Genomic DNA, 115,343 nt, shown 5'->3' with positions numbered 1-115,343 from the left:
CTTAGTTTATACCCTCTGGAGTTTGTTGCATGACGCACGCCGTAATTAAAGATGTATTAGCAGGTCGCTATGCCGTGGGTGACACTGTCACCGTTAAAGGCTGGATCCGCACCCGCCGCGATTCAAAAGCCGGCATTTCCTTTTTAGCTATTCATGATGGCAGCTGCTTCGATGCAGTGCAGGCTGTCGCGCCTGCCGAGCTTAATAATTACGAGTCTGAAGTAAAACGTTTAACCACCTCTTGCTCAGTAGCGGTCAGCGGCGTTATCGCCCGCTCTGAAGGTCAGGGCCAGGCGTTTGAGTTACAGGCGACACAAGTTGATGTTTTAGGCTGGGTAGAAAACCCGGACACCTACCCTATGGCGCCAAAGCGTCACAGCATGGAATACCTGCGCGAACACGCTCACCTGCGCCCACGCACCAACATTATGGGTGCGGTTACCCGGGTACGGCATTGTTTAGCCCAGGCCGTGCACCGCTTTTTCCACGAGCAGGGCTATTACTGGATCAGCACGCCAATCATCACCGGCTCAGACGCTGAAGGTGCCGGTGAGATGTTCCGCGTCAGCACGCTGGACATGGAAAACCTGCCGCGCACTGATAAAGGCAAAATCGATTACAGCCAGGATTTCTTCGGTAAAGAAACCTTTTTAACGGTATCTGGCCAGTTAAACGGCGAAACCTACGCTTGTGCCATGTCGAAAATTTACACCTTTGGCCCGACGTTCCGTGCTGAAAACTCTAACACCAGCCGCCATTTAGCTGAGTTTTGGATGATAGAGCCAGAAGTGGCCTTTGCCGAGCTAAAAGACATCGCCCAGTTAGCTGAAGACATGCTGAAATACGTCTGTAAAGCAGTATTAACTGAGCGTGCTGACGACATGGCCTTCTTTGCCGAGCGTATCGACCCTACCGCCGTAACACGTTTACAGCAGTTGGTTGATTCAAGCTTTGTGCGGATGGATTACACCGACGCTATTGAGATCTTAATAAGCTGCGGTAAGAAATTTGAATACCCGGTTGAATGGGGTGTCGATTTACAGTCTGAGCACGAGCGTTACCTGGCTGAAGAACATGTCGGCGCACCTATCATCATGCAAAACTACCCGAAAGACATTAAAGCCTTTTATATGCGCTTAAATGACGATGGCAAAACGGTAGCAGCAATGGACGTGTTAGCGCCGGGCATTGGTGAAATTATCGGCGGCAGCCAGCGTGAAGAGCGCTTAGAAGCCTTCGACAAACGCCTGGATGAAATGGGCTTAAACAAAGAAGACTACGGCTGGTACCGTGATCTGCGCCGCTACGGCACAGTGCCCCACGCCGGTTTTGGTTTAGGCTTCGAACGTCTGGTATCGTACGTTACCGGTATTGGTAATATCCGCGATGTTATCGCCTTCCCGCGCACACCGGGTAATGCTGAGTTCTAACAGCTTTAAAAGTAGAAAAGGCGCTTTAACCAGCGCCTTTTTTATTGCCTGTAGCGGCAAGCCATTTACTCATTTTCTCCCTGGCTTCAGCTTGGCTGTAAGTTCTTCCCTCAAGTACAGCCCGCTCTCCCCTTGAGAGCCCTTCAAGCAGCTCAAGCCGACGTTGTAGCAGTAATCGTATGTGATTGCTGTTGTTATGTTTAACCATATAAGACAGATACCACCTTTTCTTGCGGGTTAAATTCTATGGCACAGCTAAGCAAGTGAAAATGCAGTGCGCTACTATGTATAACATGCTTACCCTGCGGCAGGTTTTCCACTTTGTATTCCGACAAATTAGCCGTATTTAATTGACGGATTACACTTGAGTAAGCCGTGCCTTTACTAAAATTGCCGCAAAGATAATACACTTCCTTGCGGGCTTCGTTGGTGTAGAAACCGAAAACCAGTAAGCCCAAGATGCCAATTGCTGCAGCAATAAGTTTTAGTTTAAGCATAGTCTTGCCGTTCATTAGAAAACGAATCACTGGGTCAGTTAAAAAAAAACTAAACATAGCATTTTTTCAGCCTTTTAATTTTTATCTGACCCTGTTTATTACTGCTTATAAACAAAAACAAGTGCCATGTTATATTTAGTCTTCAGTTAAAAGCGCAATTATTTTTTCTATCACAAGGTCTTTTTTCTCGCCTCTTGCGAATTTATCATAAGGGTCAACCTCAATATCCACAGGCACACCGAGCACTTCAGCATTTAGTCCCTCACTATTTTTATAGTATTCATTACTAAGTTCGTAGGCCCAACCATTAGGTAACATACGAGGGAAAGTATCTGATGTGGCCCCAGCAGTGGCTTCTCCAACCAAAGTAACCTTAGGAAGCGATGACATAGCAAGTGCAAAACTCTCGCCTGCACTGAAAGTACCATTTGATGTCAGTAAATAGATATCATTTTGATAGTATGGTCTGCTGTTAGGTTCTGCATAAACAGCAATTAGTTCATGAAGACTACCAGCATAAAAAGTACTAATATCCCAAACTAAGGTATTATTAGATATAAACCTTTTTATTAACTCCAAGGCTTGAATATCATATCCGCCTTCATTATCGCGAATATCAATTATCAATTTTTGCGTACCATCCAATGCAACAAATATTTCATCTAGCAAATTATTAAATGCTTCGTTCGCATAACTGATATCTTCGCGCTCTAGGCTGTCCATTTCAATAAAGTTAACAAAGTGAGGGAGTGACATATATCCAACTTGAATACCTTCAACATCAATGATCCCCCAGTTTGGGCCAAATGAGTCCAGTGTATTACGTGTAATAAATGCTGGCTGGGTTTCTTCATTTAGGTACTGCGTAATGTTTTCTCTAACAAGTACAGTTTGCTCAATAACATAATTCTCAGCAGGTTCGCCTTTCAGTTCTAAATCATGCGCTTCCTGTTCTAGTCGTTTTGCAAGTGTTAACTTAGCTTCAAAGCTGATTGGCTCTTTGTCTAAGTTATAATACAAGCGAGTATGACCATCACTCAAAATTTGTAATATTTCACTAATTATATTAATTAGGAGCTCTTCATCGGCTTCAATTAACTTAGGAGCGTACTCTTCATAGATATTATCCCAATCAATGTTACGCTCCTTAAAAAAGGCGTAGTGATTTTTCATATCTAGCCAAAATAACTGAAAAGTAACTTCTGCATCAAACTCATAGCTGTTGTCGGCAATTGTATCTAGTATGCCGTCTGTACAAACATCTTCAATGCTCTGTATAGATCTATATGAAGCAGGACCACTATCATACGGTCTTTCATAAATAAGTTGGTCTTTATACTTTTTGCTAAAAGAATCAAAAAGTGGCAAGGGGTCTAACGTGATTATTGGATAACAAAAAGCTCCTGTTACCTGCCAAGTAACAACAGAATCGCCGCTGATCTGTTTTATTTCGCCATAAAGATCAGAATACCAAAGCTCATTTCGCTGCTCTTTGATAATGTCATCTTGATCACTATCAGAGTTACATCCTAGTAAACTGATACAAAATATGGTGGTGACTAATTTAGCAATACTTTTAATCATTACAACTTCCTATAAAGTGAATTAAGAAGTTATTTTAATCTTAATTGCATTGTCGGTTTGTCACTCTAATGTCATGTTTTCGTAATTCCTATTTGACAAAGCAACTAGACAAATCAATTGTGAAACAAGCGCCACCAAACTGGCTTTTGCTTATCTTTACACCCGCGTCATGGCTGGACAGGATTTCTTTTACAATTGCAAGCCCCAGCCCCACACCATGGCGCTTACCAGTCCTGCTTTCATCAACAGTATAAAAGGGTTGAAAAACTAACTCACGTTTGCACTCGGCAATTCCTACTCCATCATCTTCGACTGTCAACAACAAACGTCCACCTTGCCTGAGTAGTGACACATGAATCTGCTCTGCGGCGTATTTATCCGCGTTAACAACTAAATTATGTATAATTCTTTTGATCCCAGCGTTATCTACTCGCGCAAATATAGATTGTTTTATATCTAAAATTATAGGGTGGTTACAGTACTTTTCTATAGACTTAACATAGTCTTGAAGTGAATTACTCAAATTAATTTCACCAAAATTCAAAGGCGAGGAAAACTGATCTACTTTACTATATTCCAATATTTCATGGACCAAAGTATCCAGTTCGTCACATTCCTCAAATAACTCGCAAATAAGCTTTTCATTATTTGAATGCGAATCTAACAGTTCAAGCTTCAGTTGCAATCGAAAAATAGGGGTTTTTAGCTCGTGAGAAATTGCTCTTATCATATGCCTTTGCTGAGTAAACAAGCGCTCCAACTTCTCTGCCATATGGTTGAAAGTTTCATTTACACGTCCAATAGCGAAAAGTCCAGTGTCAGCACGCTCCGATAATTGGCCCTTTGCAATTAGTTTGCTTGCAAGCTCTAATCTAAAAAGTCTGTATTGCAGCCAGAGTGTATGCAGTAAAAAAAGAAATAATATTAAACCCAAAGGCAGCCCATATTGAATGAAAAAAAGAATGACCTCTACATTACCTTTAACTCCAAATGCAGAAAGTTGAATTAATTCATTCCCCTGTATTTTTGCTGTAACTACCTGCAAATTCTCATCATGAACATTTTCAACAAGTATAGTTTGTGCCTGTTCTGAAGCCGGGGTGTTAATAGTTTTAGCAGTTAGATTACTTTGCTCAGAGATTCGCTTTAGCAAAGCAAGCCATTGTTCATTGTTAAGTGCTGGGCGAGCTGCATCTAAAGCATAAATGTAAGCTCTATAGTCTAATTCAACATCTTGCTTCAATTCATTAGAAAAATAATCCGTAGCAAGTGAAGTTAAAAGGGGGTTAATTGTAAAAAATATTAAAATGAAAATTAAGCTCTTTACCGCAAAGCGTATTAACAACATTCGGTCTCCTTGCTATTAACAATAATATATCCCTTCCCCCTAACTGTGATTAGGTGTCGATAAGGTATATTATCGCCAATTACTTTGCGTATTTTCATTATTCTATTGTCAATTGTGCGATCTAATCCATCAAACTCTCTGCCATATAATTGTCGAGAAATCTCGTCGCGACTTAGGATTGAATCTACATGAGAGGCTAAAAAGTAGAAGAGATCAAATTCACTCTCAGACATATCGAGTTTGATATCGGATTGGCTTACGACTCTGGTAAGCAAATTAAATTTAAACGGCCCAATGTTGAGCATATGATCCAATTGGTTTTTACTCTCAACGCCTTGAGCTAATCTGAGCAATTTGCGAAATCTAGCCAATATAATTCGAGGATTAACCGGCTTTTGAATAAAATCATCAGCCCCCATTTCCAGCAAGGTGATCTCATCTACGTCGTCACTACTAGCCGTTAAAATAATCACTTTACCTAAATACTTATTTTGTAAAGCACGACACACCTCAAAGCCATCCACTTCAGGAAGCATCAAATCTAATAGGACAAAATCAGGTTGATGTATTAGCACATGCTCTAAACCACTAGAGCCGTTATACAACGTGTTAACCAAAAAGCCATGCTTTTCAAAAAAACTCTTCAGCAATGCAGAAAGCTCTATATTGTCTTCAATAATGGTCAATGACTTAGAAATAAATGTATTCATTTGCTTGACACTTTCAATGGTATTTATCTTTTGTTTTAGACACAATTTTACGCTTTCTTTAATATTGCCTCGGGATTCATCAACAGAAATATTTTGATTTATACTCCCTTTGCAACCACGATCTTAATTTTTTGTTCCGCTTTGCCAGCCCCACGCTTTCTAGACTTGTGACTCAAGTTACGACACACTTTTTTGACAGATTGAAGTGTGCTTCATCAATCTCTACAGTGCCCTCGAAGTGTTGGCTTGTCAGGTTCTCTGTTAATTTAAGAATTTTATGTCGCCACCTGAGGTTACAGCAGATTGCCGCAAGTAACGACTGCTGGTTTTCCGTATCCAAAGAGCATTGCAGCTCTTTGGATTTGCTGCTAAGGCTTTACAGATGTGAAAAATACTCAGCCGGATCGGGGGTATGGCGTTTGGCTGGCTCGCCGTTTGGCGTGCCGAGGTATAAAAAGCCGACGATTTCGTCGTCTTCACCCAGCTCCAGCGCTTGTTTAACAAAATCTAACTGGGCGTAGGCGCCGGTGCGCCAGATACCGCCGAAGCCCTGAGCAAAGGCGGCTTGTTGCATGGCCATTACCGCACAGGCTGCTGATTGCTGTTGCTCCATTAACGGCACCTTGGCGTGCTCTACCGCTTTGGCGATACAGATAATAACCATAGGCGCGCGCAGTGGCAGTTGGCGGGCCCGCTCCAGCAAGTCATTGCCAATGGCCGGATCGTCTTCAACTGCCGCTTCGGCAAAAATATCGCCCAACCGGCACAGTGCCTGGCGGCCTTCTGCGATAACAAAACGCCAGGGCCGTAAATTACCGTGATCCGGCACCTGCAGCGCGGCACGTTTAATATTGTCCAGTACCTCGCCTGATGGCGCTGGTTCAGTTAAGCGGGCCGAGGAAAAACGGCTGGTTAATAAAGTCAGTGCATCCATATAAGCCTCAATCTAGTTTGCGCGGTCAGCCTATCAAATTAACAGTAACCTTTACATCAGATTATCGCAAGACCAGGTGCGTCTGCTTGGCTTTACGCCGTTTTATGCTGCTTTACTGCTCACTGCTGCCAACAGCCTGCTGATACAAGGCTAAATATTGACTGGCCGAGCTTTGCCAGCTGAAATTTTGCGCCATACCATTTTGTTGTACCCGCTTGTAGCTGTCGCGTTTACTGTACAGTAACTCGGCCTGTTGTAAGGTGTCGTACATGGCGCGGGTATCAGGTTCAGTAAAGCCAATACCGGTAGCACCACGTGCCGGCCAGGGCTGCACAGTATCTTTTAAACCACCGGTAAGCCGTACTATTGGCACAGCGCCATAACGCAGACTATACAGCTGGTTTAAACCGCAGGGTTCAAATAACGACGGCATTAAGAAAAAGTCAGCAGCGGCTTCCAGCTGATGAGCCATGGCATCACTAAAACCATGCACAAAACGAAATTGCTGCGGATGTTGCTGTTGCAATTGCTCCAGCGCCTGACAATAGCGCGCCTCACCAGTGCCCATGATGACCACCTGGGCACTGGTGGTGTCGAGCCAGTGGCTTAATGCCGGTAGTAAATAATCGTAGCCTTTTTGCCCGGTAAGCCGGCTTACGCCGACAAATAACGGTACTTTGCTGGCTGCCAGAGCCAACTCGCTGCGTACTACCGTTTTGCAGCGGGCTTTACCGGCTAAATTGTCGGCATCAAAAGGTGCCGGCAAATAACGATCGATCGCTGGGTGCCAGACGCCATAATCGCAACCGTTTAAAATGCCGCTAAAATCTGCTGCCCGCTGCTGATACAGGGCCGACAAACCTGCGGCCATCGGCTCAGTTAGCAACTCGTCACGATAGCCCTGACTGACAGTGTTTATTTTGTCGGCATATTGTAAAGCTGTAGCAAGGAAATTAAGTTCAGTACTTAAGGTGGGCTCAATATCTAGTTCCTGGCGCCAATGTGCAGCACAGCGCTCCTGATAAGCACCATTATGAATACTAAACACAAACGGCACCTTTGCCAGCGCGCTATGCTGGTAATGCTGCTTCAGATAATAAGCCGCGGCAGCGCTTTGCCAGTCATGGCCGTGAATAATGTCGAACTGCTGGCCACTATATAAGGCCCACTGCAGCGCCGCCTTCGCGAAAAATGCAAACCGCAGAGGGTTGTCACTGTAGCCATGTTCGCCATCATCATAGGGCCTGTCGCGCTGGAAAAATTCATGGTGTTCAACCAGGGCGAAGTTAATACCATCAAGTGCAAACTGATGCACCGCGCAGCCAACACCACGGCTGGCCAGATCAAAATACAAACTCTGGTAGTTAGCGCTGCGATAATGATACAGCGCTGCATAACATGGCAGTACTACCGTAACCTGATGCCCGCTACCAGCCAATGCCTGCGCTAAACCACGGCAGGCATCTGCCAGCCCGCCGGTTTTGATCAGCCCTTCATATTCACTGCATATAAACAGGATCTGCACGCTTAGCCCTTAATGTTATTCGTCAAAACCAATTTTTGCGCCTTTGGGGATTACGACTACGCCGCTGGCCGAAACATGAAAGCGGGCTTTATCCTGCACCGGATCTTCACCGATGATGGTGCCCGGCGCAATTTTGACATCTTTATCGATAATAGCACGGCGAATACGGCAACCACGGCCGATATCGTTATTGCCCATCAGTACACACTTTTCGATATAGCTGTGGCTGTGCACATGCACATTAAAGCCCAGAATTGACTGGTAGACGATAGAGCCACTGACGATACAACCCGATGCCACCATAGAGCTGATCGCCTGGCCGGTACGGTTGGCTTCATCATGGACAAATTTCGCCGGCGGTACCGGTGGTGTATAACCACGCAACGGCCAGTACCGGTTATATAAGTCAAAAGGCGGCTCGACAGAGATTAAGTCCATATTGGCTTCGTAATAAGAATCGATAGTGCCGACATCACGCCAGTAACCGGCGCTTCGCTCATTTTCACCACGTATATGGTTAGCTGAAAAATCATATACATAAACATCACCGCCTGGATACAGGCCAGGAATAATGTTATGGCCAAAATCATGTTTAGAATCGCTCTGTTTGGCGTCTTCTTCCAGTACATTAACCAGGGTTTTTGCTTCAAAGATATAGTTGCCCATCGAGGCCAAGACATAATCTGGCCGGCCGGGAATGGTTTTTGGATTGGTTTTAGGTTTTTCTTCAAAGCCAATCATTTTGCCGTTGGCATCGACTTCTATTACGCCAAACTCATGTGCCTGTGCCACCGGCACCGGTATTGCCGCCACCGTTAAACGGGCATTGCGCTGACGGTGGTAGTCCAGCATCTGGCGTACATCCATTTTATAAATATGGTCGCCACCAAACACACAAACATGCTCCGGGTCCAGGCCATGGATTAAATGCAGGTTTTGATAAATGGCATCGGCGGTGCCCAAATACCAGTGTTTACCGGTTTGCATCTGGGCCGGAATAGGATCAATAAAACGATTAGTTAAGCCGGTAACCCGCCAGGCCCGGCTTAAATGCTTCATTAACGAGTGCGATTTAAACTGGGTGATAACAAATATTTGTAACAGATCGGAATTAACAAAATTATTCAAAACAAAGTCGATAATGCGGTAATTGCCACCAAACGGTACTGCAGGCTTGGCGCGGATGCCGGTAAGAGGTGCCAGACGTGTGCCCTCTCCTCCGGCCAGGATCATGGTTAATACCCCGGACATAGTTACTCCCTGTTGGCTTGCTGTGTGTTTTTATACTGCAGTTGCAAAGCTGATACCAGAATAGCAGTCTGGATGCATAAATTGCCAGTGGCGTGATTGAACAATACTTTGCGCGTCATCAAATTAGACAGAAATAATGACAGCCATATGACAAAAGGCACCATGATGGTGCCTTTGCGAAGTTACTGCACCCATATAGTGCAGCGCGAATTAAAAAGCGCTCAGATCTGAGCCGCTAGTTCAGCGCCCTGGCGAATAGCCCTTTTCGCATCCAATTCGGCAGCCACATCTGCCCCGCCAATTAAATGCGCTTTTATACCTGCAGCAGCTAAGGTGGCCAACAGCTCGCGCTGCGGTTCCTGGCCGGCGCAAATAATTACATTGTCCACATTCAAGCAGCGCTCTTCGCCGGCAATGTCGACCCATAAGCCGTCATCGTCTACTCTGAGGTAATTTACGCCTGCTATCATCTCAACGCCTTTTTTCTTCAGCGAGCTGCGATGGATCCAACCTGTGGTTTTACCCAGCCCGGCACCGACTTTAGTGGTTTTACGCTGTAACAGATACACTTTGCGCTCGGATGGCGGCGCAGCCTCATCCGGCAATAAAGCGCCACGCGCCTGATAAGCTTTATCAATACCCCAGTCTTTTAACCAGGCATCAGGTTGCAAGGTTAACGAGTGCGGCTCAGTTAAATATTCTGCCACATCAAAACCAATGCCACCGGCACCTATAATAGCCACGTGTTTGCCAACAGCTTTGTGGTCGCGCAGTACATCCAGGTAGCTTAATACCTTGGCATGATCACTGCCTTTAAGGCCAATATCACGCGGAATTATTCCCGTTGCCAGCACCACCTCATCAAAGCCGCCTGCCTGCAGCGTTGCTGCACTCTGGGCAGAATTTAAGTGCAGCTTAACGGCATGCAGTTCCAGCATGCGGCCAAAGTAACGTAAGGTTTCATAAAACTCTTCTTTGCCCGGAATTTGCTTGGCGTAATTAAACTGGCCACCAATTTGGTGCGATTTATCAAATAAATGCACCTCATGGCCGCGTTGTGCTGCATAAACACTAAACGCCAACCCGGCCGGACCGGCCCCGACGACAGCAATTTTTTTACGCGTTGCAGCAGCAGTGAAATTTAGCTCAGTTTCATAACAGGCGCGCGGGTTAACCAGGCAACTGGCGCGTTTGTTCTGAAACACATGATCTAAGCAGGCCTGGTTGCAGGCAATGCAGGTATTTATCAGATCAGCCTGATTTGCAGCAGCTTTGTTAACAAAGTCTGCATCTGCCAGAAACGGCCTGGCCATACACACCATATCGGCCTGGCCATTAGCCAGAATATCTTCCGCTACCTGTGGGTCGTTAATGCGGTTAGTGGCAATGACCGGAATGTTAACTTCGGCTTTTACCCGCTGCGTGATCCAGCTAAAAGCGGCACGCGGCACCATAGTACCGATAGTTGGCACTCTGGCTTCGTGCCAGCCAATGCCGGTATTAATTAAGCTTGCCCCGGCCTGTTGTATAGCTTTGGCCAGTGCTACCACTTCATCATAACTGTTACCGTCTTCGACTAAATCCAGCATCGATAAGCGATAAATGATAATAAAATCGTCACCACAGGCCTGTCGCACCGCTTTAACGGTCTCAACGGCAAAGCGGCAACGATTGTCAAAACTGCCACCCCATTCGTCCGTGCGCTGGTTGGTGCGGGCACAAATAAACTGATTAATCAGATAACCTTCAGAGCCCATCACTTCTACACCATCGTAACCGGCTTTTTTGGCCAGCTTAGCCGAATGGGCGAAATCTTTAATCGTACCGCGCACTTGCCGGGCCGACATGGCAGATGGTTTAAATGGCGTAATAGGTGATTTAAGTTTGCTTGGCGCAACACTAAACGGATGGTAGCCATAACGGCCAGCGTGCAGCAATTGTAAGCAAATTTTGGCACCATGCTGATGGACAGCCTCAGTAACCAATTTATGTTTACCAGTTTGCCACCAAAAGCTTAGCTGACTGCCAAAAGGCACCAGGTTGCCACGAAAATTTGGGCTGATGCCGCCGGTAATAATTAAGCCGACACCACCTTTAGCTCGCTCAGCATAAAACGCCGCCAGCTTGCTAAAGCCTTGCTTCTCTTCTTCTAAGCCCGTGTGCATCGAGCCCATAATGACGCGGTTTCTAAGGGTTGTGAAACCTAAATCCAGTGGTTGTAATAATTTTTGGTATGCCACTTCAGCCTCTCTGGTCGTACCTGTTAGCTCTGACGAACTTTATCTGCTTTGCTGGTTTATAGCAAGCTAAGGCGCAATAGCTTACTGAGTGTTACACATTTACTTACAAATTCCACTTAGCCTTTGCGGCCAAATTGTTTAGCATACCAATATGCAATACATCTGATATTTATACAGGGAATCTTATATGGTTGATAAAAATCCTGGCCTGATCCGCCGGTTGTTTCGCCTGATAGCCGGGCTGTACCGCGGTTTTCGCGCAGTAGTGCTTAATGTGTTATTTATTGCGCTGGTTGTCGTGATCGGCATGTCTATTTTCAGTGGCGACGACAAAGTTGAAGTACCGCCCACTGCTGCGCTGGTGCTAAACCTGAAAGGCGACCTGGTGGAAGAAAAGCGCTGGACTGATCCGGTTGCCACCGCCCTGAATGAAAGCCTGGGTGGCGAAGAAGAAGCGCCGGAAGTGTTAGTCAGTGATGTGGTTAAAGTGCTGCAAGCGGCCACTAAAGATAACCGCATTCAGGCTCTGGTATTAGATTTAGCGGCCTTAGGTCGTGGCTCGCTGGATAAAATGCAGCGCATAGGTAACGAAATCGACAGCTTCAAAGCTGCCGGCAAAAAGGTGTTTGCCTATAGCGGCTATTACAACCAAAACCAATACTATCTGGCCAGTTACGCTGATGAAATCAGTTTAACTCCTATGGGTGCGGTATTACTCGAAGGCTATGGTGCCTACCCGATGTACTACAAAAACGCCTTGGAAAAACTGAAAATAAATACCCATGTGTTTCGCGTTGGCACATACAAATCTGCCGTCGAGCCGTTCCTGCGTAATGACATGTCAGATGCGGCCAAAGAAGCCAATATCGAGTGGTTAAACGCGTTATGGGCAGACTACAAGCAACAAGTGGCGCAGCGTCGCGGTTTCGCCATCGACAATTTCGATGAAACCTATCAGGCGTTGTTAGAAAAGCTGCAGGTCGCCGAAGGTGATTTAAGCCAGTACGCGGTAAATGCCGGCCTGGTTGATGCGATTAAAACCCCTGAAGCCTTCCGTAAAGACCTGATCGCTATCGTCGGTGAAAACGATGATCACAACTACAATCATGTCACCTTTGCTGACTATGCCGATGTGACAATACCAGCACAGCAATTTGATAACCCGATGACCGATAAAGTGGCGTTAATCGTCGCCCGTGGTGTTATTGTTGATGGCAGCGCCAAAGCCGGTGCCATAGGCGGCGACTCTACCGCTGCACTGCTGCGCAAAGCCCGTCACGATGATAAAGTTAAAGCTGTGGTAATGCGTGTCGACAGCCCTGGCGGCAGTGCCTATGCATCAGAAGTTATCGCTCAGGAAATCCGTTTACTGCGCGAAGCCGGTAAACCGGTAATTGCTTCTATGGGTTCGGTAGCCGCTTCCGGTGGTTACTGGATCTCGGCTCCGACTAACGAAATCTGGGCTGAGCCTACCACTATCACCGGCTCTATCGGTATTTTTGGCCTGCTGCACACTGCTGAGAACGTTATGCCAACTCTGGGCCTGAACGTTGACGGCGTTGGCACCTCTGAGCTTGCTGGTCTGTCAGGTGGTCTGCCACTGTTTAAAGGTTTACAGCCGGCAGCCAAAGATTTGTTCCAATTGCTTATTGAGCGTGGCTACCGTGAATTTTTAAGCATGGTTGGCGAAAACCGCAATATGAGCACAGCCGATGTGGATAAAGTTGCTCAGGGCCGGGTTTGGACCGGTGCCAAAGCACTGGAACTGGGTTTAGTTGATAAACTGGGCTCACTGGACGACGCAGTTAAAGCCGCTGCTGATAAAGCCGGTTTAAATAACTATGACGTTAAGTTAATTGGCCAGGAGCTAAGCCCAAGTGAGCAAATGATCAAAGAACTGCTTGGCGAAGCCAAAGCGCAAGGCTGGTTACCGCAAGGTAGCGCCAACGCCGAGCAACGTCTGTTGCGTAAACTGACCAGTCAGTTAAAACAGGATTTTGTCTTACTTAACCAGTTTAACGATCCAAACGGTATCTATTCTTATTGTGTCAGCTGCAGCATCAACTGACAGCAGCAGTAAAACCGACTACAATGCCCGGCTATAACCGGGCATTTTTTTTATTCTTCGCGTAATAACACAGTAAATTTAACACTATGAGCAGAAAACGGATTTATGTCGCCTATACCGGCGGCACTATAGGCATGCAACACTCGGCTAACGGCTATGTACCGGTACCCGGCTTTCTATCCGACACCGTAAAACAAATGCCGGAATTTTACCGGCCCGAAATGCCGGAATTTGATATTCATGAGTATCACCCGGTAATCGACTCGTCTGATATGTCACCACAACACTGGCAGGATATTGCCGCCGATATTGCGCAGCAATACCATAACTATGACGGTTTTGTCGTGTTGCATGGCACTGATACCATGGCCTACACCGCCGCTGCCCTGTCTTTTATGCTGGAGAACCTACAAAAACCGGTCATTATTACCGGCTCGCAAATTCCGCTGGCACAGTTGCGCTCGGACGGTCAGGTAAACTTAATGAATGCGCTGTACCTGGCAGCAAACTACCCTATTGCCGAAGTGGCGCTGTTTTTTAATAATCAGCTGTTTCGCGGCAACCGTGCCACCAAAGCTGACGCCAATGGCTTTAATGCCTTTGCATCACCCAACTTCGCGCCGCTGATAGAGGCCGGCATACATATCAACCTGATTGCCGGTAAACTAAGCCAACCACAGCAAGCTGCGCCGCTGCAGGTAGCCAGCATTACGCCGCAACCGATAAGCGTTGTCACCTTGTACCCCGGCATTAACACCGAGGTGATCCGTAATATGACCACAGCACCGGTGCGGGCATTGATTATTAAGTCGTTTGGTGTTGGAAATGCGCCACAGCGGCCTGAACTCTTGAAGATCCTGCGCGAAGCCAGTGCGCGCGGCCTTATTATTGTTAATTGCACCCAATGCTTTAAGGGCACGGTAAATATGCAGGGCTACGCTACCGGTAACGCTCTGGCGCAGGCCGGCGTAATAAGTGGTTATGATATGACACTCGAAGCCGCTTTAACCAAGCTGCATTACTTACTGAGTAAAGATTTAACCGCTGAGCAAATTCGCCAGCAGATGCAACAAAATTTACGTGGCGAACTGACAGCAGACTAAGCCGGCACTGCATCAAAACAACCGGCTAAGCGAAGTGTTAAAGTTAGCCGGTTAAGTTGAAAGCTGGCAGCAGTAATTAGTTAATAAACACTGCTTTAACCCGTGCCAGCAATGGCAATTCAGCTTCAGCTACTACACCAAACTGTAACCAGCGTTTTAGCAGGCTGTGCTTGTCCAGCGTACTTCCCTGGTTATGTTTATCAGATAACAATAATAATTGTACCTGTTGACGAGCCGCTCGCTCGGCATCCGGTGATGGTTGATCAGACAATAACTCCAGCGCTATGGTAAGTTGCTGGCGGTTAAACTGTTGTTCCTGCTGTGCATTAAAGCAGTCACGAAAGCCGGCCGGTAATTTCTCGGCACTAAGCTCTGGCTCGGCCAGTAAATCAAACATCCGGCTAAATTCACGCTGTTGCTGGCTTTGCTGCCAGCGCTGCTGTTTCTGGCTCAGTTTATCCAGTAGCTGGCGCACCGCCTGCACTGTTGCCACGCTATGAGGTTCAAGCGCGCTTAACTGTTGGCGTACCGCTTCAAAAGCGCTCTGCTCTGCGGCGACTTCCAATTCAACAGACAAAGCTGATACTACAGACTCAAATTGTTGTAACTCTGCCTGTTCGGCCAATTTCTGTTGCTCGAACTGCTCAGCACGGGCGTTGAAAAAGCCATCGCACAACGCACGGAAGCTTAACCACAGCGCCTGATCCTGTTTGCGACCGGCACTGGATAAGGCTTTCCATTGTTGCTGACATTCTTTTAGCGCCTTAGCAGTAAGATTAGGCTCGGCCAGCTGCAGCGCCGCCTGCGCTTTGTCGATCAATTGCTGTTTGGCTGCCGCCGCTTGTTGCTGGCTGTGTTTTAGCTGTGCTTGCAGCGGTAACAGCGCCTGATTAAAACGCTCGTTCAGTGCACCGTAATGCTGTTTATCCACTGCACCGGCCTGCTGCCAGGCTTGCTTTAATTGCTGTACAGTAGACTCCAGCACTTTGGCTTCAGCTGGATCCTTGCCGGCGTCCAGCGCCTGCAGAATAATCAGCTCGCGCTGCTTAACATGTTCAGCGCGCAGCGCATCATGTGCGGCAAAATAAACCCGGCAGGGAGCAAACGCCTGCTCGCAGGCCAGATCGAAGGCCGTATTCAGTTCTGCTTCCAATGCCGGATCAGCTTTACCCAGGCTGTTCCATTGCGCCCTGGCCTGCTTTACCTCATCAGCGCGCTGGCGCATCTGGCTTTCGCTAAGCTCGGCGCTAAGCTGTTGCATATGCGTCAGTAATTCCTGCTTACGCGGTGTAGCTATATATTCCTGCCAGTCGGCCAGTTCAGCCATTTTATCGCGGGCAAAGTCGTAGTCTTTACTCAGTTGTGCCTGTAGCGGTGCAGTCAGTTGTTGATAGTCCTGTTCAATCCCCTTAAACAAGCCAAACAACACTTTATACTTACCGGCGGCGTATAAACGGCGGTACTGCGCCAGCTTACTGCGACACTGGCGCTGGATTTTTTCTGCCTGCTGACCGAAGGCCTGCTCTGAGCGCTGCCATTGTTGTTGCAGATCTGTTTTTGCCTGCAATAAGCTGGCCGGCACGGCTATCATCAAACTTTTGCTTAACTGACGCCAATGCTGTTGCCATTGCTGACGCTGCTCTGCGCTAAGCGCTAACGCTTCGGCGCTGTCTGGCAGCGGCAGCGCCGCCCAGTCTGCAACTATGCGGGTTAGTCCGGTTAATTGCTCGGCCAGTTCAGGCAGACGCATCAATTGCTGCTGTAACTGCTTGCTGCGATTTAACAAGGCTGTTTTGGCGTTAATATCAGCGTCAGTTATCTCTGCCATCAGAGCGGTCAATTGCTGCTCCAGCTGCTGGGCGGCGCTGATATCGGTAGACACTAACGCTTGCTGTAATTGTTGATCCAGCGCGTCAAGCTGCTGTTGCAACACCTGCTGCAAAGCGGAGCGCTCGGCTGCTTTATGCTGCTCGGCCTGTTGCTGTTTTAATTGTTCCAGCTTTGGCGCCAGCCATTGTTCAATCTGGCTGCTGATTTTGGCATATTTAGTGCGAAACTCATCTGCCTCGGCCCCCAGACAATCCAGCTCAGCATCAAGTTGTTGCCACTGCGTTTGATACTGCTGCAGTTGCTCAGGTAACTCTGCCACACTGCTACGTTCGCGGGCGGCATTCAGTTTTGCTAACAATAATGTCAGTTGCTTACGCAGCAGCAGCGGTTTTTGCTTTTGCTCGCTAATTTTTGCCAGTTTTTCCTGCACATCAGCCTGTAAGCTGTCATCGAGTTTCTGGCTTAACTTTTCCAGCGTTTTTTCATCGTCAATCTGGCCGAGCAACTGGCGTTTTTGCGCCAATTGTAATACCGGATCGTACAAGGCCTTAATATTCAGCTCAGCTTTGTTTAAGCGCTGCAGCAAATTAAACTTAATGCTGGCGTCGGTTTCTGTTTGCGCCAGCTGCTCCAATATACTGCTGCGATTACACTGGCTGATAAATTGTTGTTTAAGTTTGGCATCTACCTGATTTTGCAACAGCTGGTTGATCAGCGTTTGCTCGGCCAATTGCTGTAAACGCTCGGCGCTGTCATGTTTGCTGGCTTGCCACCACAAGGAAAAATCGTTCAGTTTATACAGGGCTGCTTTGCGCACCGCTTCGGCACCATCGTTAAAGGCCAGTTCATGCAACACGGCTTTGTGGCTGGCATCTTCAGGGTTTAGTGTCGCTATGGCTTGCTGGCGTACAGCTGCATCAGCATGCTGCCACTTGGGTTTGAAAAAGCGGTTAAAGATCATCGTGCGAGAACCTTGCAATAGACGGCTGAGTTTCGAATTGTTTTTTTAGTTCGGCTTTAGATTTTTGCACCAGCTGGCCATTGGCACCCACGGTGAAAATTTCTTCAGATTGAAGCACCTGCGCCTGATACGCCATCACCAGTTGCAAGCTGTGCGCCTTTTGCGCATCGCTTAGCACGTTGCCATCAGCCCAACGCCCGGTTGCCACGGCGTCAGCAAGTTTTTCATAGGTATCAGGCGTCATCGCCTGCACCAGAGCGTTAAAGTCCATGCTACTTCTTTCTCTTTGCTAACATAATGCGTATACGCGTAATGATGTACCAACAAAAGCCGATACCGATACAAGCACCGGCCAGCATTTGCTGAATGCCACCGGGTTCCGGGTCCCACCAGTACATCAGGCCAAAACCGGATAAAAACATCAACAGGGCCAGCATAGAATGGTTAACCAGGCTTTGGCTTTTATCTAAGGCTTTGCTGCGGGCCAGCGACGCCATTTTTTCCGGCGTCAGGTTGGTTAAGTCGCTGCTACATTTGCTGCATTGCGCCGCTTTATCTGAAATTTTATGCCCGCAAAACGGACAGGATACAATTGCCATACTGCCTGTACCTTGTGTTGATTAACCCTGTATTTAACGACGTGCCGATGCCTACTGCATCGCCTGATATATTTTACTCATGATGCTGCCATACATACCAGTTTCAAAACGGTCGCCGGCAAAATAATAGCTATTTTCACCCTCTGCCAGCACCGGGCTGTGCTTTTTATTGGTCAGCAAAACCACCACCAGCTGATAATAAGGATCAATCAGGGTGGCAGTGCCCGTCCAGCCGGTATGACCAAAAGCATAGCGGCTGGCGTAGGGGCCAAAATGCCAGTCCAGCTCTGTACCAACAGCGGTACGCCAACCCAGCCCCATAGTGGCATTTATGGCTGACGGGCTGACAAATTGTGCCAGCGTGCTTTCATTAAAAACGGTTGTTAAGCCATAACCGCCGGTTAATGCCATAAAGGCCAATTGCGCCGTGTCGCGGGCGCTGGAAAATAAGCCAGCATGGCCGGCGACACCGTCAAAGGCATAGCGGGCTTTTTCGTCATGCACATAACCACGCACCACGCTGCGCTTATCGGCTGGAAATTCAACCCGCCCGCCCCGGCTGTTACCATCAAGCTCAGTTGCGGCAATACGCGCTAATGGCACGCCATGTTGTAGTGGATTAAAGCCGGTGTCCTGCAGGCCCATCGGCTGATACAACGACTGGCGCAAATAAGCGTCCTGTGTCATACCGCTAATTCGTTCTATCAACAAGCCCAGCAGCATATAATCAATATCGCTGTATACGGCCTCTACATTGCGGACACGGCTAAACGGTACGGCAGTGCTAATTAGCTGCATACTGCGGGACCGATCCAGCGAGTAGAACATGGCGCCGTGTTTATTGTCCGGCTGGTGAAAGTGTACCTCGGGATCATAACCCGCAGTGTGCTGCAATAAATCGCTGACCAGGCGTTGCTCACGGCCATCGCCCTGGTACTCATTAATGTAATGTTGTACCGGTTTATTCAGTTCGAGCTTACCACTGCTTACCAATTGCATCAGGGCGTAGTTGGTGGCGTACATCTTAGTGTTAGACGCCAGATCAAACACGGTGTCCGGCTGCATCGGTTCAGGCGTGGCCAGCTCAGTGCCATCCTGCCGGTAGCGATTGGCATAACCATAAGCGCTGTGTTTAATCACTTTGCCATCTTTAGCAATAAGCAGCACGGCCCCCGGAAAGCCCTGCGCCACTTCGCGTTCAATCAGTGCATCGAGTTCATCCAGTACAGTTGGCGAAAACCCGGCCGCTTCCGGCGTTGCATCAATTAATTGTGGATATGGCACCACCAGGCGCACCGTGGCACCTACTGGCTGAATGTCTACCAGCTCGAGCTGATTTATACCATTACGGCTGTAACGACTGATATCCAGCGCCCTTAGGCGGCTATCTGCTGTCGCCGACAGGATTTTAAGTTGATGACCATTTAGCTTTAATGTCAGGCTCTGGCTGTTAGCCATATCCAGCAGCAAACTACCCTGCCCCTGAAACCCATTAAAACGGCGCCGGTTATTGACCAATGCTCTTTTGCTATGTTGCTCAGGCCAAATCAGATCAAGTTGGCCAACAGCGCTGCCACGGCGAAATGCCTGCTGTTGCTGCGGCGTTAACGGGCTGACAGCCACCGGAGACACCGCCAGCCAGGGCGGTAAAGTTGTGCAACTGCCAAGTATCAAACAGACACTGACCAGCAGCAGCTTGCCGATACAAGCTGCTGCTGTCGTGTTAAACCGGTAGTTGCAGTGCACGGCTTAGCGTAGCTTATCTGCCACAGCCAGCACGGCCGGTAAAACGTCCTGCCCCAGCTTCATAGAGCGGATATCAGACCAGCCATAGGCTTCATCCGGCAAGTTTGCGTTGTCTTTAAATGGCATTTCGACTGTGTATGCCAGGCAGTTAAATTGCTCGCCAACCCAGGCAGTAGCAATGGTCATATTGGCCTGGCCAGGTGCATCCAGTTCATAGCCGTATTCTGTCTGAAACTCTGGTGTAACGGTAAGCCAGCTTTGTTTAAACAGATTTTCCAGCTGCTTAATGCGCTCATTGTATGACGGCACACCTTCGCTACCGGCGACAAAGTTATACGGCAGGTTTTCATCACCGTGAATGTCGAGAAACATGTCACAGCCGATTTCCTGCATTTTCTGCCGGACTAAAAACACTTCCGGGCTTTTTTCCATGCTGGGGTTTAACCATTCACGGTTTAAGTTCATACCGGCAGCATTGGTACGCAAATGGCCACGCACTGAGCCGTCCGGGTTCATATTTGGCACAACATAAAATACCGCTTTTTCCAGCAGCGCACGGGCAACACCATCATCTTCATCTAGCAGCCGATCTAAAAAGCCTTCAATAAACCACTCGGCCATTGACTCGCCCGGATGCTGGCGGGCAATAACCCAAATTTTCTTTTTGCTGTCGTCGGGCTCACCCACTACCAGCATACTCATATCACGGCCATCCAGCGTAGCACCCAGTTCTACCAGCTGACAGTTGTAATCTGACTGCGCCTGATGCAGTAAATCCATATGACGCTCATAGCTGTATGGCGCAAAGTAAGCAAAATACACTGATTCGGCTTCCGGGTAATGCGTGATAGTCAGCTCTTTGCCGTTGTAATCGGTTTCTACCCGAAACCAGGTTTGCCGATCGTACGAGGCTACCGCTTGATAATCTTTCCAGCCATCCGGGTAAGCCGAGTCACCGGCATTGGTGAGCGTCAGCTTATGCACCTGATTGTGTGGCGTGCTTAAGCGAAAATGAAACCACTGGTAAAAATCGGACTGGTTGTCTTTGCGAATGGCCAGTTTGATGTTGTCCGGCGAGCTGGCTTCAAGTACTTCAATATTGCCGCTGTCGAAGTTGCTGGTAATTCTCATGAGTGTGATCCGTATTAACTGATGTTGGTAAGTGCAGGCAGCAAAAAATAGCGTGGTGCCACCCTCGAATAAGCTGATTCTAACAGGTTAACACAAAAGAAAAAGCCGCTATCAAGCGGCTTTTCGATAAAACAACAGCTTAACGCGCTACGGGCAGCGTTGGGTATTTAATACCGGCCATATCGTTCATTACGCGGATAACCTGGGTGCTGTAACCAAACTCGTTGTCATACCAGACGTACAACACGCAGCGATCACCATCTACGATAGTGGCTTGGGAATCAACAACACCGGCGTAGCGTGAACCCACCAGATCGGACGATACGATTTCGGTAGAGGCGGTAAAATCGATTTGATCCTGCAGCTCTGAGAACAACGAGGTGCGCTGCAGAAAATCGTTCATTTCATCGCGGTTGGTTTCGCGGTTTAAGTTCAGTGACAAAATCGCCATTGACACATTTGGCGTCGGCACCCGGATAGCATTGCCGGTTAATTTGCCTTTTAACTGTGGCAGTGCTTTGGCCACAGCACTGGCTGCACCGGTAGAGGTTAACACCATGTTCAGCGGCGCGGCACGGCCACGGCGCTCTGCACTGTGGAAGTTATCAATCAGGTTTTGATCGTTGGTGTATGAATGCACGGTTTCTACGTGGCCATTACGAATACCAAACTCATCTTCCAACGCTTTTAATACCGGCGTAATGGCGTTAGTGGTGCAACTGGCTGCCGAGACAATGTTGTGCTCTGGCAATATCATATGCTGGTTTACACCATAAACGATGTTCGGCACTTCGCCTTTGGCAGGTGCAGTTAATAGTACTTTGGCAGCACCTTTGCTTTTAAAATGAATGCTTAGCTCTTTGTCATCTTTCCAGATACCGGTGTTATCCACCACTAAGGCGTCCTGAATACCATATTGGGTGTAGTCCACCAGCTCTGGTGAATTAGCGTAAATTACTTTGATAAAAGTACCGTTAGCTTTAATACCCTGGTTTTCTTCATCTACAGTAATGCTGCCGTTAAAAGGGCCATGAATAGAGTCACGGCGCAGCAAACTGGCCCGTTTTTCTAAATCACCTTTTTTACCGCCACGCACCACTACAGCGCGCAGACGTAATTTGCTGCTTGGGCCAGAGCGTTCTAACATTAAGCGGGCCAATAACCGCCCAATACGGCCAAAACCGTACAGTACTACGTCTACCGGTTTAACCTGATCTTCGTGATCAAGCAATTCGGCCAATTCACGCGCCAAATACTGCTCCAGTTCAGTGCCGTTAGCAGCATTTTTATAAATATAACCATAAGCCAGCTTACCAATATCAACCCGCCCCGGCGCCAGGTTCATCTTGCTGATGGCATCCAGTACCGGAAAGCTCTCGCGCAGGCGCAGTTTCTGGCCTTCAAAACGTTCTACGCTTTTATGGGCTTTAATAATGTCGATAGTGGTAGCATTTACCAGCGGGCGGCCATACACCACCACTTCAATGCCTTTGTTACGATACAAGCGACCGATAATAGGCTGCATGTTTTCGGCATATTCCTGGCGTTCCTGCCAGCTTTTCTGATACTGCTCTGCGTGCGATAGGGTCATGAGTAGAGGCCTTTTACTTCAGTAAGATGAATTAATCGGGTATTGCCAACGCGCGGTCTGCGCCGCTTTATGCTCTGACGGCGCGTATTGTAATAGAAGTTGAAAGGTAACGACAACAGTTACAGAATTTTTATTCCACATCGCCATTGAAGCTTAGCGCCACGGAATTAAGGCAATACCGCTGTCCGGTCGGCGCCGGGCCGTCGGTAAACACATGACCTAAATGCGCATCGCAGTTAGCACAAACAATTTCAGTCCGTATCATGCCGTGGCTATTGTCTTGCTGATAGCTGACTTTGCCCTCAAGAGCCTGATAGAAACTGGGCCAACCGCAACCGGCATCAAACTTGGTAGCGGATGAAAACAAACTGCTGCCACAACAAATACAGTGATAAGTTCCGGCTTTGTCGTTATGCAAAAGTTCACCGCTAAATGGGTATTCAGTGCCCTTTAACCGGGTAACCCGGTATTGCTCATCGGTTAATCGCTCTCGCCACTGCTGTGCGGATAATTTCATGTTGTAACTCCGATTTTAACCCTGTGTCTGTCAGCATTAAAGCTGGGTTTAATTGACAATGAAGTTGCGCTTTGCCAAGACGGCTAATTGATTTTGCAATAGTTTTCACATTGCTGTCATGATTTTCTGTTTCACTGCGCTGGTCAAACCAGGAGAATAATAATGACCAGACTGACCCGTCGCGATTTTCTAAAAGCCTCTGCCGCCGGTTTTGGCTCGGTAGTGATATCGACCAGCTTAATCGGCTGCTCCAGCGATACCCGTGAACCGGTAGCCTTACCCTATCGTGTGCAATTTTTACATGGTGTCGCCAGTGGCGACCCCAGCTCAGACGCCATTATATTGTGGACCCGTGTCAGCGCCGACGCAACAACAGTGCCGCTGCAGTGGCAACTGGCGGAAGACAGACAATTTAACCGTATTATCCGCAGTGGTGATACCAGTACGTCAGCAAGCAGTGACTACACAGTAAAAATTGATGTGCGAGATCTGAATGCCGGCACAGAATATTTTTACCGCTTTAAAGCCGGCACTGTCACCTCAGCGGTGGGCCGGGCTAAAACCTTGCCGGCCGCCGGCGTAGATGCGGTTAAACTAGCGGTGTTTTCCTGCTCGAACTACCCGACAGGTTATTTTCATGTTTACGCCAAAGCGGCAGAAATTAGCGATCTGGATGCAGTAATCCACTTAGGCGATTATATCTACGAATATGGCGAAAGTGGCTACGCCAGCGAAAACGCCGCCGCGCTCGGCCGGGTGGTGTTGCCAGCGACAGAAATACTTAGCCTGAGCGATTATCGCAGCCGCTATGCCCAGTACCGCACTGATGCCGCTTTACAGCAGTTACATGCTACGGCACCTTTTATTGCGGTGTGGGACGATCATGAAATAACCAATGACACCTGGCGTGACGGCGCCGAAAATCATCAGCCCGATGAAGGAGATTTTAATGCCCGCAGACAAGCGGCATTAAAAGCCTATTTTGAGTGGATGCCGATCCGCCCGGTAGCGACCAATGACGAACTGACCATTTACCGCCAGTTTGAGTTTGGCGATTTGCTCAACCTGTTAATGCTGGACACCCGTGTTATAGGCCGGGATGAGCAATTAAGCTATGCCAGTTACACTGATCCGGTCAGCGGCCAGCTTGACAGTGCGCGTTTTAGTGCTGATTTGATGCAGGCCAACCGTACCTTGTTAGGTAGCGCTCAGTTGCAATGGGTAATGGACAAAATAGCGCAATCTGATGCACGCTGGCAGCTGCTGGGCCAGCAAGTGTTGATGGGTAGAATGCTATTGCCAGCGGCCATAGCTACGCAACAGCTGAGTATCAGTGACTTTGCCACCCTGGCCGCACTGGCGCAATTGGCCGCCCGGGCACAGGCCGGCGATCCCAGCCTGACTGCCGAGCAATTAGCTTACTTGCAGGCTAATCAGGCCAGGCTAACCCCAGAGGTGCTGGCTTTGCTGCAGCTGCCAGCTATTCCGTACAATCTGGATGCCTGGGATGGCTATCCGGTTGAGCGCGAGCAGATCCTGGCGCAGGTAAAAGCCCGGAACAAAAAAATGATCGTGTTGGCAGGTGATACACACAACGCCTGGGCCAATCATCTGGATTTAGCCGACGGAACACCGGTTGGGGTTGAATTGGCAACGTCGTCGGTTACTTCACCGGGTTTAGAGCAGTATATTGGTTTGCCTGATCGGCAAACGGCGGCGGCAACAGAAGCCGGCCTGGTACAGTTGGTTGCACCGTTACAGTATACCAATGTCTATGATCGGGGTTTTATGCTGCTGAATATTAGCCGCGAGGCAGTGCGTTGCGACTGGCTGTATGTTGACAACATTTTAGCACCCACTGCCGCTATGTTGCCTGAGCGCCAGCAAACTGCTGTTGTGAGCTGGCATGCGGACAATGCGCCACGCTTAGCGCTACAAAACTAAACTGGCACAGCCGCTAGTAAAGGGCTGCTAACTATTAATCGGCAAACAGTTTTTCAATATTGCGGTAATAATTGGTGGCCCTGGCAGCATGCGGGTTTTGCAGATTGGCCACCAGTTGCCGCAACTGTGACTCGTTATCGGCCAGCACAAAACTATAACCGCTGCTTCGGGATGTACGCACCGACATCGACAGCTGTATAGTGCCGTCGCCACTGCGGATATAATTCAGGCTGTCACGCACCGGAAAACGCTCCAGGCTGTAATAAAAAAACTGCAATGCGTATTCAATTTTCTGAAAAGTGGTTGGGTAACTGTTACGGGCATCGTTAAAGCTGCTAACGGCATAACCAATAACATCGCTACGGGGAAAGGCAGTTACCGGCCTGATATTGTCAAAACTGAAGTTTAGTTTGCAATGGCCACTGGCCTTTTGCTCAATTAAGCGCCAGCATAATTCATTTTGGTCAACGGCAAAGCTAACCGGACGATCAGCAGCAGTAACCGCCAAACTGAACAAGCTAAACGCGCACAACAGAAGTCCTTTTACACCACGCATTGGTACATCCTCCATGACTGCAGTATCACTACCCAAACAACATCAATACTCAATGTGTACCCTTCTGTTATAGCGTTATAATTAAACCTATGCAATTGATCCGGATAAGGAAATAATGACTATCACGCAGTTTTATGACTAAACTGTCATAATGTCATACCAGTTAAACCTAGCAGTTTTGTTTTATTAACACAACCTGAATTTGCTGACAAAATAACTACATTTTGATGCAGGTAATTATCCTGTTAACTCCGGCCCGGTTCAAAGCTGTTATAGCGCGGCAGATCGGCATCTAAATCTTCCCAGTTGGCTTTGGAACTATAAAAATTATGTGATAACGGCCGCTCGCTGATATCAGTGTTGAGAATACCCAGCCGTATGCGGATACGCGTCGGATCTTCTGCATTACTGCTGTATACCGGTGAGCCACAATTGCGACAAAAGTGCCGCAGCCTACCCGGTTTAAAAGCAAACTGGCTTAACTGCTCTGCACCTTTTAGCACGGCAAAATCCGCAGTTTGCACAAAACCGTTGGTAGCAAAAGCGGTACCACTGGATTTACGGCACAATGAGCAGTGGCAATGAATAATACTGCTTATAGGTCCGCTAATTTCAACTGTCACTTCACCACATAAACACGCGCCCTGGTACATACTATTCCTTTTTAGTTGCGACTACCGAAGCCAGTAAACTGTCCCGGTAGTGCGGAAAGAACCGGTTATCATTGTTAGTCATAAAAATAATCAATAATTGGCTGTCAGCATAATAACGCAAGTCAGCACTAAAAATGCCGTTACTGCCACCATGACGCACCACTTTACCCTGTTCCCCAGCCGGTTCTATTATCCAGCCATAGCCATAAAAAATGCCAGCGCGGGAAGTAGCAACATGTGGTGTAAACAACAAGGCTGTTGACGCTTTATTAAGCACGGTTTCGGTTTGTAGTGCCTGATGCCAGCGGACGAGATCTGCAAGAGTCGATAAAAAGCCGCCATTAGCATGCAAATTCCACCAGGGGCCATCTTTATCCCAGGACTTTTCCAGCGGAGTGCCCCAGCGCTTACTGCTGCCATCTGCTTTGCCGCCCCAAAAGCTATCGCGCTCTAACTCATAACCTGTTGCTATCGGCAGGGTTTGCCAGTCCGGCATGAGGTAACCGGTATTAACCAAGCCGGCAGGTTGCAATAAATGCTGCTGAACGTACTGCTCATAGCTCTGGCCGGATACCCGCTCAATAACCAAGCCTAGTAGCGCGTAACCGGCATTGGAATAGGAAAACGCAGTGCCTGGCGGTGTGTCAAGTTTGGAGCTAAACAAACGCTTTATAAAGGTATTACGACTAACTTTGCTGTAATCGCCGCCGGATAAGTTATTTACCAGCCCTGAGCTGTGAGTTAGCAGCTGATGCAGCGTAATGGGCTTTTTGTCAGCCCCGGCTTCGGGGAAAAACTGCCCCAACGTATCGGTCAATTGCAGCTTACCCTGCTGCTGCAACTTTAATATTGCAGTGGCAGTAAACTGTTTGGTAATAGAGCCGATATCAAACGCCGTGTCGGTAGTAAAGGCTCTGCCGGCCTCATGATCAGCCGTACCGTAAGCTTGCAACAACAGTGGTTTACCCGCCTGTATAACTGCCACCTGACCGTCAAAGCCGTCGGCAACGGCTTGCAGGCTCCAGCGCTGCAGCGCTGTTGGTTCAGCACTGGCCACAGGCGCCAACAACAAAGTCATGCTGTAAACCAGCGCGCAAACTAAAAGGTGTTTATGCAGCATTTATCTATCCTTAGTGAGGCCAAAATCAATTTTACACCCTATTAGCGCCGGCATAGCTTCGCTGTTTCGCCATCCAGCCGTTGCTCAACACAAGTCCTTACGGCTTATCCAGCAGTGATAAAAGCCGCTTAAGCTCAATCAGCACCAATTGCGGCTCGTCGAACTGCACATAATGCCCGCTGTTATCGGTTAACACTGCCCGCCCCTGCGGGAATTCAGCTGCCCAGCTTTGCCAGTGCTCGCCCCATAGCTTTCGACCTTGGTCAGTAAAAAACAAGTTTGGTGGGTTTTTCGTCGTTTTGACTGAAGCAATAACTGTGACTGGCATATCCTTAATTTGTGGGTAATCAGGTAGTGGCCTTTTGCTCCAAAAGTCTAAATAGCTATTCGACATGCCATTTGCCATGTCATCAAGTTTAATCTGAGCAATTTCTTTGTTGCCCTGCACAAGGTCAATTGCACGCAGGACATCAACATCATGCTCAGACGATGGGTCCAGCATTAATAGCGCTTTAATTTTATCCGGATAAGCCGCCGCGAAATCACGCGCGACACTGCCACCATAAGAATGGGCAACGTAAATAACAGGTGCGGTTACATTAAGTTTTTCCAGTAATTCGCTGGCGTAGTCAGCATAATCACACGAGGTAAAATGGCGTTTAATTTGGGTTGAATTACCGTTGCCAACTCGGGAATAGCGCACCACCTTCGCCTGCTGTGCCATCAGGTTAAACACCGGATCCCAGTCAGTCATGGCTGAGCCACCGCCGGCCTCCAGTAAAATGGTTTGCTTACCGTTTCCGGCTATTTCGTATTCCAGCTCAAATTCATTCACTTTAATAAATTGGCTTGGTTCAGCCGATAAGCAGAAACAGGTTGCCGCACAGGCGAAGAGAAAAAACTTCAAAATAGCTCCTTATATTGCATAAACATCAGGCCGGTATATTTGCATAAAGGTGTCGGGTTTATTCAGCGCAGCAAAACCAAATTTGGCGTATAAACCATGCGCATCAGACGTTGCCAGCGTAAAGCGACGCACATCAGCTACACTGGGGTGTTGCAGTACGGCTGTCATTAACTTTGCAGCTATACCCTGGCCGCGATACTCAGGCCAGACAATGACATCGACTAAATTAGCAAAGGTTGCCTGATCGGTAATAATGCGGCAAAAGCCTACCTGCTGGTTGTCAGCATAAGCAGCAATACATACCGAATGAGCGATGCTGCGCTTTACAGTCTCCAGCGAAATGCCTTTGGCCCAGGTGCTTTCTGTAGTAAGAAAATGATGAATTTTGCCAATATCCAAGCGCGATTTATCTTCGCTGATAGCTATTTCTGTCATATGTTGTCCTTGCTATCACGGTGACCTTGCTGCTTCAGCAGGTAATATCCCAATACAATTAACGGCACATTAGTGGTTATCGGGTTAAAAGCTTCAAGTAGAATGAAAGGCGTCATTATGGCAGCGAAAATTAACAAGCCGACTAAACCAATAATATTTAACAGTTGAACCAGCTTTAGCCGGTAGCAACAAATAAATACCAGGCCAAAAATCACTTCAGCCACGCCAGCGGTTTTCACCAGATAATAAGTAATATCATCAGAGAACCCCAGACTGCCGGTCATTGCCTGCTCTAAAGGCGCAATTTGCAATAATTTAGGAAAGATCCCGTGGTAAATCCATGTGAAACCAATAACATAACGCGCAAGTTGTACCATGTTCAAAATTCGACATTCCTTATCTAATTTAACCATTCATATCATGGAAGTAGGCAATCATAATGCTAGGGCCGCGTTAATTTGAGTATTTCTGTCGCATCTGCAGCAACGACTATCAACGTCTGTTTATCTTTAAGCTGCAACGTTACCGGTATATAGCCGCCTTGCTCTGCAGCATACATTTTTCCATACCAGATTGGTGGTGCTGCGCTGAGATCTTTGATAATCGTTAAGCCTTCAGCAGCAGGAACATCGTTATGTTTTTGCACTGTAATAACGCTGCTTTGCAAATCCACATTTAACCAGGCAGGTTTATCTGCATGCTTCCAAATACCTGCAATATCAGCGGCTTGAGCACCAAATACAAAAAATAACGCCAGAAGCTTAAAACTAAGTGCCAATTTTGATCCTTTTTTTGGTACTACACTGTCTGATCTAAATGGTGTGAATCGGCATTCATGCTAGTAGATTTAATTAGCAAAGTGAACAACTTATTTACAATAGCAGGTTTAAAAAAACCACCCGTAGGTGGTTTTTTCTGACTCGCCTTTTCAGGCTTATTTTAGTGTCACGCTAAGCTTGCTAATAACGTTTAGCGCTTTTTGCGTTGCGGCTGCAACAGTGTCACTTAACGCCAGGGCTACGCCCATCCGGCGCTCGCCTTGTACTTCGGGTTTGCCAAAGATCCGCAGCTCTGTGTCCGGCTCTGCTAAGGCCTCTGCCAGTCCGTGATACTGAATATCTGCACTGTGGCCAGGCACCAGCAGCACGGCAGAGGCTGCCGGGCCGTATTGTTTAATTTGCGGGATTGGTAAGCCCAAAATGGCACGGGCATGCAGCGCAAACTCGCTAAGTTGCTGCGATATCAGCGTTACCATACCGGTATCATGTGGCCTTGGCGACACTTCAGAGAAATACACCGCATCGCCTTTGATAAATAGCTCAACGCCAAACAGGCCGCGCCCGCCAAGTGCCTCTACAACGGCTTTGGCATAAGTTTTTGCTGTTTCAAAGGCTCTTTCGCTCATTGCCTGCGGTTGCCAGCTTTCACGGTAATCGCCTTTTTCCTGCCGGTGGCCTATAGGCGCACAATATTGAATCCCGGACATCGAATTCACCGTCAGCAAGGTAATTTCGTAGTCAAAATCGATAAAACCTTCAACAATTACCCTGCCCTTACCGGCACGACCGCCTTCCTGAGCATACAGCCAGGCCGCATCGAGATCAGCATCTGCACGCAGCACACTTTGGCCTTTACCGCTGGACGACATTATCGGTTTTACCACGCAGGGGTAACCAATAGCCTTTACCGCCTCGATAAAGCTGGCTTTATCGCTGGCAAACTGAAATGGCGACGTGGCTAATTTAAGCTCGTCGGCGGCCAGACGGCGAATGCCTTCGCGGTTCATTGTCAGGTTAACCGCTTTGGCACTGGGCACAACGTTAAAGCCGCAATCTTCCAGTTCAATTAATACTGACGTGGCGATGGCTTCCAGTTCGGGCACTATCAGCGCCGGTTTTTCGCTGATCACCAGTTGGCGCAAGGCGGCATTATCCAACATCGACATCACCACGGCTTTGTCAGCCACCTGCATCGCCGGTGCATTAGGGTAACGATCGACCGCTACCACTTCACAGCCATAACGCTTTAATTCAATACACAGCTCTTTGCCCAATTCACCGGCGCCGAGTAACAAGACTTTAGTGCTGCTGGCGCCAGATGGGGTGCCTATTGCTTTGATTGTCATTTTATTTTCACCATTGGCCGCTCAGGCTGGCTCCATTCAACGTGAAACATCTTGCCTTTGGCTTTGTCGGTGCGCTCAAAGGTATGGGCACCGAAATAATCACGCTGGCCCTGCAGTAAGTTCGCTGGCAATACTGCCGTGCGGTACGAGTCGTAATAGCTTAGCGCCGAGCTTAATGCTGCCACCGGAATACCGGCCAGGGTGGCATTAGCCACCGCTTTACGCCAGTTTTGCTGATAAACCGAAATTTGTTTGGCGAAAAACGGATCCAGTAACAGGTTTTCCAGCTCGTCGTTGCGCTCGTAGGCTTCAGTAATAGACTGCAAAAACACCGCGCGGATAATACAGCCGGCACGCCAGATTTTGGCAATTTCAGCAAAATTGAGTTGCCAGCCATGCTCATCGGCAGCAGTTTTCATTAAATGAAAGCCCTGCGCATAAACACAGATCTTGGCGCAGTACAACGCATCATGCAGCGCCTGAATAATATCGGCTTTTTGATCTGCCGAGATCAGGTTTTGCGCAGGTCCTGCTAATACCGTAGCGGCTTTTACCCGCTCAGATTTTAATGCCGATAACGAGCGGGCATACACTGCTTCAGCAATAGTTGGCGCCGGGCTACCCAGCTGTAAACTGCTGACCGCTGTCCACAAACCGGTGCCTTTTTGCCCGGCCTTATCCATAATGACATCGACCAGCGGCAAACCGGTTTCGGAATCTTTTGTCGCCAGTACTTCAGCACTGATGCCAATTAAATAGCTGTGCAGCTTGCCTTCGTTCCAGCCTTTAAACACGGCAGCAATTTCAGCTGCTGGCATGCCTAAAATGTCACGCATTACCTGATACGCTTCGCAAATCAGTTGCATGTCAGCGTATTCAATACCGTTGTGTACCATTTTGACATAATGGCCCGAGCCACTTGGGCCAATGTACGTTGCACAAGGCTCACCTTCGGTAACCGGGTTACCTGGCTCAAAACGTTCGATTGGTTTGCCGGTGGCCGGATCAACCTTGGCAGCAATGGCCTGCCACAGCGGCTTTATGCGGGTCCAGGCGTAAGGGTCGCCACTTGGCATTAACGACGGGCCAAAGCGGGCACCGACTTCACCGCCAGAGACAGCAGTAGAGAAGAAAATAAACTTGCCTTCAAAATCTTTTTCCCGCGCCACGGTATCGGTCCACAAGCTGTTACCGGTGTCTACGACGATATCATCTGCCTGAATACCGGCATCAATCAGTTTATGGCACACATCATCTACCGGCTTACCGGCAGGCACCGACAGTACAATAAGGTGCGGCGCAGACAAGCGCGATAACAGTTCAGTGTAAGAGCTACAAGCAATAACCCGGGCCGGCTTGTCGCCACGTTCGGCAGTATCCTGCTCCAGTACCGACTCCAGTTTTTGATGATCCAGGTCAAAGGCGGCGACCCGGTAACCATTATCGGCCAGGTTTAAAATGAGATTTTTACCCATCACCCCGGCACCGACAAAACCGATATCGCAAAGTGCTGCTGTGTCTGTCATCGGACATTCCTTCAAATTGTAGTTCTGCGGCTGTACGCCAAAAGCGAGCTTATACAAACGGCGCGCATTATACTGAAAAGCCTTGGCTACGCCTACAGCCAGACCGAGATACTCTGTGCATTCTGCTGATATTGGCTAAGTTTTTCATTACCAGCCTGCAACATGCCTTTGTCGATACTGGTATCCATCACCAACTTACGTGCACTGCCCGGCAAGGTAAGTGCCACAGGCTTATTTTGGGCATTAAATACACATAACAAACTGACATTATTGTGTTTATTGGTAATTTGACAGATACAGCTATGGCGTTCAGGCTGGTGCCAGTCATGCGGTTGCTTTTCGCTACCATCGGGCAAAAACCACTGCACCTGATGCTTATCTCCATGTAACTGATAGCTGTCATCTAACAGGGATAACTGTTGTAAACACGGATATTGCGAGCGCAGTGCCATCATCTGCCGGACAAAATTAAGAAAATCTTCTTCGTCGGCATCCAGATGCCAATCCAGCCAGCTGATATCGTTGTCCTGACAATAAGCATTGTTGTTACCGCGCTGGCTATGGCTTAGCTCGTCACCGCCCAGCCAGTGGATCATGCCCTGGCTCAGCAGTAACGTCGTCACCAGATTACGTTTATGCAAATAACGATTGGCCAGCACGCCGGCATCCTTGCTGACGCCTTCCACGCCGTGGTTACAACTTAAATTATGGCCATGGCCATCGCGGTTTTCTTCACCATTTAACCAATTGTGCTTGTCGTTGTAACTGACCAGATCATGCAGGGTAAAGCCATCATGGTAGGTTAAATAATTTACGCTGCAGCACGCCGGTTTATGATGTTTTTGAAAAATATCGCGCGAGCCTAGCAGCCGGGTAGTAAATTCCGGCAATACTGCCTTGTCACCGCGCCAGAAGGCGCGAAAGGTATCACGGCATTTATCATTTAGCTCTGACCAGTGCGCCGGAAATTGCCCCAGCTGATAGCCCATGGGGCCCACATCCCAGGGTTCGGCAATCAGTTTTACCTGGGATAACACCGGGTCCTGGGCAATGATTTGAAAAAACGCCGCATAGGGGTTAAAGCGTTTGTGCTCGCGAGCCAGCGTCGGGGCTAAATCAAAGCGAAAGCCATCTACCTGCATTTCGGTTGCCCAGTAACGCAGTGCGTCCATTACCAGCTTTTGCACCATAGGGTGCGCTACGTTTAGCGTGTTACCACAACCGGTATAGTTGCAACTCTGGCTGAAATCGGTGATATCGGCGTGGCTTTCAAACAAATAATAGTGTTTATTGGCCAGGCCACGAAAGCTCAGTAAGGGGCCGTCATCACCGCCCTCTGCAGTATGGTTAAACACCACATCGAGAATAACTTCGATACCGGCCTGATGATAACTGCGTACCAGCGTTTTAAATTCGCTTACTGCATCTTCCAGCTGATAACGCGGATCGGGAGCAAAAAAACACAACGGGTTATAGCCCCAATAGTTAGTCAGCTGCAGTTTATTTAACCGCGGCTCACTCATAAAGGCGGCGACCGGCAGCAGTTGTAACGTTGTCACGCCTAATTGCTGCAAATGTTTGATAATAGCTGGCTGACACAAGCCAAGATAAGTACCGCGTAACTGCTCGGGTACTTCCGGGTGTAGCATTGTCATGCCCTTAACATGGGCTTCATAGATGACGGTTTTTTCGCGCGGAACCTGCGGCTTTGCTGCACCCTGCCAATCAAACGGTAAATCAGACAATACCGCCTTGGCCAGCATATAACTGCTTTTGCCGGCGTATAAGCGTTCATTAAAGCGGATTTTGCGGTTTAATTTACGCGCATAAGGGTCAAGTAAAATACGCTCAGCATCAAACAGCAGCCCCTGTTCAGCCTGCACCGGCCCGACAGCCTTTAAAGCATACAAGGTGCCGTCTGTTATGCCGTGCACAGCCAGATGCCAGATAGCACCTGTGCGGCCGCTAAAGGGAATTTCGGCCAGTAACTCTTCAGTATCTGGCGCAAATAAGCATAACAGCAACGCTGTAGCATCTGGCGCAAATACTGCAAAATTCCAGCCTGAATTTGCAGGCGTTGCCGCAGCAAGGCGACTGGCGCCAAGCGGACTGCTGTGTCCGGTGTCCAATTGTAGTAATGCAATCTGATGACTCATAAGAACTGCCGTTTACTTCTGTATTGTTAAGCCGTTATATCAGCGTTTTTTCCGCAAATACAGGGTAGCCAGTGGTGGCAGCTGCAGTTTTATATGCTGAGCCTGCCCCTGATACGGCGTGGCAATACTATTAAGTGCCATGCCAACGTCAAAGTTGCTACCCCAGTAGTATTCACTGTCGGTATTCAGAATAACCTGATACTCCCCCTCCTGCTCCACCCCCAGCATAAAATCCTGTCGCGGCAGTGGCGTAAAATTGGCTAAAACATAAATCACATCACCACTTGCATCGCGCCGCAAAAAGCTTAATGTGCTGTTGGCTGCATCCTGATGATCCAGCCAGGCAAATCCCCGATGGTCATAATCGAGCTGGTACAGCGGGGCGCAACGTTTATAGGTGTGGTTTAAATCGCGAAACAGCTGCTGCATACCGCGGTGTTTATCATAATCCAGCAGGTGCCAGTCCAGGCTACGGCTATGGCTCCATTCGCTGCTTTGAGCAAATTCGTTCGCCATAAAATTGAGTTTTTTGCCCGGATGCGCAAACATAAAGGCAAGATAGGCGCGCATATTGGCCGCCTGCTGCCATTCATCCCCGGGCATTTTATGCAAAATACTGCCTTTGCCATGCACCACTTCGTCATGTGACAGCGGCAAAATAAAGTTTTCGTTGTAGGCGTACACCATTGAGAACGTCAGATCATTGTGATGATAACGCCGGTAAGCCGGATCTTTACTGATATAGCGCAGGCTGTCGTTCATCCAGCCCATGTTCCATTTAAAGCCAAAACCCAGGCCTCCGCTATCTACCGGACGCGATACCATCGGAAATGAAGTCGACTCTTCGGCAATAGTCATCGCCTTGGGGTATTTACTGTACACTTCGCTGTTAAACCAGCGGAATAAACTTATCGCTTCATAGTTATGGTTGCCGCCGTCGACATTGGGGATCCACTCGCCCTCTTTGCGCGAATAATCCCAGTACAGCATCGATGCCACTGCATCTACCCGCAGGCCGTCAATATGGAAATGTTCCAGCCAATAAAGCGCGCTGGCCACCAAAAACTGCCGCACATAGTCTTTACCGTAGTCATAAATACAGGAGTTCCAGTCCGGGTGCCAACCCCGGCGTGGGTCTTCGTACTCATACAACTGACTACCATCAAAACGGGCTAAACCATGGCCATCTTCCGGAAAATGCGCCGGTACCCAATCTAGAATAACGCCGATGCCAGCCTGATGGCACTGGTCAACAAAATACTTAAAGTCATCCGGTGTGCCAAAACGTGATGTCGGCGCAAACAGCCCCAGTGGCTGATAACCCCAGGAGCCGTCGAATGGGTGCTCCATTACCGGCATCAGCTCTATATGGCTGTAGCCCATGTCCAGCACATAAGGAATAAGCTCTGAAGCCAGCTCGCGGTAACTCAGCGGCTGGTTATCCGCTTTGCGCCGCCAGCTTCCGGCCTGAACTTCGTAAATACTGATGGCGGAAGTAAGCGGATCTGTTGCAGCACGCTGTTGCCAGTTACTATCCTGCCATTGGTATTTGCTGTGGTCATACACCAAAGAGGCGTGCGACGGAAACTGTTCGGCGTAAAACGCCATCGGATCGGCTTTATGCGGTAATAAATTGCCTACTTTATCTTTTATTTCATATTTATAGCGCACACCGGCAGCCACCTGCGGCACGACCAACACCCAATGGCCACACAAGGTGCGCTGCATCGGGTGTAAACGACCGTCCCAATCATTCATATCACCCACCAGGCTGACACTGCTGGCATTGGGTGCATACACAGCAAAACGGCTGGCACTAACTGTTTTGCCGGCAACATCCAGGGTGATTAGCTGAGCGCCAAGCTGGCGATACAGGTTTTCCGGCTGGCTATTTACATAATGCACCGCATAAAAAGCCTGCTCGGTAAATTGATAAGGGTCGAGTAAGTCGTACTGATAACTGCCCTGACTAACTTTTAAAATATAAGGCTCAGCGCTGCGTTTACGTGGCAGGCGCAGCTCAAACAGCCCACTGATATCAGCATCTGCGCTCAATTCGCCCAGCACTTTTGCGGTTTTTACCGATAGCGCCGTTACCGCCGTCGCTGTTGGTAAATACACCCTTAATAACCAACCAGTAGTGCTGTCAGGTTTAATAGGCTGCCAGCCCAGTATTGTAAAAGGTTCAGCACAATTTGCCCCAGGTAATTGCGTTACGCTCATTGCCATTCCTTGATATTCAAAGTTTTTCTACCTTAACAGAGCCGGGCCAAAATGCTATGGCGCTATACGCCATAGATTAACTGTTCGCCCGCCGGGTGCTAATATCGACAAACAGCTGCCGGATCTGCGCATTGTGCTGCCATTGTTCAATATTCTGCGTCAGCTTCCGCCGCCAATTCGGATACTCACTGCTGGTGCCGGGGATATTAACCGGCTGGCTCATCTCCAGTGCGTCTTCCAGTTGCAAACACAGTAATTGACTGCTGGTGGCTGCTAAATGACGCTGCATGGCAAAGTTTAATGTCTGATCCATAGCCAGATGCTCACTACTGCGGCTGTAATCTGTCGGCAATACCTGATGGCCATGCAAGGAGTCCAGAATTCGTTGCTTATTAGCGTGACGCTGGCCATACAGCTGTTGTAACTGGATCTCGTTTTTATATAACCCCAGCTCTTTACCCAAGCGTAAATCATCACAATGCCAGAACCCAATCAGTGTTGGCAGATCATGCGTGGTTAACGTGGCCATGGCTTGTGCCGGGTAATGCGCCGGAGACAGGTAGCCCCCGTCGGCGGCAGTTTCAAAGAAAAACACCCGGTACGAATACACACCATAGTCTGCCAACAGTTCACGAATACCCTCCGGCACGGTACCGAGATCTTCACCGATAACCACGGCAGCATTGCGCTGACTTTCCAGCGCCAGTATGCCTAGTAAATCCATAATCGGGTAATACAGGTAGGCACCGCCGCTGGCATCGGCCGCCGTTTTCGGCACCCACCATAAGCGCAGCAGCGCCATAACATGGTCAATGCGTAATGCGCCGGCATCGCGCATATTGGCACGCAATAAATCAATAAACGGCTGATAGCCCTGCTTATATAGCTGATAAGGTAACATAGGCGGCAGGCCCCAGTTTTGTCCGGCCGGGCCCAATGGATCCGGTGGTGCCCCTATGCTGGCATTGCGGCAATACAAGTCAGCATTGCCCCAGATTTCTGTCGAGGCTTCACTCACACCCACAGCCAAATCACGATACAAGCCAAGTAACATGCCGGCATCTTTGGCGACCTGCTGCGCCCCAGCCAGTTGCTGCTGGGCAATATATTGCAGATAACAGTAAAAACCGATATCGGCCTGATGTTGTTCAGCAAACTGCTGTACCGCAGCAGATTGCGGATCGCGATACTGCTCTGGCCATACCGGCCAGCCCCAGTTGGCGTTGTCCTGCTGATACAGCTGAACATGTAACGCATCGTATAATGCCAGTTGCTGCAGGCTGGCGCCGCCTTGCTGTATAAACTGCATAAATTCGGTATCTGTTTGCCCACCCTGCTCAACAAACCACTGATACAGGCTGCGCATGGCTGGCAATTTAAGTTGCATCACGCCAGTGTAATCAACGTAATCTTTACTACGCTGCTCTGCCAGCTGGCGGGCAAATTCAGGTGCCTGTACCTGGGCTGCCGTGCGCTGGCACTGGTTAAAGCCTGGCATAGCACTAACGTCGATGTAGCTGATGTTCAGCCAGCGCCGCGATGAAGGGCTATAAGGGCTGGCATTTTCCGGCAAGGCCGGATACAAAGCATGGATCGGGTTTAAACCGACAAAATCAGCCCCGACAGATGCCAGATAGCGCACCGTGTTTGCCAGATCGGTAAAGTCGCCAATTCCCCAGTTGCGCTCTGAGCGCAAACCATAGAGTTGCAGCGCTATACCCCATTGTTTCTTCTGCGTAAAAGCGGCTGGCTGATAACAGTGTGCTGGCGTAACAATAAGTTGCTGGCAATAAGTCATATCCTGATGCTGCAAGACCAGCTGGTGATAGCCGGCAGCCAGGCTAAAAGGCAGCGTATGCTGATACTGGTGGTATTCTGTTTCATCTAGCTGCACTACCTGCACCAGTTCGCCCTCTACCGGTACCAGGTTAAAGTGCTCAGTGCGGCCATCTTCGGTGTGCACTGCACATTGCATCGGCTCTGTGGCTTGCAGCAAATCTACCTGCAACAACAGTTGCAGCGGCGTATCGGCCGCTTGCACCGACACCGGTTGCAGCAGCTGTAGCCAAAAGTCCAGCTGGCGCTCAAGCAATTGCTCACGCGCCAGCGCATCATCGTCAATAGCAAAGCCTTGTGCCTGTAATAACTGCAGCTGGTCTGCTTCTGTTACCGTTACCGGGTGGCCCCAGGCATCATTAAAGCTTGTTTCAACTCCACAAAATGCAATCAGTTCAGCGCGCAGTGCAGCGTCCATTGGTTTCCCTTAATTAAATCCGGCTGGCAACTATTTTAGGTGGCCGTTGCCAGAAAGTCATTGGCCATTTGTGTCATAAAATTACATAAATACCGATTTAGTCGCGTTTTAAACTTGAAATATGCGCAAATTAATGTAATTTTACTACACATCAGCTTTATTTTGTGTCAGAACAGCTATTAAACGAGGTTTTTATGACGATTCGTGTCGCTATTAATGGTTTTGGCCGCATTGGCCGCAACGTGCTGCGTGCCTTATACGAAAGCAGCAAAAATTACGATATTAAAGTAGTGGCCATCAACGACTTGGGTGATGCCGCCATTAACGCGCATTTGCTGAAGTATGACACAGCACACGGTATTTTTGCTGCTAACGTTGAGCACAGCGACAAAGCTATTTACGTTAATCAGGATGAAATTATCACCCTGAGTGAGCGCAATCCGGCTAATCTGCCGTGGCAGCAGCTAAAAGTTGACGTGGTACTGGAATGTACCGGCCTGTTTACCGATCGCAAATCTGCCGGTGCGCATTTAGAGGCCGGTGCAAAAAAAGTCATTATCTCGGCCCCGGCTAAAGATGTCGATGCCACTATAGTGTACGGCGTTAACCAGCATATATTAACGCCGCAAATGAACATTATCTCTAACGCCTCTTGTACCACTAACTGCTTAGCCCCAATTGCCAAGCCGTTAAATGATGTACTGGGTATTGAATCGGGTTTAATGACCACTATCCATGCTTATACTAACGATCAGCGCTTAAGCGATGTCTATCACACTGACGTACGCCGTGCCCGCGCTGCTGCTATGTCGATGATCCCGACTAAAACCGGTGCGGCTGCGGCGGTAGGTTTAGTGGTACCAGAACTGGTAGGCAAGTTTGACGGTTTAGCGGTGCGGGTACCTACGCTTAACGTTTCACTGGTCGACTTAACCTTTATTGCCGGTCGCAATACGTCAATTGATGAAGTCAATGACATTATTCGCCAAGCCGCAGCAACTGGTGCTATGGCAGAAGTATTGGCAGTAAATGATTTACCCCTGGTGTCGGTAGATTTTAACCATAATCCGAAATCATCGATATTTGATGCCACTGAAACCCGTGTTAATGGCCGGCTGGTAAAAGTAATGAGCTGGTATGACAATGAATGGGGCTTCAGTAACCGCATGTTGGATAACACCGTTGAATTTATGAAGCACGCTTAATCCGTTGCAACCTGAAACAGCCAGCATTATGCTGGCTGTTTTGTTTTAACGACAATGCTGCAGAGCAGGACATTCTTTCTTCATCGCCTTCAACAGCACATCCCTGTGCTGTCACAGCCTGCGCGGCGTCTAGGCCGCTGTTACGAAAGAACACCTGCTCCACAGCTCTTACGTTTAGTGTTATCGTCCGGAGAATAAACATGGTAGAGACAGCCATTAGCCAGCAAACCGGTTTTGGCCATTTAACCGACCTGCCCTGCATTAAACTGCAGTATGGTAGCGCCAGTGCCGTTATTTCGTTGTATGGTGCACAGGTATTGTCTTATCAACCGGCGGCAGAAAACGAAATCCTCTGGCTATCACCCAAGGCGCAATGGCATAACCAGCAAGCTATCCGTGGTGGCGTGCCGGTATGCTGGCCCTGGTTTGGTGCGCCCGCTGCGGTATTTAACCCGCAACATAGCGTCTTAGCTAACCATGGTGTGGTAAGAAACCGGCTATGGCAGCTTGGGCGTCAACACTGTTCTGCTGCAGGTGTCAGTCTGACGTTGACAATCACCGTCGACGATCTGCCGCACTATCAGGGCAGTGCCACCTTACAGCTTTGCCTGACATTAAATGACAGCCTGACAATAGCGCTGAACTGCAATAGCGTTATGCCGCAACAGGCGGCGCTACACAGTTATTTCGCTGTCGATGATATAGATTCGGTGTTAATACGGCCGCTACCAGAGCATTATTTTGATAAGGTCACAGATCAGGAACATCGTGATCGCCGCTGCAGCACAGCTATCAGCGACGAAACAGATCGTATATATCAGCACAGCGCTAATCAGTTACGGCTCGATTGTGGCCAACAGCAACTGGCGCTCAGTCAGTCCGGCCATGATGCAACAGTAGTATGGAACCCCTGGCTGCAGAAAAGTATGGCCATCTCAGATCTGCCCGACCACAGCTACCGCCAGTTTGTCTGTGTCGAAAGCGCCCGCCTTGGCCTGGACAGCCAGACGTTAACCCTTAGCCAGCAGATAACGCGGCTTTAATTACCGCCTTTTAAAAATTGCTTTAAGTCCTGCTGCGGATAGCCCAGCTGTCCCAGCAGTTCGGGTACTTCATCCATTGGCATAAACACGTTTTCAAAGTGCTCAACTATGCCATATAAATCAGCACCTTGCTCTTTTAAACGCTGAGCGGTGGCTAAATGAATATTGCGCACGAATTCACTGGTCATTACGGTTGCTCCAATAAAAATTGCCGCCCGATAGTGGCTATTTTTTAACCGCAAATCAAGTGAAAATTATTCATGTCAGCGCCAACTCGACTGAAACGTCTGTTTTAAAGTGACATTTTGTCCTTGCTGGTCCTGCAGCTGCAACACCAGCTGCCATTGCATATCAGGTTCGCTGCAGGCACCTAGTAAAAATTCGGCCTGCCAGCTGTTCGCAGCTAACTGGCTGAACCGAATGGGTACTCGTCCCATATACATGTTAACGCCGGTAAGCTCACCACTAACCGCGGTAAGGCCCTCAGCCTCTAACGTTAGCGTTAACGGCGTTTCTACCGGTGCATGGCCCGGCGCTAATGTCAGGTTGATGCCATCGCTGTGCAGCAATTGCCTGGGGCTGGTTGGCGCTGTCGTTGCCGGAGTACAACTAATAGCGCATAGCGCGAGTAAAATAAGCAGATAAAATAGCCGCATAACAGGACCGTGACAGGAAAATACCGGCTTATTGTATGCTGTTTTAATGAAAAGCTTCAAACTACGGCTACACTTGGTTAATTATTAATCAGGGACTTTGTTCTAAATCATAAAACGGGCTGTTTCGCCTATCTTTTTAGGGGCAAAACCCTTAATATGCGGCCCCAAATTGGTATGGTAATAGCCACAGTTTTTGTGATGTTGCCAAGCCTATAACAAGAACGGCTGTGACACAGCCGGTGTCAGTAACCAGCACAAACTGCAGCGGAACTCAACATGAGCCAGACCAATTCGTTAAATGTTGACTACAACTATAGCGTTGTCCGCCTCTTTGCCTTAACCACCGTTTTATGGGGGATTATAGGTATGGCGGTAGGCGTGTTAATCGCGGCCCAGCTTTATTGGCCGTCACTGAACTTTGATATCCCCTGGCTGACTTACAGCCGGTTGCGGCCGTTGCATACCAACGCCGTCATTTTTGCTTTTGGTACCAGTGCGCTGTTTGCCACCAGTTATTACATCGTACAACGTACCTGTCAGGTGCGTTTATTTGCCGAAAAGCTGGCGATGTTTACCTTCTGGGGTTGGCAAGCGGTTATTGTTGCCGCTGTCGTAACGTTGCCGCTGGGTTTAACCAGCAGCAAAGAATACGCCGAGCTGGAATGGCCAATCGATATTTTGATTACGCTGGTGTGGGTATCGTACGCCATAGTGTTTTTTGGCACTCTGGTAAAGCGTAAAACCAGCCATATCTATGTAGCTAACTGGTTTCTTGGTGGTTTTATCCTTACCGTTGCGGCGCTGCACATTGTAAACAGCATGGCGATACCGGTCAGCGCGTTTAAATCCTACTCGGTATACGCTGGTGCGGTCGATGCGATGATCCAATGGTGGTATGGCCACAATGCGGTAGGCTTCCTGTTAACCGCCGGTTTCCTTGGTATGATGTACTACTTTGTACCTAAGCAAGCGGGTCGTCCGGTTTATTCATACCGCTTATCTATAGTGCACTTCTGGGCACTTATTGCATTGTATATCTGGGCGGGTCCACACCACTTGCACTATACCGCGCTGCCAGACTGGACTCAGTCTTTAGGCATGGTTATGTCGGTTGTGCTGTTTGTACCAAGCTGGGGTGGCATGATCAACGGTATCATGACGCTGTCCGGTGCCTGGCATAAGCTGAAAACCGACCCTATTCTGCGTTTCTTAATTGTATCGCTGTCGTTCTATGGTATGTCGACCTTCGAAGGCCCGATGATGGCAATAAAATCAGTAAATGCGCTGTCGCATTACACTGACTGGACTATCGGTCATGTTCACTCAGGTGCGCTTGGTTGGGTTGCGATGATCTCGATTGGCGCGATTTATCACCTGATCCCGGTGTTATATAACCAGGGCCGCATGTACAGCATTTCGCTGATCAATACCCACTTCTGGCTGCACACTATCGGCGTAGTATTGTACATCGTCGCTATGTGGATCTCGGGTATTACCCAGGGCATGATGTGGCGTGCAGTTAACACTGACGGCACCTTAACCTACAGCTTTGTGCAAAGCCTGGAAGCGTCAATGCCGTTTTATCTAATGCGCTTTATTGGTGGTGTATTCGTGGTAGCCGGTATGCTGTTAATGGCGTACAACGTCTACAAAACGGTGCGTGCCAAAGATGAATCACTGCAAGCTGTTCCGGCAGCGGCGTAAGAGGTAGATCATGTCGAATAAAAATCATCACGACAAAATTGAGCGCAGCGTAGGTCTGTTAGCCATTTTAACCATAGTGGCCATCAGTTTTGGTACTTTGGTACTGATCACGCCACTGTTTTTCCTGGACGAAACCACTCAGCCGGTTGATGGTATGGTGCCCTACACTGCCCTGCAGTTGGAAGGTCGCGACATCTATGTCCGCGAAGGCTGTGTTGGCTGTCATAGCCAGATGATCCGCCCATTCCGCGCTGAAGTAGAACGCTATGGTCACTATTCGGTAGCCGGTGAAAGCGTATGGGACCACCCTTTCCTGTGGGGGTCAAAACGTACTGGTCCGGATCTGGCCCGCGTTGGCCAGCGCTACAGCGACGACTGGCATTATGCGCATTTGATGAACCCACGTTCAGTGGTGCCACAGTCAAATATGCCGGGTTATCCGTGGTTGGATAAAAACACCCTGGACGGCAAGCACACAGCCCGCAAAATGGAAGTATTGCGCAGCTACGGCGTACCATACAGCGATGACGATATCGCCGGTGCAGCAGAAGCGGTAAACGGCAAAACTGAAGTGCAGGCTCTGATTGCGTACCTGCAATCATTGGGCACTCACCTGAAGTAATGCTGATGGAATACTCAACTATACATAGCATCTTTACCGTGATTTTGTTCGTCGCTTTTATTGCCTACGTTATCTGGGCTTTTGGTAAAAAGCGCAAAGCGGATTTTGATCAGGCGGCAAACCTGGTATTTGACGACGAACAAAAAGCACCACACAAAAATAAACAGGAGTCCGATCATGAGTAGCTTTTGGAGTGCTTGGATCATAGTGTTAACCCTGCCGGTGCTTATCGGCTGCGCAGTACTGTTAAAATGGAACCTGACCAACCATGTTGGCGTTCCTGAAGATCAAAACACCGGCCACGAAGTAGACGGCATTGAAGAAATCAACAATCCGCTGCCACGCTGGTGGACTTACATGTTCGTCCTCACCCTGGTTTGGTCGGTTTTTTACCTGGCCGCTTATCCGGGTTTGGGGAACTGGCAAGGTTTTTTAGGTTGGACAAGCTCAAATCAGGGTATTAAATCACTGGAAGAGTCTCGTTTAGCGATAGAAGAAGGCCGGGCGCAGGGTAAATTAGTTGAACTGGACCGTGAATTGGCCCACGCTGATGAAGTTTATGGTCCGGTGTTTCAGCAGTTTGCTAAACGTGATGTGCTGGACTTAGCGTATGATGATGATGCGTTTAAAATTGGTCAGCGGTTATTCCTGCAAAACTGCGCGCTGTGCCATGGCTCAGACGCTCGCGGTCAGAACGGTTTTCCTAACCTGACCGATAATGACTGGCTGTATGGCGGTACACCAGACAAAATTAAAGAAACACTGTTGTTCGGCCGCAAAGCTGCGATGCCGGCCTGGATTGATGCGCTTGGCGAGCAAGGTGTAAAGGAAATGACCGCCTATGTACTGAGTTTATCCGGTCGTAGTGTTAATGACCGCGACGCCGAAGCCGGTAAAGCCAAGTTTGCCCTTTGTGCGGCCTGTCACGGCGCAGATGGTAAAGGCAGCCTGGCACATAACCTGCCATTTGGTGCGCCAAACCTGACCGACAATACCTGGCTTTATGGCGGTGGTTCTGCTTCGGCAGTTGAAGAAACGCTGCGCAACGGCCGCTACGGCCAGATGCCTGCCTTTAAACACACCTTAGGTGAAGATAAAGTGCACATCCTGACTGCTTATGTCTATCGACTGGCACACCCGGAACAACCAGCAGCGCAGTAGTCAACTGAGATACTGAACTGTGATATATTAAGCCCCGCTCCGGGGCTTAATATTATCCGGCCTGTTTAAACTGTTTGAGGTTGTTATGCAGCAAGACACTAAACCCTGGTACAAGCAGCTGTGGCCCTGGGTATTAATTGCCATTCCTATTGTTACCGCAATTAAAGCAGTACACACCGTCGTAATCATGCAACAACATTCACCTGATCTGGTGGTCGATGACTACTACAAAGCCGGCAAGGCAATTAATATGCAGCTGGCGAAGTATCGTGAGGCGGCACTACGCAATCTTAATGCCCAGGTATTACTGGCCGGTAACCGGGCAGTAGTGCGGTTTAACGAGAATTCCGTACTGGAAGGCAGTCTGCATCTGGACTTTTATCATCCAACCCTGGCTGAGCGCGATTTTGCCGTCGACGCTGAGCGCAGTGGCGAATTACTGTATGTTGCCACCATGCCGGTAACGCCGGAAGGCAAGTGGCAATTAGTAGTATCTGATGCGTCTAAACAATGGAAATTGCGCGCAGAGCTGCAACTGCCCAGCACGGCTGAGATTAAACTCGGTTACTGACGGAATACTAAATTGAGCGCAGCGCGTTGCTTTCATTGTGATGAAACCGTACCAGATAGCATTCACCTCAGCCTGATGTTTGACGGCCAAAGCCGCGCGTTTTGCTGCGCCGGTTGCCATGCTGTTGCCGACACCATCATTCAAAGTGGCCTGGCCGACTATTATCGTTTTCGCACTAAGCCAGCCAGCCGCACTGAACCGCTGCCCGATGCGGTAGCAAGCTCGTTACAAAGTTTTGATGCACCCGATGTACTGGCCGATATTGCCCGCCAGCACGGCGATATTACCGAAATAGAGCTCTCTGTCAGCGGTATCAGCTGCGCTGCTTGCGCCTGGTTGATTGAAAAGCATCTGAAGCAGCTGAGCGCAGTAAGCAAAGTCAGTGTTAACTCTGCCACCCAACGCTGCCATCTGAGTTGGCGCAGTGATATTACACCGCTGAGCAGCATATTAGCTGAGCTGAACAACATTGGTTATCAGGCCAGCCCTTTTGTCGCCGATCAGGAGCAGCAGCAGTTTAAAGCGGAGTTAAACCGCTTTTTAAAACGCTTAGCGGTGTCTGGCATTATGACAATGCAGGTAATGATGCTGGCGGTGGCGTTGTATTTTGGCGACTATACCGGCATTGAAGCGTCGCATCAGGGCTACCTGCGCTGGATCAGTTTGTTGTTAACGCTGCCGGTGGTGCTGTACGCTGCCCTGCCCTTTGTTCATAGTGCCTGGCGAGGTGTCAAAGCCCGCCAGCTCAATATGGACGTGCCGGTAAGCCTGGCCGTTTATTACACCTTTTTTGCTTCAGCTTACGCCACTGTGTTTAATACCGGTGAAGTGTATTTTGAATCTGTCTGTATGTTCACCTTTTTACTGCAACTGGGTAAATTTTTTGAATACCGCGCCCGCTCGCAGGCCCGTGATGCCACCAGTAATCTGTTAAAAATTATGCCTGTAAGCGCAACCCTGCTGCGCGATGAAGAGCAGATCATCGTGTCAGCCCGGCGGTTAAACAGTGGCGACCGTATCCTGGTAAAGGCTGGCGAAACCTTTGCCGCAGACGGCACGGTATTGCAAGGTAGCAGCTCTGCCGATGAATCGATGCTTACCGGTGAATACCGTCCGGTTGGTAAAGCTGTTGGTGACACAGTGCTGGCCGGCAGTATTAACCATGATGGCGTACTGACTGTGCAGGTGCAGGCGGCACTGGCTACCTCCAGGCTGGGGCAAATTATCGCCCTGCAACAGCAAACGCTGAGTCAAAAACCGGCTGTGCTGCAAAAAACCGATAAATTAGCCCGTTATTTTGTTGAGCGTCTGCTGTTAATAGCGGCCGCAACCTTTATATTGTGGTACTTCTGGCTTGATGCTGACAGGGCATTCTGGGTAACACTGTCGGTACTGGTTGCCACCTGCCCCTGTGCGCTGAGTTTGGCTGCGCCGACCGCTATTACCTGTGTATTGGCCAATCTTAACCGGCAAGGCATATTGATAAAACGCTCAGCAGTGCTGGATGTATTACCCGAACTTAGCCATATCGTTTTCGATAAAACCGGCACCCTCACCGAGGGGCGCTTTTCATTGGCTGCTGTGCAGTGTTATCACGACGACTACAGCCAGGCCGACTGCCTTAACCTGATTGCCAATCTGGAAGCTTACTCTGAGCACCCGATCGCCAGGGCCTTTGCCCCTTACTTACAACAGCGGCTGCAGCTGGAGCAGCCGCAAATTTGTGTCGGTGCCGGCATCAGCGCCGTGTATCAAACTACACAGCTTAAAGTGGGCAGTGCGCAGTTTTGCCAGCTTAGTAACCCCACCGATGCCATGGTATACCTTACGGCAGATAATAAGTTACTTGCTGCTGTCACCCTGACCGATGCACTGCGCCCGGAAGTACCTGCACTGCTCGAACAGCTGCGCCGGGCTGATTATAAACTGGTGATGCTAACCGGCGACAGTTCAGAGCAGGCCGATATATTGCAGCAACAACTACAGTTTGATCAGCTGGTAAAAGGCTGTAGCCCGGAGCAAAAAGTACAGCATATAAACCAGCTGGTACAACAGGGCCATAAAGTGCTGATGCTGGGTGATGGTATCAACGACAGCCCGGGGTTTAATGCCGCCCATGTTTCGGTAACGCTACAAACCGGCAGCGACTTATCAAAAAATCAGGCCGATGTGGTATTGTTGCAACCCAGTATCGCCTTGCTGGCACAGCTGTTAGCGGGCAGCAGCGCCGCCCAGCGCATTATTAAACAAAACCTGGCCTGGTCTGTTGGCTACAACCTGTTGATAATCCCGCTGGCCATTGCTGGCTTAGTGTCGCCTTATATAGCAGTGCTGGGTATGTCATTCAGCTCCTTGCTGGTGGTGTCTAATTCGTTAAGGTTGCTTAGAAAATGAGTGTGATTTACGTACTAATCCCGATAGCAATCCTGTTTGTGATGATAGGTCTGGCAGTGTTTTTCTGGGCAGTTCGCAGCAAACAATTTGAAGATTTGGATAAAGAAGGCTTCAGCATCTTATTTGATGATACTAAGCAAACAACACCACAGCAAAAATCAGCCGATGATAAGGCACAGCAGTGAACGCTGAGCTGGCTGCGGCACTGTTGATCGGTTTACTGGGTAGCAGCCATTGTCTGGTAATGTGTGGTGGTATTGCCGGTGCTTTACAACTTAGCATGTCGGGATCAGGCCAGCATAAAGTAGTGCTGCAACTGCTTCTCAGTGCCGGCCGGTTAAGCAGCTATGCCTTGTTTGGCGCTGCTGTTGGCTATTTTGGTGCCAGCGCTATGCAGCTTGCCGGCGCATCGTTACTGTGGTTACGCTTGCTGGCTGGCGTATTACTGTTAATGATGGCGCTATATATCAGCCGGCTGTGGTTTGGTTTGCTGGTGTTAGAAAAACTGGGCCAGCATATCTGGCGTAGGGTGCAACCTGTAGCGCAAGGCTTGTTGCCACTTAACAGCGCAGCTAAGGCCTATGCTTATGGCCTGTGCTGGGGAGCTTTGCCCTGTGGCCTGGTATACAGTACTTTAGGCTGGAGTCTGGCCAGCGGCAGCGCCGGTATGGGAGCACTGCTAATGCTGAGCTTTGGTATAGGTACCTTACCGGCCATACTGCTAACCGGCTCTGCGGCAACACTGTTGCTAAAACTAAAAAGCCATACCGTATTCCGTTACAGTGCGGCTTTGCTATTAGCTATTTATGCCATTTATACGATTTGGCTTGCTATGCGCCGGTTGGTTTTTTAAGCTAGCGGCTGTCGGTATTTCAGAGAAAAGTGAAGGACATTGATATGCAACGCTCAGCAATAAACTGTCAGGATTGCGGCTTTAGTCAACTTTGCCTGCCCTTTTCTTTAAACGACAGCGAAATGACCCGGCTGGACGATATTATTCAGCGTAAGCGGCCGTTGCATAAAGGCGATATGCTGTTTGAAGCAGGTAATGCGCAAAAATCGCTGTTTGCTATCCGCACCGGTTCTTTTAAAACGTTTACCTTAACCGAGCAAGGTGAGCAGCAAATTACCGGCTTTCATTTGCCGGGCGATATCGTCGGTTTCGACGGCTTAAACAGCCAGCAACATCCAAGCTATGCTGAAGCGCTGGAAACAGCCATGGTGTGTGAAATTCCACTGCCAAATCTTGAATCACTGCTTGATCAGCTGCCGCGCTTGCGCCAACAAATGATGCGGCTGATGAGCCAGGATATTCAGGCCGATCAACAAATGATGCTGTTATTAAACCGCAAAACCGCCGAGCAAAAGCTGGCAACCTTTTTATCGCAGTTGGCCCAGCGTTACGCCAGCCGGGGTTTTTCTGCCAGCGAATTTCGTCTTACCATGACCCGCAGTGATATTGGTAATTATCTGGGCCTAACGGTAGAAACTATTAGTCGCCTGTTAAGCAAGATGGATAAAGAGCAGCTTATTGGCGTTGACGGCAAACTTATCACGCTGCGTGATGCACCGGCACTGAGTAAACTGGCCGCGCTAACCGCGCACTGCTAAATTCCGCTAGTTTAGGCTCCATTTGACCTGCATCAGGTTCCCGCACAGCAAATCAGGCTAGTTTAGCTACACTTAACTAAATTTGATTGCAGTGGAGCCTGTTATGTCTGAATTTAATCACATTCTGGTGGTCATCGACCCCAGCGCTGAACAGCAAAAAGCGTTAAACCGTGCTGTACAACTGGCACGCTTACAACCTTGTAAACTCACCGCTTTTGTCTCGGTATATGATTTTTCCTATGAAATGACCACGATGTTGTCCGGCGAAGAGCGTGAATCTATGCGCCAGGCCGTTATTAAAGACCGGGAGCTCTGGCTTAGTGATTATCTGGCGGCACCGCGCGCAGGCGGTATAAATATTGACGTTAAGGTCGTGTGGCACAACAGGCCGTTTGAAGCGGTAGTATTGGCGGTGCTGGAAGACGGTTATGATCTGGTGATTAAAGGCACTCATGATCATGATGTGCTCAAATCGATGATTTTCACCCCAACCGACTGGCACATACTACGCAAATGCCCCTGCCCGGTGCTGTTGGTAAAAGATCATGACTGGCCACAAGGCGGTAACATAATTGCTGCGGTAAATGCCGGCAGCCAGCAGCAACAACATCAATCTTTAAATCAACGCGTGATAACCCAGGCACAAAAGATGGCCGCTATGCTGCAGGCCAGTCCTCATCTGGTTAACGCCTTCCCAGGCACACCGGTTAATATTGCTATTGAGATCCCGGAATTTAATCCGCAGGAATACAACAGCACGATGAAGGCGCATCACACTGATGCTGTTACAGCCCTGGCCAAACAACACCATATCGACACTGCGCAGTGCCATGTGCTAGAAGGTATGCCTGAAGATGTGATCCCACAACTGGCCCAGCAACTGGATGCCGAAATGGTGGTCATCGGTACTATAGGTCGCACCGGCCTGTCAGCCGCAATCATAGGTAATACCGCTGAACATGTAATAGATAGGCTGGATTGCGATGTATTGGCAATGAAACCAGATGACTTTGTTTGCCCGATGCAGAAAAACTGAGTTTTGCTGCGTTGCCGGCTTTGGTATTGCGGCGCACTTGGCTATAATGTGCGCCATTTTTATCAGTGGTAACTGTTATGACGCACGCCGCCCAAGCCAAAGCTCAATATAATCTGAACAAACTGCATAAACGTCTGCGCCGTGGTGTCGGACAAGCGATAGCCGATTTCAATATGATTGAAGAAGGCGACAAGGTGATGGTGTGTTTATCCGGCGGTAAAGACTCTTATACCCTGCTGGATATTTTGCTGAACTTACAGCAATCTGCGCCGGTTAACTTTTCGCTGGTAGCGGTAAATCTGGATCAAAAGCAGCCAGGCTTTCCGGCCGATGTACTGCCGGCTTATCTGAGTAGCATAGGGGTAGATTTTCAAATCGTCACCGAAGACACCTACTCGATTGTGAAAGAAAAAATTCCTGAAGGCAAAACCACCTGCTCGCTGTGTTCGCGTCTGCGCCGTGGCATTTTATACCGTACAGCTAAAGAGCTGGGCGCGACTAAAATTGCTTTGGGTCATCATCGCGATGACATGCTCGAAACACTGTTTTTGAACATGTTTTACGGCGGCAAGATGAAATCAATGCCACCTAAGCTGGTAAGCGACAATGGCGAGCATATCGTTATTCGACCTTTGGCATACTGCAAAGAAAAAGATATTGAAAAATACTCTGTTGCGCGCGAGTTTCCGATTATCCCCTGTAATTTGTGCGGCTCACAAGACGGTTTGCAACGTCAGGTGGTGAAAGAGATGCTGCAGGATTGGGATAAACGTTTTCCCGGCCGGATTGAAACCATGTTTCAGGCCATGCAAAACATAGTGCCGTCACATATGGCAGATAAAGCGCTGTTTAATTTTGCTGCACTGACTAAAGACACCGAACTGACTGAACGCGATACCGCTTTTGATAAAGAGTCGGTACCGGCAGTACCAGTAGGCCTTGATACAGAAGACAATAGTGATGCCGATAGCCCGGTGCAAATTATTGCGCTGAGCTAAGCGGATTACGACAAAGGCACGCCTTTAGGGCGTGCCATTGTTTATCAGCGGCAGCAAGTACAAAGGCCGGCGGCTAAACTGCCAGTGTCCTGACATTGCAGCTGCATCATCGAGTTTAATTTCACAGCGATCTTTTTCACACACTGTTATGCGTTTAGCCGCCGGATCTAAGGTCGGTGTATCATCATCAGCCAGCTGCACAATAACGCCGGCTACATCAGGCAACCAGTATTTACCCAGACCCGCCATATCATCCAGCAATACATCAAACTGCTGCTGGTAATGTGCCAGAGTGGCATAGTCTAACGTCATTGGCAGACGCATCCGCGAACGCAGCCGAAACTGCACCTGGCAGGGCTCTGCATTGTCTGCCTGATACACCTGCAGTAGCGCATTGCTGTTCTTTAACGCTTCATCATACGGCAGACTGATTTCGCCATTGCCGGCAGTATCGAGGCTGATATCATGCTGATCACTTAGCAATTTCAGGCTATAAAAGCGGCAAGGTTGGCCGCTGCGCTCGCCAATTAACGCAAATGCCAGCGTTATATCACTGTATTCGGGTTGCTGTAGTTTTTTCATCCGACCATAGAAGCCGTTATAGTGCAGCTGCAAATCAGCATAGGCCGGCATTGCCAGCAGCGTAAGCAGCATAAACAAAGATCGCATATTATTCTTCCAGCAGCTTGCGGTTAAAACGGATCATGCCGCTGATTTCAGCAATATACTCATGCCCACGTTCTGAATAGGCCCCAAGACCAGCGGCTAACGCCTCGCCTCGTACGGGCTTACCTTCGCTGCGCAACCTGGCTCTGATAGTGCGCAGTGTGTCATAGGTATGAAAGGTGTTCAGGTTGTAAAAATAACTTTTTATGCTGGCGCCCGGACCGCTGAATTTGGCGACCTCATGGTTTTGCCCTTCAGTTCTGGATTGCGGTACCAGGCCACAGCCTTCGCGAAAACACCACTGGCCAAAAAAGTTATAGCCTTCGACGGCAAAGCGGCTGGTGCCCCAGGCTGATTCATTGGCCGCCTGCATCAGTACCAGTGTGTCCGGTATTATATCTACCCGCTTTAACAACTCCTGCAGCATGGTTTGATCGGTTTCGGCTACATCCATGCGAAATTCATCGTACAAACTGTACAGGAAGGCATATTCCTCCAGAGAAACACGCATGCGTTTTTGCTTTTTCTGTTGTATATCGAGCAATTGCTCACGCAACGAACGCAAACGGGCATTTTCACGCTTCACATATGGCCGCAAATAATTGAAAAACGCCCGTTTTCTATCGGTGATATTGCTGATGAGATTAAAATCCGGCAATGGCTTAAATACCACCGCAGGTTGCGTATACGCCAGCCGGGCTAATACCTTTTTCTGATCGGCAGCGCTTAGCGCCGTCAGACGGTTTGGCTTTTGCCAATCCTCCAGCGAGTCCAGCTGTTTTACCGGTTCAAGCTCAGTAAAAGGGCTGACTGCCGCCGCCACTACGGCCAGCCAAAACAACAGTATTATCAATCTTTTTAAAAACATCTATCACCTTGAGGCTACGACTGCACTGCATAATGCACTGCTTTGCTAACCAATTTATTACAATATAAAGTGGCCATTTTACCTGCTAGCGTAGTTTTATACGATGAAAAACTGAAATAGTGCAGTTTTTTTCTATTTTGCCCGACCTTGCCCATTGCCAGCGCACCTTGGGTATGACACCGTATAGCTTTGGTTATTCAGCAGTCCGGACGTATAGAAAGTGGAGTTTTAAGGTCATTGTTATGAAACCGATTGAGCGCTCATCAAAGTTAGACGGCGTATGTTACGACATCCGCGGCCCTGTGGCACAAGAAGCCCGGCGCATGGAAGAAGAAGGCCACCGTATTCTTAAACTGAATATTGGCAACCCGGCGCCTTTTGGTTTTGAGGCCCCGGATGAAATTTTAAAGCATGTGATCCACAACCTGCCCACTGCACAGGGTTACACTGACTCGCAAGGGATTTATCCCGCCCGGGTAGCGGTGGCGCAGTATTATCAGCAACGTGGTATTTTGGGTGCTGACGCTGACGATGTTTATATTGGCAATGGCGTGTCAGAGCTAATACTGATGTCACTGCAGGCGCTGCTGAACAACGGCGACGAAGTACTGGTGCCCTCGCCTGATTATCCGCTTTGGACAGCCGCCGTTAATCTGGCCGGCGGCAAAGCCTTGCACTACCGCTGTGATGAACAACAAGATTGGTATCCGGATCTGGCTGATATCAAGGCTAAAATTACGAAAAAAACCAAAGCCATAGTGCTGATTAATCCGAATAACCCTACCGGCGCCGTATACGACAAGGCCTTTTTACTGGAGCTGTTAAAAGTAGCCCGTGAACACCGCTTAGTGGTATTGAGCGACGAAATTTACGACAAAGTGCTGTACGACGGTACTGAGCATGTCAGCACAGCGTCGCTGGCAGATGATTTGATCATGCTAACCTTTGGTGGCTTGTCAAAAAACTACCGTATTGCCGGCTTTCGCGTTGGCTGGTTATTTATTTCCGGCGCAAAAAGCCTGGCGCGCAACTATATTGAAGGCCTGAACGTGCTGGCGTCAATGCGGTTATGTGCCAATGTGCCGTGTCAGCACGCCGTGCAAACCGCACTGGGCGGTTACCAGAGCATTAACGAGCTGGTGGTGCCAGGCGGACGCTTGTATGAGCAAATGGATTTGGCGCACCGACTGGTAACACAAATTGACGGCATTAGCTGCATGCGTCCCAAAGGTGCCATGTATTTGTTTCCGAAAATTGACCGCAAGAAATTCCGTATAAAAGATGATGAACTGTTTGTGCTGGATTTTCTGCGCCAGCATAAAGTCTTACTGGTGCACGGCAGAGCCTTTAACTGGCCGGAGCCGGACCACTTTCGCATCGTGTTCTTGCCACATAAAGAACAACTGGAAGCGGCTATTGCTAAGCTGGCACAGTTTTTACCCGGTTACAGCCAGTAAATTATCCGCAAAAAAGGCAGCCTGGCTGCCTTTTTATTTGCCGTCACGGCAATGCTCACCACTGATTTCAAATTCGATTGTGGTATGGCTCAATTTGTAGGGTGCCAACACTGCCGCTATTTGTTGTTTGTAATGCAATTGCCGCTCAGCATTGGCCGGCGTGGCAATTTCTACATGCATCGTCAGCACATGCTGCTCGCCATCAAGAGACCACAGATGCAGATGATGAATAGATTCGACAAAATCCAGCCCGGATAACTGGTTGCTGATTTGTTGTTGTAGCTGTAGATCCGGGCTTACCTGCAAAAACAGCGCTAACGTCTGACGTAAGGCTTTTAACACGTTTAGCAAAATAAACAGCGTAAAAGCGATGCTCAGTGCCGGATCAAGCCAGGCCCAGCCGGTAAAATACATCAGAACAGAACCCAGCAGTACAGCAACCCAACCCAGCACATCTTCAAGTAAATGCCAGCTCAGCACTTTTTCGTTCTGGGTTTTACCACTGCGTAACCGCAGCACCGCCATACCGTTAACCGCTACTCCTAAAATGGCTAACGCAAACATACCGCCGACATGCGGCAATTGTGGCTGCCATAACCGGGGTATAGCTTCAGACAGCACCCAGGCTGAGCCGAGTAACAAAATTACACCGCTGATTAACGCACTGAGCAGCGACCAACGCCGGTAACCATAACTGTAACGCTGAGTTGGTTGTTTCGCCGCAACCTTACTGGCGACCCAGGCAAAGGCTATCGCCAGGCTATCACCCAGATCATGGATGGCATCGGCAATAATCGCCACACTGTTAGTCAAGATGCCGCCGACTATCTCTATTAATGCAAAACCAAAGTTAAGCCAAAACGCCAGCGCAATATTGCTGCTTTCAGCCGGCGTATGGTTGTGGCCATGCGGATGTTGGTGCGATGCATGTGAATGCGGCGGATGAGCGTGTTGCGTCATAACTAACGAAGCAGCCTGATAGTCAATTTAAACCAGCTTAAAAGTAAAATCAGGCAGATACAATGTCACAGCGCGAATTATCTTCGTACTTGTATCTGTTTACATAACACAGTAGTCTGACAGCATTCTACAGCCGTCCATACTGCTAATAATAAATGACAACTGCTTTTTCTTTTAGCCAGGCTTTTGAAAGCCTGACCAACTATCTTGCCGGTGTAGTGTTTTATGCGTTTGATATTAACGGTGTCAGCATACCACTGGTGTTGATTTGGCTGGTTTGTGGCGCAGTTATTTTTACCTGTTATCTTGGTTTTATTAATGTACGCGGCTTTGGCCATGCTATCCGCTTGTTGAAAAACAATAAGCGCACTGGCGCCAAAGGTGAGATCACCCCTTTTCAGGCGCTAAGTACCGCACTGTCAGGTACTGTCGGTACCGGTAATATTGCCGGCGTTGCGGTTGCCATTAGCCTGGGCGGACCGGGTGCGACCTTTTGGATGATTGTCGCCGGTTTGCTGGGGATGTCGACCAAATTTGTTGAATGCACACTGGCGGTGAAGTACCGGCAACTTAATGCCGACGGCAGCGTATCCGGTGGCCCGATGTACTACATCAAAGCCGCATTAGATAAATGCAATTTGCCGTTAACCGGCACTGTGCTGGCGATGGCCTTTTCGGTATTTGTTATTTTTGGCTCTGCCGGTTTTGTGCACGTTAATCAGGGGTTTGTGCAGGTAAAAACGGTAACCGGTTTTGCAGATCCCTGGCTGTTTGGCGCTATTTATGCCGCTCTGGTCGCGGCGGTAATCATTGGCGGTATCAAAAGCATAGCCCGTGTCACCAGTATGCTGGTTCCGCTAATGTGCGCGGTTTATTTACTGGCTTCGTTATGCGTAATGGCAGCCCATGCCAGCGCTATTCCGTCAGCTTTATTGTTAATAGTGCAAAGCGCGTTCAGCCCGGAGGCCGGTTATGGCGGCTTAATTGGCGTGCTTATCCAGGGCTTTCGCCGCGCAGCCTACTCTAACGAAGCCGGTATTGGTTCATCACCTATAGCGCATGCTGCGGCGCAAACCGATCAGCCGGTAAAACAGGGTTTTGTTGCTCTGCTGGAGCCTTTTATCGATACCGTTGTTATCTGCACTATTACCGCGCTGGTGATTATCCTCACCGGTGCTTACCAAACTCCAGGGCTTGATGGTGTGCAAATTACCTCCGGCGCTTTTGCATCGGTATTTAGCTGGTTTCCCTGGGTGCTGATGGTAGCGTTACTACTATTTGGCTTTTCTACAGTGATCAGCTGGTCATATTACGGCTTAACCGGTTGGCGCTATCTGGTTGGGCAGGATAAACGTTTAACCCAACTGTATAAGGTGCTGTTTTGCTTTATCGTATCAGTTGGTGCCGTACCCAATATCATGGCAGTATTTGATTTTATCGACTCGATGATTTTTTTAATGGCGGTACCAAATATTCTCGCTCTGTATTTGCTGCTGCCCGAAGTTAAAGCCGACTTACGCGCTTACTGGAAAACAACACAGGCCGCTTAAGCGGCCTGCTCTACTGCAGCAATTTTTGCTTTTGGCTCAGCAGCCGTTTTGGCAGCTTTATCTGTTTTAGCCGGTGCTTTTTTTGCCCCTAAAGCTATCAGCAATTCGTCTTTTTGTTGCGCCATATATAAGGCTAACGCTTCTGTAACCGTGTCGTCAGCCAGTACTTTGCTATTGGTTAAAAAGGTTGTCAGTTCATCCGCAGTATCCAGCATTTTGTCATAGGCATCCGCCTCTGCTTTTGAAGTAAACGTCATTTTTTCCACTCCATTGCGTTCTACTACATATCTGGTGATAACAGCCATTTGTGCCTCCTGTTTTAATTACTGTTATTTTATACAGTATAAAAACAGAACTGTCTAATCTTTTTATTGCCACCTTTGTCTACTCGAAGTTTAACCCCAGTTAACGTACTATAGCCAGGCGAGTACCATGCGGGGATAAGCGCTTTGCGCGTTGAATTAACAAGGATAATCATGACACAGCAGCTTTGGTCTGAACGCCGTTTTGGCAACAGTAATAACCGACCTGGTGATCAGCGTACGCCCTGGCAGCGCGATCGCGCCCGCATTCTGCACTCGGCAGCGTTTCGCCGGCTGCAGTCAAAAACGCAGATCCTCGGTATTGGCCAAAACGACTTTTACCGTACCCGGCTAACACACTCGCTGGAGGCTGCACAAATAGGTACCGGCCTGGTTAGTCAGCTACGCAGCCGGGTTTCCGCTGCACTGGTTGCCATACTGCCCGACGACAGCCTGATGGAAGCGCTGTGTCTGGCACACGATATTGGCCACCCGCCTTTTGGCCATGGCGGTGAGACGGCACTTAACTTTAAGATGCTGCACGCCGGTGGCTTTGAAGGCAATGGCCAGACGTTACGTATCGTAGCCAAACTGGAACCCTATACGCTGGCGCACGGTATGGATCTGTCACGCCGCACCTTGCTGGGGTTATTAAAGTATCCGGTGCTGCAGCCCGATTTGCAACAACAGCCATTGCCCGGCATAAACCCGCTAAATTTAACACCCTGGCAGCCGGCCAAAGCCATTTTTGCTGCTGACGCCGACATTTTAGACTGGATCTTAGCCCCGCTGAGTACCGAAGATCGCGTATTGTTTCAAAGCACCGAACAGCTGGAGAAATCGCCTTACATTAAATCACGCTATAAATCGCTGGATGCCTCTATCATGGAGTTAGCTGACGATATTGCCTATGGTGTGCATGATTTAGAAGATGCCATAGTGCTGGGAAATATCAGCCAGGCACAGTGGCAGCAGCATACGGCCGATGATTGGGCGGCATTGCCAAAACAGTTACAACCTGTGCTGCAGCAAATTGGCAGCGATTTATTCAGTAATCAGCATCACTTGCGAAAAGATGCGATTGGCTCACTGGTAAATATGCTGATAAGTGCAGTTACGCTATCAGAAGTATTGCCGCAGGCAGCAGAGCCTTTGGTGCGCTATAACGCTACGCTGGCGGCAGCGCCGCTGACCATTTTGCAATGTTTAAAACAGCTGGTATATCGCTGCGTCATCTTAAAACCCGATATTCAGCAATCACGCTTTCGCTGTCAAAACATGCTGATGGCATTGTTTGATGCCTTCAGCTCAGATCCGGCGCGGCTGCTACCGGCCAATACCCAGTTACGTTGGCAGCAGGCTGAAAACGAGCAAAAAAGCCGGGTGATCTGTGACTATATCTCCGGCATGACAGATGATTATGCCGAGCACATGTACCGCCGCCTTTACGCCAGCGGCGTTTAATAACTAAGGATAAGTTGTAGTGACAACATCGGTTTTACGCGTTTTGGCCGGGCCAACTGCACTGGCACGTATTAAACAACATGGTTTGGATCAGGCTGACTTTAACGTAATGGTTGGCGCCAGCGGCGGGCCGAAGTGGTTTAGTCTGTTTGGCCTGGATCAGTATTTATTTGGCGAATTCTTTCAAGGCCGCAGCACACCACTGCATATTTTAGGCAGCTCGGCTGGTGCCTGGCGTTTTGCCTGCTTTGCTCAGGCTGATCCTGTTGCGGCATCACAACGCTTTTGTCAGGCCTACAGCCAGATTTGCTACCCCAAAAATGCGGATATTAACCTTATTAGCGAACTTTCTGCCGCTATTATTGATGCGGTATTACCAACAGAGCAGCATATTACCGAGGTGCTGACAAACCCGGTTGTTAAACTGAATCTGGTTGTCGCCAAAGCGCGGCGAATGTCTACCGTACGGCATAAACTGCTGCAGGCGGGTGTGCTTACCTTAGCTGCCGGCGCTAATCTGCTGCACCGTAAACATTTGCAGCATTTTTTTCAGCGCGTGCTGTTTCACAGCCCGGGCGAGCCGGCACCTTTTCATTACGCCGGCATACTGCCTACCCAACACGTTGAGTTAAACCAGCAAAATCTGCGTCAGGCGGTGTTGGCCAGCGGCGCTATACCCATGGTATTAAACCCGATAGAAAATATCGCCGGCGCCGGCCAGGGTTTGTATTATGATGGCGGGGTAACTGACTACCATTTTGACTTGCCGTTTACGGACGATGGCCTGGTACTTTACCCGCATTTTTACCCGCACCTGACTCCAGGCTGGTTTGATAAAGCTTTAAGCTGGCGCCGCAGCAAGCCGGCGCATTTACACAATGTGGTATTGCTGTGCCCGTCAGATAGCTGGGTGAAATCTTTACCTTTTGGCAAAATTCCGGATCGTAACGATTTTAAATTACCAGACAATATCAGGCTCGATTACTGGCAGCAGGTGATTAATCGCTCACATGAATTGGCTATTGCGCTGCAACGCGGAGACTTTCAGCTGGAAGCGATATAAAGTGGCGAATTTTCCGCCAGTTAGCGCAGCAACATATCAATATACTGTTAGCGGTTTGATTTTTCAGGTTAAACTAGCCGCCTGTTTTAGTTTCAGGGAAGTAACATGGCTGCACGCGATCCTATTACCAATACGGTTAAACTGGTTGAGAGCAACCAACGCCGCCGGTTAAACCGTGCTTTAGCCTTACAACAAGGTGAAATATCTAATTTGAGTTTCTGGGTAAGCCAGATCTCTATGATTGTTGCCACTGTGCTGGGCGTCTATCTGGCGGCTCAGCAGGGCTTACAGCAAGCCGTTACGTTTGAGCAGATCCAAAGCGACAAAAGTAACTATTACCTGCGTAAATCATTGCAACACGAGCTCAGCGATAACCTGCAGTTAATCCAGCAATATACCGAACAGATTAAAGGTGCCGGCGCGCACAACATCAAACGCTTTGGCCTGCAGTTGGACACCTTTGTCTGGGAAAGTATGAAGTTCTCCCCCGCCACCTTGGAAACGCCGTCTGTTTTACTAAGCGAAAGCCGTAAATTCTATCGTGAAGTTAATGATATTCATCTTAAAATTCAAAGCAGCTTTTACAGCAGCCATCACGGCTCCAAACTGTTATTAGCCCAGGTAGCCCATATGCAAACGCAGGTATTGCCGTTGTTTGAAACTGACACCCATCAGCTGAAACAAGCGCTGGCACAGCAAAATGTTGAGGTAGATTAAGTGAAACGAGCACAGTTATATTGCCCTTGTTGTCAGGGCCAGTCACTCCAAACTGTTGAGTTACACGCTCAGCAAGTCGACCGCTGTCAAAAGTGTAACGGCCTGTGGTTTGACGATAAGGAATTGAGCGATGCCATAGCCCACAGTAGCGCGTTAACAGATGCCTATTGTGTAAAGCAAGGTTTTGGCGAAAAACTGGAGCAACATCAGTATCATTGCCATCGCTGTGATAAAAAAATGCAGCAGTTTCATCTGTTGAAAGATTACCAGGTAACGTTAGACAAGTGCAGCCACTGCAACGGTATTTGGGTAGATGGCAATGAAGCTGAGCAAGTACTGGCCGCACCTAAGCTACAGGCAGCATTAACAGAGCTGAATAAAAAAGTCTGTGCAAAAAGCTGGTTATTTCAATTTTTTACCCAAATGCCAAAAGAGTACAATATTAAACCGCAGCGCACGCCGCTGGTTACCTGGACCTTGCTGGCACTGAATATCATTATTTTCTTGCTATATGGTTTTGATGAGCATGCTACCGAACAGGTGTTTAGCGTTTTTGCGTTAGATTCTGTGGCACTGGGTCAGGGCGATTTATGGTGGAGCCTGCTTAGCTACCAGTTTTTACATGGCGGCGTTTTGCATCTGCTGGGCAATATGTATTTTCTTTGGATCATTGGCGACAATCTGGAAGATGCACTGGGACCCTGGGCTTTTCTGGCGGTTTATCTGCTGTGTGGTGTTGCCGCTGCACTGGTTGAAATGCTGATGTGTTACCTGGTAGATCGCGATTTACTCATGGTAGGCGCCAGTGGTGCCGTGGCTGGCTTATTTGGTATGTATTTATTGTGGTTTCGCCACGCCAGCCTGACCTTTATGTTTGTTGTCTGGCAGAAGAAGCTCAATCCGGCCTGGTACTTTGCTATCTGGGCGGCACTTAATATTCTGGGCTTACTGGCGGAAGATTTGAGCGTAGCTTACTGGGCGCATTTAGGCGGTCTGGCAGCAGGTTTAGTGGTGGGCGTCTTGCTAAAAGAAAAAGTACTGGCGCAAAACCCGTTGCTACAGTTATTGCAGCAGCCTGAGGCGAAAATACAACGTTAACCCTATCGCAGGCCAGGCCTGTAACGGAGCTTTTAATGACAACTTCTTTGCTGCTAACACTGTTTATTGCCATGCTACTGCCGTTTTTGGCCAAAGCACCGCTGGCGTTTGCCATGCAAAAGTCCGGCGGATACGACAACCATAACCCGCGGGCGCAACAAGCAACACTACAAGGCTTTGGCCAGCGCGCCAACGCGGCACATTACAACAGCTTTGAAGCCTTATTAATTTATGCCTGCGCTGTATTTACCGCTGTAGGCTTAAATGCAGTAGATCAAACCATCGTTATTTTAGGCTGGGTGTTTATCGCCAGTCGCATCGCCTATCTGCTGTGTTACTGGCTCGACTACGCCACCACCCGTTCAGTCATGTGGCTGGTGGGTATCGTGGCTGCGTTTGTGATTGCCGGACGTGCGGTGTTGCTGTAGTAGCTGGTAAGTATTTTAATACGCACTATGACAAGACAGATACCGTTAACCGTGGTATCTGTCTTAATGAGTACTAGTCGTTAGTTTATAGCAGCGGCCAAACGCTGACGTATTTCGCTTAAGCTTTGATTGATCAGCAATTCACCATTTTCAAACACCGGCTTAAATTCACAGTTAGCAACATCGTGCCAGCTGGCTTGATCTTTCAGGTAATATTCACCGTTAGTATCTTTAAACACTGCAACTAAACCTTTAGCAGAGCGTTTGGTGCCGTCATCTGTTTTCGGTGCTTTAAAGATTTCCCGGTCGACACCGTCCACCCTGGCAAAGGTCGCTTTGACAGCGAAGCCATCGGTATCACGCGTTACATATTGATAAGTGTAACTACCTATGCCAAATACCACATTGGTTGACGCAAAGCCTTTAGCTTGTAAACCGGCACAAATGGCTTCAGCACGCTCTATGGTAATAGAGTCACCGTAAATTAAGCCGACATGGGGGTCGAGTATTTTGTAGCCTTTAGCTGTGGTAGAACCACCAAACACCTGCCACAGACATTCAATCGCACCTTTGAACTCGGGGCTACCAGGCTGTGCATCAGGATCACCACAAATAACTTTTACCGGGCAGCCGGTGTCAGGACGAAACACAACTTTGCCATCCCGGGCTAAAATTTTAGCTTTTAATTTCACGGTGAAATCTGTCATTACCTGCCAGAAATCCCATGAGTCAGATACGATGCTAACTATGCCTTGCGGGTAAATGTCTTCAATTAACCGACGGAAGGTTTCCAGCTCATTTTCCATGCCACCGGCGCACATTACTGAATGCTCGGTCGCCGCTACACTGCCGCCGACTAACTCTTTGTCGCTGTCAGCATTGTAATATTGCTCTAAGAAATCTATCGCCGGAATAGTGTCAGTGCCGGTAAAGCTAAGCAAATGAGCCGCTCCGCTCATTGTCGCAGCCTGCACACCAAACATGCCGCGGAAGCTAAAATCGTGTCCCTGCCAGTTAACAAATTCAGTGCTGCCGTCCGTCTCGCTGGCGTAATACGTCAGGATTTTTTTATACTGATGCGCTGTCGTCGCACTGGTACACATACCCCAGACATTAGCTGACAAAATAGTTTCCAGATAATTAGTTAACCAGAAAAAGCGCTCGTCAGTGTTATAGATAGTCAGGCAAGGCACTTTTAACGGATAAACACTCCCCTCTGGCAACGCCAGTATTTTAATCGGTAAATAGCCCAAATCATGCAAGTCGGCAATATGCGCTGTACCTACCTGGTTTGGCCCCAGGTAATTGTTGATGCGTCTTTCAAAGGCGGCAATAACCGTTTCTTTTGGTTGCTGGAAAAAATCACGGTTCCAACTGTCTATCAAAAAGTCTTTAATGAAATATTGCAGACCAAAAAACACCATTTTGTCGGTATAGCTGCGTCTGGTACCACGGGCAGTTAAATTACTGAAAATAAGCTGGGTGCCATCAGGGTATTGCCGGCGGTGATCAACTTTATAACCATCTATGGCGATAACAGGATTTAACTTCATTTTACTTCTCCTTGTGTAATCAGAAACGGCGTAACCGCAGTTACGCTTACAAATTCAGAACCTTTCACCGCTAAGCTATCGGTACAGTACACCTTATCAATACCACTTTGCCGCAGTGCGTCTTCTTTAGCGCTGCCCTCATAGTGCGATACCACCAGTACAATGCTTTCAGCACCTTTTTCTTTTAATTTTTTTGCCAGCTCTATAAAGGTGCGCCCGCCGGCACAAATATCGTCAATAATCACGCAGGTAGCGCCGTGCAAACTGTCGGCAAAAACTTCAGTGGCAACAATTTTACCGTCCCGCACATCGCGAATTTTATCTGCTCTTACAACCGGTACCCCGCCTAAAAAAGCTGACAATTCGAAGATCTTTTTATTAGCGCCGGCATCCGGAGAAATTAGCGTAATATCACGGCCAAGGCTGTTTACCACATCCTGAACAAAAGCATGGTTTTTAACCACCTGCACCTTGTTCAGTAATGCAGCGGTCACATCGCTGTGTGGATCAAATACCGTTACGCTATTAAATTGCAGGGCATTAATTAGGCTGGCATACACCTTCACCGACAATGGCTCACCAGGGTTACAAACCCGGTCTTGCCGCGCCCCCGGAAAGTACGGCATAAATAAATCAATACTGGCGGCACCCGCCCGCTTCAGTGCATCGGTCAGCAGTAATAACTGCATAACTGAGGCGTCACCTTGATAACGAAACAACAGCTTAACGTTGTGCGCCGGTGTTTCCGTTAATCGAATGTGGTTTTCACCGGCACCAAAACAAAATTGCTGATAGCCGCAATTTTCAGTCGGCGGCAAAACGTAAAAATCCATGTTACGGCAGTTTTCCATAGCAGCTCCTAAAAACAGCGAATAATATCACTTCAATAAACACTTGAGTAACACCTGATACAAATTCAGTTAGTGTCTTAACGACACTCAATATATGTCTTTAGGACACACATGACCAGTAGATTCGTTAGATATTTTTTTTATAACAAGCTGGAAAACTGCAGCACTTAAGAATATAGTGTCCTAGTGACACTATTAAGGGCAAGTTATGACTGAGCAAGGTTTTATCCAACCGCTATTTACTGTCGACAATGTGATGTTTGCTATAAATAATGCCAGGCTCTATGTATTGCTGGTGAAACGTGCGATTGCTCCTTACCACAATAATTGGAGCTTGCCCGGAGGTTTTGTCGATATTGCGCTCGATAAGGACGTTGAAGCCTGCGCTATGCGCAAGTTAAAGCAGAAAACCGGACTAACACCAGCTTATCTTGAACAGTTAGAGGTATTTTCAGGTGCAGATCGCGATCCGCGCGGTTACAGTGTCAGTCTGGCTTTTTTTGCGCTACTGCCCTACACGCCGGTTAGTAGCCAGATCAACAGTGTTTCCCATGCCAGTTGGTGGCCGCTTGATCAACTAACGCAGCTAACACTGGCCTTTGACCATCAGTTTATAATTGCCCAGGCACATCAGCGCTTGCAGCAAAAAGCGTTGTACAGCATGTTGCCGGTATTTTGTTTACCAGCCACTTTTACCGTGGGCCAGTTAAAAATGGTTATTGAAACTATTCTGGGTAAAGACATTCAGCGCAAAAGCCTGATGCGGCGGATAGAAGCCAGCGACATGTTTACCCTAACCGAGCAAAAGCAGGTCTCTGGCGGCAGGCAAGCTCAGCTTTATCAGCTAAAGCCCGGGGTCGATATCACGCATTTCAGCCGAAATATGGGCGCTTAAAAAGCCAGCCTAGTTTGCGCCTTTCGCTAAAGTCTGATCGAGGTTTTGTTTTAGCTTTGCATAAGTTGCACTGTGGTTGGCAAATGTAGAAATAATTTCAAGATCCATCTGCGCTAAATCGGTGTTGCCTAACTGCGTAGCCGCAATACAGCGCTCAATATGTAAAAAAACATAGTGCCCTGTGGCATACATATTTATGCCATCCGTTGCTTGTTTGATCGCCTCGTCCCATTGACTGCAATGGTTATAAAATTTCGCTGAAACAAAATGTAAAAAGAAGCAATACTGATGCCGCTGTTTTGCCAGTACAACATATTCCTGGGCCGCTGTTACGTCATCGGCTGCCAATTTAAGTTGCGCTAACCGCTTATAAGCCATGCCATCTCTGCTAACTAAAGCGGCATAAGCCAAATAGTCATTTTCTGCTGACGAGTACTCGTCAGTGGCTAAATAAATGAAATTTCGAGTCAGATGATAGCGAGCCTCCTGTATCAGATAACGGGCAACAATCTGTTCTTCTCTACTTAAATCGGGCATCACCTGGTGTAAACAGGATAAAACCTCATCTCTGAAATACTCCGGCAGATTTTTGTTACAGCTGTTTTCTTTGTCAATATTATCTATAACTTCAATACCATACCGTACATATTCAAAGCTCACCTTGGGCCATTTCAACCACTTTTTCTTATGTTCTTGCAAAAAGTTAAAGGCTTCAATATCACCGTACATTTGTGCCCGAAAATCTGCGGTTAGTAACAGCGCTTCTTGCTGAGGCTGTTCGACAACACAACGCTCTTCAACTATGGACAATGCGTACTCTTTATAACCTGCGTTAAATAAAGCTTTACTCAACAGTAAGCATTCTTCCTCATTGTATGTTTCCCGCAACGCCGTTAGCGGCCGTTGTGCCAATTGTTTCGACAGAAATATTGATTTCAGTGACGCTAATACATCAAACGGATACAACTCAAGAATTACCTGATATTGCCGCAGCGCCTCCAGCGTATTATTTTGCATTGATGCAGCTGCCGCCAACGCATGTAAAGCCTGTATATCATCCGCAACTATAGCCAGCAGCGCTTTTGCATGCTTTTGTATCTGGTCAGGTTGTGTCGTCGAGTACGCTGTCTGCAGTTGTAATCTTAGAGATTCTTCGACAAAGTCACCATCCAGGCTTTGTGCTACCTCAATAACAGATCCATGCTTACCAAGCAGTTGAAAATTTGTAGCCAATAACCATCTGTAGTACTGATTTTCCGGTTCGGTATGTACAATTTCGTTTAAAAACCGATTGGCCTGCTCATGCTTACCAGCCTGAGTTAGCTCAATGCTGACAGAATAGTGATATTGTTGAATGGCAAATGCCAATATATCTTTTTTTGACAATGCCTTAGCACAAATAATCAACTTATGAAAATACTCAGCGCCTTGCTGTTCTTGCTTTGGTAAAGACAGTAACAATGACATCGCCCGCTCATACTGAGCAGTCTCAAGTAAAATGTCAGTTAGCAGCTTTTGATACAGCAGAACGTTATTTCCAGATTCAATTTGCTGCAGCAGCAACTGCTGTAATTCAACGCCATGACGTTTTTCCGTCAGATTAAGTAAAGCGACAATTTTGTAATAGGTGGCTTCTGCCAAGTCTGCAGACAGGTTGGCTGAATCAACATAGGCGTCAATTTTTAGCCATTGTTTTTGCTGCGCTAAATCACGCAATAGCGGTAAATCAATATGTTCACAGGTTGTCATTGTAAGGTTTCCCCAGCAACGTTGACGCCGGTAGCTTGGCCAAATTGCGGATGCCGGCACCAGGGACTGTCGTCGGTCGTTAATAATCGTTGTGTAATAGCTATGGTGCTCTTTCCCTTTTCATCGTCTAAGTTGCCCATGGCAAACTGACGCCCTATAAGATAGCTGTGCCCATATTCAAACCAGTTACTAAACACTTTTTGTACTGCATTAGCTTGTTTATATATTTCATCCCAGGCTTCTCGCTCTGAAATATAGCCACAGGTAGCAGCCATGCGCGCTAAAGACGTTACTCTGCCAAAATCCCAGGCGGCAATACCGCCAGAGCCGATAACCGAGCGGTAATGTCTGACCAACATTTCGCGTTGATATTGTTTAGTATCTTGCTGACGCAACGTTTCAGCGACTAATCGCCATTCATGCTCCGGCATCAACATCTGAGCTCGAAACAGGCTGTTAAACACCTGCCGTTGCCCCTGCTCGACCAGCCATTGAACATTTTCAAAATAGGTTGTTCTATCAACAATATCCCACCAACCGCTCAGAACGCGTGCAAAGGTTTCAGCGTCACTGTGCAGCAGTACATCATGCCGCTGGCCGTTAACTTGCGTCAGTATTGCACTTAACCCCAAACACCATAATTGATGTTGTTGGTAACCTTCAGGGTTATATAGCTGAGTCATAGCGGGCTTTCCGTTTCATGAGCACGGGCATCAATTTCGTAGGGCGCATCAACTACCCAATGCGTGGCGGCTGCTAAAAACGACATAATCATCCTTGTTTGTTATTTCAGCGTTTGACAATTTGCGCTTTCATTCTTTATTTATCAGTGCACGATTCCATACCCGTGCGGTAGGTAGATACCATGCCTGAGCCACTGTGTTTTTGCAGCGCAGTAAACGCCTGGTAGCTTGGCTTATAAGTCACCTGATAATTTATATTTACCTGCAGGCCAAAGTTACCGCAGCAATTTGCACTGACCGTGGCATCCTGGCTGATAATTTTAAACTCTTCCAGTTTGTGCTCTTTAGCAAACGCTAGCAGCTTGTCTGTTTTTGTTTGGTAAATAGCGCCGACATCTGCCTCCGCTACAACCTGAATGTTTTCGACGTACGACAAGCTGGCAACGTCCATAACTTTACATACGGCTTCATCAGCATTAACAAACAGAGGGCTAACCAACAGGGTAAAAGGCAGAAGGTGTTTCATCATAAGTTCCTGAGTAGTATAGTGTTCATCCGAACATCCTTGCCAAAATCGGCGCAGTATACTAACTCAGGATAACCGTAATGTAAACGACAGGTTTACAATGTAAACTAGCACTTTAAAACCAATGGAAGTGTTAACGTTTTAACTATCGAGCGAAACTTTTTTTAATTATGTTTGATGTGGTTAGCTCGATTTTGCGCTATTCCGGCCTTAGAGGTCAAATTAGTACCGTATCATAAACCTTTCACGGTGCATTTAACTGTTATCGATACAACTCCATTCGCATCAGATATTTACCATACTGCTCCATAGTCATAAATTCATCGCCGGCCAAATAGTAATCTCTTTCAATTTCTTTCATGGCGTCGGCAATTTCATCTTGCGTAGAGGAGCTTTCATAACGGTAACTCCAGTATTTTTTAAGCTCTTCCAAGTTGAATGGATCTTTGCCAATTAAGGGGCCTTCTTCAATCTTCTTTTTCAGTTTCTCTTGCTGTTCACGAAATCTCATCTCAAGAATTTCTTGACCGCACCTATTTTTTTCTATCTGCTCTGGCGAAAAATTATTTTTACTCATTGGTAGTTTACCTTATCATGTTTTGCTACAGAGCCCTTGCAAGTCAAACTACTTCCTATTTAGTTTCAGTCTGACCAGACTTATCAAGTTTATGTATTCTTTCTATGAATACAGAACCTTTACCGATTCCAAATTCTCTTTACATAGCAACCCAGCGGGTCTACCCAGTTAATATGATTCGGTGCGTATTGGCAGTGGTTGATACTACCCAGCAGCCAAATCGGGTCCTGGCTAATAAGGCGGCCGGTTTGTGGGTCGTAGTACTTGAAATGGTTGCAGTGTAAACCACTTTCGCTGTCATAGTACTGGCCCTGAAAGCGGATTGGGTTGTCTATGGTGTTAACTGTCAGCGTGGCTTTACCAAACACGCTGTAGTACGCTTGCCAAACGATGTTGTTTTCGCTATCGGTTAGGCTAAGCGGTGTGCCTAACTGGTCCAACTGGTAAAAATACAGCTGGCCGACGCCAATCAGCGGACGTAATTTTCAAAAAAAAACTAAAGAACTGATTTACCCATTAACGATACAACTCCATTTCCATCAGATACTTTCCATACTGCTCCATGGTCATAAAACGTTTACCCAACAAGTAGTAATCTCTTTCAATGTCTTGCATAGCCCTGTCTACTTGAGTAGGAGTAAGGGTGTTTTGATAACGAAAACTCCAATACCTTTGTAACTCTTGCAAATTGAATGGTTCTTTTCCTATTAGACGAGCTTCATCCATTGCTTTGTTTAAAATTTTCTTACTTTCAACTTCATTCTTTGCTCTAATTTCTTGCAGTTTTCTGTCATGTTCATTCATAGAATCACCACTAATTTTTTCCATGCTGGTCAATAGCTTGCTTCCACGTTTTCCCTTTGTTGGCGCTTAGTGCGTTTATAGCATCAGCCTTAAACTTTCCTTCGGGTAAAGAACAGGTCACTCTGGCAATTTCATCGTCATTAATCACCTTTTCTGTAAGATCATCAACTGCTAGCTTCGGATTTTTTGTCAGCTCTTCATATGCATCAAAATTAGTTACTGACGTTTTACCGTTAAAAACGACAGCAGCTAATTCTTTATTTCCGTCTGGCAGCGTATGATATAACTCATAACGACCTAAGCTTGGATTTTTTTCGTAATACTGAACGAATTGGTCTCTATTACCTCGCGCAGCGATGAAACCTCCTGCAACAACATCGAATGGTACTATGGGGTCATCTCCACCAGGCTTTCTTAGCAACACACCGAGCAACGACATTTCTAGCGGAGCATCAACATCAAAGACATTCAATTGGCGTCCTGTCTCAAGTGCTTCTTTGTGCAGATTTTCAATTTCATAGAGGCCTCCAAGTCGTTTATCCACAATAATTGATGGCACTTGTTCTTTATTCTCTGGTTTAAGCAACTCAGTTTTAAGTTTATCGGCAAGCATTGCCGCTTCCCAATGTGTCTGATTATGGGTTAGATCTATACCATCTTTTTTCGCTTCATTGATTAAGACTGGTTTAAAGTCATCCGGATTAATAACTGGAATGTCACCTTGCACCAATTCAGGAATCACCCCAGATTTCTTCAATCTAGATTTGCCAGCACCAGTATTACCCCGCATTGCATGTATCGCGGGGGCACCTACAACAACTTGCGTTCTAGCTAACGCTTCAGTTGTCGCCGTATCTAATATTTGATTATGCAGTTGTTGCCTTTCTTTTATCCAGTTTTCATCAACTGCAGCTTTATTCCAAGGATCACCCGTCGCGTGTTCTTCACTAAAAGCATCGAGTGTAGTCATTGCACCGTTGCTGTTTGCTAGCGCTGCTTTGCGGGCTTCGTAGCTATCGCCATCCTCTTTTGCACAAAGTCCCAGCGGGTCTATCCAATTGATATGGTTAGGTGCATATTGGTAGTGGTTAATGCCCCCTAACAGCCCTATTGGATCCTGGCTGATAAAACGGCCGGTTTGTGGGTCGTAGTACCTGAAATGGTTGTAGTGTAGCCCGCTTTCGCTGTCATAGTACTGGCCCTGAAAGCGGATTGGGTTGTCTATGGTGTTAACCGTCAGCGTGGCTTTACCAAACACGCTGTAGTACGCTTGCCAAACGATGTTGTTTTCGCTATCGGTTAGGCTAAGCGGTGTGCCTAACTGGTCCAACTGGTAAAAATACAGCTTCCCGCCGCTTATTAATGCCAGCGGCTTATTGCTACCTGGCTCATACAGATACCAGCGATACTCGCCCTGGCTATATTCGCCAACCAGGGTGTTGCCTTCCCACAAGTAATCGGTGCGACCAGTGGCTGTTATCTTGGCGCTACGGCGGCCGAAGGCGTCATATTCGTAACGCGTTACCGCAACGCCAGCTGAATTAGTATTGCTTAGTGCCGTTAGCTGGTTAAAGCCGTTGTATTCCCGCTGCTGGCGTTTGCCATTAGCTGGTTATCACTATCTATGATCCGGAAGTTATCTAGTTCATCCCCCCCTCAGTCGTTATTCCACTCAACTTTGCTATCACCCAACATGTCACACACACCAAACCGTAGCAATTTGTCAGCATACAGATAAAAAATGTGAAACTTCGCCAGCGACCTTATCCACTCTGGATTAATTTGCATTTCACCATAATACGCACCTGCAAGTTGCCCGTACACTGCACCAACAGTATCGGCATCTCCTGCCAGGTTCACCGCCAAAATAGCACCATCTTCAAAGGTATCCGTATGGTGAAATGCCCAAATAGCCGCCTCCAGCGTATCAATAACGTAGCCGCTTGATTTTATCTGGTCGCGTGTCTTTTTATGTGCGTTTAATGCGGCCTCAACCACTTTAGGCGCCAGTACTGCTCTGCCGTCCCACATGCCTATAGTTGGTGTATAAAGCTCTGTTGTTAGTTTGTGCTTTGGTACGCCTCTTATTGCGCCATGAATTAATACGCCAAAATAGCGACACGCGTCGACGGCTTCAACAGCACCATGGGTGGTGCGTGATGATTCACCGCATATGCGGGCTACTTCTTTCGGTGAGCTAAATGCAAATAACGCTGCAGGCGCTACCCGCATTAATGAGCCATTACCTGCCGTATCTGGCGAAGTAGAGCCAGCATAGACGGTTTTATCAGTTTCGTACTTATACAGTGCTGACATCACCGTATTGCCAATATCAAAACACTCGCCGTTGACGCTAAAAGCTCCTTCTCGCCACCAATACCAATAAAGCTTTATTTGATTAGCAACATTTGAACTTTCACAACGAACAAGACTATGTGCCAAACATAACGCCATACTAGTATCATCCGTCCATTGGCCGGGTTTAAGGTTAAAAGGCCCACCACCGCTAAGTTCGGTCACCATAGGCTTGCTATCTCTGGCGCTGAATTCTAATGTTGTACCTAAGGCATCGCCCAACGCCAAGCCGAGTAAAGCACCACGAAATTTCGAAGCAAGTAATGAAGAATTTTGTCCAACAGTGTCGAGATAAGCCTTACATTTACCTTGATCAGCTCGGCTTATGCGAAGTGTTATATACCCTGTTAACCAGTACATAATTCGACGAGAACCTTCATCCATTCTGTCATGCAAAGGGGGAAAATCTAAATCGTCACGAAATAATCTTAAATCGTGCATTAAATCAAGATTTGCAACAGTCAATCGTTCTCTTTCATCTCGCGATAACTTCTTCATGTGCGTTCCTTCAAAACAACATTCCAAACAGGAAGACCTTCTTTATCAAGTACTTTATCTTTACTTACCACATCAAACTCGCAACCTGTTCTAAATAGCATTTCGGCTTCAAGATCTTCAAACACTGACACTCCGCAAACGTTGCCAGCATTATTAGCTGACAGTACTGTAATATTTACGTTTCCATCAAAAGATTTATTGGCATCATAAGAGGAACTCATAAATGCCTCTTCGGTAAAAACACCACCCTCGGGAAATAGCTCCTCTACCAGTTCATCGCTTAAGGTCACCCCTCTGGTTACTGGACCATCATGTGAATATTGCTCAGTATTTGCCAGCTTATTAATACCTGAATTTGCGCTTTCCACCAAACCTGACCATTCGCCAGGATTACCAGCCCTTAAAGCCGGATTTATATACTCATAATAAGATGCTGTATATGCCCGAATCGCAATAAATTCATGGTAATCCAGTAAGTCCTTTAACGCAGAGCATTCATACTTAGCCTGTGCATTAGCAACAAACTCATTACCAGCAGACACACTACTACTGTGTTTTTTAATCAGATTTTCAATATCAACTGCTTTATTATGCCCTACCTGTTCAGCATTAACAGGATCAGTATACTTGTTAGTCAGAAAGTCAAAGTTGTCTGGAATTAAGGGTATAGTTTCCTTCGCACACAAACCCAACGGGTCTATCCAGTTGATATGGTTAGGCGCATATTGATAGTGGTTAATGCCCCCTAACAGCCCTATTGGATCCTGGCTGATAAAACGGCCGGTTTGTGGGTCGTAGTACCTGAAATGGTTGTAGTGTAGCCCGCTTTCGCTGTCATAGTACTGGCCCTGAAAGCGGATTGGGTTGTCTATGGTGTTAACCGTCAGCGTGGCTTTACCAAACACGCTGTAGTACGCTTGCCAAACGATGTTGTTTTCGCTATCGGTTAGGCTAAGCGGTGTGCCTAACTGGTCCAACTGGTAAAAATACAGCTTCCCGCCGCTTATTAATGCCAGCGGCTTATTGCTACCTGGCTCATACAGATACCAGCGATACTCGCCCTGGCTATATTCGCCAACCAGGGTGTTGCCTTCCCACAAATAATCGGTGCGCCCGCTGGCCGTTATCTTGGCGCTACGGCGGCCAAAGGCGTCATATTCGTAACGCGTTACCACAACACCAGCTGAATTAGTATTGCTTAGTGCCGTTAGCTGGTTAAAGCCGTTGTATTCCCGCTGCTGGCGTTTACCGGCTGCGGCTGCGGCGGTTTGGTTCCCACTGTCATCATACTGATAGTGGTTGGCCTGATACTGCAACAGCCGATCTTGCTTGACCACGATGCCTTCACCACTCGGGTTGCCAAAGCTGTCCCACTGAAGCGATTCGTTTTGCGCGCTGTCGTGGCTTTGGCTTTTGCTAACCAGCTGGTCCAGCTCATTGTACTGATAAACCGTGTTACCGGCTTGGTTATCCGTAACCGATAGCAGCTGATGTAACACACTATAGCTATACTGCCGACTATGGCTGCTGTCGCCATGTTGCCACTGCTGGCCGGTTAAACGGTTAAACGCATCAAACTGTTGCTTAAGTTGCAGGCCGCTTTGATATTCACGGGCCGTTTCGCGCCCTGCGGCATCGAAGCTACGCCACATAACAGGTTGTTGGTTAAGCGCCAGTTGCGACAATAAGCCTTGTTCGTTGTAGCGAAAATCTACTCTGGTGCCATCAGGCAAGGTGGTGTTTAGCCGTTGGCCAGCTTTGTTATAGTCGTGCAGCGTGCGCCAGTCATCCTGCCAATGTTCGCTAAGCTGCCCATTGGCATGGTAGCTAAAACGCAGTTTACGTGCGGCGTTATTGGCCCGCAGTGGCCGGCCGAGTTTATCGTAGTAAAAGTGGTTGCTGCTTAGTTGCTGCTTATGCAGTGCCGTTTGCTCGACAATACGGCCACGCTTATCACGCTTAAATTTGATTTGCCGCTCTGTACCATCGGCGACACTAACTATATTGCCATCAAGATTATACTGGTATTGTTGTACCCGGCCATCAAAACCCTGCAACTTCACCGGCCGCTCTAAGCCATCGTAATCCAGCTGATAGCGTGCGCCGTCGCTGCGCATAATAGCGCTGAGGTTACGCTCTTTGTCATACTCGTAGTTAAGCGCACTGCCATCTGCCATCAACATGGCAACCGGCTGGCTCAAACCTTCGTATTGCCAGCGCGTTGTTAGCCCAAGCGCGTTGACTTTACTGCTTAAGCGTCCGGCACTGTCGTACTGCAATTGCTCGGTAATGGCGTGCTCTTCGTTATCAGCAGCGTACTGTTTTAACTGCAACACCTTGCCGGCAGCGTTGCGCAGGTATTCTGTAACTAAGCCACTGGCATCGGCAATACCATTTAAGCGGCCCAACTTGTCGTAACTGTAACGGGTAATGGCGTCACCCTGTTTGCGGGCCAGCAACTGGCCTTCATCGTCCCACAGGTACTGCTCGAGGCGGCCATCGGCATACTGCACCTGGCTGAGCTTGCCATCTTCATTGTATTGATAGCGGCTGGTGCTGCCATCCGGGCCATACTCAGCCAGTAGCAACCCGGCTGCAGTGTATTCCCGGCGCCACTGCCGGCCTTCAGCATCGGTAAAACCGCAGCGTTGGCCCAACTCGTTGTACTGAAAATGACTAATAGCGCCATCGGCCTGTTCTATGGTATTCAGTTGGCCATGTTCATTGTAGTAATACCGCGTTGTCGCGCCGTCAGGCCCGGTTTGCGCACTTTTTTTGCCCTGGCTGTTCCAGCTATACAGCGTAGTAGCACCATCCGGTGCTACTTTTTTAATCAGCTGGTTACGCTCGTCATGATAATACTGCCAGCACTGGCCCCGGCTATCGGTGCTGGTCGCCATGCGCTGGCTGTCATCATAGACAAACTTATAATCGTAGTAGCCATCATCCCCCCAATTGCGGCTGCAACGGGCAGCGGGCCCCTCACCCAACCAACTGAAATAATGCTTAAAACCACTGGCTCGCTGACGCACAGCTAACAGGTGACCTGTGTAGCCGTAATGTTCAGTTTGCTGTGCTACATCGGTTGCCGCGATCAGATCAGCCTGCTCATCGTAGTGATACTGTGCCAGCGGCGTCTCCAGTGATGCCAGCCCTTGCTCGGTTACCGCGACCGCCTCGATGCGGCTGAGTAAATTAGCCTTATTGTAAAACAGCTCTATAGCGCGTTTGCGGCTGTAATCTATCCGGCTTAACCGCTGCAGCTTGTCATAATACAATTGCAACACATGGCCCAGGCTGTCGGTAATGCGGTGTAATGCCCAGCGCGCCGGCTCATTGCTAGCTGTTTTAGCGGGTACAAACACCCAATGCGTATTATCAGGTTTAAACAACACCAGGCTGCCATCGCTTTCGTGGCGCAGCGCCAATGCCTCAGCCAGCTGATAGCTGGTTTGGCCCGGTTCAGGCAGGGCAAACGGCAAACGCCGGCCCTCTTCGTTATGTAACACCAGCTGCGCTTCGCCGTTATCATTTACCCGGCTGACGATATGTTGGTGAAAATTACTGCGCCAGCCATAACCCAGGCCAATGTTTTCGGCACTTTGCGATGAGCGGTAGCTGCGTATAAACTCCAGTGCGAAATCACCGGGTAAGGTAAAGTCGGTCAGTTGCAGAATTTCTTCGCCATTGCACATCGCCACCGGATCGCCGCAGGTTACCAGCTTGTCACCGTCTGGCATATCAACATCAGCGGCATTGGTGCCGCTATCAGTGCATACGGCGGCAGTCTGCTGCGCATCACTGCTGGCATCTGTAGCCCGCCCGCCCGGATTGGCCGGTTTTGCTGCGGCGGCTTTTTTTGCAGCCGGCGCACTGGCTTCTGCACCGATATCCGGCTTGGGCAAGGGCATCTCGAATACAAACAGCTTGCCAGCCTGAATAGCCTCTGCCAGCGTCTGTAGTACCTCATTGCGCACATTGATCACTGACATTTGCGCCGAACCACCGCCCAACCAACTGTATACCTCAGCCAACGCACGGGTATCACCAGATCCCATACCGGTGAAGTAGTCTTGCAAAAACGCCTGGGCTGCAGCTACTGACGCAAATTGTTGCAAGCTGCCGGCACCGCTTTTAGCTGTACTAAAGCGATACATTTGAGTGCTGTTACTTTTAATCTGCAGCGATTGCGTCATGGCGCTTATACATCCTTGTTAACTAAATAATCTGAGCCGGTTTTAGAGGGACTAAATAACGTCAGGGCCCGGTATTGCCGGGCGGATATTTCCAACTGAGCAGTCAGGCCGGTGATGTCATTTCGCTGTAAGCGCGATAGCAGATGCCACAAACGATACAAGCCACCACAGGAACCTAATTCACCACAGGCATAAGCCGGAAATACCAATTCGCTATCTACATCAACGCCGCCATGCAGCGAGGCATACTGCAGCAACCAGCGGCTGCTCTGCTGTTCATCACCACAATCTGGCAGATACAACTGGCTCAGCGGCTGTGTTACCTGAGTGGCCAGTTGCAAAAATAAATTACCAATAGCATGGTCTTGCTCAGGCATCGCTCCCGGGCTGGCATCAGCGGCATGAAACAGCATGCTGTTGCCATTACTGTCAGCAGCAATACACAGTGCTATAGCACCTTCTGACAGCACAACAGCAGATGAGTCCAAAGCCGCATAACGATCTAACACGCTATCGTGCGCCAACGAATCGACCGCCACTAACCACACCTGCGCCGATACCTTGCCGCCGGCTGCGGACGGAACTTGCGTTTGTGCGCTGTGTTGCTGACATTGTTCAAAGTGTTGCGCAGCGGCATTTAATGCCATTAATGCGCCGGCGCTGCCGTATGGGAATACCCGGCAGCCCGGCGACATCAGCAGTGTCGGCAGGCGCTGCATCAACAATTGTAAAAAGGCATTCAGACTACTGTCATCTGCTCCGGCTTGTTCGGGCAGGATCAGATAAACCTGTTGCTGTTCGACAGCCCCACTTTGCTGCAACAGTTGCTCAAGCAACCACACTAAACGCTCTGCCAACGGCTGTCCGCCAGCAGGCGGTGCGACAAAAGCCGTAGCAAGCTGCTTGCCCTGCCAGGGCAATGTTTGCGGCGTCAGGCCGAGCAACTCCAAGGTCTGGGCGTCCGCACTGCTTGTTGCGGCGCCCAGCACCATCACACTGTCCTGCAGACTGATCGCCACCTTCGTCATAGTTTTACCTGCAATGCATCAGCCGCTAATAAGGGCTGTTGTGTGGCGTTTATTTTACGTAAACAGCTTGCCAGTTGACGTTGCTGCAGATTGCCACTACGCCATACGGTAGCAAGCTGTAAATCACTTATTACTGCGCCGCACAGTTGCCGTGCGCCACTACGATTGATATGAAAATTCTGCAAAGCAACCGGTTCGGCCAGACAGGCATCGCTATCCGCAGTGCCCAGTAGCAGTGCCAGCGCGTCAGCCGCTGCCTGGTGTAATTCTGGCTGTTGTGCCAGTTCGGCTAACAGCGGCGCAAACTTAAGCTGACCGCTGTAGGCCATTGCAGCCAGTGCAGCTATCTGATCAGTCTGCGCCAGATAATTAATAAGTTTTGCCTGGCTGGCATCATCAACTGCCGCCAGCAGCAACATCAAACCAAATGGATGCGGCTTGACACTTTCAATCAATTGCTCTGGCGAATACGGCGCAATATCAGCAAGATAGTCAGGTATGCTTAATTGCAGTACCAACTGCTTTACTATGCTTTGGCTGTCATCTGATGGCTGATAGTGCTGCAGTTTTTGATGTGCAGCAGCAGGTTTGGCCAACACCAGATACCATAAAGCGGCCGGCGTTAACGGCGCATTGTCAGCAAAGGGGTCAACTGACAGCTGTAAGTATGCTGCCAGCGTCCAAAGCAAAGCGTTATCGGCATTTTGCGTCTGTTGTTGTAGCAGCTTTTGCCAATGCGGCAGTATGGTGTTAAACAGCTGCGGCTTTATCTGATGTAGTAGCAGCCAGCTCTGTTCAGGCAGGCATAGATGACTGAGTGCATTAACGGCTAATAGATCGGTGTTGTTGTCAGCCAGCAACCACTGCAACCACAAAGGTTGCACGGCGGCTATAGTGCATTGCTGTTGTAACCAGTTAATGGCAGTTAACAGCTGCTGATCATGTTCGCGTAACTGTTTTAGCGTGCAGTACCGATTATCAGGTAACTGAGCACGCTGGTTAAGTAATAACTCAACCTGCGCCAGCATAGCGTCATAACGCGACATCGGCTAACCACCAATAAACACTGTGGGTACACCAACCACAATTTTTCCGCCGTGTGCGGTGTCATCCCCAAGCCGGGCGGCTTTTTTACCGTTGATAAACACGGTGGCAGAACCACCGCTAATGGTATCGGGCGGACCGATACAAACCAATTTATCCCCGTTCCGGGCGGCCGGAATGCCACAAATAGTCACATTGGGCGAGCCTTGCACCACTGGCCCGCCGACATGCGGTTTTGGTCCCGGGTCTACTTTGGGGCAAACATGCATACAACCTATTACTGCCGCGGGCTTGGCCATCTGTATCTGTCCTGTGTTACACGGCCATCAGTTGATACTGACTTTGCTGCCTTTAATGGTAATATTTACGCCTTTAATATCGATAGAGCCGTCACTTTTCATCGAGATAGAGGCGGCACCGGTTTTAATGGTGATAGCGTCGCCAGCATCAATAACCAGCTTCTTACCCACTTTAAGCGTATCGCTGCCATCTATGGTATTTTTGCGGTCTTTATTCACGGTTTCAGTATCATTACCTTTAACCGTCGTGGTTCGGTCATTGCCAACCATGTCGGTTTGGTTGTGCTCTACCTGCAGCTCAAAATCTTTTTCGCCGTGCAGATAAAACAGCTCCTCACCTTTTTTATCTTCAAAACGTATTTCATTGAAATTGGCAGCGCCCCCCTCTTTGGTCGACCGGCTCTTAATGCCACTTTGCGTTTTGTCGGTCGGCAAAGCATAGGGCGGCATATGATCCGAGTTATACACGGCACCGATAATAATTGGCTGATCCGGATCGCCATTTAAAAACTCGACCAATACTTCCTGGTCGCGGCGCGGGAAGAAAAATGCGCCCCAATTTTTACCGGCCCAGGTCTGGCTAACCCGTATAGCACAAGAGCTTTCATTATCTTTAATGTCAGAGCGGTCCCAGTGAAACTTCACCGTCACCCGGCCAAGCTCATCGACCGATATTTCTTCGCCACCTTTGCAGGTAACGGTTGCAGTTTGTACGCCCTGAATAATGGGTTTAATTGCACTAAGATGAGGCCGGTAAGCAACCTCTTTTGGTACACAATAAAAGCTATTCGTAATTTGCTGCGAGGCAGATTTTTTCGCCCCACTCTGGCTGGTGATTTCCGCTGTTAACAGCAGATCTGTCAGTACATACTGCTTACCGGCTTCGGCTGCATCGTCATGCTCGGTCAGGGTAAAAGTTTTACCAACAGTAAAACTACGACAGTTACTGGCGCCTTTACGTCTGGCGATATCACGCTGCAAGGCTTCCAGCCGCAGATCAGCAATGGCTTTAGCGCGCGGGTGAAATTCCGAGCCAGCCTCATAGTTAAACACTTCGTAATCTGCATGGCCAGGTACCAGTTGACCTTTGCTTGCGGTACCCGTTGGCAGGGCTGTCGGCTTTTTTAAATCAAAATGACGCTGCACAAACTTGCCCGGTGCCATCACCAGTGCTTTGTGCCAGGCGTGAATATGTGGTTCTGATAAACTGCCACTAAAAAACTTCACCTTAGCATCAGCACCAGGTTCATAGGCGGCGGCCTTATCAGCCAAAATCAGTGTGTGGCTGCTTTGGCTGTGCTCAAAATAGTAGAAAATTCCTTCTTGCTGTAACAGTCTGCAGACAAAGTTAAAGTCGCTTTCTTGATACTGCACTTTAAAATCGTAGTCAGGATAACTGGCTTTAATTTTTGCCGCGACATCAATTTTAACGCCATGCTCACCGGCTATCAGCTCAACAATTTTCAGCACATTTTTCGCACGAAAAATACGGCTATTTACCCGGTGCTGCATGTACCAGGCTGTGGGCACTAATTCGAGGGCATAATCACGGTATTCACCACCTGCGGCTTCTTTAGACACCCGCTCGCCCATGGCAACAATGTCAGCTACCACTGCATGTATATAGCGCTGCTTTTTCTTCCCTAGCTCCAGCGTAATAGTCACTTCTTTACCAATCAAATCATCCTGTTTAATGCTTTGGCCATTGCTGAATACTTCGGCTTTAATATTAAACAGCTGTGACATTGCTTCATGAAACACAAAGCGCGTCAGAATTAACGCATCCTTGCCCAGCGGAGTGCTAATGCTGATGCTATTTTCGTCCTGGGTTGCCTGTTGCATCCATTCGCCTCAACGATTACTGAAAGATAAATTGATGGGTAAAAAAGTGATGGACTGGTGTGAAACACACACCAGTCCTGGTTCAGCTTACAGCTTAGAACCTTTAACACCGCTGTAACCGTATACCAACGGAGCAGTAACGTTATTTTTGTCATCAGTAGGTGTTACAGTCATCATCAGCTCGGTGTAGCTGATAACGATAGTTTCAATCGGACGATCACCAGAAACAGACATCTGGTAGCTGCTGATCATCGCATCAGTCAGTTCAATCTTCATGATCTCTTCCACTTTGTCACCTTGTTTGGTGATGTGGAATACTGCTTTCTGACCTTTACCAATGGTTGCTTCTTTGAACAGATCCGGAGACGCTTTGTCCTGCAACTTAGTAATAACGATGTCATTCAGACGGGTTGCACTGGCTTCACGGTCCATTGCTGTACCGGTGTAAGACGACAGCTCACGCTGAGTACCCCAGTCCATAGACAAAACAGTGATCATGTCTTTGAACTCTTCAGCAGTAGTTTCGCCTTTAATTGCGCCATATTGCAGGTAGGTATTTGCTTGCATGCTATGCTCCTTTTGCATATTTAAACAGTGCCCGAAACCGGACATCAATGTTGCCTAAGTGTGGATTCACTTCGGACAAATTGTTAAAAACCACTATTAAACCCATTAGAATGCAACATTTAAAAAATGCCAAACATTCAAATAAATCACATAACATCCAACTGGTTTTTAAACTTCACAAATTATATCGCCAAATTCAATATTGACAACACTTAATTAACCACTTTACTCGCTATTTATTAACTTTTAGTTTTGTCAATCAATAACGCAACTATCGTTTTGTTAATTTAGCTGGTAGCTAAACTGCGCATCTTCTAGCGTTAATTGCAGCGCTGTGATCGGCTGACTGTCAGCTACACGCTGTAAAATACGCACCGACAACTCAGGTAACAGCTGGTTTTGTAAAATATTATGGATAGTACGGGCACCTGAGCCGGCATCCTGGCACTGACTAACAATATGTTGAATGACCTGGTCGTCATAGCTGAAACTGGCGCGATAATGTTGCGCTAAGCGCTTTTCAATACGTTTAAGCTGCAAACTACTAATCATCGCCAGCTTGTCTGCATCCAACGGCAGATAAGGGATCAAGTTAAGCCGGCCTAAAAACGCCGGCTTAAACACTTTTAACAAGTCGTCTTTCAGCGCTTTAGCCAGCCCTTCTGTGCTGGGCGCGGTGTCAGGATCTTCAAACAACCGCATGGTAGTGTCGGTACCGACATTCGACGTCATGATAATGATGGTATTCTTGAAGTCGATGTCACGACCTTCACCATCTTTGATGGTGCCTTTATCAAACACCTGATAGAAAATATCCTGGACACCGGGATGCGCTTTTTCCATTTCATCCAGCAGGATCACGCTGTAGGGTTTACGACGCACAGCTTCTGTCAGCACGCCACCTTCACCATAGCCAACATAGCCCGGGGGCGAGCCCAATAGCAGCGACACCTTGTGCTCTTCTTTAAACTCAGACATGTTGATAATGGTCAGTTGCTCTTCGCTGCCATACACCTGCTCTGCCAGCGCCAAAGCGGTTTCTGTCTTACCAACACCACTGGGGCCAGTTAACAGGAAGATACCATTGGGTTTGTTTTCATCTGCCAGCTGCGCTCTTGAGGTTTGAACTATCCGCGCCATTAACGAAAGCGCATGGTCCTGACCTACTACCCGTTGGCGCAGCACCTGATCCAGCTGCAATACCGTATTGATTTCATCAGCCTGCATTTTACCCAGTGGGATCCCGGTCCAGTCTGATACCACTTCAGCAATCAGCTCTTCGGTGACCTGCCAGTGCACCATTGGCTCAGAGATGGCAGCAAACTGCGCTTTAATTTCCAGCAAGCGTTGTAACAGCGGTGAGTCAGCATCATGCTGCTCAGTATTTAATTGCTCAGACAACTGCCGCGCTTCTGCCACCAGGGCATTTTGCTGCTGCCATTGCTGTTGCAGGCTCTCGGCCTGCTTTTCGCAATCTTGCAGAGTTTGTTGCAAGCCGATCAGTGCATCCTGATGATCCACTCCAAGACGTTGCTCACGTTCAAGCACTGCTATTTGCTGGCGCAGCTGAGTCAGCTGTCGCTGCGCATCTTCGACCTGGCCAGGCAAGGCATCCTGGCTCATCGCAACACGCGCACAGGCGGTGTCGAGCAAACCAACAGCTTTGTCGGGTAACTGGCGGCCATTAATATAACGATGTGATAATTGTACCGCCGCCTGCAGCGCCTGCTCAGTTATCAGCACACCGTGATGTTGCTCCATCACAGGTAATAAACCGCGCATCATAATGGCCGCTAACTCTGGCGTTGGTTCTTCTACTTTTACCACCTGAAAACGCCGCGCAAGTGCAGCATCTTTTTCAAAGTATTTTTTATACTCGGCCCAGGTGGTCGCGGCTATAGTGCGCAGCTCACCACGTGCCAGCGCCGGTTTTAACAAATTTGCTGCGTCATTTTGGCCAGCAGCACCACCACTGCCTATCATGGTGTGAGCTTCGTCAATAAACAGTATTACCGGCACTACCGAGCTGTTTACTTCTTTGATGACGTTTTTCAGCCGGTTTTCAAATTCGCCTTTCATGCCGGCACCCGCCTGCAGCAAAGCTAAATCCAGCGAGCGCAGGCTAATGTTTTTCAGTTTGTCGGGTACCTCGCCGCTGGCAATTTTCAGTGCCAGCCCCTCGACAACTGCGGTTTTACCTACGCCGGCTTCACCGGTTAAAATAGGATTGTTTTGCCGGCGCCGGGTTAAAATATCAATCATCTGCCGGATCTCGTAATCCCGGCCCACTATAGGGTCAATTTTACCGGCCCGGGCTTGCGCCGTAAGATCGGTAGTAAACTGATCCAACGCCGGTGTTTTACCTGTGGACAGCGTCTTGGCTGAACCAGTGCTTTCCGCGCCCGTTTGCTCGGCACTTTTTGCCGCCAATTGCGGCCAGGCCCGCAGCAATTCAGCACAATCGATGGCATCCAGTGCTGGTATGCGCCGGCTTATCAACGCCGCCATGCTGTCATCTTTTAACAAACTGTATAACAAATAAGCGCTGCGGATTTGTTGATCAGCAAAATCAATAGTGGTGTTAAGCCAACTGGTACGCAGTAAATTAATCAACTGTACCGAGATAGTCGGCAATGCATTATTACCGGTTTTCATTTGCTCCAGTGTCTGTTGCAATTGCTGCCGGACCAAATCCGGCGATACATCAAAGCTACGCAGCACCAAGCTGACATCGCCGTCATTCTGCTCTAACATCGCATCCAGCCAGTGTTCAATCTCCACCGTATAATGCGAACGTGACTGGCAACGCGCTGTGGCCATTTCCAAAGATTGTCTGCTGGCAGGGGTGAGTTTTTCGACCAGACTTTTTAATGTGGTAGTAGACATAATTGCTTCCTGTGCAAAATTAACGCTGTCTCAGCTGATAGCTAAGATGGCACTGTTGATGTTGCTGACTGCTGCGCACCGCCAGCTTACCGCTTTGGCCAAGTCGGGTTTGGCGGCCAGACAAGCTTGCGGTGGGAAAATCCTGTTGTTGGCCGGTCAGCGTCAACCTTACCTGCACGGCAGCAGGTAAAAAATCGGCCAACACGGTTTGTAGCAGGCTGTATTGATAACTACCCGGTAACAGCTGTTCTGCTTCGCCGGGCTTTACTGCAAGTTGCAGCTCGATTGCGGAACTGACGTCCCACACCCGGCTGCCCAGCATTGCGCTTTGCCCCAGCCTGACATGCTGGCCCTGCAGTGCGGTACGCTGCGCCAGAGCACTTTGTTCATTGCGCTGCAGCGATAACCAGCGGCCCTGCAACGGGATAATCTCAACCTGAGTGTGCAGTAAGTCTGCTAACAGTTGCTTAAGTTGCTGGGCACTGCGCTGCTGAGCACTAAAAGCGCCGGCATAATACAGACCCAATGTTTGCCTGGCTCCGCTTAAGCGGCTCAATACCAGGCTAAAACTGTCCTGGTCATCAGAGTGCATTTCGTACTGACAGGCGAAACGGTATTTTTCCCAGGCCCGGTAATACAACGACACCAGGCGGTGATTAAATAAATCAAAGAAATCACGCATGGTTTTGTCGCGCTGCTTTAGCCGTTGCAACACCATTTCGCTATAATGCTGTGGCATCACGCCGCTGGGGCCGGTCAGGCCAATAAAACTAATGTGCATATCAACGGCTGTACCGCTGTGTTCGCCACCTTTGTCTGTGCTTACGCCATTATTACGCGGTACCACCTTAGTAACCGGCTGGCCGGGAAAACCCAGATGCTGCACCGCTTTAAAGCGCACTAACTCCTGGGCCGGGAAGCCATCGCGCCCGACGCCATACCACCGTTTTTGCGCACTGCTGAACTGGCGTTCAACAGAGTACACCGCCTGATAAAAATCAAAGGCGGAAGGTTGTTGTTTTAACTCGTCCAGTGTCATAACAACACCTTAGTGCCGCAGCGCGCCGGCCACTGATGGTACAGCTGTTCATGTTCACGCAATTTTATTGCCAGACGGGTATAGCTGTTCAGGCTGGCAAACTGGGCAAAAAACACATCCAGTACACTGGCAAAAAAATAGATGCCGCTACCGGCATAAGAGGGTTGGGTAAATTCAAGCTGGATCTCACTACCACTGCACACTGCTATCCGGCCCTGCTGATTAACCCTGGCCGTGCCCGGGCGGATAGCCAGGCCACAAATGCCGTCAATTAGCGCTTTTGATTCCGGCGTGCAGCGAAAATCGTACAGCTGCAACGTTTCTTTTAACCGTGCTAACGCATCGCTACCGCTAAAGTGATTCAGGGTTAAATGGCTTACCAGCTGCCAGCGGCTGGCTTCCTGCAGCGCAGGCCGTACACTGGCCGTTGGCGCCATCAGACAACGAACTTGCTTGATCACGTCGGCGTGCTTGCGAATTAAAAATTGCGGCTCGCCGCCGCCGAAAGGTAAATACGTCGGTAAGTTGCGATTGCTGCACAATGCCTGAATTTGGATCACCCAGTCCTTGTTATGTTCGGTTGCTGTAACGCCTTTAAACTTGCGATCTATTACTGATAAATACACCTCTGTACCGGCTTCAGAATAACCGCCTGCCCAGTCCGCAAACTCACGCCGGCTGTGCCAAAACATATCCTGCTGCTGCAAATAATCCGGATGTCCCTGGCTATAGTAGGGGTTTAACGTAACTTCATTACCAAAGGCGTCAAACGCCTGCACCTGCTCTATGCGGATAACTTCACAAACATCAGCATCCATATAACGCGGAACCAGACGATACTCGTACTGCGAGCTGTCCAGATTTACCGGTTCCAGTTTTTCGCTAAACAAGTTAATAATTGGCGTGCAGCCCAGCAACAAGCTGTCAGCAGTAATATGCCGTTCCAATTCCGCAGCGCCTTCGCTTAAGTAAAAATACAGTTCAAAGGCACTACCTATCCCTGGCCAGGCCGGGTCCAGACCGTTGAGCTCAATAAACAAAAATTTTTCCGGACACAAAAATTGCTCAATCAGCAAACGATAACCGGAGAAGCTACGCTGTGAGTAAGGTACAACCTGCTGCTCATCGGCAAAACCCACTGCTGCTAAGTTGGCTGCACTGATAAAACGCATGGCCTCGGGGTTACCGGTGGGCGCGATGCCAATGGTTAATGTTTTGCTCAGCAGCAGCTCGTACAACCGGTAAACATGGTGGCGCTGACCATTTAAATAAAAGCGCAAGCTCGACAAATCCAGCTCATGCAGGCCGGTATTATCAAACTCACAGGCCAGTTTAAGCTTTAGTAAGGCCTTGGCACTTTGCTGCACGGGCGGTTTAGGGGCATGAAAAGGCGCATTATTAAACTCAGCAGACGCGACTTCCAGCGGATAAACGTTGGTATCGTAACAAGCCTGAAAGGTACAAGGCTTTAAGCCCTCAGTGCGGCTTTCAAACTCAGTGCCGCGTTTAACCACTATGCCTGAATTAGACAGATTTTGGCTGGTAAGCTTAACCACTGATACCGACGGCACCGGTGCCTGATAATCCGGGTACAATTGCCCGAGTAAGGCATCGGTCAATTCCGGGAAACTATCATCCAGCTTTTGCCGCACTTGTGCCGTTAACAACGCAAAGCCTTCTATCAGGCGCGATACGTGCGGATCTTCGACGTTTTCTTCACTTATCCGCAGCCGGCCGGCAATTTTGGGATATTGCTCAGCAAACTCAGCGCCCATACGACGGATAAACGTCAGCTCACGATTGTAATACTTCAGTAATTCATCATTCATGTCTGATAGTCTCTGATGGTCAGCCCAAGATGCACCGGTTCAACTTCTGAATCGAACATAATGTGTTCAGGTTCAGGATCGGCATATAACAGCGCCTGAATGCGCAGCCTTAACACCCGCTCCATGTCATGCTCCTGCTCAGGCACCGAAACCTCAACATCAACAAAACGCGGTTCAAAGCGACGGATAGCCTGCTCTACTGCACGGCACAACTTCAGCCTGCCTTCATCAGAGTCAACCACCATGACTGAGAAATCCGGCAAACCGTAATTAAGCAGGCTTTGCGGCAGCTCGCTGTAGTTGTCCGGCCAGGTATGCCACTGCACCCGGCTGTTAAGCAGGTTTTCCAAATCGCGGCGCACACTCTGGCGCAACGCTTTCAAGTCAAAACCGCGCCTGCTGCGCCCGCTGTCCAGCTGGCCAGGATTGTCATCAATCAGCCGGTCCAGCAACGATTGCTGTAGCGCTTGTTTCTGTTGAATTTTCACCAGCGGTTAGCCGTCTTGCTGTCAGACACTGGCGGCCAGCTCAGCCGTCGATAACTGTTGCAGCTCAGCAAAACTAATTGCCTCATCACCACATAGCAGCATCTTCAGCCCCTGGCCGGTAACCAGCTGAGGTTGCAGCTCCTGCCATTGTGTATCCCGGCCCATACGTTCGGTCATCCGCACACTGCCCTGATAGGTCATCGGTACAAAGACTTCCCCGGCCGGGCCGTCTTTAATAATGATTTCTGCCCGCCGCCATACTGTATCCAGCAAAGACTGCGGTTTTTTCAGTTGCAGGCTGTCAACTTCGCTGAACTTAGCTAAATAATATTTACCGTCGGTACCAAACAGCTCGAGGTAACCTCCCAGGCTGTCGTCCAAATCACGTAGTTCATTTACAGCTGTACCATTTACCTGCATCTGGCTGCGTGGCCGCTGTTGTTCCAGTTGTTCTGCAGCAAGCGCCGCTTGTGACAGATCCTGCTCTTTCAGTGCTAAACGCAGTGCCAGCATGGCTTCGAACATTGCATCTGGCTCACCAAACAACGTTGCCGTCATGCCACCTTCAGCGAAGTCCTGTCTGGCTACAGCCGCTCGGATCAATTGGCGTAAGTTAACCGCGCCAACCAGAAAATCAGGATTCTGGCGTACCAATATATCCAGTTGCTGATCAGCTTTTTCCAACACGCCCTGCAAGCAGAGTAATTCAATATAGCTGGCACGGACGTCGGCATTAGCCGGATCATCGCGCAATAACGCTACAGCGCATTCTGTCGCGGCAGCCAGTTCACCCTGACGGATTAATTCCTGTAATTGTTTCACGTTTACCTCATGCTGTAGCAGCTTGTTTGGGGGACAGTTCAGCAACCAGTTTTACCGTTGTAATCATTTGATCTAACTGGAAATGCGGTTGCAGCTGAATAGTAGAAAAATAACGCCCGGGCTCACCGCGTTTCTCGCGCACGGTAATACGGGCTTCACGCAGCGGATGGCGTGCCCTCACATCAGTTGATGCGTCGGTAGAGGCGGTAGTGTAATTATGCAACCAGCGCTGTAGCTCTTGCTCACAATGTTCTGCCGAGTGGTAGCCGCCCACTTTATCGCGGCCAATCACCTTAATGTAATGAGCAAAACGCGCCACACAGAGAATGTATTGCAGCATCGCCGACAGACGGGCATTGACTGTCGACAGTTTATGCTCATAGCTCTGCGGCAGTTGCACAGAAGCATTATTATAAAAAGCAAAATAATCACTGTATGGCACTACCGACAACGGAATAAAGCCATTATCAGAAAGCTCAGATTCAAAGCGGTGCCCGACTAACAGATTTACTGAGGGCTTATTACTGTTTTGATACTTTTCTGTTTCGTAACGGCTTACCGGTAAGTCACTAACCAGGCCAAAATTATGCTGACCGGATTTCATACCACGGATTTGGGCAAACCAACCGGATTCGCTGTACGCCCTAACCAGCACAGCAGCAAAAGCGAAAGCGGCATTGCCCCATAAATAGTCTTGCTCCGGTTGGGCCAGCGCTTCTTTAAACACAAAGCTTTCCGCGCGCGAGCCGTCATCTTTATAAGGGCTGCGCATTAACACCTGTGGCAGCACTACGCCTAAAAAACGCGCATCTTCCATCGCCCGCAATGCGCGCCATTTTATGTATTCCGGTTGTTTAAACTGACTGCCTATATCTGACACCAAGCCCAGTTCAGAAAAGTGATCTACACCAAACAACGATGGATGTGCGGCACAAATAAAGGGCGCAAAGGCAGCAGCCGCTGTGCGCGCCACTTCTTTTAGCGTGTCGAGATCATTACTTAATTGCCCGGGACGAATTTTATGGCTTATCTGATAATCACCAATCAGCACACCAAAAGGTTCGCCTCCTGGCATATCAAATTCGTTATCGTAAATAAGTTTGAAGAAATCACTCTGATCAAAATCTATCGCGCGATTAATATCTTTACTCAGTTCTGGCCAGGACAGCGACAGCAGCTTAATTTTAATTTTTTGCTCACGGTCGTGACGCTCTGTCTGCTCTGTCAGGTACAGCAAACCACGCCAGCTGGCTTCCAGTTGCTGTAACGTGGCATGGTGAATAATGCCGTTTAACTGCAGATTAATCAGCCGGTCAATATCAGCAATAGCGCGACATAACAAGGCGCTAAGCTGATTGCTGCTCGTTAGCTGCACGCAAGCGACATGCTGCATCCAATACAGCACTGCAGACAGCGGATCTTGTTCACGCAAAAAGCGGTCAAGTACGCCACTGCGCTCCAGTCTTTTATAAGCCGGTTGGTTAAAACTGCTATGCTCTTGTGCTGACGATGCGGTATTAAAGGCATCGGCAGCAACAAACCTGACGGCGTCTACCATGACATTTGCATCCGTTTAACTCTTCAAGATACCCGCGCCCACCAGCCAGACGGGGATGACATCTGGCCGGTAGCGCAAGGTATTAACCACCCATTTCCGGGATCTTTGCTACCAGGCGTAACGAGGTAGACAGCTCTTCCAACTGTAACCAGGGTCTTAACCAGGCTACGGCATTGTAAGAACCCGGACGGCCCGGGATTTCACGTACCTGCACCTTGGCATCAGCCAGCGGGTAACGGGCACGTACTTCCTGGCCACTACCTTCAGAAGCATTGACGTAGTTCAGGATCCAGCGGTTTAACCATACTTCAACATCTTCGGCTTCCATAAAGCTGCCGATTTTGTCGCGTGCCAGTACTTTCAGGTAATGCGCAAAGCGTGATGTCGCCATTAAGTACGGCAGACGAGCCGAAATAGCGGCGTTTGCTGTCGCTTCCGGTGAGTCATACTTTTTCGGTTTTTGTGCAGTTTGCGCACCAAAAAACACCGCGTAATCGGTATTTTTATAGTGGCACAACGGTAAAAAGCCCATTTTGCCTAATTCAGCTTCACGCCGGTCGGTAATGCCAATTTCAGTCGGGCATTTCAGATCCGGATCACCATCGTCACTCATAAAGATATGACTTGGCAGGCCTTCGACTTTGCCGCCGCCTTCAGCACCGCGGATAGCAGTACAAAAACCATACTGGGCAAAAGCATGGGTCAGTTTGGTTCCCATAACATAGGCCGCATTCATCCAGCAGTAATCAGCGTGATTAGTAGTCTTTGCTACGCCTTTAACCGGATCTAAGTCAAATTCTTCAAACCCAAATTCTTCAATAGGCGCTGTGGCACTACCGTAAGGTAAACGTGCTAATACCCGCGGCATTGTCAGGGTAACAAAGCGTGAATCATCGCTGTCGCGGAATGAACGCCATTTGGTGTATTCGAGTGATTCGAAGATTTTTTCCAAATCGCGCGGTTTAGACAGTTCAGTCCAGTCGTCAAAACCAAATAGTGCCGGTGCCGACGCAGAAATAAACGGACAAAAGCCTGCTGCTGCCACGTTGGACATATACGTCAGGGTTTCAATGTCTTCCGGATGGTTTGTAAACTCATAGTCACCAATGATGGCGCCATAAGGCTCGCCGCCCGGGGTACCAAATTCAGACTCATACACCTTTTTAAAGGTCTGGCTTTGGTCAAACTCCACCGCTTTGCTTAAATCCTTATACAGCTCTTTTTTACTGACACTGATCATACGGATTTTAAGTGAGGCACTGGTTTCTGAATTCAACACCAGATGATTAAGACCGCGCCAGCTACCTTCCAGCTTTTGAAACGCCGGGGCGTGCATAATGGCCGATAATTGGTCAGAAATCAGTTTATCTAACCGGCTTATTGCCTCATTAAAGGTAACGGTGAGGTTTTTATTCCAGCTGACTGTGCCGCTTAGCGCTTCTTCGGTCAGGGTGCGCAATAACTCCTCAGCACGCGAGGCATCGGTTTGTTTGGTAGCACCAATCGCTTGCTCCAGCAACGAGCTGGCAGATTCGGTGGCATTATCATGCTGTTCCAATAACGCTTCAGTGCTCATGTTACTTATCCTCGATGCTCAGATCCTGCGCCAGCTGCTGCAGATCCTGGTTGTTGTTCAACACGCGCTCCAAAATGTTTTCCAGCTCTTCAGAGCGGTCAATTTTAGTCATCAGATCACGCAGTTTATTGCGGGTTGCCATTAGCTTATCCAGCGGCTCAACCTGCTTTACAATGGCGGCAGGTTCAAAGTCCTGCATCGACTTAAATTGCAAATCGACATTAAACTCACTGCCATCAGCGGCCAGTTTATTGTCTACTTTGAAGCTTAATTTCGGGTTCATCCGTTTTAACACTTCATCAAAATTGTCGCGGTCGATTTGTACAAAACGCCGGTCTTTCAGCGGTTTTAGTGCCTCTGTGTTTTGGCCAGCAAAATCGCCCATTACGCCTACGACAAAAGGCAGTTCTTTTTTAACCGCAGCTCCCTCTGTCTCAACGTCATAGGTAATATGCACACGGGGCTTACGCACCCGGGATAATTTACTGTGAATACTTTCCATTGACTTTCTCCTGTTACTCAGCTGTCATTTGTTGTAGTGGCAACCGCTGGCCACTATTTATTTTGCGGGATCCCCGCCAGCCGGAAGTACTGGTTACGGCTGTTATTGTCATCAATAAGTTCTTGTAAAAGCTCAGGAAGTGTTAAACCACTCCAGTGCACTACCTGTTCTAAGGCGTAGGAAATTGGCGAATGTGGCTCAGTTTTACGAAAAAATTCTGCCGCCTGTTTCAGGCTATGTAACACCTGCTCCCGACTCTGCACCTGCTGTGCTACAGGATCGGCGCTAACCGTTGCACTGCCGTCTGCATTCAGTTCAATCGACGCGGCTGCAACTTCAGTCTGGGCCAGCTTATCTGCAGCGAGGTAAAGCACCGCATCCAGACATTTTTGTAAGGCTTTACTAATAGCGCTGGTTGGCTGAGGCTCACCGTCCATAGCGGTATCCATCGCCTGAGACAACAAAGCAAATTCGGCTATCGCCAGTTCAATTTGTTGCTTTAAGTTCAGGTAAAATGCCGCAGATGTTTCGTTAACAGCATCTTTAATTTGCTCCAGACTGGCGATACCGGCATCGGCCTTTTGCTTTTGCCGTTTTTCGTCTTTACGTGAAATGTCTGCAGCGCGCTGATATTGCCAACAAGCAAATTGACCGTGCGATGTTGCGTCAGTCAGCGGGATGCTTAATATGGGTGTAATCAGTGCGCCATCGCCCTCATAGCCGTTTAAGCCAATTAGCGGCGCCACGCGGATTTCCATGCCGTCTTCATCTGGCAATGGGTAAAGACTTGGCCAGAAATTTTCTATTAACAAGCGGGTTGTTTTAAAGCCAGCCGTCAGGCCGACAAAACCGTCTGTTCTGCACCAGGCTTCTATTAACCAGGCGGCATATTCCAGATCTTTAACATCATGGGACAGCAGCGCAGGTATGGTTTCAGCCAAGGGCCGCCACTCTGAAATCAGCGCCTGAAAATCTTCGTCTTCAGCCAGCATAGCGCGCTCATTGGCGCGGGCCTGGCCACGGATATCTTTAAGTTGGTAATACTGTGATGTTGGTGAAATATCTATGCGCGGATCTGTGCCTGCGGGCGAAGCATCACTCACATTTTCTGTTAACACTGTAAAATCTATTAACTCACTGTATTCCATCACAACAACCAAAATGAGACGTTATTCAGCAAGCAATGTTACTTTATTGTTTTAGTTATGACAACAATTAACTATTTATTTCTATTTTCTAAGATTAAGCGGTATTGTTTTATCTTTTTCGCTAACCTCTGCGGATGCATTTTCAACTCTAACTAACACGGAAGTAACGTTATCACGCGCCCCGGCTACCAGACAGGAATGCAGCAGTGCGCGGTTGGCTTCTGCCAGATTAGTGTGTGTCAGGTACTGACTGATCTCAGCATCACTAAGTTCTTTATTCAGGCCATCACTGCACAATAAAAACAAATCACCACTTTGCCAAACGCCACTTACAACATCGACGGTAACCTCATTGTCTACGCCGACAGCACGGGTGATCACATTAGCCAATTCATGTGTTTCAGCCTCGTCACTACTTAACAGCCCCTCATCAACCATGTCATTGACCTGACTGTGGTCGCGGGTTAGCTGCCGCAAAACACCGTTGCGCAAAATGTAGCCCCGGCTATCTCCAGCCCACATAAAGTGGTAATGCCATTTATCAATCAGCAGTACCACCACGGTAGAGCCAGCAGTATTACCGGACAAATGCTGTTCGCTGTAGCGATACAGTTCGGCGTTGGCCTGCTGCAGTGCATTAGTGAGCAATTGCACCGAAGGCTCTGCAGCCCTTTGCACGGCCATGCGCAGCGTGTCTACTACCAACTGGCTGGCAATATCACCGGCGGCATGGCCGCCCATGCCATCGGCCACCAACCATACGCCACTGTCAGCCATGTCCAGGCAGGCATCTTCATTGAGTTTGCGTACCAGGCCTTTGTGGCTTTGAGCGTCAGAAATCAATTGCTTGTTCATCAGGCCGCTCCTGCGGTTTGAATATCAGCTTTAGCCCAGCCCCAACGCTGCCAGTCTCCGCTTAGCATAGCGGCATACTGGCTTACCTGCGGCAAACCGCTACTGATCAAGGTGCAGGCAGGTACCAGCTCAGAGCCCTCTGTCCACCATAAACAATAGCGGCCAAACAATTGCCGGTAACTATGATGCAGTAAGCTATTGCTATCCGGTAACATCTCAGTGCTAAGCAACCAGGCTGGCCGGCTTTGGCTGCCAGCAAGCTCGGAAGCGGTAACCTGTAAGGCGGCAGGCCATTGCCAATCGACGCTGCTCAGCTGCGTCAACCAGGCGTCAAAAACAAAGTCATCGTCTAAAGTGTGCAGAATTTGTTGCTGCATCACGTCACTCCATTGCGGACTTTGCCTGGCATGCACCGGCGTTGTACTTAAACTGCGGGCCAGTGTGAAAGGAAAATGCCGGCCTACCTGATCAACGCTGGGCATCAGGCAACCTATCATTGCCTCTTTACCGCAAACACCGGCACTGAGGGCAAAATGCCAAACCGGGCTGGTAAGGTAAATATCCAGCCAGCTTTGACCAAGCTGTTCGCGACTTACCGCTAATACTGCTTGTAGCCATTCATTCCAGCTATCGACAAAATCCACGGCTAAACCGTTAGCTAAAAAATCGCCGCGGCTTGGGATCTTGCCGCATAATCCTACTTCCATTACAGACTGGCTGGACAATTGAACCTCTCTAGCGCATTACTCCAAAACGGGTTATCAACAGTGTCGGGAATAAGCTCGACCCGGGCATGATTGCCCTGCACCGCCAAATGCAGAATTTTGTCCGTCCGGGTTTGTGGTCGCGCCTCAGTTAACCCATCAAGAAAACGGAACCAGGACCATTCGCCATCCTGGCTGGTATTAGACGGTAAGCCGGAATTAGCCGGGGTAAACACTAATCTGGTGGTCAGCTTATTGCGGTCACCCGGCCAGAAAAACTGCCGCGAGCGCGTCGGACCATGCCGGTACGACAACTCCTGGCCATCAAGCTCCAGCAACACGTGAGTAATATGCCGATCCAAATAAACCGGCCGTAAACTAAAGCCAACTTTTAGTTTCTGGCTGCCCTCTTCAAAAAACGCCGAGCGGATCTGACGGGCGGCCTGAAATGTGGCCAGGATGCTATGATCTAAACCTATGTCCTGCTTAAAACTCCAATTGGCGCGGCTGGTGTTAACAAAGGGCTGCAGATAATCTTTAAAGAAGCTGTCTAAAGTACCGCCATAGCCAAAGAACCGTTCAAAGTCGCGTAATTTAATATCGTCTTTACTGCGCCGGTTTAGCGGATAACGGCCGGCAATGGCTTTGCGATACTCTGCCAGTACAGTACCCTGCCAGGCTTCATTGATATGCTGACGGCTGCCTTTGGCAAACAGTTTAGTGGTATCAGCCGACACATCGCCCAGCCAGTTTGCAAAAGGTGCCGGGATCTCACTTTGCAGCCGGCGCAGTGCGACACCCAGCTCTTTACCACCCTCGCCATTTAACTGGTTAGCGTAAGCCTGGCGCGCCATACCACCCGGTGCATAGAGCCGTTCCAGATATTCATAGTACAAGCGGCTGGTTTGGCTGATCTGTTCAAGCTGCGCGTCACTGATATTCAGGATCTCGGTAAAGGCCTGCTCGACCGCCTTACCGGGTAATTGCTGCTGCAATGCCGACATATCATCAGGCAATAACCGGTCTAAGCGGCTTTTTTGGCTGGAAAACTGTGTTTGAGCTACTTTACCGGCCACATCAGCGGCCATGTCCAGCTCTGCCGACTCTGGTAAACTGGTCAATCGCACATTTTGCTGTACCGCGCGAATGATACTCTGGATCGGTTGCTCAGGGCCGGATAAAACACGGGTCACAAAAATGCCCTGCTCGACGTCATCTACCGGGCTTATTGCAATGTCATCCAGCAATTGCTGCCACTGATAGGCATAATCGCGCAGGTATTTTTCGCTTACCTGCTCAGACAGACCAGAGTCTCCATTGTCAGTATCACCTTCGGCCATATCGCCGTATACCCAGCTGTCCTCCATCAGGCTGCGGATAATGCGGCGCTTTTCCACATTAAACAGGCCATGAAAACCTTTGTAGGTATACAGACCTGCAATACCTTGCTGCAGCGGAAGGCCGGATTTTCGTTGTACAATTTTCACGCTATCGGTGCCCAACACGTCCAGCAGCCGAAAATCAGGGATATGACTTTTGCTCAGTTCAGTACGGATCCGCTGATAGGCCCGCTCTGCCAGTGGCACCGTTAACAACAGCTCACGTGCTGCGACCACTTCATCCGGCTGATATACCGCACCTTTGATGCCACTTTGCAATAAGGCCTGTAAATGGTTCTGCAGCGACAATCGCAGCGGCAGACTGACATCGCCGCTATAACGCCGTTCGGTATAGAGTGCAAACCAGTTGGTCACCTGAGCCGCATCAAACCGTTCAGGTTGAAATAGCATCAGATAGGTTTTAAGTGTTTCGTATAAATAATCACGATGTGCCGCATTTAGCTGCATTTCTTCGGTCAGACTTTGCAACAAATACGGTACAAAACTATGATACAAACCATGCTGATAAGCCGTTTTGGCCGCCTGACCCAATTTATCGCCCTGATACAAACCTAAGTTTTTCGGGCCGTCCGTTGGTAAAACTCCGGCAAAACCCGCAGGCAGATCACGCAATAAATTAAGCCGCTGATTGAGCGCCACCACATCATCGCTGGCCGTATTGTTTTCAGCTAAAGTCTGGTACTGGGTTATTGCCACGCTGACTTCATCTACCAGGGCAGTATTCCAGTTGTAACTCCCAGCCCATAACAGCACCAGGGCCAGCGCAGAACAGGCGGTTGCCGCCATAACGCCACGGCGGATTAACCGATGGCGATGCTTATGTTGCAAATTAACTGATGCCAGTTCTCGCTCGGGGATGACAATTTCTTCAAAGAAACGTTTAATAAAATAGCCTTTACCCTCGCCGGTTTGCCGGCGTAGTGGCGGTTCAGCCAGGCCAAAATTACTGCCAAGTTGTGACATAACCCGATCAATAGGTACGCCTTCTTGTGTGGCGCTGGCAATATAAACACCGCGCAGCATGGTGGCTTTTTCAAACGGATTAGCGGCAAAAATTTCTTTTAAAAAATCATCAGCGGCACTTTGTAATAACCGCAACTGACGCGGAAATTCGTATATAGCTGCACGGTTTTCCTGATCATGCTCAAATTGTAAGCGCGAGTATAAGCGCTGGGTAAGCCGGTTAATAATGGCATGAAACTCTTTGTTAAACTGGGCAACGGCGCCCTTTTCACTGTCTTCATGCGCTGCATCAAAGGTCATGCCCCACACCTGTTCCCGCTCTTCTTCGCTGAGGTTATCGAAGAACTCGGTGAAACCGGCAATCAAATCCGCTTTGGTAAACATCACATAAACCGGAAACGTCATGCCCAGCTGGTTTTGCAATTCCTGCACCCGTTGCTTAATTGCCCGGGCATGCAGATTTCGTTCGGTTTTAGTCTGATTTAATAAGTCGGCCAGGCTAACAAAGACGATCACACCATTAATTGGCCGCCGTGGCCGGTTTTTTCTCAGCAAACCCAAAAAACCCTGCCAGGCAGTAGAATCTTGCGCTGCGTGGCTGTCCTGCGTGGTGTAGCGACCGGCAGTATCAATCAATACCGCCTGATTGGTAAACCACCAATCGCAGTGGCGGGTACCACCGACACCGGCAATCGCGTCAGTGCCCATATGTTCTTTTAGCGGGAAATCCAGGCCGGAATTATGCAGTGCTGTAGTTTTACCTGAGCCTGGCGGCCCGATTAGCATATACCAGGGTAATTGATAAATATCACGGGCCTTGCCAAAGCGGGCATGTTTTAAAATATCCAGTGCTTTTTGCATACGCTCCCGCAGCACTTCGATATCACGCTTTGCCAGCTCGTCCTGCTGCTGGTGCTCATCACCATGCAGTAAGGTGTTTACGGCCTCACGGTTAGAGCGGGTTTCCTGCAGGCCTTTAATATAATGCACAGCGCCCCAGATCAGCGTGATAACCAATAAGGTTGCCAGGCGCGCACTGCTACTGACCAACGGCTCATAACCGGCTATCGCCAGCAAAGGGCCACCGAACCAGATCAACAATGCCAGGGCCAGCAAGCCTAAAACGGTAATAAAGACACTGGATTTAACTAGCCGCAGTATGGTTTGCAGCATGGCTTTTAATTTCATAACAATTCCCTAATTTGCAGCGTCACTGCAACAAGTCAATCTCAACCCGACGATTAAGTGCACGGTTGGCCGTGCTGTCGTTTGGTACTATCGGATTGGCATCGCCATGCCCTTCAGGCCACAACCGGCCACGCAAATCTGCACCTGATGCCAACGCATCAGACATGGCGTTTGCGCGTGCCAGAGATAAATGCCAGTTAGATGGGTATTTGCTGGTGAAAATCGGCACATCATCGGTATAACCGCTTACCAGAATACGGCCTTCCGTGCCCTCCAATGCTCGGGCTATCTTTATCGCAACCGGCATAAAGCCTTCATTAATACCATTGCTGCCGGTGCTAAAGAGCTGATCAATACCGACACGGATCCTCACCCGATCCGGAAGTTCTATCACCTGCAGCAAGTCGCGTCGTATCTCTGTTTGTAATAGCTGTTGCAGCCGGATGGCGTCCTGATGTGCTTTAGCAGAGGCTGGCTGCTGGCTGTTATCCTGCTGCCAACTGACCAGATTATTTAGCTGCCGGTGAACGTCATTGGAATATTCATTTATCTGATAATTTAGGTACATGTAGCAGCCCAATAAAGCTGCCGCCACTACAGATGCCATCACCCATAACGGAAATTCTTCGGTTAGCTGATTGGCGGCCACCACCTGACTGCGCCAGCCGGGTGATAACTCGCGCGCGGGCTCCCCCCGCACCGAGCGGATAGCTTTAAATGCGCGCTCACGATACTGCTCCAGTTTCTCGTAACCGCGCTCTTCAACCCGCATCTTGCCGACAAATCCAAAAGACAAACACAGGTATTGCAACTCCAGCAGTTGCAGATGACTTTTCGGTTCGGTAATAGCTGCATCGAGCAAGGTAAAAAAGTATTCACCGCCGAAGGTTTCATTGTGAAAGGTAGACAGCAGGCTCTCAGCCGCCCAATCGCTATTACCGCCCCAGCTGGTGTTAAGTACGGTTTCATCTATAAAAGCACACATGCAATAACGGGCTTTTTCAATCACCTCGCTGGCAACACCTTTATGGCGTAATTGCTGCTCGTACTGGTTTATCAACTGAGTACACTGGGTTTTTAAGGTAATGACATCAGCATGTTGCTTAGTACTGCGAATTGGCGATACCAGCGAAAACAGCGCACCGGCCTCATCAATCAGCAAGTTGTCACTTACCGACAATACCTGTAACCGCTCGCGCTGATCATTACTACGTACATTTGCTGAAAAGCGGGTTTTGTCATTATCATCATCAGCCACCGCTGCCACTGCGGCAGCGACTGGTTTTGCTACTCCCCTGCCACCAGGCCGGGGTTTCATTACCGTTTTATCAGACATAGCGTGTCATCCATGGTTGTCAGATCGGGTTTAAGCTTTAATTGCCCATAACTCCAGTTTTAACCCGGGGTAGTTGCCCGACAGGTGCAGCGCTAAGCCACCGCTGTTTGCCAGCCGCTCCCAGTAAATACTGCCTTTATCTAACTGAAAATAATGATAACCCGCGTGATAAGGTACCTGGCGTGGGGCCACGGGTAAGCCGGTAACAGCAATACCGGGCAACTGGTTATTTACCAGCTCACGAATATGTTCGACCGGACCAATTTTCAGCCGCGCAGGTAAGTGTTTACGTATATCATCGGCCGGTAAGTCAGCCGACACCGCCAGCACAAATTGGGCATATTCCAGCAGGGTTTTGTCAGTTAATGGCGAAACTAAAATGCCAAACTTAGCTTGTTCCAACGGCAGAGCCTGAGCCGTTTGCTCCAGTACCACACTGAGTGTCTGGTTCATAATAACGCCCAGATTGCCGAACACTGCCGTCAGGTCATCGTGCTGATAACGCGGAAACTGCGGTGGCCGTTTTTGCCTTGCCGTAAAGGTTGCTAATTCACCCAACATCGAAATCATCAGGCGGTATAACGCCAGCGGATGCTCCAGCACGCCGGTTTTCAAGTGATGTAACAGTGGCTCGTAGCGGTTAAGCACCTGCAGCATTAAAAAATCAGCTATCGAGTTTGCCGTGCCCTGGCCTTTGCCTAACCTGTCGGCCAGCGCATCTGCACGCTGACACAACATACCCAGTGCTTCGGCCACAAAAGCTTTTAACTCGTTATCCTGGGAAATATCCAGCAACGGCGGGATAAACTTTTTCACCAGTTGCACTTCGCCCTGTTCGCTTACTTCTTTAATGCGCGCTACCGGCAAGCAGATAAAACCACCTCGATCTTCTGACTCCAGCTTAAATAACAGACGTAACTTGGCCAGTTGCAGCAGCTCAGTCGCATCTTCTGACAGGCTGTTATCAGCAGCTGTGTGTTCGGCAAAACTAAACCGGCTGATCTGGTTTTGCTCTGCACTGCTGATGTTCTGGCCTCGGCTTTTATCTAAGGCCAGACACAGATAGACTTGCTGATCGCGGCAGCTTTTATCAATTTGAACCGGCGCCGGTAAGGCTTCTACTTCAGGTAATTGCAGTACAGTGCCATCACTAAGTACCGCATCAAGTTGGCTTAAACCAAATTGGCCAAACTTAAGACATTGATGATCGATGCTCAGCCGGCGTACGCCAAAACCATAAGGCAGCTGCATCGCCAATTGTTGCTGACGACTGTATTCAAAATAGCGCTCCTGCTGCTGGAAGTGTTGCGGCCGTAAAAACAAACCTTCTGTCCAGGCAATGCGGCTGTAGTCACTCATATCGGCTCCCTGCGCCAGTTAACTTATTGTTTGCGCTCAACGTCATGTTCGCGGATATACACGGCCAGTTTGTCAACGTACACGTAGAAATCGTCATAGCCGGTTGGTTTAACATCCACCACCGCGCGCCATCTGGCACCTTCAATATCACGGTATGCCGCCACTACAGCAACGGCTTTGGTCGCAGGCTGTAAGCTCATTTTGTATTCATTGCGTTGGCCTGGCTCAAACACCAGCTCATCTTTTTTCAGCAGATCGGTGCGCAAAATCGATTCCGGGTTATCGTACAGTGCAAAAAAATCCTGATTTTCAAATACCGTTTTCGATGCCAATTCATATACACGGATGATGACTGGCGATGGCCGGTTATCAAAATCAGGATTAATATCTGCAGCTACCCTAAAATGCAGTTTGGTAGAAGGTGGAAAAGTTGCATACACTGCCTGGCAGCCGGCCAGTACCATTATGCTAATACAAACCAACACGCATATTTTTATCAGTTTCATTGTTACCACTCCATGATGTGTTGCTGTAACCTTTGCAAGTGTTAGGACTTGCGCCGTAAATACGCTTCATAAGCAGCAATAAAATCATCGTTTACGCCGCTGTGTTCTTTGCGCTGCATCTCCTCGAGTAATTCCTGATGCAGCAATTTGTATCTGGCCCAGCAACGCGCCTGACGCTGCGCCGGGTTAAGCTTGTCAACCAAACCGCCACCAATATCTGTTGCTTCCAGTTTTTCAGGTGCCAGCTGCACCAACATGCCGGCCATAGCGCCTTTAGCGCCGGCAATAATGGCCGCTTCATGCTGGCTGATATCGGCAAACGCTTCTGCCAACGCTTGTTTCGCCGGCATAAAGCTGCTACCTGGCCGGTTAAACAGGTTATAAAACGCATCTTCTAAATTGGCAGAGAACTTCAGGGGGTTATTTTCGCGTTGCTGAAAAGTAGTCTGGTTAACACGAAAGCGGTTTTTTACCTGCGAGCGCTCACGCATAACACTAAGTACACCTTGCAACGACTGCGCAAAGGCCAGACCTAATTGCTCCCACCAAACTGCAGATCCCAAAGTTTGCGCATTGACATCAGCGACGGCTAAACCGCGTAAAAATGCCTGCATACAAGCGTCATCATTGACGCTGGTAGCTTTAGCTGGTGCTGCTGTCTGGGTGCGTGGCAATGGCGAAGAGGCGGTGCTGTTGAGCTGTGGCTGCAGTTCATCAACTTGCCAGCTATTATCCCAGTCATCCGGGATCATTGCCGCCGGTGCCAAAAAGTGCTGATCTAATTCTGCCGGTTGTGCCGGTGCCATAGCCGGCCTTTCTGCGACCGCGCTTTGCGGGTTAGAGTTTGTTGTCACATTAGCGTTACGACTGGCCAGCAAAGGTGCCATTAAATCATCAATCAATAAACCTGCCGTAGCCGGAGCAATGCCCGCTTTGTCGCTAGCATTGCTATGCTGCTCTTTAACACTGTTATCAGCACTTACAGCTGTCGCACCGGCGTCTACCAGTGCAACCTGAATTTCGTAGTCACCCAAACACAAAATATCACCATGTTGTAAGGTATGACTGTTGCCCGCCCCTAATGCTTCTACTGCTCTGTTAACAAAAAGACCATTGGTAGATTTATCCACAATGCTATAGTTGCCAGCACTAAAATGAATAAGTGCATGCACACCAGAAACCACCCGCTCCGGATCTGGCAGACACCAATCTGACTGCTCTGAACGGCCCAGCGTGCCGCCAGCACTGTCAAAACGTTTAACTGCAACCTGTCGCGGCGATAATCTGTGATAACTCAGTACTGACAATTCAAGTAACATATCCATTTGCCTCACCTGATACTCCCGCCACGTACACCGCCAAGCGTTAACGACTTAGCACATATTATTTACCTTAAAACAGCGCGAAAGGTTAAGTTAAATTTATTGTTGCGTCAATAGCTGCAAGGTTAACAGGAAGATAAACGTCGCCGTGACAACCAGGCAAGATTGTGAAATAATTACGCAAATTTGTGAGCTGTAAAGTACAGAAATCACATTAACACCTGAGTGCCGGTACAAGGAGTAGCATATGACAACATTGGAACACACCAGCGTAGACACTAAGCAAAACGCCACCGCTGATGCCGATAAAACCCGGTACGCTGTAAAAACACCGTCTCCAACCGAGACCGCACCTGTGCAGCCTGTTGCGGCGTTGCAGATAGGTCAGATCATCAAAGAACGCTACGTGCTGGAAGATAAAATTGGATCTGGCGGTATGAGTGATATATACCGCGCCACCGATCTATTCTTGCAACAAGCCGGAGTAGCAGATTGCACCGTTGCCATTAAAGTGCTGCAGCAACAATTTGTGCATCAGGCTGAAGCCTTACATTTATTGTTGCAGGAAGCGCATAAAACGCAGCAATTGTCGCATCCGAATATAGTAAGGGTGTTCGATGTCGACCGCGATCAGCAGCACTATTTTATCGTAATGGAGTTTTTGGACGGTGAAAGTCTGGAACAAGTCATTAAGCGCTACAAGCCAAAAGGCTTACCGCTTAAATCGGCCATCAAGTTGTTGCAGCAAATTGCCGACGCCCTCACCTTTGCCCACCGGATTGGCATAGTACACGCCGACTTAAAACCGGCAAATATTATGGTAAACCGGTCAGGTACCGTAAAAGTACTGGATTTTGGTGTATCGCAACAACTGCAGCTTAACCACGACATTTATGCTGCCGAACAACACAATCACAGCACCCCTCTTAGTGGTTATACGCCTGCTTACGCCAGCCCTCAGTTACTGGCCGGTAAGACTCCCAGTGTCAGTGATGATGTGTTTTCATTTGGCTGCCTGTGCTACGAATTACTTAGCAGTAAGCACCCCTATGAACGTCTGCCTGCCGATCAGGCGCAGCAACAACAAAAACAGCCGCTAAAACCGGCACATGTTAATCAGTTGCAATGGCAGGCTCTAAAAAAGGCGTTGCAATTTATGCCGGAGCAGCGTGCTATCAGCCTGCAGCAACTGATGCAACGCTTACATTTTAATCTCTGGCTGCCGGTTGGCATCAGCGCAGCAACACTTGCCGTCGCTTTTGGTGTTGCGCAGTATCATACAGGTCAGCAGCAACAACTGGCGCAATATGGTGAGAAAGCCCGCCAGGCTGAACAACAGCAACAACAATTTCAACAATTAAGTAGCGTTAGCGCAGCCCAGCTGCTGCAACAGCTAGAGCAAACCGACACTCCGGCCTGGTTACGTCAGGCGCTGTTACGCAATCAGCAGACAACGGTATTAAGCCATTTTGAACAGCAGATAGACAGCCTGATCAGCGATCGCAGTTTCACTTACCCGAATTATCCGCAAATTGAGCAGCTGTTAGCTCAGGCAAGTGCCTTGTATCCCGACTCTCACTATCTGGCGCAAATTAGCAGCAACATCTCACGCAGTAAGCAAACTGCGATAGATGTATTACGTAATCAACTGCGCCAGCTATTGCTGGAGCAGCAATATCAGCGCCAGGCACAGGACAGCGACCCTTATAAAATACTGGCGGAATTACAACGTATCGACAGCAACTATAAAGTCAGGCCAGATGATGCCGAAGCAGAAGCTTATGTCAGCGCCTATCAACAAGCCGTTGCCACAAATGATGCCGGCGCCTTACAGCAACTGATTGCTATAGGTCAGGAATTATTTAGCAGCCACAGCAACACTCAGGCTTTGGTGCAACAAGGCACTGTACTGGCGCAGGCCGTTAACGACATGGCGGCATATCGCCAGGCGGTAGCGGAGGGAAAAACAGCAGAGTTTCCTTATAAGGCAGCAGAGTTATTTTATCAGCATAGTTTTAGTTTGCTGCAGCAAGAACTGGCGGCCAGTAGCAAAGCCGCAGAGGTCGATCAGGTATACGACAAACTACAGCAATTTAATGCATTGGTACCGGTTAATTTTTCGTTGCATGTTGGCATGCGCCGCCAGTTAGCCGACAAATATCTCAGTCTGTCTACCGAGCTGTTGCAGTCTAATCAGGTGCGCACCGCAGAACGGCTAATGCGCCGGGCCAACGAGTTAATGAGCAGTATTAACAGTTAATCAACGATAGAGATCCAACGCCTGGCATAACTGGCGAATACCGAGCAAAGTGCGCGGCGTAGTGCGGTACAGCTGATCGGCGTTTAGCGAAATAAACTGCTGCTGTTTTACTGCCGGCAATGTTGCGTAACGTTGCCAGTAGGCGAAATCAGCAACAGTTCCGCCCCGGCTGGCCTGGATAATCACCTCTGGCTGGCTCTGCAATACCTGCTCGATCCCTACCTGCGGATAATCGCCTTTAACATTAGCAAACGGGTTGTCAGCCTGACACAGTTGTAACATTTGCTGCGGCCAGGCCTTGTTTGCCACTGTACTAAGCGGTGCAACTGACATGGCAAAAAATACCTTTACCGGGCTTTTCTGCTGATAATCAGCTCTAAGCTGTTGCAGCGCCGTTGCAAATTCAGCCGCTTGCCGGGCCCCCTGATCAGCATGCCCGGTCAGCTCCCCCAACTGCTGCAGCTCTGTGCTGATGTCATCAAGCGAAAGCGGATCAGAAAATGCCAAACGCAACCCCAGTTGTTTCAAGCGGTTTACATCGGCTGCCGGTGTACCGCTGCGCCAGGCGATCACTAAATCTGGCTGCAATGCCAACAATGCCTCAATGTTCACTCCGGCAAAATTCGCTACCCGGGGCAACGTCAAAGCCTGCTGCGGATAGTCACTAAAGTCACTTACCGCAACGACCTGTGGCCCGGCGCCTATGGCATACAACATTTCCGTAATATGTGGTGCCAGCGCCACTATCCGTTGTGGTGCAGCATCTTGCTCCCTGGCGTAGCCTAATACACTGCTACCCAACAACAAAACCATCAGTAGATATTTCACCAATCCAGTCCCCGCTGCGCTTTAATGCCGTTGTCAAAGGCATGTTTAACATTTTGCACTTCACTTACTGTATCGGCCAGCTCAATAATGCGCCGGTGACATGCCCGGCCGGTTATCACCACATGCTGTTGCGCCGGCCGCTGTAACAGCGCCCGCTCTACCCGCTCAACGGCGATATAATGGTAACTAAGCATATAAGTCAGCTCATCCAACAACACCAGATCAATACTGGTATCCGCTAAATACTGTTCAGCCTGCTGCCACACCTGTTCCGCCGCGGCTATATCTGCGGCTTTATCCTGCGTATCCCAGGTGAAACCTGTCGCCATGACGGCAAAAGTTACGCCGTGCTGCTGCAGTAAGTTACGCTCGCCACAATCCCAGCTGCCTTTAATAAACTGCGCAACCGCAGCTCGCATACCATGACCGACAGCACGCGCTACAGTGCCAAAACCGGAGGTAGATTTGCCCTTACCATTGCCGGTAATAACCAGCAATAAACCTTTTTCGTCAGTTGCATGCGCTATGGCTTTATCCACTTCAGCTTTCAACCGTTGTTGCCGGCTTTTGTGCCGCTGCTGTTTTTGTTGTTCATCTGTCATAAGAGTTGTTAGTGTCCCCGGCTACGCATTAGCATTAAAAAGAATACACTACCAAGCAGCGAGGTAATCACCCCAAGCGGGATCTCTTGCTGTGGCAGTAAAGTACGGGCCAGATTATCTACCCAAATTAAAAATATAGCGCCGCTAAGCACACTTCCAAGTAACAAGGGTACGGCCGTAACGCCGAACAATTGCCGGACGACATGTGGGATCATCAGGCCGACAAAGGCAATACCGCCACATTGCGACACGATAACAGCGGTTAACAAGGCGGTTGCCAGTAATAATATCAGCCGCACCGCTATAGTATTAACTCCCAGAGTACGGGCGCTATCATCGCCCAATAGCAACGCATCCAATTGCCTGCGCAGTGCCAGCGCCAGCACCAGTACCAGAGCCACAGCCGGCAGTAATAACCAGACACTAAACCAGTCATTACGGCTTAAGCTGCCCATTAACCAAAACATTATACGATTAGCGGCGAAAGGCTCAGCGAAATACAAAATAAAACTGCTGACAGCGCTAAGCATAAAAGATACTGCCACGCCGGCTAACAAGGTTGTTTCCATTTTTTGCCAGCGCTTACCGCTGCACGCTGCAAATACCAACAGCACCGCGAATAAGGCACCGACAAAAGCACCGAGCGCCTGGCTGATATGGCCAGCTGGCAATACAACACTAACCAGAGTTGCACCAAGGCCAGCGCCTGCCATCAAACCAAACAGATAGGGATCTGCCAGCGGGTTGCGGCTGACATTTTGCAAAATTGCCCCGCACATAGCCAGACCAGCGCCTACTAATGCAGCACACAGCAAACGAGGCATACGTATTTGCCAGATAATAGTGTGCTGCAGGCTGGCTGCACTGCTGTCAGCAACCAGCACCTGCCATAATTGCCCGGTATCGATAGACGCACTGCCGAGCATCAGACTAATGAATAAGCTGGCCAGCAATGCTGTCACTGCGCCAATCATGGCCAGTTTGTAATAACGTTTACTCATCAGGACGCTACCTTACCGCTTTGGGCTGGTGGCATAAAACTGACCTGCAGCTGGCCGTGCTGCTGGTGGATCTGACAAGGCAAATCGAACACCCGCTGTAATATATCAGGCTGCAATACCTGCTGCGGGCTGCCAAATATTACCTGGCGGCCTTGATCGAGCAGCAACAGCTTGTCGCAATACCAGGCCGCCAGATTTAAATCATGCAGACAGGCCAAAACAGCGACCCCTAATTGCTGTGTCAGTTGCAAAACCTGATGTTGGTATTTCACGTCCAGATGATTTGTAGGCTCATCTAACAGTAGCAAACGCGGCTGTTGCACCAAAGCTCTGGCAATAAACAAACGTTGCAGCTCGCCACCAGATAAGGTGTCTACCTGCTGCCCGGCTTTAGCTGCCAAACCGACTTTTGCCAAAGCACGGCTTACAATAGCGATATCATGGCTGGTGTTTTGCTCAAACCAGCTTTTGTGCGGTAACAGGCCCATAGCGGCAACCTGCTCTGCCGTTAAAGCAAATAGCGGTAATGTAGTTTGGTTTACTACCGCCACAGTGCGCGCCAGCTCAGTGGCAGTGTAATTGTCCAGCGCTTTGTGCTGTAAGGTGATCTGCCCGGCAGACGGCGCCAGTGTCCGCTGCACAAGACGCAGCAAACTGGTTTTACCGGCACCGTTCGGGCCAATAATGCCAATAAATTCGCCATCCTGCAGTGCAAAATTTATATCCTGCAACACCCTGGTGTCGGATAACTGCAACGATACCGCAGACAGTTTCAGCACAACTCACTCCTGACAAATGCAGCAGCCAGCTCCGCTGAAAAACGGTGCAGACGCTGCTGTGAACTCCCGCACAGCGGTGTAAACCAATTGATTGGCAGGTCTCCTGACTTAAAGTGATAACCCACAATCCCCTTCCCGGCAGCGGCCAGTGGTTACAGATTGCAGCACTTATTACAGTTGCGGGTACAGTGCAGGCATCTCACCTGCTTCCCTTTTAGCGGCTGGGCCGCACCAAAACGCGGCTAGTGTAACAGATATTTTTACGACGCAGAAAAACAAAGCGCCGGCATTTGGCCGGCGCTTTTTTAATACACTTTTTACTGAATTAGCTTAATTTAATGCTGCCAGTAAGGTTTTATCCAGGCCATCTTCATTAAGAATTTTTACAATCGCCTGACAATGCTCTACGGTAAAATCGCCTTCAGCAATTTGTCCATTGAGCATATTGCGACGTTTCATCACGATATCGGCCACCATTTTCTGGTTATCTGAATTATCGCCTAACTTAGCAGATAGCTTATCCAGGTGCGGGTACAAATGTTTTTCTGCATCATAAGCAGCGGCCCGCACCGATGGATGAAAATCCTCACAGGCATTTAAATTCAGCAAATAGAAATTAAGATAACCGGCCACTGTTACCAGTTTATAGTCTTGTGTATTGGCAATCGCTGTACTGGACAATACGGCAGAGGCGATAACGGCGCTGACCCACTTTTTCATTTTGACTTCCTGTTGTTCCGCTTGTGTTGCTATTCAATCTAAACAGATTGTGCCATTTTTGCAATCTTAACTGGTGAAAAAGCTAATGCCGACAACCAGCCAGGCGTGATCCTGGCGCCAGCTACTTAGCTGCATTGCATCATGATATTCGCTGTTGCTAATTAGAACCTCAGACTCATAAGCTGAGCACCGTCGCCGTAACCCAGGCACAGTTGTTGGTTGTCGACGGGAAAAAAACCCTGTTTTTGCCAGAATGCGGCAGATTGTTGTACGGCAACCAGGTTAATTTGCTGAAAACCGCCCTCTTTAGCTGTTTTAATAAGGTGCGACACCATCTTAGTGCCAAGGCCATCGCCAGCAGCAGCTTTTGATATAGCCAGATCATGCAAAAACAATATGGGCCCAGTGGCGCCATCCGGCAACGTCTGATACAGCTTTGGTGCTGTTTCGCTATGCCAGCAGTGCGCCAACAAGTAAGCCACCAGTTTGCCCGCTTGTTCATATACAAAGCAGCTTGCCGGTGAGTTTAGCCATTTACTTTTCAACACATCCACACTCTCAGGTTCAACCTGAAAATACGCCTCGGCCTGCAGCGCAACTATTTGTGGCCACATTGCTTCAGTAATAGGTTTAATCGACATTTGTACTTCCTTACTGCCTACTGCTATTTAACGGTTTACATACTCATACTGAACATTGCTGCCTAAAGCCTGTTGCCGCAGCCATAAGATACTTTTTCGCAGCAACATGCATTTTTGCTGCCTTAATTTAAAGGCCGTAAGCCACGCAGCGCTCAGACAATGCTGCGAAATTATCAGGATTTACGCAGGCAGAGCCGGCATTACCGCTGTGATCTCCCCACAACAGCTCAAGCTCATTATCCTTCATACGCCACAGATTAGGCAGGATCCCCTGATCATCACCCGCTGCGATCGTGGAAGCAAGCATAAAGACTGCTCCGCCAGCTGCCGCTACGGCATGCGGCAACCAGGGTTTGTCAAAGGACTTAACCACTGTTCTGGCACCTTCTCTGATAACTTCAAATCGACGTTTCCCCCAATAGGCAATCCAGAGCGAGCCATCTTCGTAGTCTGCATCAAACACCCGGTTGCCCATGAAAGCTGGCTCTGACGTCAGCTCCTGCAGCAACTTGGACCAGCCTGTTAAGATGCTGCCATCCTGGGTCGTTAGCCACGCCTCTGACTCGCCGCGAATGAGTAATAAACCGCCCTGGACCTGCCTTACTCCGAAAACAGCGACGGGCCACTCCAGCCATTTCGATGCCGAGCCATCTTCATTCAGCAGGTACAGGTTGGGATAGCGCGCGAAGAGAAAGCCTCCGCCTTCAATCGCCGCGAAGCCGGCTTCACCAAATCGATGTGGATCATCAAACCAGGGCAGAAGTTCTTCAGGTGTCGCACCGACGGAAGCTATCAGTAGTCGGGTTCTGTTTGTCTGCCTTGCATGATCGAAATATCGTTCTACAAGATAGACTTTTCCATCCGGAGCCGGTGCCATCATCCAGTCACTGGCAGAAAAAGAAGATATCAACCAGGAACGTACACCCGTCTCCTCGTCCCAGCTCATAACACAGGCGTGATGGTCGGGACTTTCAACCGGGCAAACGTAAGACCACAGCACTGTCCCATCGATCACCACCATACTTCCTGTCGGGTGCGCCAATGCAGAATGGCTTGTCGCTAAAATAAACAGTAGTGCCAATAAACGTGTCATTTAAACCCCTGTGCTATCCACACGTTTGCAGTACTAACAATAAACCAGATTGCTGCAACTCGTTGTTTAGTGTGCAAACAGTGGTTAAGTATGGTTAAACGCAGCGGTTTGACGCAGCAGCCAGCGCTTTTTATCAACTATAAAGTTGGCTTGTTAAGGCAAACTAAATTTTACACGCGCTATAAGCCTGAGCATGGTTAGCTGACTTTCGCGTCGTAAAATCTAATTGTATTGTTGTTAAGACCGGTTGCTTTTGAGCATTGTCAGCCCCGGGTGTCCACTGCCATTTTCGCAATGCGTCATATGCCTTTTTATTAAATGTTGTACCAGGAAAGCTTTTGATTACCATCAAATTTTGCGGCTTGCCATCGCCGTCGATTAACAGCGTAAATTCTACACAACCCGATATACCCTTTTCACCTGCATCCGCAGGATATTCAGGAGCAACCTTGCGCTTAACCACCCAATACTTTTCAACGGCTTCTTTGTTACTAATTAAATCCAATTGCCCTGTACCAGCTGATTGATTTACTGTCGAGCAAGCACTTACTGTTAAGATTGCCGCAACGACTAATAGGTTTGAATTTTTCACTTAATGTCCTTAATGCCAGCAGCCAAAACAACTGCGCGATACGTGTTAGCAGGCTTTTTTGATAAGTCGTTATTTAAGCAAAACACGACCTACTGATTTCTCACCTTGTAGTGGGTTGAAATAGCTAGACGCGCTAAAAGTTAAAATAAAAAAATTAATACACACTCTCTTCCTTTTAAGGATATCCATAACACCGAGATTTAGCGCGAACAGCGGCGCAGCATTAAGGTCTAGCAACCATAGGCTGCGAATTGCAGGGCCTTGATACTCATTGAGCCTTCTCCCCAGCCCAACCATTTGGCTAAGCTGGAAGGCGACCAAACCAAAAAGGAGAAGACCCAATGAAATTTTATACTACACAACATCCGTACTATTGTGGAATTGATTTGCATGCCCGCTCTTTGTACGTCTGCATTTTGGATGCGAACGGTGACACCATCTTACACCGCGAAATCAAAGCATTGCCAGAAAATCTACTCAATTTATTAACACCTTACATCGGCAATATCGTGGTTGGCGTTGAATGCATGCACTGCTGGTACTGGGTCAGCGACTTTTGTGCTGAACACGGCATCGATTTTATTCTTGGACACGCTTTATATATGACAAATTCTTCAGGAAAGAATTTGGACAGCTTTAGCTGGCCCGAAGGGAAAAGGACAGGAAGTACTTTTCAACGCCATTCATGGCGGCAAAGCCAAGAATGACCGCATCGATTCCTATAAGATTGCCCATCTTATTCGCGGTGGTAATTTCCCGCTGGCCTATGTGTATCCGCCACAAATGCGCGCTGCCCGTGATTTATTGCGCCGTCGCACCCGTATCGTCCGTCACGGTGCCGATTTAAAAGCGCACGTCAAAAACACGGTTAGTCAGTACAACTTGCCGCCTACTAATTTAGACCTCAAATATCCTTATGCCCGCGAAGCAATGCGTGATTGTTTTGCAGATCAGTTCGTGCAGCGCAATGTTGATTTGGATTTAAACATCATCGCGTTTTACCGCCATGAACTCAGCTCCATCGAGTGTTTTATCGAAAAGCACGCCAAGCATCACAACGGCAGTGACTACCATATCCTCACTAGCTTCCCTGGCATTGGTCGCATTCTGGCACTGACGATTTTGTATGAAGTTGGCGATATTGCCCGCTTTAGCACGGTACAGGATTTTGCATCCTACAGCCGGCTGATTAAATGCAAAGCTGAATCCGCAGGTAAAAGCTATGGCACCCAGGGCAATAAAATTGGCAATGCCCATTTGAAGTGGGCCTTCGGTGAGATTGCCGTGCTTTATCTGCGCGGTAACGATAAAGCCAAAGCTCACTTGCTCAAATTACAAAAGCGCATGAGCAAAGCCAAAGCGCTGTCCGCTTTAGCGCATAAAGTCGGTCGATGTGTTTATTACATGCTGAAAAACCAGAAGGTGTTCGATGAGAAGCGATTCCTAGCCGGTTAAGTCGCGGGACAAGGTGAGCTGAACGTCTAACTGGAACACCATGGCTGATGCTCAAATGATGGTTGGGTAACCCTTAGCAATAAGCTGAACCACCCACCTTCTGGCACACTGCCGTAGCCAGCTTGCTTGATTAGACACCTTGTCGCCGCGCATTTACCATCAGCAAGATGGTTTGCACCTGTGCTGAGCCTGAAACTAACTGGCTTTAAGCCCGACGCCTTGAATAGTGCCAGCAACAGGTTAACCGATGAATGTCTGGTGCCCCTGCTGTCAGCAAGGATGCTGAAACCAGCAGGCACTCATTGAGCATGAGATAAGAGAGCCCCGATATGTGTTTGTTGCAGGCTATCGCCTGGCAACCATGATGACAGATGAAGCAGTCTATCTTGCTGATGGAACAACAGACTGGCCGCTACCGCGGCCAGAAGAGCGGTATTACCTATTGACTCCGAGAAGGCTCATATGTGTTAAGCGCCACCGCACTCATGTAGCTGAAGGATATAATTTTTTTGGAACCCACCATATGTAAGCGGCCATCCCAAATAACTCAACCAATGACTGAAATACGATAACTACAACCGTCAGCTCAAAGGATGAAGGCAGAGAGAGTGCTAGGGGAAGAACCACAAATGAATTCCTGCTACCTAAACTGAAGGCAAGAACTCTGCCTTGATCTGTTGGTAATGAAAATATTTTTGAAAGCACTAAAGATAAAAACCCAGCTATCAGAAGAAATGCAGAAAATACTGCAAACAAGCTTGGGAGTATGCCCAATGAATCAATGACCACATTGATTTGTGCCGCTGCTATAGAAAACACAACCAATGCCAGTAGCGGAACGGGAAACCAGCCAAAAGCATTCAGAATAGCTTCTCTGCCCTCTCGCTTTTCAGCCCATTTTTCGGTTGCAAATGCCGCCACCAAGGGGAGGACGATAAGTCCGAAGAAGGCCAGAATTAGCTCTCGCTGCATTACGCTGGTTGTTATTTCCGAACCAAGGAAATGCCATATATAAACTGGCAGGAGGATTAGCTGAAGCAAAAGACTAACAGGCGAAAAGGCAATAGCCCGTTTAGTATCTCCTCCACCCAAGTGTGTGAAAGTGATAAACCAGTCAGTACATGGAACCAATAACACCAAGAGTATGCCCAACTTGACGGCAGGCAAGTTGGGTCCAGTGGACATTAACCCCCATACAATCAAAGGAAGAACAACGAAATTGCCAATTACCGCCGCCAACATAAAGCGGGAGTCAGAGAATGCTTCTTGCAGATGCGCCAGAGGGACCTGAGTAAAAGTCGTATACAGAAGCATGCCTAGCAGTGGCCACAAAGCCCACTCTAAAATCTGTGACTGTGCAGGAAATTTCATCCCGACCAACAACCCTAAAAGGATTCCGGTCAGATAAATAAATACTTGATATTTTTCCAGTGTCTCTCGTTTCAATGACCTGAACCTCGTTGATCGAATACCGCTTAACGCCCAAAGCAAGCGCGCGGTACGCGTCGCCTTGCCTTTGTTTGTTAGCAGCCTACACCGGACTTGCGCGGCTTGCCGCACTGGCAAACCGAAACAGCAGCAGACTGCTTTTAATTAAAAACTTAACCGATTAACTGCGACACAGCGAGCCAACCGGAACCTGTAAACTGTTTAGCGAAGCCACGAAGAACAACGCTACCGCCACCACCGTTTGCAGTAAACCCGAAAACTGGCGAACTTTAAAGTATGGCGCTGCCGCTAAGAAAACGAAACGCGAGCAAGGCCGGAATAAAACTAATGACTGAAACCGTTAAAACCCGAAAACCTGCTAACGCTTTAGCGTTTTATCCGGCACGTTGTTCAGTGACGGCTAAACGCCTGTTGAACGGCCCGGTTCGCTTATTTTT

General features: G+C 48.7%; 100 protein-coding genes, 2 pseudogenes and 1 riboswitch. Of the genes and pseudogenes, 27 read left to right on the top strand and 75 right to left on the bottom strand.

Going from position 1 to position 115,343, the window contains the following annotated elements; translation table 11 throughout:
* Positions 1 to 29: 29 nt before the first annotated feature.
* Positions 30 to 1,430, top strand: coding sequence for an asparagine--tRNA ligase (gene asnS, locus MN202_RS10910; RefSeq protein WP_335736153.1), 1,401 nt, complete (start codon positions 30 to 32; stop codon positions 1,428 to 1,430).
* Between the two features lie 200 nt (positions 1,431 to 1,630).
* On the opposite strand, the gene MN202_RS10905 is transcribed toward asnS, so the two are convergent.
* The 8 genes from MN202_RS10905 to MN202_RS10870 form a co-directional block, all read right to left on the bottom strand.
* Complete coding sequence (locus MN202_RS10905; RefSeq protein WP_335736152.1) at positions 1,631 to 1,927, bottom strand: hypothetical protein; 297 nt, start codon at positions 1,925 to 1,927, stop codon at positions 1,631 to 1,633.
* A gap of 135 nt (positions 1,928 to 2,062) precedes the next feature.
* The gene (locus tag MN202_RS10900) at positions 2,063 to 3,511 is read right to left on the bottom strand and encodes a S41 family peptidase (RefSeq protein ID WP_335736151.1); all 1,449 of its coding nucleotides are present in this window, start codon (positions 3,509 to 3,511) and stop codon (positions 2,063 to 2,065) included.
* An 88-nt stretch (positions 3,512 to 3,599) separates the two neighbouring features.
* Positions 3,600 to 4,859, bottom strand: coding sequence for an ATP-binding protein (locus MN202_RS10895; protein ID WP_335736150.1), 1,260 nt, complete (start codon positions 4,857 to 4,859; stop codon positions 3,600 to 3,602).
* Positions 4,850 to 5,569, bottom strand: coding sequence for a response regulator transcription factor (locus tag MN202_RS10890; RefSeq protein ID WP_335736149.1), 720 nt, complete (start codon positions 5,567 to 5,569; stop codon positions 4,850 to 4,852). Before MN202_RS10890 ends, MN202_RS10895 begins: the two co-directional genes overlap by 10 nt.
* A 376-nt stretch (positions 5,570 to 5,945) precedes the next feature.
* Positions 5,946 to 6,503 carry an NAD(P)H nitroreductase gene (locus MN202_RS10885; RefSeq protein ID WP_335736148.1) on the bottom strand — a complete coding sequence of 186 codons (558 nt, stop codon included), beginning with the start codon at positions 6,501 to 6,503 and terminating at the stop codon, positions 5,946 to 5,948.
* 112 nt (positions 6,504 to 6,615) lie between these two features.
* A complete protein-coding gene (locus MN202_RS10880) occupies positions 6,616 to 8,028 on the bottom strand; it encodes a glycogen synthase (RefSeq protein WP_335736147.1) in 1,413 nt (470 codons plus the stop codon).
* A 15-nt stretch (positions 8,029 to 8,043) separates the two neighbouring features.
* Entirely contained in the window at positions 8,044 to 9,279 is a 1,236-nt protein-coding gene (gene glgC / locus MN202_RS10875) for a glucose-1-phosphate adenylyltransferase (protein WP_335736146.1), read from the bottom strand.
* 221 nt (positions 9,280 to 9,500) lie between these two features.
* Positions 9,501 to 11,519 carry an NADPH-dependent 2,4-dienoyl-CoA reductase gene (locus MN202_RS10870; RefSeq protein WP_335736145.1) on the bottom strand — a complete coding sequence of 673 codons (2,019 nt, stop codon included), beginning with the start codon at positions 11,517 to 11,519 and terminating at the stop codon, positions 9,501 to 9,503.
* A gap of 187 nt (positions 11,520 to 11,706) precedes the next feature.
* Here MN202_RS10870 and sppA point away from each other — a divergent pair, with 187 nt between their 5' ends.
* Positions 11,707 to 13,587, top strand: a complete 1,881-nt coding sequence (gene sppA / locus MN202_RS10865; RefSeq protein WP_335736144.1) for a signal peptide peptidase SppA — start codon at positions 11,707 to 11,709, stop codon at positions 13,585 to 13,587.
* An 86-nt stretch (positions 13,588 to 13,673) separates the two neighbouring features.
* Positions 13,674 to 14,690, top strand: coding sequence for an asparaginase (ansA, locus tag MN202_RS10860; RefSeq protein ID WP_335736143.1), 1,017 nt, complete (start codon positions 13,674 to 13,676; stop codon positions 14,688 to 14,690).
* A gap of 76 nt (positions 14,691 to 14,766) precedes the next feature.
* Here ansA and MN202_RS10855 read toward each other — a convergent pair whose 3' ends face one another.
* From MN202_RS10855 to msrB, 7 genes are all read right to left on the bottom strand, one after another.
* Complete coding sequence (locus MN202_RS10855; protein ID WP_335736142.1) at positions 14,767 to 17,481, bottom strand: DUF349 domain-containing protein; 2,715 nt, start codon at positions 17,479 to 17,481, stop codon at positions 14,767 to 14,769.
* On the bottom strand, positions 17,471 to 17,752 hold the full coding sequence (locus tag MN202_RS10850) for a YeaC family protein (protein ID WP_335736141.1): 282 nt from the start codon (positions 17,750 to 17,752) through the stop codon (positions 17,471 to 17,473). Before MN202_RS10850 ends, MN202_RS10855 begins: the two co-directional genes overlap by 11 nt.
* Position 17,753: 1 nt before the next feature.
* Entirely contained in the window at positions 17,754 to 18,080 is a 327-nt protein-coding gene (locus MN202_RS10845) for a zinc ribbon domain-containing protein (RefSeq protein WP_335736140.1), read from the bottom strand.
* Positions 18,081 to 18,131: 51 nt separating this feature from the next.
* Entirely contained in the window at positions 18,132 to 19,703 is a 1,572-nt protein-coding gene (gene pbp4b, locus MN202_RS10840) for a penicillin binding protein PBP4B (RefSeq protein ID WP_335736139.1), read from the bottom strand.
* A 126-nt stretch (positions 19,704 to 19,829) separates the two neighbouring features.
* Positions 19,830 to 20,957, bottom strand: a complete 1,128-nt coding sequence (locus MN202_RS10835) for a M14 family metallopeptidase (RefSeq protein ID WP_335736138.1) — start codon at positions 20,955 to 20,957, stop codon at positions 19,830 to 19,832.
* Positions 20,958 to 21,096: 139 nt separating this feature from the next.
* Positions 21,097 to 22,548: a glyceraldehyde-3-phosphate dehydrogenase gene (locus tag MN202_RS10830; protein WP_335736137.1), complete on the bottom strand. Its 1,452-nt coding sequence runs from the start codon at positions 22,546 to 22,548 to the stop codon at positions 21,097 to 21,099.
* Between the two features lie 130 nt (positions 22,549 to 22,678).
* Positions 22,679 to 23,065 (bottom strand): peptide-methionine (R)-S-oxide reductase MsrB, encoded by a 387-nt coding sequence (gene msrB / locus MN202_RS10825; RefSeq protein ID WP_335736136.1) that lies wholly within the window; start codon positions 23,063 to 23,065, stop codon positions 22,679 to 22,681.
* A gap of 162 nt (positions 23,066 to 23,227) precedes the next feature.
* Here msrB and MN202_RS10820 point away from each other — a divergent pair, with 162 nt between their 5' ends.
* Positions 23,228 to 25,009: an alkaline phosphatase D family protein gene (locus tag MN202_RS10820; protein WP_335736135.1), complete on the top strand. Its 1,782-nt coding sequence runs from the start codon at positions 23,228 to 23,230 to the stop codon at positions 25,007 to 25,009.
* A 34-nt stretch (positions 25,010 to 25,043) separates the two neighbouring features.
* Here MN202_RS10820 and MN202_RS10815 read toward each other — a convergent pair whose 3' ends face one another.
* The 12 genes from MN202_RS10815 to malQ all read right to left on the bottom strand — a co-directional run bounded on the left by MN202_RS10815 (position 25,044) and on the right by malQ (position 38,964).
* Entirely contained in the window at positions 25,044 to 25,565 is a 522-nt protein-coding gene (locus MN202_RS10815; protein ID WP_335736134.1) for a hypothetical protein, read from the bottom strand.
* A 245-nt stretch (positions 25,566 to 25,810) separates the two neighbouring features.
* Positions 25,811 to 26,218, bottom strand: coding sequence for a GFA family protein (locus MN202_RS10810; protein ID WP_335736133.1), 408 nt, complete (start codon positions 26,216 to 26,218; stop codon positions 25,811 to 25,813).
* 1 nt (position 26,219) lies between these two features.
* Positions 26,220 to 27,296 carry a serine hydrolase domain-containing protein gene (locus MN202_RS10805; RefSeq protein WP_335736132.1) on the bottom strand — a complete coding sequence of 359 codons (1,077 nt, stop codon included), beginning with the start codon at positions 27,294 to 27,296 and terminating at the stop codon, positions 26,220 to 26,222.
* A 139-nt stretch (positions 27,297 to 27,435) separates the two neighbouring features.
* A complete protein-coding gene (locus MN202_RS10800; protein WP_335736131.1) occupies positions 27,436 to 28,245 on the bottom strand; it encodes an alpha/beta fold hydrolase in 810 nt (269 codons plus the stop codon).
* A gap of 9 nt (positions 28,246 to 28,254) precedes the next feature.
* A complete protein-coding gene (locus MN202_RS10795) occupies positions 28,255 to 28,680 on the bottom strand; it encodes a GNAT family N-acetyltransferase (protein ID WP_335736130.1) in 426 nt (141 codons plus the stop codon).
* The gene (locus MN202_RS10790; RefSeq protein ID WP_335736240.1) at positions 28,677 to 29,057 is read right to left on the bottom strand and encodes a DoxX-like family protein; all 381 of its coding nucleotides are present in this window, start codon (positions 29,055 to 29,057) and stop codon (positions 28,677 to 28,679) included. Before MN202_RS10790 ends, MN202_RS10795 begins: the two co-directional genes overlap by 4 nt.
* A 65-nt stretch (positions 29,058 to 29,122) precedes the next feature.
* The gene (locus MN202_RS10785) at positions 29,123 to 29,458 is read right to left on the bottom strand and encodes a hypothetical protein (protein ID WP_335736129.1); all 336 of its coding nucleotides are present in this window, start codon (positions 29,456 to 29,458) and stop codon (positions 29,123 to 29,125) included.
* A gap of 156 nt (positions 29,459 to 29,614) precedes the next feature.
* Positions 29,615 to 30,805, bottom strand: a complete 1,191-nt coding sequence (gene purT, locus MN202_RS10780; RefSeq protein ID WP_335736128.1) for a formate-dependent phosphoribosylglycinamide formyltransferase — start codon at positions 30,803 to 30,805, stop codon at positions 29,615 to 29,617.
* The gene (gene gndA / locus MN202_RS10775; RefSeq protein WP_335736127.1) at positions 30,802 to 32,331 is read right to left on the bottom strand and encodes an NADP-dependent phosphogluconate dehydrogenase; all 1,530 of its coding nucleotides are present in this window, start codon (positions 32,329 to 32,331) and stop codon (positions 30,802 to 30,804) included. Before gndA ends, purT begins: the two co-directional genes overlap by 4 nt.
* Before the next feature lie 92 nt (positions 32,332 to 32,423).
* Positions 32,424 to 34,487: a glycogen debranching protein GlgX gene (gene glgX / locus MN202_RS10770; protein ID WP_335736126.1), complete on the bottom strand. Its 2,064-nt coding sequence runs from the start codon at positions 34,485 to 34,487 to the stop codon at positions 32,424 to 32,426.
* A 39-nt stretch (positions 34,488 to 34,526) separates the two neighbouring features.
* Positions 34,527 to 36,710 carry a 1,4-alpha-glucan branching protein GlgB gene (gene glgB / locus MN202_RS10765; protein WP_335736125.1) on the bottom strand — a complete coding sequence of 728 codons (2,184 nt, stop codon included), beginning with the start codon at positions 36,708 to 36,710 and terminating at the stop codon, positions 34,527 to 34,529.
* A 76-nt stretch (positions 36,711 to 36,786) separates the two neighbouring features.
* On the bottom strand, positions 36,787 to 38,964 hold the full coding sequence (gene malQ, locus MN202_RS10760) for a 4-alpha-glucanotransferase (protein WP_335736124.1): 2,178 nt from the start codon (positions 38,962 to 38,964) through the stop codon (positions 36,787 to 36,789).
* A gap of 194 nt (positions 38,965 to 39,158) precedes the next feature.
* On the opposite strand from malQ, the gene gap reads away from it, so the two are divergent.
* Together gap and MN202_RS10750 are read left to right on the top strand one after the other, a co-directional pair.
* Positions 39,159 to 40,169, top strand: a complete 1,011-nt coding sequence (gap, locus tag MN202_RS10755; protein WP_335736123.1) for a type I glyceraldehyde-3-phosphate dehydrogenase — start codon at positions 39,159 to 39,161, stop codon at positions 40,167 to 40,169.
* 200 nt (positions 40,170 to 40,369) lie between these two features.
* On the top strand, positions 40,370 to 41,212 hold the full coding sequence (locus MN202_RS10750) for a D-hexose-6-phosphate mutarotase (RefSeq protein WP_335736122.1): 843 nt from the start codon (positions 40,370 to 40,372) through the stop codon (positions 41,210 to 41,212).
* Here MN202_RS10750 and MN202_RS10745 read toward each other — a convergent pair.
* Together MN202_RS10745 and MN202_RS10740 are read right to left on the bottom strand one after the other, a co-directional pair.
* Positions 41,209 to 41,400, bottom strand: a complete 192-nt coding sequence (locus MN202_RS10745; protein WP_335736121.1) for a hypothetical protein — start codon at positions 41,398 to 41,400, stop codon at positions 41,209 to 41,211. The two genes, MN202_RS10750 and MN202_RS10745, sit on opposite strands and share 4 nt — an antisense overlap.
* A gap of 75 nt (positions 41,401 to 41,475) precedes the next feature.
* Complete coding sequence (locus MN202_RS10740) at positions 41,476 to 41,868, bottom strand: hypothetical protein (RefSeq protein ID WP_335736120.1); 393 nt, start codon at positions 41,866 to 41,868, stop codon at positions 41,476 to 41,478.
* 276 nt (positions 41,869 to 42,144) lie between these two features.
* On the opposite strand from MN202_RS10740, the gene ccoN reads away from it, so the two are divergent.
* The 11 genes from ccoN (at position 42,145) to ttcA (ending at position 51,965) form a co-directional block, all read left to right on the top strand.
* Positions 42,145 to 43,572, top strand: a complete 1,428-nt coding sequence (gene ccoN, locus MN202_RS10735; protein WP_335736119.1) for a cytochrome-c oxidase, cbb3-type subunit I — start codon at positions 42,145 to 42,147, stop codon at positions 43,570 to 43,572.
* 10 nt (positions 43,573 to 43,582) lie between these two features.
* Positions 43,583 to 44,194 carry a cytochrome-c oxidase, cbb3-type subunit II gene (gene ccoO, locus MN202_RS10730; RefSeq protein ID WP_335736118.1) on the top strand — a complete coding sequence of 204 codons (612 nt, stop codon included), beginning with the start codon at positions 43,583 to 43,585 and terminating at the stop codon, positions 44,192 to 44,194.
* Positions 44,195 to 44,199: 5 nt separating this feature from the next.
* Entirely contained in the window at positions 44,200 to 44,379 is a 180-nt protein-coding gene (locus tag MN202_RS10725) for a cbb3-type cytochrome oxidase subunit 3 (RefSeq protein WP_335736117.1), read from the top strand.
* Positions 44,372 to 45,355 carry a cytochrome-c oxidase, cbb3-type subunit III gene (ccoP, locus tag MN202_RS10720; protein WP_335736116.1) on the top strand — a complete coding sequence of 328 codons (984 nt, stop codon included), beginning with the start codon at positions 44,372 to 44,374 and terminating at the stop codon, positions 45,353 to 45,355. The genes MN202_RS10725 and ccoP overlap by 8 nt, the downstream gene beginning before the upstream one ends.
* Before the next feature lie 85 nt (positions 45,356 to 45,440).
* Positions 45,441 to 45,926: a FixH family protein gene (locus tag MN202_RS10715; protein WP_335736115.1), complete on the top strand. Its 486-nt coding sequence runs from the start codon at positions 45,441 to 45,443 to the stop codon at positions 45,924 to 45,926.
* A gap of 12 nt (positions 45,927 to 45,938) precedes the next feature.
* Positions 45,939 to 48,320 carry a heavy metal translocating P-type ATPase gene (locus MN202_RS10710; protein WP_335736114.1) on the top strand — a complete coding sequence of 794 codons (2,382 nt, stop codon included), beginning with the start codon at positions 45,939 to 45,941 and terminating at the stop codon, positions 48,318 to 48,320.
* Positions 48,317 to 48,505, top strand: coding sequence for a cbb3-type cytochrome oxidase assembly protein CcoS (ccoS, locus tag MN202_RS10705; RefSeq protein ID WP_335736113.1), 189 nt, complete (start codon positions 48,317 to 48,319; stop codon positions 48,503 to 48,505). Before MN202_RS10710 ends, ccoS begins: the two co-directional genes overlap by 4 nt.
* The gene (locus MN202_RS10700) at positions 48,502 to 49,173 is read left to right on the top strand and encodes a sulfite exporter TauE/SafE family protein (RefSeq protein ID WP_335736112.1); all 672 of its coding nucleotides are present in this window, start codon (positions 48,502 to 48,504) and stop codon (positions 49,171 to 49,173) included. The genes ccoS and MN202_RS10700 overlap by 4 nt, the downstream gene beginning before the upstream one ends.
* Positions 49,174 to 49,202: 29 nt before the next feature.
* Positions 49,203 to 49,931, top strand: a complete 729-nt coding sequence (fnr, locus tag MN202_RS10695; RefSeq protein ID WP_335736111.1) for a fumarate/nitrate reduction transcriptional regulator Fnr — start codon at positions 49,203 to 49,205, stop codon at positions 49,929 to 49,931.
* A gap of 103 nt (positions 49,932 to 50,034) precedes the next feature.
* Positions 50,035 to 50,967 (top strand): universal stress protein UspE, encoded by a 933-nt coding sequence (uspE, locus tag MN202_RS10690; protein ID WP_335736110.1) that lies wholly within the window; start codon positions 50,035 to 50,037, stop codon positions 50,965 to 50,967.
* 77 nt (positions 50,968 to 51,044) lie between these two features.
* Entirely contained in the window at positions 51,045 to 51,965 is a 921-nt protein-coding gene (gene ttcA, locus MN202_RS10685) for a tRNA 2-thiocytidine(32) synthetase TtcA (RefSeq protein WP_335736109.1), read from the top strand.
* 24 nt (positions 51,966 to 51,989) lie between these two features.
* On the opposite strand, the gene MN202_RS10680 is transcribed toward ttcA, so the two are convergent.
* Together MN202_RS10680 and MN202_RS10675 are read right to left on the bottom strand one after the other, a co-directional pair.
* Positions 51,990 to 52,634 carry a DUF2987 domain-containing protein gene (locus tag MN202_RS10680; RefSeq protein ID WP_335736108.1) on the bottom strand — a complete coding sequence of 215 codons (645 nt, stop codon included), beginning with the start codon at positions 52,632 to 52,634 and terminating at the stop codon, positions 51,990 to 51,992.
* Position 52,635: 1 nt separating this feature from the next.
* The gene (locus tag MN202_RS10675; RefSeq protein WP_335736107.1) at positions 52,636 to 53,499 is read right to left on the bottom strand and encodes a glucosaminidase domain-containing protein; all 864 of its coding nucleotides are present in this window, start codon (positions 53,497 to 53,499) and stop codon (positions 52,636 to 52,638) included.
* A 242-nt stretch (positions 53,500 to 53,741) separates the two neighbouring features.
* Here MN202_RS10675 and MN202_RS10670 point away from each other — a divergent pair, with 242 nt between their 5' ends.
* Positions 53,742 to 54,956 (top strand): pyridoxal phosphate-dependent aminotransferase, encoded by a 1,215-nt coding sequence (locus tag MN202_RS10670; protein WP_335736106.1) that lies wholly within the window; start codon positions 53,742 to 53,744, stop codon positions 54,954 to 54,956.
* 33 nt (positions 54,957 to 54,989) lie between these two features.
* Here MN202_RS10670 and MN202_RS10665 read toward each other — a convergent pair whose 3' ends face one another.
* A complete protein-coding gene (locus tag MN202_RS10665) occupies positions 54,990 to 55,916 on the bottom strand; it encodes a cation diffusion facilitator family transporter (protein ID WP_335736105.1) in 927 nt (308 codons plus the stop codon).
* A 155-nt stretch (positions 55,917 to 56,071) separates the two neighbouring features.
* Here MN202_RS10665 and MN202_RS10660 point away from each other — a divergent pair, with 155 nt between their 5' ends.
* Positions 56,072 to 57,466, top strand: coding sequence for an alanine/glycine:cation symporter family protein (locus tag MN202_RS10660; RefSeq protein WP_335736104.1), 1,395 nt, complete (start codon positions 56,072 to 56,074; stop codon positions 57,464 to 57,466).
* Here the strand turns inward: MN202_RS10660 and MN202_RS10655 are convergent.
* Positions 57,463 to 57,771: a YebG family protein gene (locus MN202_RS10655; protein WP_335736103.1), complete on the bottom strand. Its 309-nt coding sequence runs from the start codon at positions 57,769 to 57,771 to the stop codon at positions 57,463 to 57,465. The genes MN202_RS10660 and MN202_RS10655 overlap by 4 nt on opposite strands.
* Before the next feature lie 171 nt (positions 57,772 to 57,942).
* Between MN202_RS10655 and MN202_RS10650 the strand changes: the two genes are divergently transcribed.
* From MN202_RS10650 to MN202_RS10630, 5 genes are all read left to right on the top strand, one after another.
* Complete coding sequence (locus MN202_RS10650) at positions 57,943 to 59,232, top strand: anti-phage deoxyguanosine triphosphatase (protein WP_335736102.1); 1,290 nt, start codon at positions 57,943 to 57,945, stop codon at positions 59,230 to 59,232.
* A gap of 19 nt (positions 59,233 to 59,251) precedes the next feature.
* Positions 59,252 to 60,295 (top strand): patatin-like phospholipase family protein, encoded by a 1,044-nt coding sequence (locus MN202_RS10645; protein WP_335736101.1) that lies wholly within the window; start codon positions 59,252 to 59,254, stop codon positions 60,293 to 60,295.
* A gap of 105 nt (positions 60,296 to 60,400) precedes the next feature.
* Entirely contained in the window at positions 60,401 to 61,012 is a 612-nt protein-coding gene (locus MN202_RS10640; RefSeq protein WP_335736100.1) for a hypothetical protein, read from the top strand.
* The gene (locus MN202_RS10635; protein WP_335736099.1) at positions 61,013 to 62,110 is read left to right on the top strand and encodes a rhomboid family intramembrane serine protease; all 1,098 of its coding nucleotides are present in this window, start codon (positions 61,013 to 61,015) and stop codon (positions 62,108 to 62,110) included.
* Positions 62,111 to 62,145: 35 nt separating this feature from the next.
* Positions 62,146 to 62,538, top strand: a complete 393-nt coding sequence (locus MN202_RS10630; protein WP_335736098.1) for an MAPEG family protein — start codon at positions 62,146 to 62,148, stop codon at positions 62,536 to 62,538.
* 80 nt (positions 62,539 to 62,618) lie between these two features.
* On the opposite strand, the gene MN202_RS10625 is transcribed toward MN202_RS10630, so the two are convergent.
* Positions 62,619 to 64,091 (bottom strand): nicotinate phosphoribosyltransferase, encoded by a 1,473-nt coding sequence (locus MN202_RS10625; RefSeq protein WP_335736097.1) that lies wholly within the window; start codon positions 64,089 to 64,091, stop codon positions 62,619 to 62,621.
* Positions 64,088 to 64,942, bottom strand: a complete 855-nt coding sequence (prs, locus tag MN202_RS10620; RefSeq protein ID WP_335736096.1) for a ribose-phosphate diphosphokinase — start codon at positions 64,940 to 64,942, stop codon at positions 64,088 to 64,090. Before prs ends, MN202_RS10625 begins: the two co-directional genes overlap by 4 nt.
* Before the next feature lie 208 nt (positions 64,943 to 65,150).
* On the opposite strand from prs, the gene MN202_RS10615 reads away from it, so the two are divergent.
* A complete protein-coding gene (locus MN202_RS10615) occupies positions 65,151 to 65,837 on the top strand; it encodes an NUDIX hydrolase (RefSeq protein WP_335736095.1) in 687 nt (228 codons plus the stop codon).
* Between the two features lie 9 nt (positions 65,838 to 65,846).
* Here the strand turns inward: MN202_RS10615 and MN202_RS10610 are convergent, their stop codons facing one another.
* From MN202_RS10610 to tagH, 31 genes and pseudogenes are all read right to left on the bottom strand, one after another.
* On the bottom strand, positions 65,847 to 67,586 hold the full coding sequence (locus tag MN202_RS10610; RefSeq protein ID WP_335736094.1) for a tetratricopeptide repeat protein: 1,740 nt from the start codon (positions 67,584 to 67,586) through the stop codon (positions 65,847 to 65,849).
* Complete coding sequence (locus MN202_RS10605) at positions 67,583 to 68,269, bottom strand: DUF1266 domain-containing protein (RefSeq protein ID WP_335736093.1); 687 nt, start codon at positions 68,267 to 68,269, stop codon at positions 67,583 to 67,585. Before MN202_RS10605 ends, MN202_RS10610 begins: the two co-directional genes overlap by 4 nt.
* 136 nt (positions 68,270 to 68,405) lie before the next feature.
* Complete coding sequence (locus MN202_RS10600; protein ID WP_335736092.1) at positions 68,406 to 68,795, bottom strand: hypothetical protein; 390 nt, start codon at positions 68,793 to 68,795, stop codon at positions 68,406 to 68,408.
* Positions 68,796 to 69,057: 262 nt separating this feature from the next.
* Positions 69,058 to 69,372 carry a hypothetical protein gene (locus tag MN202_RS10595; RefSeq protein WP_335736091.1) on the bottom strand — a complete coding sequence of 105 codons (315 nt, stop codon included), beginning with the start codon at positions 69,370 to 69,372 and terminating at the stop codon, positions 69,058 to 69,060.
* Between the two features lie 119 nt (positions 69,373 to 69,491).
* Positions 69,492 to 69,812 carry an RHS repeat domain-containing protein gene (locus MN202_RS10590; protein ID WP_335736090.1) on the bottom strand — a complete coding sequence of 107 codons (321 nt, stop codon included), beginning with the start codon at positions 69,810 to 69,812 and terminating at the stop codon, positions 69,492 to 69,494.
* Between the two features lie 76 nt (positions 69,813 to 69,888).
* On the bottom strand, positions 69,889 to 70,200 hold the full coding sequence (locus MN202_RS10585; protein ID WP_335736089.1) for a hypothetical protein: 312 nt from the start codon (positions 70,198 to 70,200) through the stop codon (positions 69,889 to 69,891).
* Positions 70,187 to 71,146, bottom strand: a complete 960-nt coding sequence (locus MN202_RS10580; protein ID WP_472511568.1) for a zeta toxin family protein — start codon at positions 71,144 to 71,146, stop codon at positions 70,187 to 70,189. Before MN202_RS10580 ends, MN202_RS10585 begins: the two co-directional genes overlap by 14 nt.
* A 78-nt stretch (positions 71,147 to 71,224) precedes the next feature.
* Positions 71,225 to 71,752, bottom strand: a pseudogene (locus MN202_RS20625) (RHS repeat-associated core domain-containing protein); the annotation flags it as partial.
* A gap of 80 nt (positions 71,753 to 71,832) precedes the next feature.
* The gene (locus MN202_RS10570) at positions 71,833 to 73,029 is read right to left on the bottom strand and encodes an ADP-ribosylglycohydrolase family protein (protein ID WP_335736087.1); all 1,197 of its coding nucleotides are present in this window, start codon (positions 73,027 to 73,029) and stop codon (positions 71,833 to 71,835) included.
* On the bottom strand, positions 73,026 to 77,225 hold the full coding sequence (locus MN202_RS10565) for an RHS repeat-associated core domain-containing protein (protein ID WP_335736086.1): 4,200 nt from the start codon (positions 77,223 to 77,225) through the stop codon (positions 73,026 to 73,028). The genes MN202_RS10570 and MN202_RS10565 overlap by 4 nt, the downstream gene beginning before the upstream one ends.
* A 5-nt stretch (positions 77,226 to 77,230) precedes the next feature.
* Complete coding sequence (locus MN202_RS10560; protein WP_335736085.1) at positions 77,231 to 78,253, bottom strand: hypothetical protein; 1,023 nt, start codon at positions 78,251 to 78,253, stop codon at positions 77,231 to 77,233.
* Positions 78,250 to 79,299: a hypothetical protein gene (locus MN202_RS10555; protein ID WP_335736084.1), complete on the bottom strand. Its 1,050-nt coding sequence runs from the start codon at positions 79,297 to 79,299 to the stop codon at positions 78,250 to 78,252. Before MN202_RS10555 ends, MN202_RS10560 begins: the two co-directional genes overlap by 4 nt.
* Positions 79,300 to 79,302: 3 nt before the next feature.
* Positions 79,303 to 79,596, bottom strand: a complete 294-nt coding sequence (locus MN202_RS10550; protein ID WP_335736083.1) for a PAAR domain-containing protein — start codon at positions 79,594 to 79,596, stop codon at positions 79,303 to 79,305.
* A gap of 27 nt (positions 79,597 to 79,623) precedes the next feature.
* Entirely contained in the window at positions 79,624 to 81,438 is a 1,815-nt protein-coding gene (gene tssI / locus MN202_RS10545) for a type VI secretion system tip protein TssI/VgrG (protein WP_335736082.1), read from the bottom strand.
* 87 nt (positions 81,439 to 81,525) lie between these two features.
* Positions 81,526 to 82,005, bottom strand: coding sequence for an Hcp family type VI secretion system effector (locus MN202_RS10540; RefSeq protein ID WP_335736081.1), 480 nt, complete (start codon positions 82,003 to 82,005; stop codon positions 81,526 to 81,528).
* Positions 82,006 to 82,287: 282 nt separating this feature from the next.
* Positions 82,288 to 84,891 carry a type VI secretion system ATPase TssH gene (gene tssH, locus MN202_RS10535; protein WP_335736080.1) on the bottom strand — a complete coding sequence of 868 codons (2,604 nt, stop codon included), beginning with the start codon at positions 84,889 to 84,891 and terminating at the stop codon, positions 82,288 to 82,290.
* Positions 84,892 to 84,910: 19 nt separating this feature from the next.
* Complete coding sequence (gene tssG / locus MN202_RS10530; protein ID WP_335736079.1) at positions 84,911 to 85,930, bottom strand: type VI secretion system baseplate subunit TssG; 1,020 nt, start codon at positions 85,928 to 85,930, stop codon at positions 84,911 to 84,913.
* Complete coding sequence (gene tssF, locus MN202_RS10525) at positions 85,927 to 87,759, bottom strand: type VI secretion system baseplate subunit TssF (RefSeq protein ID WP_335736078.1); 1,833 nt, start codon at positions 87,757 to 87,759, stop codon at positions 85,927 to 85,929. Before tssF ends, tssG begins: the two co-directional genes overlap by 4 nt.
* Positions 87,756 to 88,247 (bottom strand): type VI secretion system baseplate subunit TssE, encoded by a 492-nt coding sequence (gene tssE / locus MN202_RS10520; protein ID WP_335736077.1) that lies wholly within the window; start codon positions 88,245 to 88,247, stop codon positions 87,756 to 87,758. Before tssE ends, tssF begins: the two co-directional genes overlap by 4 nt.
* 21 nt (positions 88,248 to 88,268) lie before the next feature.
* Positions 88,269 to 89,069: a type VI secretion system accessory protein TagJ gene (locus MN202_RS10515; RefSeq protein ID WP_335736076.1), complete on the bottom strand. Its 801-nt coding sequence runs from the start codon at positions 89,067 to 89,069 to the stop codon at positions 88,269 to 88,271.
* A gap of 7 nt (positions 89,070 to 89,076) precedes the next feature.
* A complete protein-coding gene (tssC, locus tag MN202_RS10510) occupies positions 89,077 to 90,627 on the bottom strand; it encodes a type VI secretion system contractile sheath large subunit (RefSeq protein WP_335736075.1) in 1,551 nt (516 codons plus the stop codon).
* 82 nt (positions 90,628 to 90,709) lie between these two features.
* Positions 90,710 to 92,203, bottom strand: coding sequence for a type VI secretion system contractile sheath large subunit (gene tssC, locus MN202_RS10505; protein WP_335736074.1), 1,494 nt, complete (start codon positions 92,201 to 92,203; stop codon positions 90,710 to 90,712).
* Position 92,204: 1 nt separating this feature from the next.
* Positions 92,205 to 92,705 carry a type VI secretion system contractile sheath small subunit gene (tssB, locus tag MN202_RS10500; protein WP_335736073.1) on the bottom strand — a complete coding sequence of 167 codons (501 nt, stop codon included), beginning with the start codon at positions 92,703 to 92,705 and terminating at the stop codon, positions 92,205 to 92,207.
* A gap of 53 nt (positions 92,706 to 92,758) precedes the next feature.
* The gene (gene tssA, locus MN202_RS10495) at positions 92,759 to 93,823 is read right to left on the bottom strand and encodes a type VI secretion system protein TssA (RefSeq protein WP_335736072.1); all 1,065 of its coding nucleotides are present in this window, start codon (positions 93,821 to 93,823) and stop codon (positions 92,759 to 92,761) included.
* A gap of 111 nt (positions 93,824 to 93,934) precedes the next feature.
* Complete coding sequence (locus MN202_RS10490) at positions 93,935 to 94,708, bottom strand: PP2C family protein-serine/threonine phosphatase (RefSeq protein WP_335736071.1); 774 nt, start codon at positions 94,706 to 94,708, stop codon at positions 93,935 to 93,937.
* On the bottom strand, positions 94,708 to 95,433 hold the full coding sequence (gene tagF / locus MN202_RS10485) for a type VI secretion system-associated protein TagF (protein ID WP_335736070.1): 726 nt from the start codon (positions 95,431 to 95,433) through the stop codon (positions 94,708 to 94,710). Before tagF ends, MN202_RS10490 begins: the two co-directional genes overlap by 1 nt.
* Positions 95,415 to 98,963 carry a type VI secretion system membrane subunit TssM gene (tssM, locus tag MN202_RS10480; protein ID WP_335736069.1) on the bottom strand — a complete coding sequence of 1,183 codons (3,549 nt, stop codon included), beginning with the start codon at positions 98,961 to 98,963 and terminating at the stop codon, positions 95,415 to 95,417. The genes tagF and tssM overlap by 19 nt, the downstream gene beginning before the upstream one ends.
* A 22-nt stretch (positions 98,964 to 98,985) precedes the next feature.
* The gene (icmH, locus tag MN202_RS10475; protein ID WP_335736068.1) at positions 98,986 to 100,299 is read right to left on the bottom strand and encodes a type IVB secretion system protein IcmH/DotU; all 1,314 of its coding nucleotides are present in this window, start codon (positions 100,297 to 100,299) and stop codon (positions 98,986 to 98,988) included.
* Positions 100,300 to 100,329: 30 nt separating this feature from the next.
* Entirely contained in the window at positions 100,330 to 101,658 is a 1,329-nt protein-coding gene (tssK, locus tag MN202_RS10470) for a type VI secretion system baseplate subunit TssK (RefSeq protein WP_335736067.1), read from the bottom strand.
* Positions 101,659 to 101,681: 23 nt separating this feature from the next.
* Complete coding sequence (gene tssJ / locus MN202_RS10465) at positions 101,682 to 102,164, bottom strand: type VI secretion system lipoprotein TssJ (RefSeq protein WP_335736066.1); 483 nt, start codon at positions 102,162 to 102,164, stop codon at positions 101,682 to 101,684.
* 41 nt (positions 102,165 to 102,205) lie between these two features.
* A complete protein-coding gene (gene tagH, locus MN202_RS10460; RefSeq protein ID WP_335736065.1) occupies positions 102,206 to 103,489 on the bottom strand; it encodes a type VI secretion system-associated FHA domain protein TagH in 1,284 nt (427 codons plus the stop codon).
* Between the two features lie 244 nt (positions 103,490 to 103,733).
* Between tagH and MN202_RS10455 the strand changes: the two genes are divergently transcribed.
* Complete coding sequence (locus MN202_RS10455) at positions 103,734 to 105,746, top strand: serine/threonine-protein kinase (protein ID WP_335736063.1); 2,013 nt, start codon at positions 103,734 to 103,736, stop codon at positions 105,744 to 105,746.
* Here MN202_RS10455 and MN202_RS10450 read toward each other — a convergent pair whose 3' ends face one another.
* The 8 genes from MN202_RS10450 to MN202_RS10415 all read right to left on the bottom strand — a co-directional run bounded on the left by MN202_RS10450 (position 105,747) and on the right by MN202_RS10415 (position 112,002).
* Entirely contained in the window at positions 105,747 to 106,574 is an 828-nt protein-coding gene (locus MN202_RS10450; protein ID WP_335736062.1) for a cobalamin-binding protein, read from the bottom strand.
* Positions 106,571 to 107,176 carry a cob(I)yrinic acid a,c-diamide adenosyltransferase gene (gene cobO, locus MN202_RS10445; protein ID WP_335736061.1) on the bottom strand — a complete coding sequence of 202 codons (606 nt, stop codon included), beginning with the start codon at positions 107,174 to 107,176 and terminating at the stop codon, positions 106,571 to 106,573. The genes MN202_RS10450 and cobO overlap by 4 nt, the downstream gene beginning before the upstream one ends.
* A gap of 8 nt (positions 107,177 to 107,184) precedes the next feature.
* Positions 107,185 to 108,177, bottom strand: coding sequence for a FecCD family ABC transporter permease (locus MN202_RS10440; protein ID WP_335736060.1), 993 nt, complete (start codon positions 108,175 to 108,177; stop codon positions 107,185 to 107,187).
* On the bottom strand, positions 108,177 to 108,956 hold the full coding sequence (locus MN202_RS10435) for an ABC transporter ATP-binding protein (RefSeq protein ID WP_335736059.1): 780 nt from the start codon (positions 108,954 to 108,956) through the stop codon (positions 108,177 to 108,179). The genes MN202_RS10440 and MN202_RS10435 overlap by 1 nt, the downstream gene beginning before the upstream one ends.
* Positions 108,957 to 109,032: 76 nt before the next feature.
* A riboswitch (cobalamin riboswitch) is annotated at positions 109,033 to 109,207 on the bottom strand.
* A 79-nt stretch (positions 109,208 to 109,286) separates the two neighbouring features.
* Positions 109,287 to 109,676 carry a hypothetical protein gene (locus MN202_RS10430; RefSeq protein ID WP_335736058.1) on the bottom strand — a complete coding sequence of 130 codons (390 nt, stop codon included), beginning with the start codon at positions 109,674 to 109,676 and terminating at the stop codon, positions 109,287 to 109,289.
* Between the two features lie 161 nt (positions 109,677 to 109,837).
* Positions 109,838 to 110,317 carry a GNAT family N-acetyltransferase gene (locus tag MN202_RS10425; RefSeq protein ID WP_335736057.1) on the bottom strand — a complete coding sequence of 160 codons (480 nt, stop codon included), beginning with the start codon at positions 110,315 to 110,317 and terminating at the stop codon, positions 109,838 to 109,840.
* Between the two features lie 127 nt (positions 110,318 to 110,444).
* A complete protein-coding gene (locus MN202_RS10420) occupies positions 110,445 to 111,410 on the bottom strand; it encodes a hypothetical protein (RefSeq protein WP_335736056.1) in 966 nt (321 codons plus the stop codon).
* A 163-nt stretch (positions 111,411 to 111,573) separates the two neighbouring features.
* Positions 111,574 to 112,002: an energy transducer TonB gene (locus MN202_RS10415; RefSeq protein ID WP_335736055.1), complete on the bottom strand. Its 429-nt coding sequence runs from the start codon at positions 112,000 to 112,002 to the stop codon at positions 111,574 to 111,576.
* Between the two features lie 341 nt (positions 112,003 to 112,343).
* On the opposite strand from MN202_RS10415, the pseudogene MN202_RS10410 reads away from it, so the two are divergent.
* A pseudogene (locus MN202_RS10410) lies at positions 112,344 to 113,457 on the top strand (IS110 family RNA-guided transposase).
* 483 nt (positions 113,458 to 113,940) lie between these two features.
* On the opposite strand, the gene MN202_RS10405 reads toward MN202_RS10410, so the two are convergent.
* The gene (locus tag MN202_RS10405) at positions 113,941 to 114,903 is read right to left on the bottom strand and encodes an arsenic resistance protein (protein ID WP_335736054.1); all 963 of its coding nucleotides are present in this window, start codon (positions 114,901 to 114,903) and stop codon (positions 113,941 to 113,943) included.
* Between the last annotated feature and the right edge of the window lie 440 nt (positions 114,904 to 115,343).

The sequence above is a fragment of the Rheinheimera muenzenbergensis genome (genome assembly GCF_036984005.1).
GTDB lineage: Bacteria > Pseudomonadota > Gammaproteobacteria > Enterobacterales > Alteromonadaceae > Alishewanella > Alishewanella muenzenbergensis.
Note: the sequence above shows the minus strand (reverse complement) of the source record. Positions and strands in the feature narration are given on the sequence as shown.

Excerpts from the sequence above, each read along its gene's own strand:
- ttcA (WP_335736109.1), top strand. The coding sequence starts at position 51,045 with ATGACGCACGCCGCCCAAGCCAAAGCTCAATATAATCTGAACAAACTG.
- MN202_RS10750 (WP_335736122.1), top strand. The coding sequence starts at position 40,370 with ATGGTAGAGACAGCCATTAGCCAGCAAACCGGTTTTGGCCATTTAACC.
- tssB (WP_335736073.1), bottom strand. The coding sequence starts at position 92,705 with ATGGAAAGTATTCACAGTAAATTATCCCGGGTGCGTAAGCCCCGTGTG.
- MN202_RS10815 (WP_335736134.1), bottom strand. The coding sequence starts at position 25,565 with ATGCGTGGTGTAAAAGGACTTCTGTTGTGCGCGTTTAGCTTGTTCAGT.
- tagH (WP_335736065.1), bottom strand. The coding sequence starts at position 103,489 with ATGGATATGTTACTTGAATTGTCAGTACTGAGTTATCACAGATTATCG.
- cobO (WP_335736061.1), bottom strand. The coding sequence starts at position 107,176 with ATGACAGATGAACAACAAAAACAGCAGCGGCACAAAAGCCGGCAACAA.
- MN202_RS10845 (WP_335736140.1), bottom strand. The coding sequence starts at position 18,080 with ATGGCAATTGTATCCTGTCCGTTTTGCGGGCATAAAATTTCAGATAAA.
- MN202_RS10745 (WP_335736121.1), bottom strand. The coding sequence starts at position 41,400 with ATGACCAGTGAATTCGTGCGCAATATTCATTTAGCCACCGCTCAGCGT.
- MN202_RS10715 (WP_335736115.1), top strand. The coding sequence starts at position 45,441 with ATGCAGCAAGACACTAAACCCTGGTACAAGCAGCTGTGGCCCTGGGTA.
- MN202_RS10895 (WP_335736150.1), bottom strand. The coding sequence starts at position 4,859 with ATGTTGTTAATACGCTTTGCGGTAAAGAGCTTAATTTTCATTTTAATA.
- ccoO (WP_335736118.1), top strand. The coding sequence starts at position 43,583 with ATGTCGAATAAAAATCATCACGACAAAATTGAGCGCAGCGTAGGTCTG.
- MN202_RS10855 (WP_335736142.1), bottom strand. The coding sequence starts at position 17,481 with ATGATCTTTAACCGCTTTTTCAAACCCAAGTGGCAGCATGCTGATGCA.
- tssG (WP_335736079.1), bottom strand. The coding sequence starts at position 85,930 with ATGACACTGGACGAGTTAAAACAACAACCTTCCGCCTTTGATTTTTAT.
- tssJ (WP_335736066.1), bottom strand. The coding sequence starts at position 102,164 with ATGAAACTGATAAAAATATGCGTGTTGGTTTGTATTAGCATAATGGTA.
- MN202_RS10820 (WP_335736135.1), top strand. The coding sequence starts at position 23,228 with ATGACCAGACTGACCCGTCGCGATTTTCTAAAAGCCTCTGCCGCCGGT.
- MN202_RS10740 (WP_335736120.1), bottom strand. The coding sequence starts at position 41,868 with ATGCGGCTATTTTATCTGCTTATTTTACTCGCGCTATGCGCTATTAGT.
- MN202_RS10725 (WP_335736117.1), top strand. The coding sequence starts at position 44,200 with ATGGAATACTCAACTATACATAGCATCTTTACCGTGATTTTGTTCGTC.
- uspE (WP_335736110.1), top strand. The coding sequence starts at position 50,035 with ATGTCTGAATTTAATCACATTCTGGTGGTCATCGACCCCAGCGCTGAA.
- MN202_RS10655 (WP_335736103.1), bottom strand. The coding sequence starts at position 57,771 with ATGGCTGTTATCACCAGATATGTAGTAGAACGCAATGGAGTGGAAAAA.
- MN202_RS10560 (WP_335736085.1), bottom strand. The coding sequence starts at position 78,253 with ATGACGAAGGTGGCGATCAGTCTGCAGGACAGTGTGATGGTGCTGGGC.
- MN202_RS10675 (WP_335736107.1), bottom strand. The coding sequence starts at position 53,499 with ATGTTTTTAAAAAGATTGATAATACTGTTGTTTTGGCTGGCCGTAGTG.
- MN202_RS10650 (WP_335736102.1), top strand. The coding sequence starts at position 57,943 with ATGACACAGCAGCTTTGGTCTGAACGCCGTTTTGGCAACAGTAATAAC.
- glgC (WP_335736146.1), bottom strand. The coding sequence starts at position 9,279 with ATGTCCGGGGTATTAACCATGATCCTGGCCGGAGGAGAGGGCACACGT.
- tssM (WP_335736069.1), bottom strand. The coding sequence starts at position 98,963 with ATGAAATTAAAAGCCATGCTGCAAACCATACTGCGGCTAGTTAAATCC.
- MN202_RS10810 (WP_335736133.1), bottom strand. The coding sequence starts at position 26,218 with ATGTACCAGGGCGCGTGTTTATGTGGTGAAGTGACAGTTGAAATTAGC.
- ccoS (WP_335736113.1), top strand. The coding sequence starts at position 48,317 with ATGAGTGTGATTTACGTACTAATCCCGATAGCAATCCTGTTTGTGATG.
- glgX (WP_335736126.1), bottom strand. The coding sequence starts at position 34,487 with ATGAGTCATCAGATTGCATTACTACAATTGGACACCGGACACAGCAGT.
- sppA (WP_335736144.1), top strand. The coding sequence starts at position 11,707 with ATGGTTGATAAAAATCCTGGCCTGATCCGCCGGTTGTTTCGCCTGATA.
- MN202_RS10550 (WP_335736083.1), bottom strand. The coding sequence starts at position 79,596 with ATGGCCAAGCCCGCGGCAGTAATAGGTTGTATGCATGTTTGCCCCAAA.
- glgB (WP_335736125.1), bottom strand. The coding sequence starts at position 36,710 with ATGAGCGTAACGCAATTACCTGGGGCAAATTGTGCTGAACCTTTTACA.
- MN202_RS10790 (WP_335736240.1), bottom strand. The coding sequence starts at position 29,057 with ATGGTACAACTTGCGCGTTATGTTATTGGTTTCACATGGATTTACCAC.
- MN202_RS10850 (WP_335736141.1), bottom strand. The coding sequence starts at position 17,752 with ATGGACTTTAACGCTCTGGTGCAGGCGATGACGCCTGATACCTATGAA.
- MN202_RS10835 (WP_335736138.1), bottom strand. The coding sequence starts at position 20,957 with ATGAGAATTACCAGCAACTTCGACAGCGGCAATATTGAAGTACTTGAA.
- icmH (WP_335736068.1), bottom strand. The coding sequence starts at position 100,299 with ATGTCTGATAAAACGGTAATGAAACCCCGGCCTGGTGGCAGGGGAGTA.
- MN202_RS10605 (WP_335736093.1), bottom strand. The coding sequence starts at position 68,269 with ATGACTCAGCTATATAACCCTGAAGGTTACCAACAACATCAATTATGG.
- MN202_RS10615 (WP_335736095.1), top strand. The coding sequence starts at position 65,151 with ATGACTGAGCAAGGTTTTATCCAACCGCTATTTACTGTCGACAATGTG.
- tssK (WP_335736067.1), bottom strand. The coding sequence starts at position 101,658 with ATGAGTGACTACAGCCGCATTGCCTGGACAGAAGGTTTGTTTTTACGG.
- MN202_RS10890 (WP_335736149.1), bottom strand. The coding sequence starts at position 5,569 with ATGAATACATTTATTTCTAAGTCATTGACCATTATTGAAGACAATATA.
- MN202_RS10665 (WP_335736105.1), bottom strand. The coding sequence starts at position 55,916 with ATGACGCAACACGCTCATCCGCCGCATTCACATGCATCGCACCAACAT.
- MN202_RS10555 (WP_335736084.1), bottom strand. The coding sequence starts at position 79,299 with ATGTCGCGTTATGACGCTATGCTGGCGCAGGTTGAGTTATTACTTAAC.
- MN202_RS10455 (WP_335736063.1), top strand. The coding sequence starts at position 103,734 with ATGACAACATTGGAACACACCAGCGTAGACACTAAGCAAAACGCCACC.
- msrB (WP_335736136.1), bottom strand. The coding sequence starts at position 23,065 with ATGAAATTATCCGCACAGCAGTGGCGAGAGCGATTAACCGATGAGCAA.
- MN202_RS10600 (WP_335736092.1), bottom strand. The coding sequence starts at position 68,795 with ATGAAACACCTTCTGCCTTTTACCCTGTTGGTTAGCCCTCTGTTTGTT.
- MN202_RS10805 (WP_335736132.1), bottom strand. The coding sequence starts at position 27,296 with ATGACTTTGTTGTTGGCGCCTGTGGCCAGTGCTGAACCAACAGCGCTG.
- MN202_RS10585 (WP_335736089.1), bottom strand. The coding sequence starts at position 70,200 with ATGGAAAAAATTAGTGGTGATTCTATGAATGAACATGACAGAAAACTG.
- MN202_RS10610 (WP_335736094.1), bottom strand. The coding sequence starts at position 67,586 with ATGACAACCTGTGAACATATTGATTTACCGCTATTGCGTGATTTAGCG.
- ccoN (WP_335736119.1), top strand. The coding sequence starts at position 42,145 with ATGAGCCAGACCAATTCGTTAAATGTTGACTACAACTATAGCGTTGTC.
- prs (WP_335736096.1), bottom strand. The coding sequence starts at position 64,942 with ATGGAAAACTGCCGTAACATGGATTTTTACGTTTTGCCGCCGACTGAA.
- MN202_RS10570 (WP_335736087.1), bottom strand. The coding sequence starts at position 73,029 with ATGAAGAAGTTATCGCGAGATGAAAGAGAACGATTGACTGTTGCAAAT.
- MN202_RS10630 (WP_335736098.1), top strand. The coding sequence starts at position 62,146 with ATGACAACTTCTTTGCTGCTAACACTGTTTATTGCCATGCTACTGCCG.
- MN202_RS10595 (WP_335736091.1), bottom strand. The coding sequence starts at position 69,372 with ATGAGTAAAAATAATTTTTCGCCAGAGCAGATAGAAAAAAATAGGTGC.
- MN202_RS10680 (WP_335736108.1), bottom strand. The coding sequence starts at position 52,634 with ATGCGATCTTTGTTTATGCTGCTTACGCTGCTGGCAATGCCGGCCTAT.
- asnS (WP_335736153.1), top strand. The coding sequence starts at position 30 with ATGACGCACGCCGTAATTAAAGATGTATTAGCAGGTCGCTATGCCGTG.
- tssC (WP_335736074.1), bottom strand. The coding sequence starts at position 92,203 with ATGAGCACTGAAGCGTTATTGGAACAGCATGATAATGCCACCGAATCT.
- MN202_RS10900 (WP_335736151.1), bottom strand. The coding sequence starts at position 3,511 with ATGATTAAAAGTATTGCTAAATTAGTCACCACCATATTTTGTATCAGT.
- MN202_RS10425 (WP_335736057.1), bottom strand. The coding sequence starts at position 110,317 with ATGTCGATTAAACCTATTACTGAAGCAATGTGGCCACAAATAGTTGCG.
- MN202_RS10490 (WP_335736071.1), bottom strand. The coding sequence starts at position 94,708 with ATGAACAAGCAATTGATTTCTGACGCTCAAAGCCACAAAGGCCTGGTA.
- MN202_RS10580 (WP_472511568.1), bottom strand. The coding sequence starts at position 71,146 with ATGACTACACTCGATGCTTTTAGTGAAGAACACGCGACGGGTGATCCT.
- tssI (WP_335736082.1), bottom strand. The coding sequence starts at position 81,438 with ATGCAACAGGCAACCCAGGACGAAAATAGCATCAGCATTAGCACTCCG.
- MN202_RS10640 (WP_335736100.1), top strand. The coding sequence starts at position 60,401 with ATGGCTGCACGCGATCCTATTACCAATACGGTTAAACTGGTTGAGAGC.
- MN202_RS10885 (WP_335736148.1), bottom strand. The coding sequence starts at position 6,503 with ATGGATGCACTGACTTTATTAACCAGCCGTTTTTCCTCGGCCCGCTTA.
- ansA (WP_335736143.1), top strand. The coding sequence starts at position 13,674 with ATGAGCAGAAAACGGATTTATGTCGCCTATACCGGCGGCACTATAGGC.
- MN202_RS10905 (WP_335736152.1), bottom strand. The coding sequence starts at position 1,927 with ATGCTTAAACTAAAACTTATTGCTGCAGCAATTGGCATCTTGGGCTTA.
- MN202_RS10830 (WP_335736137.1), bottom strand. The coding sequence starts at position 22,548 with ATGACCCTATCGCACGCAGAGCAGTATCAGAAAAGCTGGCAGGAACGC.
- MN202_RS10660 (WP_335736104.1), top strand. The coding sequence starts at position 56,072 with ATGACAACTGCTTTTTCTTTTAGCCAGGCTTTTGAAAGCCTGACCAAC.
- MN202_RS10670 (WP_335736106.1), top strand. The coding sequence starts at position 53,742 with ATGAAACCGATTGAGCGCTCATCAAAGTTAGACGGCGTATGTTACGAC.
- MN202_RS10625 (WP_335736097.1), bottom strand. The coding sequence starts at position 64,091 with ATGAAGTTAAATCCTGTTATCGCCATAGATGGTTATAAAGTTGATCAC.
- tssF (WP_335736078.1), bottom strand. The coding sequence starts at position 87,759 with ATGAATGATGAATTACTGAAGTATTACAATCGTGAGCTGACGTTTATC.
- tssC (WP_335736075.1), bottom strand. The coding sequence starts at position 90,627 with ATGGTAGACGCCGTCAGGTTTGTTGCTGCCGATGCCTTTAATACCGCA.
- malQ (WP_335736124.1), bottom strand. The coding sequence starts at position 38,964 with ATGGACGCTGCACTGCGCGCTGAACTGATTGCATTTTGTGGAGTTGAA.
- MN202_RS10420 (WP_335736056.1), bottom strand. The coding sequence starts at position 111,410 with ATGACACGTTTATTGGCACTACTGTTTATTTTAGCGACAAGCCATTCT.
- tssH (WP_335736080.1), bottom strand. The coding sequence starts at position 84,891 with ATGTCTACTACCACATTAAAAAGTCTGGTCGAAAAACTCACCCCTGCC.
- MN202_RS10795 (WP_335736130.1), bottom strand. The coding sequence starts at position 28,680 with ATGACAGAAATAGCTATCAGCGAAGATAAATCGCGCTTGGATATTGGC.
- MN202_RS10565 (WP_335736086.1), bottom strand. The coding sequence starts at position 77,225 with ATGACGCAATCGCTGCAGATTAAAAGTAACAGCACTCAAATGTATCGC.
- MN202_RS10440 (WP_335736060.1), bottom strand. The coding sequence starts at position 108,177 with ATGAGTAAACGTTATTACAAACTGGCCATGATTGGCGCAGTGACAGCA.
- MN202_RS10430 (WP_335736058.1), bottom strand. The coding sequence starts at position 109,676 with ATGAAAAAGTGGGTCAGCGCCGTTATCGCCTCTGCCGTATTGTCCAGT.
- gndA (WP_335736127.1), bottom strand. The coding sequence starts at position 32,331 with ATGACAGACACAGCAGCACTTTGCGATATCGGTTTTGTCGGTGCCGGG.
- ccoP (WP_335736116.1), top strand. The coding sequence starts at position 44,372 with ATGAGTAGCTTTTGGAGTGCTTGGATCATAGTGTTAACCCTGCCGGTG.
- MN202_RS10540 (WP_335736081.1), bottom strand. The coding sequence starts at position 82,005 with ATGCAAGCAAATACCTACCTGCAATATGGCGCAATTAAAGGCGAAACT.
- purT (WP_335736128.1), bottom strand. The coding sequence starts at position 30,805 with ATGACAATCAAAGCAATAGGCACCCCATCTGGCGCCAGCAGCACTAAA.
- gap (WP_335736123.1), top strand. The coding sequence starts at position 39,159 with ATGACGATTCGTGTCGCTATTAATGGTTTTGGCCGCATTGGCCGCAAC.